This is a genomic window from Rothia mucilaginosa, assembly GCF_964211445.1.
GTDB classification, from domain to species: domain Bacteria; phylum Actinomycetota; class Actinomycetes; order Actinomycetales; family Micrococcaceae; genus Rothia; species Rothia mucilaginosa_E.
Genome location: NZ_CAXOQT010000003.1, coordinates 1 through 109,890, shown reverse-complemented (window position 1 = coordinate 109,890; position 109,890 = coordinate 1). Strand labels below are relative to the sequence as shown.

Annotated in this window: 92 protein-coding genes, 3 tRNA genes and 1 pseudogene; 67 read left to right on the top strand and 29 right to left on the bottom strand. The window is 59.8% G+C overall.

Translation table 11 applies throughout. From position 1 onward, the window contains the following. Nucleotides 1-23: 23 nt before the first annotated feature. Nucleotides 24-851, bottom strand: coding sequence for a UDP pyrophosphate synthase (locus AB8E48_RS01500; RefSeq protein ID WP_368885538.1), 828 nt, complete (start codon nucleotides 849-851; stop codon nucleotides 24-26). Nucleotides 852-1,175: 324 nt separating this feature from the next. On the opposite strand from AB8E48_RS01500, the pseudogene AB8E48_RS01495 reads away from it, so the two are divergent. The 3 genes and pseudogenes from AB8E48_RS01495 (at nucleotide 1,176) to AB8E48_RS01485 (ending at nucleotide 3,966) form a co-directional block, all read left to right on the top strand. After that, nucleotides 1,176-1,567, top strand: a pseudogene (locus tag AB8E48_RS01495) (RNA-binding S4 domain-containing protein). 88 nt (nucleotides 1,568-1,655) lie between these two features. Then, the gene (locus AB8E48_RS01490) at nucleotides 1,656-3,128 is read left to right on the top strand and encodes an MATE family efflux transporter (RefSeq protein WP_368885537.1); all 1,473 of its coding nucleotides are present in this window, start codon (nucleotides 1,656-1,658) and stop codon (nucleotides 3,126-3,128) included. A 181-nt stretch (nucleotides 3,129-3,309) separates the two neighbouring features. Then, on the top strand, nucleotides 3,310-3,966 hold the full coding sequence (locus AB8E48_RS01485; protein ID WP_368885536.1) for an NAD(P)H-dependent oxidoreductase: 657 nt from the start codon (nucleotides 3,310-3,312) through the stop codon (nucleotides 3,964-3,966). A 198-nt stretch (nucleotides 3,967-4,164) separates the two neighbouring features. On the opposite strand, the gene AB8E48_RS01480 is transcribed toward AB8E48_RS01485, so the two are convergent. The 7 genes from AB8E48_RS01480 to AB8E48_RS01450 all read right to left on the bottom strand — a co-directional run bounded on the left by AB8E48_RS01480 (nucleotide 4,165) and on the right by AB8E48_RS01450 (nucleotide 12,495). Continuing rightward, nucleotides 4,165-6,684, bottom strand: a complete 2,520-nt coding sequence (locus AB8E48_RS01480; protein WP_368885540.1) for a heavy metal translocating P-type ATPase — start codon at nucleotides 6,682-6,684, stop codon at nucleotides 4,165-4,167. A 145-nt stretch (nucleotides 6,685-6,829) separates the two neighbouring features. Continuing rightward, a complete protein-coding gene (locus AB8E48_RS01475) occupies nucleotides 6,830-7,216 on the bottom strand; it encodes a chorismate mutase (protein ID WP_368885535.1) in 387 nt (128 codons plus the stop codon). A 29-nt stretch (nucleotides 7,217-7,245) separates the two neighbouring features. Next, complete coding sequence (locus tag AB8E48_RS01470; RefSeq protein WP_049360056.1) at nucleotides 7,246-7,461, bottom strand: heavy-metal-associated domain-containing protein; 216 nt, start codon at nucleotides 7,459-7,461, stop codon at nucleotides 7,246-7,248. A gap of 60 nt (nucleotides 7,462-7,521) precedes the next feature. Then, complete coding sequence (locus tag AB8E48_RS01465; protein ID WP_368885534.1) at nucleotides 7,522-7,947, bottom strand: metal-sensitive transcriptional regulator; 426 nt, start codon at nucleotides 7,945-7,947, stop codon at nucleotides 7,522-7,524. A gap of 537 nt (nucleotides 7,948-8,484) precedes the next feature. Then, nucleotides 8,485-9,387 (bottom strand): peptide ABC transporter ATPase, encoded by a 903-nt coding sequence (locus AB8E48_RS01460; protein ID WP_368885533.1) that lies wholly within the window; start codon nucleotides 9,385-9,387, stop codon nucleotides 8,485-8,487. Nucleotides 9,388-9,656: 269 nt separating this feature from the next. Further along, on the bottom strand, nucleotides 9,657-10,397 hold the full coding sequence (locus tag AB8E48_RS01455) for a DUF6318 family protein (protein WP_368885532.1): 741 nt from the start codon (nucleotides 10,395-10,397) through the stop codon (nucleotides 9,657-9,659). 598 nt (nucleotides 10,398-10,995) lie between these two features. Further along, nucleotides 10,996-12,495 (bottom strand): Sau3AI family type II restriction endonuclease, encoded by a 1,500-nt coding sequence (locus tag AB8E48_RS01450; RefSeq protein ID WP_368885531.1) that lies wholly within the window; start codon nucleotides 12,493-12,495, stop codon nucleotides 10,996-10,998. Between the two features lie 193 nt (nucleotides 12,496-12,688). On the opposite strand from AB8E48_RS01450, the gene dcm reads away from it, so the two are divergent. After that, the gene (dcm, locus tag AB8E48_RS01445; protein ID WP_368885530.1) at nucleotides 12,689-14,008 is read left to right on the top strand and encodes a DNA (cytosine-5-)-methyltransferase; all 1,320 of its coding nucleotides are present in this window, start codon (nucleotides 12,689-12,691) and stop codon (nucleotides 14,006-14,008) included. A 91-nt stretch (nucleotides 14,009-14,099) separates the two neighbouring features. Here dcm and AB8E48_RS01440 read toward each other — a convergent pair whose 3' ends face one another. Further along, entirely contained in the window at nucleotides 14,100-15,089 is a 990-nt protein-coding gene (locus AB8E48_RS01440; protein ID WP_368885529.1) for an HNH endonuclease, read from the bottom strand. Between the two features lie 413 nt (nucleotides 15,090-15,502). On the opposite strand from AB8E48_RS01440, the gene AB8E48_RS01435 reads away from it, so the two are divergent. Further along, a complete protein-coding gene (locus AB8E48_RS01435) occupies nucleotides 15,503-15,955 on the top strand; it encodes a hypothetical protein (protein ID WP_368885528.1) in 453 nt (150 codons plus the stop codon). A gap of 148 nt (nucleotides 15,956-16,103) precedes the next feature. Here the strand turns inward: AB8E48_RS01435 and pta are convergent, their stop codons facing one another. Both pta and AB8E48_RS01425 read right to left on the bottom strand, forming a co-directional pair. After that, entirely contained in the window at nucleotides 16,104-18,194 is a 2,091-nt protein-coding gene (gene pta, locus AB8E48_RS01430) for a phosphate acetyltransferase (RefSeq protein WP_368885527.1), read from the bottom strand. A 194-nt stretch (nucleotides 18,195-18,388) separates the two neighbouring features. Continuing rightward, nucleotides 18,389-19,012, bottom strand: coding sequence for a GNAT family N-acetyltransferase (locus tag AB8E48_RS01425; protein WP_368885526.1), 624 nt, complete (start codon nucleotides 19,010-19,012; stop codon nucleotides 18,389-18,391). A 126-nt stretch (nucleotides 19,013-19,138) separates the two neighbouring features. Between AB8E48_RS01425 and AB8E48_RS01420 the strand changes: the two genes are divergently transcribed. The 5 genes from AB8E48_RS01420 (at nucleotide 19,139) to AB8E48_RS01400 (ending at nucleotide 24,310) form a co-directional block, all read left to right on the top strand. Continuing rightward, a complete protein-coding gene (locus AB8E48_RS01420; RefSeq protein ID WP_368885525.1) occupies nucleotides 19,139-20,035 on the top strand; it encodes a spermidine synthase in 897 nt (298 codons plus the stop codon). A 171-nt stretch (nucleotides 20,036-20,206) separates the two neighbouring features. Further along, entirely contained in the window at nucleotides 20,207-21,154 is a 948-nt protein-coding gene (gene pheA / locus AB8E48_RS01415; RefSeq protein ID WP_368885524.1) for a prephenate dehydratase, read from the top strand. Nucleotides 21,155-21,275: 121 nt separating this feature from the next. After that, nucleotides 21,276-22,586: a serine--tRNA ligase gene (gene serS, locus AB8E48_RS01410; protein ID WP_368885523.1), complete on the top strand. Its 1,311-nt coding sequence runs from the start codon at nucleotides 21,276-21,278 to the stop codon at nucleotides 22,584-22,586. A 100-nt stretch (nucleotides 22,587-22,686) separates the two neighbouring features. Continuing rightward, entirely contained in the window at nucleotides 22,687-23,775 is a 1,089-nt protein-coding gene (locus AB8E48_RS01405; RefSeq protein ID WP_368885522.1) for a diacylglycerol kinase family protein, read from the top strand. Between the two features lie 109 nt (nucleotides 23,776-23,884). Continuing rightward, nucleotides 23,885-24,310 carry a hypothetical protein gene (locus tag AB8E48_RS01400; RefSeq protein ID WP_368885521.1) on the top strand — a complete coding sequence of 142 codons (426 nt, stop codon included), beginning with the start codon at nucleotides 23,885-23,887 and terminating at the stop codon, nucleotides 24,308-24,310. A 119-nt stretch (nucleotides 24,311-24,429) separates the two neighbouring features. On the opposite strand, the gene AB8E48_RS01395 is transcribed toward AB8E48_RS01400, so the two are convergent. After that, nucleotides 24,430-25,116 carry an acyl-CoA synthetase gene (locus tag AB8E48_RS01395; RefSeq protein WP_368885520.1) on the bottom strand — a complete coding sequence of 229 codons (687 nt, stop codon included), beginning with the start codon at nucleotides 25,114-25,116 and terminating at the stop codon, nucleotides 24,430-24,432. 435 nt (nucleotides 25,117-25,551) lie between these two features. On the opposite strand from AB8E48_RS01395, the gene AB8E48_RS01390 reads away from it, so the two are divergent. The 12 genes from AB8E48_RS01390 (at nucleotide 25,552) to AB8E48_RS01335 (ending at nucleotide 41,925) form a co-directional block, all read left to right on the top strand. Beyond that, the gene (locus tag AB8E48_RS01390) at nucleotides 25,552-26,298 is read left to right on the top strand and encodes a carbonic anhydrase (protein ID WP_368885519.1); all 747 of its coding nucleotides are present in this window, start codon (nucleotides 25,552-25,554) and stop codon (nucleotides 26,296-26,298) included. A gap of 725 nt (nucleotides 26,299-27,023) precedes the next feature. Further along, nucleotides 27,024-28,160, top strand: a complete 1,137-nt coding sequence (locus tag AB8E48_RS01385; protein ID WP_368885518.1) for an acetate/propionate family kinase — start codon at nucleotides 27,024-27,026, stop codon at nucleotides 28,158-28,160. A gap of 617 nt (nucleotides 28,161-28,777) precedes the next feature. Then, a complete protein-coding gene (locus AB8E48_RS01380; RefSeq protein ID WP_368885517.1) occupies nucleotides 28,778-29,731 on the top strand; it encodes a hypothetical protein in 954 nt (317 codons plus the stop codon). Nucleotides 29,732-30,113: 382 nt separating this feature from the next. Further along, the gene (locus tag AB8E48_RS01375) at nucleotides 30,114-31,694 is read left to right on the top strand and encodes a M48 family metallopeptidase (protein WP_368885516.1); all 1,581 of its coding nucleotides are present in this window, start codon (nucleotides 30,114-30,116) and stop codon (nucleotides 31,692-31,694) included. A gap of 171 nt (nucleotides 31,695-31,865) precedes the next feature. Continuing rightward, on the top strand, nucleotides 31,866-32,864 hold the full coding sequence (locus AB8E48_RS01370) for a bile acid:sodium symporter family protein (protein ID WP_439958495.1): 999 nt from the start codon (nucleotides 31,866-31,868) through the stop codon (nucleotides 32,862-32,864). A 637-nt stretch (nucleotides 32,865-33,501) separates the two neighbouring features. Beyond that, nucleotides 33,502-34,848 (top strand): glycosyl hydrolase family 28-related protein, encoded by a 1,347-nt coding sequence (locus AB8E48_RS01365; RefSeq protein ID WP_368885515.1) that lies wholly within the window; start codon nucleotides 33,502-33,504, stop codon nucleotides 34,846-34,848. Nucleotides 34,849-35,245: 397 nt separating this feature from the next. Beyond that, entirely contained in the window at nucleotides 35,246-36,574 is a 1,329-nt protein-coding gene (locus AB8E48_RS01360) for a glycosyl hydrolase family 28-related protein (protein ID WP_368885514.1), read from the top strand. Between the two features lie 390 nt (nucleotides 36,575-36,964). Beyond that, nucleotides 36,965-37,792: an S-layer homology domain-containing protein gene (locus tag AB8E48_RS01355; protein ID WP_368885513.1), complete on the top strand. Its 828-nt coding sequence runs from the start codon at nucleotides 36,965-36,967 to the stop codon at nucleotides 37,790-37,792. A 207-nt stretch (nucleotides 37,793-37,999) separates the two neighbouring features. Continuing rightward, nucleotides 38,000-38,800, top strand: a complete 801-nt coding sequence (locus AB8E48_RS01350) for an exodeoxyribonuclease III (RefSeq protein WP_368885539.1) — start codon at nucleotides 38,000-38,002, stop codon at nucleotides 38,798-38,800. Between the two features lie 312 nt (nucleotides 38,801-39,112). Continuing rightward, entirely contained in the window at nucleotides 39,113-40,075 is a 963-nt protein-coding gene (locus AB8E48_RS01345) for a metal ABC transporter substrate-binding protein (protein WP_368885512.1), read from the top strand. Between the two features lie 150 nt (nucleotides 40,076-40,225). Further along, nucleotides 40,226-41,041 carry a metal ABC transporter ATP-binding protein gene (locus AB8E48_RS01340; protein ID WP_368885511.1) on the top strand — a complete coding sequence of 272 codons (816 nt, stop codon included), beginning with the start codon at nucleotides 40,226-40,228 and terminating at the stop codon, nucleotides 41,039-41,041. Continuing rightward, the gene (locus AB8E48_RS01335; protein ID WP_368885510.1) at nucleotides 41,041-41,925 is read left to right on the top strand and encodes a metal ABC transporter permease; all 885 of its coding nucleotides are present in this window, start codon (nucleotides 41,041-41,043) and stop codon (nucleotides 41,923-41,925) included. Before AB8E48_RS01340 ends, AB8E48_RS01335 begins: the two co-directional genes overlap by 1 nt. 146 nt (nucleotides 41,926-42,071) lie before the next feature. Here the strand turns inward: AB8E48_RS01335 and AB8E48_RS01330 are convergent, their stop codons facing one another. The 5 genes from AB8E48_RS01330 to dacB all read right to left on the bottom strand — a co-directional run bounded on the left by AB8E48_RS01330 (nucleotide 42,072) and on the right by dacB (nucleotide 50,490). Further along, on the bottom strand, nucleotides 42,072-42,803 hold the full coding sequence (locus tag AB8E48_RS01330) for a metal-dependent transcriptional regulator (RefSeq protein ID WP_368885509.1): 732 nt from the start codon (nucleotides 42,801-42,803) through the stop codon (nucleotides 42,072-42,074). A gap of 266 nt (nucleotides 42,804-43,069) precedes the next feature. Then, on the bottom strand, nucleotides 43,070-43,690 hold the full coding sequence (locus AB8E48_RS01325) for a hypothetical protein (RefSeq protein WP_005507641.1): 621 nt from the start codon (nucleotides 43,688-43,690) through the stop codon (nucleotides 43,070-43,072). 241 nt (nucleotides 43,691-43,931) lie between these two features. Beyond that, nucleotides 43,932-45,176 (bottom strand): MFS transporter, encoded by a 1,245-nt coding sequence (locus tag AB8E48_RS01320; RefSeq protein WP_368885508.1) that lies wholly within the window; start codon nucleotides 45,174-45,176, stop codon nucleotides 43,932-43,934. A gap of 437 nt (nucleotides 45,177-45,613) precedes the next feature. Then, a complete protein-coding gene (locus tag AB8E48_RS01315; RefSeq protein WP_368885507.1) occupies nucleotides 45,614-48,673 on the bottom strand; it encodes a DEAD/DEAH box helicase in 3,060 nt (1,019 codons plus the stop codon). A gap of 209 nt (nucleotides 48,674-48,882) precedes the next feature. Next, nucleotides 48,883-50,490 (bottom strand): D-alanyl-D-alanine carboxypeptidase/D-alanyl-D-alanine endopeptidase, encoded by a 1,608-nt coding sequence (gene dacB, locus AB8E48_RS01310; RefSeq protein WP_368885506.1) that lies wholly within the window; start codon nucleotides 50,488-50,490, stop codon nucleotides 48,883-48,885. Between the two features lie 331 nt (nucleotides 50,491-50,821). Here dacB and ppa point away from each other — a divergent pair, with 331 nt between their 5' ends. The 10 genes from ppa to AB8E48_RS01260 all read left to right on the top strand — a co-directional run bounded on the left by ppa (nucleotide 50,822) and on the right by AB8E48_RS01260 (nucleotide 61,964). Further along, on the top strand, nucleotides 50,822-51,307 hold the full coding sequence (gene ppa, locus AB8E48_RS01305) for an inorganic diphosphatase (protein ID WP_049344276.1): 486 nt from the start codon (nucleotides 50,822-50,824) through the stop codon (nucleotides 51,305-51,307). Between the two features lie 432 nt (nucleotides 51,308-51,739). Beyond that, complete coding sequence (locus AB8E48_RS01300) at nucleotides 51,740-52,558, top strand: hypothetical protein (RefSeq protein ID WP_141752125.1); 819 nt, start codon at nucleotides 51,740-51,742, stop codon at nucleotides 52,556-52,558. Between the two features lie 203 nt (nucleotides 52,559-52,761). Continuing rightward, on the top strand, nucleotides 52,762-54,165 hold the full coding sequence (locus tag AB8E48_RS01295) for a glycosyl hydrolase family 28-related protein (protein ID WP_005507633.1): 1,404 nt from the start codon (nucleotides 52,762-52,764) through the stop codon (nucleotides 54,163-54,165). A 94-nt stretch (nucleotides 54,166-54,259) separates the two neighbouring features. Then, nucleotides 54,260-55,087 carry an S-layer homology domain-containing protein gene (locus tag AB8E48_RS01290; RefSeq protein ID WP_070593044.1) on the top strand — a complete coding sequence of 276 codons (828 nt, stop codon included), beginning with the start codon at nucleotides 54,260-54,262 and terminating at the stop codon, nucleotides 55,085-55,087. Between the two features lie 256 nt (nucleotides 55,088-55,343). Further along, the gene (locus AB8E48_RS01285; protein ID WP_005504337.1) at nucleotides 55,344-55,568 is read left to right on the top strand and encodes a helix-turn-helix domain-containing protein; all 225 of its coding nucleotides are present in this window, start codon (nucleotides 55,344-55,346) and stop codon (nucleotides 55,566-55,568) included. A 32-nt stretch (nucleotides 55,569-55,600) separates the two neighbouring features. Next, entirely contained in the window at nucleotides 55,601-56,734 is a 1,134-nt protein-coding gene (tilS, locus tag AB8E48_RS01280) for a tRNA lysidine(34) synthetase TilS (protein WP_368885505.1), read from the top strand. Nucleotides 56,735-56,929: 195 nt separating this feature from the next. Beyond that, nucleotides 56,930-57,481 (top strand): hypoxanthine phosphoribosyltransferase, encoded by a 552-nt coding sequence (gene hpt / locus AB8E48_RS01275; protein ID WP_005504342.1) that lies wholly within the window; start codon nucleotides 56,930-56,932, stop codon nucleotides 57,479-57,481. 294 nt (nucleotides 57,482-57,775) lie between these two features. Beyond that, nucleotides 57,776-59,986: an ATP-dependent zinc metalloprotease FtsH gene (gene ftsH, locus AB8E48_RS01270; protein ID WP_368885504.1), complete on the top strand. Its 2,211-nt coding sequence runs from the start codon at nucleotides 57,776-57,778 to the stop codon at nucleotides 59,984-59,986. Then, the gene (folE, locus tag AB8E48_RS01265) at nucleotides 59,973-60,557 is read left to right on the top strand and encodes a GTP cyclohydrolase I FolE (protein WP_049340467.1); all 585 of its coding nucleotides are present in this window, start codon (nucleotides 59,973-59,975) and stop codon (nucleotides 60,555-60,557) included. The genes ftsH and folE overlap by 14 nt, the downstream gene beginning before the upstream one ends. A 441-nt stretch (nucleotides 60,558-60,998) precedes the next feature. After that, a complete protein-coding gene (locus tag AB8E48_RS01260) occupies nucleotides 60,999-61,964 on the top strand; it encodes an Abi family protein (protein WP_005504348.1) in 966 nt (321 codons plus the stop codon). Between the two features lie 136 nt (nucleotides 61,965-62,100). Here the strand turns inward: AB8E48_RS01260 and AB8E48_RS01255 are convergent, their stop codons facing one another. After that, nucleotides 62,101-62,292, bottom strand: a complete 192-nt coding sequence (locus AB8E48_RS01255; protein ID WP_070641880.1) for a hypothetical protein — start codon at nucleotides 62,290-62,292, stop codon at nucleotides 62,101-62,103. 157 nt (nucleotides 62,293-62,449) lie between these two features. On the opposite strand from AB8E48_RS01255, the gene folP reads away from it, so the two are divergent. The 11 genes from folP to AB8E48_RS01200 all read left to right on the top strand — a co-directional run bounded on the left by folP (nucleotide 62,450) and on the right by AB8E48_RS01200 (nucleotide 75,865). Continuing rightward, nucleotides 62,450-63,400, top strand: a complete 951-nt coding sequence (gene folP, locus AB8E48_RS01250; protein WP_368885503.1) for a dihydropteroate synthase — start codon at nucleotides 62,450-62,452, stop codon at nucleotides 63,398-63,400. A 39-nt stretch (nucleotides 63,401-63,439) separates the two neighbouring features. Beyond that, nucleotides 63,440-63,841, top strand: coding sequence for a dihydroneopterin aldolase (gene folB / locus AB8E48_RS01245; protein WP_368885502.1), 402 nt, complete (start codon nucleotides 63,440-63,442; stop codon nucleotides 63,839-63,841). Further along, complete coding sequence (gene folK / locus AB8E48_RS01240) at nucleotides 63,841-64,461, top strand: 2-amino-4-hydroxy-6-hydroxymethyldihydropteridine diphosphokinase (RefSeq protein ID WP_368885501.1); 621 nt, start codon at nucleotides 63,841-63,843, stop codon at nucleotides 64,459-64,461. Before folB ends, folK begins: the two co-directional genes overlap by 1 nt. Nucleotides 64,462-64,506: 45 nt before the next feature. After that, nucleotides 64,507-65,025 carry a DUF3180 domain-containing protein gene (locus AB8E48_RS01235; protein ID WP_368885500.1) on the top strand — a complete coding sequence of 173 codons (519 nt, stop codon included), beginning with the start codon at nucleotides 64,507-64,509 and terminating at the stop codon, nucleotides 65,023-65,025. After that, nucleotides 65,012-65,761, top strand: coding sequence for a PH domain-containing protein (locus tag AB8E48_RS01230; protein ID WP_368885499.1), 750 nt, complete (start codon nucleotides 65,012-65,014; stop codon nucleotides 65,759-65,761). Before AB8E48_RS01235 ends, AB8E48_RS01230 begins: the two co-directional genes overlap by 14 nt. Then, the gene (locus AB8E48_RS01225; protein WP_368885498.1) at nucleotides 65,761-67,623 is read left to right on the top strand and encodes a PH domain-containing protein; all 1,863 of its coding nucleotides are present in this window, start codon (nucleotides 65,761-65,763) and stop codon (nucleotides 67,621-67,623) included. Before AB8E48_RS01230 ends, AB8E48_RS01225 begins: the two co-directional genes overlap by 1 nt. A gap of 133 nt (nucleotides 67,624-67,756) precedes the next feature. Continuing rightward, complete coding sequence (locus tag AB8E48_RS01220; protein ID WP_368885497.1) at nucleotides 67,757-68,719, top strand: Rossmann-like and DUF2520 domain-containing protein; 963 nt, start codon at nucleotides 67,757-67,759, stop codon at nucleotides 68,717-68,719. Next, entirely contained in the window at nucleotides 68,716-69,663 is a 948-nt protein-coding gene (gene panC, locus AB8E48_RS01215) for a pantoate--beta-alanine ligase (RefSeq protein WP_368885496.1), read from the top strand. Before AB8E48_RS01220 ends, panC begins: the two co-directional genes overlap by 4 nt. A 52-nt stretch (nucleotides 69,664-69,715) precedes the next feature. Then, nucleotides 69,716-71,299, top strand: a complete 1,584-nt coding sequence (gene lysS / locus AB8E48_RS01210; protein WP_080974860.1) for a lysine--tRNA ligase — start codon at nucleotides 69,716-69,718, stop codon at nucleotides 71,297-71,299. A 683-nt stretch (nucleotides 71,300-71,982) separates the two neighbouring features. Beyond that, complete coding sequence (locus tag AB8E48_RS01205) at nucleotides 71,983-72,336, top strand: histone-like nucleoid-structuring protein Lsr2 (RefSeq protein WP_060824230.1); 354 nt, start codon at nucleotides 71,983-71,985, stop codon at nucleotides 72,334-72,336. 961 nt (nucleotides 72,337-73,297) lie between these two features. Beyond that, nucleotides 73,298-75,865: an ATP-dependent Clp protease ATP-binding subunit gene (locus AB8E48_RS01200; protein WP_368885495.1), complete on the top strand. Its 2,568-nt coding sequence runs from the start codon at nucleotides 73,298-73,300 to the stop codon at nucleotides 75,863-75,865. A gap of 134 nt (nucleotides 75,866-75,999) precedes the next feature. Here the strand turns inward: AB8E48_RS01200 and AB8E48_RS01195 are convergent, their stop codons facing one another. After that, nucleotides 76,000-77,037 (bottom strand): A/G-specific adenine glycosylase, encoded by a 1,038-nt coding sequence (locus AB8E48_RS01195; protein WP_368885494.1) that lies wholly within the window; start codon nucleotides 77,035-77,037, stop codon nucleotides 76,000-76,002. 93 nt (nucleotides 77,038-77,130) lie between these two features. Between AB8E48_RS01195 and AB8E48_RS01190 the strand changes: the two genes are divergently transcribed. Then, nucleotides 77,131-77,928, top strand: coding sequence for a hypothetical protein (locus tag AB8E48_RS01190; protein ID WP_368885493.1), 798 nt, complete (start codon nucleotides 77,131-77,133; stop codon nucleotides 77,926-77,928). A gap of 91 nt (nucleotides 77,929-78,019) precedes the next feature. On the opposite strand, the gene AB8E48_RS01185 is transcribed toward AB8E48_RS01190, so the two are convergent. Both AB8E48_RS01185 and disA read right to left on the bottom strand, forming a co-directional pair. Then, complete coding sequence (locus AB8E48_RS01185; protein ID WP_311468978.1) at nucleotides 78,020-78,244, bottom strand: phosphoglycerol transferase; 225 nt, start codon at nucleotides 78,242-78,244, stop codon at nucleotides 78,020-78,022. Nucleotides 78,245-78,380: 136 nt separating this feature from the next. Then, the gene (gene disA, locus AB8E48_RS01180; RefSeq protein ID WP_070634644.1) at nucleotides 78,381-79,457 is read right to left on the bottom strand and encodes a DNA integrity scanning diadenylate cyclase DisA; all 1,077 of its coding nucleotides are present in this window, start codon (nucleotides 79,455-79,457) and stop codon (nucleotides 78,381-78,383) included. Nucleotides 79,458-79,665: 208 nt separating this feature from the next. On the opposite strand from disA, the gene AB8E48_RS01175 reads away from it, so the two are divergent. Further along, nucleotides 79,666-81,114, top strand: coding sequence for a DNA repair protein RadA (locus AB8E48_RS01175; protein ID WP_296545048.1), 1,449 nt, complete (start codon nucleotides 79,666-79,668; stop codon nucleotides 81,112-81,114). A gap of 151 nt (nucleotides 81,115-81,265) precedes the next feature. On the opposite strand, the gene AB8E48_RS01170 is transcribed toward AB8E48_RS01175, so the two are convergent. The 6 genes from AB8E48_RS01170 to AB8E48_RS01145 all read right to left on the bottom strand — a co-directional run bounded on the left by AB8E48_RS01170 (nucleotide 81,266) and on the right by AB8E48_RS01145 (nucleotide 88,563). Then, nucleotides 81,266-82,594, bottom strand: a complete 1,329-nt coding sequence (locus tag AB8E48_RS01170; RefSeq protein WP_311468982.1) for an FUSC family protein — start codon at nucleotides 82,592-82,594, stop codon at nucleotides 81,266-81,268. A gap of 163 nt (nucleotides 82,595-82,757) precedes the next feature. After that, complete coding sequence (locus AB8E48_RS01165) at nucleotides 82,758-84,515, bottom strand: polysaccharide pyruvyl transferase family protein (RefSeq protein ID WP_368885492.1); 1,758 nt, start codon at nucleotides 84,513-84,515, stop codon at nucleotides 82,758-82,760. A 2-nt stretch (nucleotides 84,516-84,517) separates the two neighbouring features. Continuing rightward, nucleotides 84,518-85,600, bottom strand: coding sequence for a glycosyltransferase family 2 protein (locus AB8E48_RS01160; protein WP_368885491.1), 1,083 nt, complete (start codon nucleotides 85,598-85,600; stop codon nucleotides 84,518-84,520). Between the two features lie 142 nt (nucleotides 85,601-85,742). Further along, on the bottom strand, nucleotides 85,743-86,777 hold the full coding sequence (locus AB8E48_RS01155) for an anion permease (RefSeq protein WP_368885490.1): 1,035 nt from the start codon (nucleotides 86,775-86,777) through the stop codon (nucleotides 85,743-85,745). Then, on the bottom strand, nucleotides 86,777-87,394 hold the full coding sequence (locus AB8E48_RS01150; protein WP_005504391.1) for a hypothetical protein: 618 nt from the start codon (nucleotides 87,392-87,394) through the stop codon (nucleotides 86,777-86,779). The genes AB8E48_RS01155 and AB8E48_RS01150 overlap by 1 nt, the downstream gene beginning before the upstream one ends. 395 nt (nucleotides 87,395-87,789) lie before the next feature. Next, a complete protein-coding gene (locus tag AB8E48_RS01145; RefSeq protein WP_368885489.1) occupies nucleotides 87,790-88,563 on the bottom strand; it encodes a histone acetyltransferase in 774 nt (257 codons plus the stop codon). 87 nt (nucleotides 88,564-88,650) lie between these two features. On the opposite strand from AB8E48_RS01145, the gene AB8E48_RS01140 reads away from it, so the two are divergent. From AB8E48_RS01140 to AB8E48_RS01100, 9 genes are all read left to right on the top strand, one after another. Continuing rightward, nucleotides 88,651-88,723, top strand: a tRNA-Lys gene (locus AB8E48_RS01140). A gap of 160 nt (nucleotides 88,724-88,883) precedes the next feature. Next, a complete protein-coding gene (locus tag AB8E48_RS01135; protein WP_070689713.1) occupies nucleotides 88,884-89,393 on the top strand; it encodes an asparaginase domain-containing protein in 510 nt (169 codons plus the stop codon). Nucleotide 89,394: 1 nt separating this feature from the next. Beyond that, nucleotides 89,395-90,051 carry an amino acid transporter gene (locus AB8E48_RS01130; RefSeq protein WP_368885488.1) on the top strand — a complete coding sequence of 219 codons (657 nt, stop codon included), beginning with the start codon at nucleotides 89,395-89,397 and terminating at the stop codon, nucleotides 90,049-90,051. A gap of 153 nt (nucleotides 90,052-90,204) precedes the next feature. Continuing rightward, entirely contained in the window at nucleotides 90,205-91,008 is an 804-nt protein-coding gene (locus tag AB8E48_RS01125) for an organic solvent tolerance protein OstA (RefSeq protein ID WP_368885487.1), read from the top strand. 107 nt (nucleotides 91,009-91,115) lie between these two features. Next, a complete protein-coding gene (locus AB8E48_RS01120; RefSeq protein WP_368885486.1) occupies nucleotides 91,116-91,709 on the top strand; it encodes a multidrug DMT transporter permease in 594 nt (197 codons plus the stop codon). A gap of 81 nt (nucleotides 91,710-91,790) precedes the next feature. Then, nucleotides 91,791-92,606, top strand: coding sequence for a hypothetical protein (locus AB8E48_RS01115; protein WP_368885485.1), 816 nt, complete (start codon nucleotides 91,791-91,793; stop codon nucleotides 92,604-92,606). Nucleotides 92,607-92,695: 89 nt separating this feature from the next. Beyond that, the gene (locus tag AB8E48_RS01110) at nucleotides 92,696-93,583 is read left to right on the top strand and encodes a multidrug ABC transporter permease (RefSeq protein WP_368885484.1); all 888 of its coding nucleotides are present in this window, start codon (nucleotides 92,696-92,698) and stop codon (nucleotides 93,581-93,583) included. Between the two features lie 201 nt (nucleotides 93,584-93,784). Beyond that, nucleotides 93,785-94,594, top strand: a complete 810-nt coding sequence (locus tag AB8E48_RS01105; RefSeq protein ID WP_368885483.1) for a hypothetical protein — start codon at nucleotides 93,785-93,787, stop codon at nucleotides 94,592-94,594. 325 nt (nucleotides 94,595-94,919) lie between these two features. Further along, nucleotides 94,920-95,579, top strand: coding sequence for a hypothetical protein (locus tag AB8E48_RS01100; protein ID WP_368885482.1), 660 nt, complete (start codon nucleotides 94,920-94,922; stop codon nucleotides 95,577-95,579). Nucleotides 95,580-95,729: 150 nt separating this feature from the next. Here AB8E48_RS01100 and AB8E48_RS01095 read toward each other — a convergent pair whose 3' ends face one another. Beyond that, nucleotides 95,730-96,386 carry a DedA family protein gene (locus AB8E48_RS01095; protein WP_368885481.1) on the bottom strand — a complete coding sequence of 219 codons (657 nt, stop codon included), beginning with the start codon at nucleotides 96,384-96,386 and terminating at the stop codon, nucleotides 95,730-95,732. Nucleotides 96,387-96,723: 337 nt separating this feature from the next. Between AB8E48_RS01095 and AB8E48_RS01090 the strand changes: the two genes are divergently transcribed. From AB8E48_RS01090 to AB8E48_RS01050, 9 genes are all read left to right on the top strand, one after another. After that, on the top strand, nucleotides 96,724-98,898 hold the full coding sequence (locus AB8E48_RS01090) for a RecQ family ATP-dependent DNA helicase (RefSeq protein WP_368885480.1): 2,175 nt from the start codon (nucleotides 96,724-96,726) through the stop codon (nucleotides 98,896-98,898). 42 nt (nucleotides 98,899-98,940) lie between these two features. After that, a complete protein-coding gene (locus tag AB8E48_RS01085; protein ID WP_368885479.1) occupies nucleotides 98,941-99,468 on the top strand; it encodes a nucleoside deaminase in 528 nt (175 codons plus the stop codon). Between the two features lie 301 nt (nucleotides 99,469-99,769). Continuing rightward, nucleotides 99,770-100,663, top strand: coding sequence for a multidrug ABC transporter ATPase (locus AB8E48_RS01080; RefSeq protein WP_368885478.1), 894 nt, complete (start codon nucleotides 99,770-99,772; stop codon nucleotides 100,661-100,663). A gap of 2 nt (nucleotides 100,664-100,665) precedes the next feature. Next, entirely contained in the window at nucleotides 100,666-103,272 is a 2,607-nt protein-coding gene (locus AB8E48_RS01075; RefSeq protein WP_368885477.1) for a YhgE/Pip family protein, read from the top strand. 79 nt (nucleotides 103,273-103,351) lie between these two features. Next, nucleotides 103,352-103,972: a TetR/AcrR family transcriptional regulator gene (locus AB8E48_RS01070; protein ID WP_070665911.1), complete on the top strand. Its 621-nt coding sequence runs from the start codon at nucleotides 103,352-103,354 to the stop codon at nucleotides 103,970-103,972. A 168-nt stretch (nucleotides 103,973-104,140) separates the two neighbouring features. Next, nucleotides 104,141-104,227 (top strand) — tRNA-Ser (locus AB8E48_RS01065). A gap of 196 nt (nucleotides 104,228-104,423) precedes the next feature. After that, nucleotides 104,424-105,062 carry a uracil phosphoribosyltransferase gene (gene upp / locus AB8E48_RS01060; protein WP_070832204.1) on the top strand — a complete coding sequence of 213 codons (639 nt, stop codon included), beginning with the start codon at nucleotides 104,424-104,426 and terminating at the stop codon, nucleotides 105,060-105,062. Nucleotides 105,063-105,637: 575 nt separating this feature from the next. Continuing rightward, nucleotides 105,638-106,390, top strand: coding sequence for a winged helix-turn-helix domain-containing protein (locus AB8E48_RS01055; RefSeq protein ID WP_070832201.1), 753 nt, complete (start codon nucleotides 105,638-105,640; stop codon nucleotides 106,388-106,390). Nucleotides 106,391-106,541: 151 nt separating this feature from the next. Further along, on the top strand, nucleotides 106,542-107,087 hold the full coding sequence (locus AB8E48_RS01050; protein WP_368885476.1) for a histidine phosphatase family protein: 546 nt from the start codon (nucleotides 106,542-106,544) through the stop codon (nucleotides 107,085-107,087). Between the two features lie 79 nt (nucleotides 107,088-107,166). Here AB8E48_RS01050 and AB8E48_RS01045 read toward each other — a convergent pair. Then, nucleotides 107,167-107,258 (bottom strand) — tRNA-Ser (locus AB8E48_RS01045). 256 nt (nucleotides 107,259-107,514) lie between these two features. Here AB8E48_RS01045 and AB8E48_RS01040 point away from each other — a divergent pair. The 4 genes from AB8E48_RS01040 to AB8E48_RS01025 all read left to right on the top strand — a co-directional run bounded on the left by AB8E48_RS01040 (nucleotide 107,515) and on the right by AB8E48_RS01025 (nucleotide 109,845). Beyond that, on the top strand, nucleotides 107,515-107,853 hold the full coding sequence (locus AB8E48_RS01040) for a DUF4190 domain-containing protein (RefSeq protein ID WP_070832192.1): 339 nt from the start codon (nucleotides 107,515-107,517) through the stop codon (nucleotides 107,851-107,853). A 222-nt stretch (nucleotides 107,854-108,075) separates the two neighbouring features. Continuing rightward, entirely contained in the window at nucleotides 108,076-108,711 is a 636-nt protein-coding gene (locus AB8E48_RS01035) for a DUF4190 domain-containing protein (protein ID WP_368885475.1), read from the top strand. Between the two features lie 182 nt (nucleotides 108,712-108,893). Next, entirely contained in the window at nucleotides 108,894-109,325 is a 432-nt protein-coding gene (locus AB8E48_RS01030; RefSeq protein WP_368885474.1) for a hypothetical protein, read from the top strand. Between the two features lie 31 nt (nucleotides 109,326-109,356). Beyond that, a complete protein-coding gene (locus tag AB8E48_RS01025) occupies nucleotides 109,357-109,845 on the top strand; it encodes a hypothetical protein (RefSeq protein ID WP_368885473.1) in 489 nt (162 codons plus the stop codon). Nucleotides 109,846-109,890: the final 45 nt, after the last annotated feature.

The following is a 109,890-nucleotide window of genomic DNA, read 5'->3' as shown; positions in this document are numbered from 1 at the left end:
GGCCAACCGGCTGTTATTCGCTGTTATTGGTTGTCGAGGACGTACTGCTTGAACTGCTCGTCCCGGCGCTTGAATTCTTTAAGCTCATTCTCCAGGGCTGCCTGGTTCTTGGCGACGAGCGGCTTCTGGTACTGCGCCTCCAGGTCGTAGAGCTTCTGCGAGCGGCCTACATCCTGATTGCACTGTGCCTGGATGGTGGCGATTCGAATTTCTTCTTCGGAGGCGACGGTGCTCTGAGGAATATTCTTTTCTTCCTTAACGGTCACCTCACTATCGGGGGTGAGGCCCTTATCCTTGACGCATCGCTTCCACTCGTCGTCGAGAGATTTTTTGAGTTGCCTATCGCCTGCGGCATTTCGGGCGTCGGTTTCCAAACGCGTAAACGTGCTGCTTCCGAAGGGTATCTCTCCAATTTGCTTCATCTCATCGACGGCGCGCTGATAGCATTCGGTGCGGACATCCTTCCCAGGGTCGGATGAGGCGGCAGGGGAGGAGAGGTCCAGCGTATTTGAGTCTTCGCGCTCGTGGAGGCCGTATTTTTGGGCGTGCTCAACGTTCCAGATCCCGTAGGTTCTGCCGAGGTTCCTGCCGGATCCTTCGGTGGGGACGAACATCTCGTAGTGTTGCCCGTGTTCGGCAAAGCACTTTTTGCGGGCGAGCTCAAGGGCTTTGGTGAAGTATTCGCCCTTGCCGGCGGTGTTGTATGCGTCCAGAGGCAGGATCACCCGGTCATTTTCTGTGTCGAAGATTGCTCGGGCGCTTTCATCCTTCTCCAACGTGGGACCGAAGGAGCAAGAAGACAGCACAGTGCTGATGAGGGCAGCCGCCAGAAGCTTTTTCAAAGCTGACATGGTGTATATCCAATCTGTTACGGGGAGCCCGTGGCGTCGCGGCCACACCCCCCCCGTAGACCACGCGAACGATGTGGCCTTGAGAACACTTCTTGAGAAGGTGACTTAACAATACCCCTAGTGGAGGCGGGTTTGCGCTCAATAGGGAGGTGCGTGCAGCAGAAAATTTTCTGCCGCGTGGCGGGTTTGGTGCCGGCTGCGGATTTGCCCGGTGAGATTGCGGCGAAGATACCGCAACACCACGGCGAAAACGGCGGAGAGGTAGGAATCGCAGGCGGGCGCACCTGATTTGGTGCCCCGCCCTCCGCGCGCCACAATGAACACATGACCGCAGAAGACACCAATGCACTGACCAGCGCCAGGCTCGACCTCTGGCTCTGGTCAGTGCGCATCTTTAAAACCCGCTCTCTCGCCGCCGACGAATGTAAAGGCGGCCACGTGCGCGTCAACGACGCCCCCGCCAAACCCTCCCAAAAACTCAAGAAGGGCGACGTGGTGCGCGTGCGCTACCCCGGCTGGGACGCGTCTTCAAAGTCGAAAAACTCCTCGTCAAACGCGTAGGCGCGCCTATCGCCGTCACCTGCTACGAGGACCTCTCCGGCCCGCGCCCCGCCTACCTCTCCATGCCTCCCGTCGCCAAACGCGAACGAGGCAGCGGCCGCCCCACCAAGAAGGAACGCCGCGCCCTCGACGAACTCCGCGGCCGAGGCGCATAGCCGCGCCCATCTCGCGCGCCCATCTCGCAGAGTGCACCCCGCCCCGCGCGCAGGCACCCGCGGCGGCGGCGGGGAGTAGCCTAGAAGGATGAGCACACAGAAGCACCCGAATACTGAACCCGGTGATACTGCACCCGGCGGCGCTGAATCCGGTAGCACTGCGTCCGGCGCGCCCGCGAAGAATACTGCCGCGAGCCCCAGCACCAACAACGCTGAGCCTTCGCTGAACCGGCGCATCCTCGCCCTCGCCGTACCCGCCTTCGGCGCGCTCATCGCCGAACCCATCTTCGTGCTCACCGACTCCGCCCTCATCGGCCAGCTCGGTAAGGCGGAACTCGCGGGCATGAGCATTGCCGCCACGCTCGTCACCACGGTTGTGGGCCTCATGAACTTCCTCGCCTACTCCGTTACGCCCGCCGTGGCGCGCGCCTTCGGTGAGAAGAACCTGCGCCGCGCCTGGCAGATCGGCGTGGACGGCGTGTGGGTCGCCTTCGGCCTCGGCATGCTCCTCATGATCGCCGGATACGCCTTCGCAGACCCGCTGTTGCGCGGCCTCGGCGCGACCGACGAAACCATCAGCTACGCCCTGGACTATCTGCACCATTCGCTGTGGGGTATTCCGCCGATGATGATTATCCTCGCGCAGGTCGGCACGCTCCGCGGGCTCCAAGACACCGTCACCCCGCTCAAAGTCGCCACCGTCGGCACCGTCGTGAACATTGCGCTGAACTGGCTGCTCATCTACCCGGTCGGCTGGGGTGTGGCAGGTTCGGCGACCGGCACCTCCCTCACCCAGTGGGGTATGGCCGCCGCGCTCGGCGTGGTCATGATGCGCGGCACCCGCGAACACGCCGTACGCTGGGCACCCGATACAGCCGGTATGCGTTCGGTGCTCTCGCTCGGCTCCTGGCTCATGCTGCGCACCCTGTCCATGCGCATCGCCTCCCTGCTGACCGTGTTCGTCGTGGCGCGATTCGGCACCGAACACACCGCCGCCTACCAGCTCGGCATGGGCGTGTTTAACCTCTTCCTCTACGCCCTGGACTCCCTCGCCATCGCCGCGCAGGCGCTACTCGGCAAGGAGCTCGGCGAACGCGACCTGAACGTAGAATCCGAACGTGCGAAGGTGCGCCAGCTGAAAAACCGGCTGCTCCGCATGAGCCTCATCTACGGCGTGATCACCGGCCTGATCTGCCCGCTCATCGGCTTCTTCGGCTCCTGGATGTTCACGCAGGACGCGCAGGTGGCGTTCCTCTTCACCATCGCCACCGTCATCATTGCCCTCGGCCAGCCCATCGCCGCGTACGTGTTCACCCTGGACGGCATCCTCATGGGCGCGCAGGACGTGAAGTACCTGGCGATTGGCTGCTTCATCATGCTCGTCATGTACGTGCCGGTCATGCTCGGCCTGCACTGGGCTGTTGGCGCCGGTGCCATGGATGCGCTCGCCGGGTATTGCGGCCTGTGGGCGGCGTATATTCTGTACTTCCAGGGAATCCGCGCGGTTATTTTCGGTCGCCGCGCCTCCTCGGATGTGTGGATGAAGGCGGGTGTAGAGTAGGGGGTTTCGTAGGAGGTTCTAGGTAGGTTCCGGGCGGCTTAACCGGGCTTTCGCGGTGCCGCCTCGAATGCCTTATCGGGCGTATTTCCTGCAAGCGTAACTCGCCACATTTTCCGCCGCCCACACCCTCCACGGGTGTAGCATGACAGGGTACCGAAACCCTCATGTAAAGGATGAAACCGTGACCGTAACCCGCGAAGAAGCCCTCGAAATTTTCGCCCGCCGCCGCGCAACCCGCGCCTACGACCCCGACCGCCGCGTCAGCGATGAAGACTTCGCCGCAATCCTCGAATTTGCGCGCCTGTCGCCCAGCTCCGTCGGCACCGAGCCGTGGAAGTTCCTGGTCATTCAGGACCCCGAACTGCGCGAAAAGCTCAAGCCGATCGCATGGGGCATGGCCGGAGCCCTCGACGACGCAAGCCACCTGGTCGTTCTGCTCGCGAAGAAGGGCCTGCGCTACGACACCCCGTGGATGCGCCGCACCCTCGAAGGCCGCAACCTCACCGAGGAGCAGATGGAAGCCGCACTTGAGCGTTACGGCAACTTCCAGAAGAACGACATGAAGGTCCTGGAAAGCGACCGCGCGCTCTTCGACTGGGCCTCCAAGCAGACCTACATTGCCCTGGGCAACATGATGACCGGCGCCGCTATGCTCGGCATCGATTCCTGCCCCATCGAGGGTATGAACTACGAGGCAGTGAACGAGCTGCTCGCCTCTGCCGGCCTGTTCGACCCGGAGGAGTACGGCGTGTCTGTGGCTGTGACCTTCGGTTACCGTGCTCACGAGATCGCGCCGAAGAGCCGCCGCCCCATCGAGGACCTGGTGACCTGGGTCTAAGGTTTTTGCCGGGCTTGCGGCGAGATTTTCAAGCCGCCGCCCGTGAAAACTAAATATAAAGAAATGCACCGCCTTTACACGGGCGGTGCATTTCTTTATATCTTTTACCGCACGAAAAGCACGGTAAAATGCGCTTTTGAAATTTTCGTTCAGGCTATTTCATTAGCTAATGTTCGGGCAATTTCGCGTTATGTTTCGCTACTTCCTAAACGCCGTCAGACGCATAGAATTCAGCACCACAAATACCGAACTAAATGCCATTGCCGCGCCTGCAATCATCGGGTTCAGCAGGCCCGCCACGGCGACCGGAACGGCCACCGAATTGTAGGCGAAAGCCCAGAACAGGTTCGACTTAATGGTGCGCAGCGTAGCGCGGGAGAGGCGCAGTGCCGTCACCACCGAGGCAACATCCGAGCGGGTCAGCACAATATCTGCCGCCTCCGCGGCAACGTCCGTGCCCGAACCCATCGCAATACCCAGCTCGGCAAGAGCCAGCGCCGGGGCGTCGTTCACGCCGTCGCCAACCATTGCCACGCGGTGACCGGCAGCCTGCAACTTCTCAATCACCTGCGACTTACCTTCCGGGGTCACGCCGGCGTACACATTCTCCGCCGAAATGCCGACCTGCGAGGCGACCGCCTGCGCAACCTGCGGGGCGTCACCGGTGAGCAGGATGGGCTCCAGGCCGAGCTCGCGCAGCTGCGCCATGGTCTCGGCGGCTTCCGGTTTGGGGGTGTCGGCAACCGAAATCATACCGACCGGCTGCAGGGTGTTGTTCGGGGCTTCAATATCGGGCGCCTCGCTGTCCGGCATCTCGCCGCGGGCGACAACCACGGTCGTCAGACCCGCTCGGCGGGCCTGATCCAGCAGGGCCAGCTGGGCCTCGCTCAGCTGCGCACCGGCCGCCTGCAGGTACTCGGGAGTACCCACCACAACCAGCTGGGAGGTGCCGTTCTCGGCACCGTCACCCGCGCCGCTCAGCACGCCGCGCACGCCTCCGGGGACACCCTCAAAGCCGCTCACGCTCGGTGCCGAAGCACCCTCAGCCAGCACGCCCTGCTCGCGGGCAAAACCGGCAATTGCGCGGGCAATCGGGTGCTCACTCAGCGCCTCCACGGCGGCCGCATCACGCAAAACAGACAGGGAACGCTCGTTCTTGGAATCCGCGGATTCCGGCGAAATACCGGACAAGTCACCCGCCGACTCATAATCGCCAAACGTGCCGTAGAACGCCACGGACATCTCGCCGGTCGTCACGGTACCGGTCTTATCCAGCACCACGCGGTCAACCGTGCTCGTCGCCTCCAGCACCTGCGCATTACGAATCAAAATGCCCAGCTGCCAGCCGCGGCCCGTACCCGCCAGCAGAGCCGTCGGAGTCGCCAAACCCAGGGCGCACGGGCACGCCACCACCAGCACCGACACCGCCGCGTTGAACGCCGCCGCACCGTCACCGGAAATCAGCCACCAGCCGACCAGGGTCAGCGCAGAAATCGTCAAAATCACCGGCACGAACACGGCAGAAACGCGGTCCGCCAGGCGAGCAATAGGAGCCTTCGTCTCCTGGGCGCTGGCCACCAGCTCACCCATTTTCGCCAGAGTCGTCTCGGCGCCCACGCGAGTCGCACGCACCGTCAACGAACCCGAAGTGTTCACCGTGGCACCCGTGACCGTATCGCCCGGATGCACCTCCACCGGCACAGACTCACCCGTCAGCAGGGACGCATCCACCGCGGAGGTACCCTCGACCACCACGCCATCCGTTGCGATCTTCTCGCCCGGGCGCACCAGGAACAGGTCGTCCGGCATGAGATCCTCCACCGGAACCTGCACCTGCTTCGTCACGCCTTGCTTATCGGTGCGCAGTAGAGTCGCCTCCTTCGCGCCCATGCTCAGCAGGGTGCGCAGCGCCTCCGAGGAACGGTGGCGGGTGCGGTGCTCAATCGCGCGGCCAATCAGCAGGAACAGCGTCACCATGGACGCCGAATCGAAGTACAGCGGCGCGTGGTGGCCGGTAAACATCGACCAGAAGCTGCCGCCCGCATGATGCGCGTGCGCCGTCAACGCCGGGTTCATGAGCAGCTGCGCCAGCGAATAGAAATACGCCACGACCACGCCGAGGGACACGAGCGTATCCATCGTGGACGAGCCATGACGCGCATTAATAAGTGCCGCACGATGGAACGGCGCAGCACACCAAAACGCAACCGGCGCAGTCAAAACCGCCACGACCCAGCCCCAATTCGGGAACTGGAACGACGGGAACATCGAAATCAAGAAGATGGGCACACCCAGAATCGTCGCGTAGATAATGCGGTCGGTGAAGCCGCCCTTCATGCTCGGGGTGGTGTGCTGACCGCCGCCGTCGGATGCGCTCGCATCAGTGGCGGCGCCCGCGCGCGGGCCGTTCTTGAGGTGCGCCTTGTAGCCGGCGTTGTTGATGGTCTCAACGATCTGGTCGTCGCTCACGCCCTCGGGTACGATGACGCGCGCGGACTCCAGGGGCAGGTTCACCGCCGGGTCAACGCCGGGGATTTTGCGGAGCTTACGCTCCACGCGACCCACGCAGGATGCACAGGTCATACCCTGGATATCAACGTGGATAATTCGGGTAGACTCCGTTGATTTTGCGGTCGTTCCGGCGGAATTAAAAAGAGAGCGCTCACTCTGTGATGAGGGCTCACGGGTGGTTGGTGAAGGCTGTGTAGAAGACACAATACTTCCTCAAAACTCAAAAACGGGAGGGTAGAAAAAGGCACACACCAAACCGGGGGAGGGGCCCCGAAAGACCCCGCCCCGGGCGGTGTATGGCGCAGTATTAGGGTGTGGCGTCGAGAGCGCGCGAGGGGAAAATCAACGCGGCTTAGTGGTCGCCGGGTAGTCCATCCGGCCTGCTCGTGTGCGGGCGAATACCGGTCACCTTCGCGCCACGATCAGACACGCCGTAGGCACGCTTCACGGCAGCCCGCGGGAACGGCGAAGCGTTCGCCTTCTCACGCGCCTTCACGCCCTGCTCGTGCTCAGCGGAACGCTTATTCGCGCTCGTGCCGCTACGTCGCGCGGCGCCGGGTGCATCCTCACGCGCCGTGTATTCGGGGCTCTGCTTCACCCACGAATCGACCAGCGCCGCATCCAGATTCATCTGCCTGGCCACGCGGGCAATAGCGTCGCGCAGGTGTATGTTTTCGGTGCCGACAAGGGTGCGAACCGCGCCAACAACCATCGCAATGTACTGCGGAGGGTAAGCCATAATGACTCCTAATCGAGCCGGCTGCCGCGCTAGACAGCGGGGGTGAAGCCGGCCTCGACGATGGCGTCTGCGACGGCCTGGGTGTTGAGGGTGCCCTCGTGCTCGATGGTGACGGTGGAGACGCCGTCCTTGACGACGTCCACGTTCACGCCGGTCACGCCGGGAACTTCGCTAACCTCTTCGCTGACGCTCATAGCGCAGTGGTTGCAGGTCAGGCCGGTTGCCTTAACGGTGGTGGTGCTCATGATGATTTCCTTTCGGTAATGGGTTGAAAACTTGGGGCCGCCGAGTGTTTTGCGGCGCGTTTAGCTGCGCATGAGGCGCGAGATCGCGGCGGTTGCCTCTTTGACCTTGGCCTCTGCGATGGTCGGGTCGCCGGTGCGTTCGGATTCGACGGCGGCGCCGGTCACGCAGTGGCCGATGTGCTCTTCGAGCAGGTTCAGGGAGACGGCGTGGAGCGCCTTGGAGACCGCGGCAACCTGGGTGAGGATGTCGATGCAGTATTTATCTTCGTCGACCATGCGGGCGATGCCGCGGACCTGCCCTTCGATGCGGCGCAGGCGCTTGAGGTGCGCCTCTTTGTTGGAGGCGTAACCGTACTGGGTTTCGGGTGCCTCGCCGCCGCAGCATGCGCCGGTGTGCGCCTCTGCCTGTTCCTTGGTGGGTGCGTCGGATGCGGTGCTGACCTGGGCGGATGTGCTGTGGCAGCACTGGTTGCTGGTGGTTTCCATGAGTCCAGTCTATACCCTAGGGGGGTATTGCACAAGGGGGTGTTACGGGTTGTTACGCGGTGAGGGTGCGGGCTGGTCGGGGAGGGGCTCGTCGATAGGGGGGCGCCGATAGGTTACGGCTCTTTCGATAGGTTAGTGACTTTAATACGGGTTAAAGACCCACGGCGAAGACACTAACCTATCGAAAATCTCTATCTAAAAAGCAAGCGGCCCCGGATGCGCCAGGTAGGCGGGATCCGGTTGTGGTTTAGCTTTTTCGGTAATGGGTTAGTGACTTCAGGCTGGGGTTTTAACCATCACTAAAGACGCTAAGTCATGACCGAAATTGCTAAGTCATTACCGATTTTTCACCGGCGTGGAGGTGCTGCCTCTGCAGATTTTGTGCCATGGTTTAGTGTCTTCGACCATGGCTTTTAACTACGACCAAAGCCGCTAACCTATGGCACAATTTTCGGCACATAAAAACAGGCGGCCCCGAATGCGTAAAACATCCGGGGCCGCCTGCTGCGGTTATCTATATGTTGGGTTAGAACTGGTTTACATGTCGGGCCAGTCGCGGTGCAACGAATACTCCGTATCCCCATCGCCACTGTCATTCAGATGCCAACGCTGACCGGTACGAATATCGGCCTTGCGTAGGCGCGGGTTCGGGTTATCCTTCTTGCCCATCGTGGGATCATTCTTGCAGCCCCAACGAGTATCATTTTCGGCGCAGGTGCCGCCGACACGACCCACATCAACCCACCACACACGAATCAGCAACGGTTCAGCAGTGTCCTTCTTAACGACAGTACGCATAGCCTGCCACTGGCCGCCGTTGACGCGGTATCGGCCAGCATAAGAAACCGTTGCGTACGCGTGGAAATTGCCCGAACGCTTATACACATAACTGGTCGCAGTCGGTTGTGCTTTCGAACCGGACTTCGGGTAAATAGGCTCGCCAATGGTGTATGACCTACCTTCGTCTCCGTTGCCGTACTGGACGGTCATCTGCACCGGATAAGACTCGATTTCAACATGACCGGCCGAAAGCTCGCCCTCCCAATAAGCGGTGGGAGCTTCAGCGTAGAAATTGACGTTGTCGCCCTTGTAAACATTCGGGTCGCCCTTAGCCCTGCCGGTGCCGTTACCGGAGTTATAGGACTGTTTCAGGATAGGGGGTCGAATATCGGTGTTAGCGAATTTGTCTTCAATTTCTTGAAGCATTTGAGCTGGGCTCGGTTTACGAGGCCCTCCGGGGTTGTTGGCGGTTAGGGTGCGGGTTTCTACTGGGTTGCAGTAGGTTCCGATGCCGGAGGTATTGTAGTAACCGGTGTAGTCGTTGCCGTCGTCAGGCATCATCCAGGTACGGAAGTACTGTCCTGGTTGGCCGTCAGCGGTGGTGCAGGAGTCTTTATCGGTGGTTGAAGCGTAGTATTCATTTCCCCTACCATCACGCATAAGATGATGAGTCGCTTTAAAAGCAGCTTCTTGCTCTTCTGCGGTCATCCTGATACTAGATACAGCAGTATTTTCCTGAGCAGGGGCAGGGGACAGGCTCACTTCCTCATCGGTATCTGCTGTTGCATAACCGTCTTCATTGGCTATATCTACGACGCTGTGACTATTGGAATCTGAAGTATCTTCCAGAGCGTACGTCGGAGGACAAAGGTTGGCTACCAGAGCAAAAGTGATTGAACCGCAGAATACTCGAACTGTCTTACTTCCCATTATTTAATGAGCCCCTCTTTGCGGAGCTCTTCATTAGAGCGGTACTCAGACAAAAACCAGTAACCAGCCTTGTATCGGTAACGGAACATGAAAGTTTCGTTTTCATTTCCGGTATTGGTCCGTTTACGCATTTTTCCATTCGGATGAATGTACAGTCCGTAAGTCCACAAGCGCCGGGTGAGAACCCAATACTCTTTGGCTTCTTCGTCATACATCAGGTCGCTTTCGGCCTGGTATTCCGAGGTTCCTTCGATAACCCAGCCGCCTTCTTTGTAAAGCTTTTCGATGGAGTTGAGGAATTCGATATCGCTTTTGAAGGTATCCAGCATGTACGGCCTCACGTATTGCATATCGCCCGTCTGGATGCCGTAGTTGCGGGCTTTGATCCAGTCACGCATCATCTCGCGGAGACCTGCGAAGGTCTCAGGGTACTGTTGCGGCTTAGCCTTAGGGAGAGGAACGTTCTGTGCAGGACCATATTCATCTGCCTTGCGGTATTCCCCATCAGGCGCCTTCGAGCCGCCGGAGTAGCCGCGGGTAATGACCGGGCTCGGAGTAGCTGATGCAGAAGTCGCGTCAGATGCCGCCGCGGAAGCCGAAGCGGTCTCGCTCGGCGTAGCGGAGGCGGTGGCTGCCGCCTCGTTATTTGCCTGTTGGCCACACGCCGCAAGCAGGGCCCCAAGGCCCACAAGTGCGCCGCTGCCCAGCAGGGTACGGCGGTTGAAAATGGTCGAATCCATAGAAGATACGCTCCTATCGTCGGTGATGGTGTGTTGTTTAGTTACTAGTCGGGCCGTTATTCACAGATTGCGTCGACTGCCGGAAGGAAAACAGCCCCGTAGTACGCCAAACAAGCGCATCAGCGCGCTATTGAGTACTACAGTTACCACCCTACCGCATGTTTGCGGTCGTTTGCATTCTTTTGAGGATGATGGCGGTGGTTGGCCATTATTTGGGCTTCTCAATGCTTTATGCATCAAATATCTCTGTGCACGTGGAGGCGCCGCCTCTGCAGAATTTGTGCCATGGTTTAGCGTCTTCTGCCATGGTTTTTAACTACGATCAAAGACACTAACCTATGGCACAAATTCGGAACTCATGACCGAATCCTTCTCTGCACCAGGTAGATAGTCAGGAGCCGGTTATGGTTTAGCTTTTTCGGTGGCGGGTTAGTGACTTCGGGCTGGGGATTTAGCCATTACCAAAGGCACTAAGTCATGACTGAAATTGCTAGGTCATGACCGAATTTTCACCGGCACTGAGCAGTCCATACGAAGCAGGCGGCCCTGAATGTTCAAACATTCGGGGCCGCCTGCTGCGGTCATTTACATTCGGTTATTAGTCCCATTCGCCGCGCAGAATCTGCTGAACGAATTTCTTGGGCAGCCAGAAGGAGTGCTTCGTGATGCGGCTACCGTCGGGTAACTCGTCGGTATCCTTGAGCTTGCCTTTTCCGACAAACTCGCCAGGTTTAACTTCGTAGTAGGTTTGGGAGGCGTGAACCTTCGTAAAGAGGTATTTGTTCACCTTGCTCTGCGGGAAGTTAGTGGAGACCTTAAAGCCATCCTCACCATTCGGCTTGACTGTTAGCTCAACACCTCGATTAATGATTTCCTTCGTCTCTTGCCATACCCTCATCAGTTCAGGCTCTAGGGGCTCAGGGAAACCCCAGAACTTGATCTGATCCAGGCAGAAATCACCGGATTCATTCTCTCGGAAAACAACGAACATGAATTTCCTTGAGAAAATCTCGGTGTAAATATGGGACTCTTCCCACTCGTCTTCATTCGCTAGTTCAATAAAACGGTAGGTCTTAAAGGGAGAATCCTCTTTAGGGAGTCCGTTCTTATCAACACGAATAGCGCGAATGTTCATATTTGCCTTTTTAAATTCAGTGGTATTGTCAACATCTGAAGAAAGGCCAAGAATTTTCCTCACAAGAGTACTGTTGCGGCCCTTGGCATTAAAGTTGACATCAAACTCCTTGCAGAGCTCTTTCTCGCTCTGCCCCCGGTATTTCAAAAGCTTTTCTTCAATAATCTGAGTGAAAGGTTTAGAAGTATCCCGAGCTGCTTTAGCGATACTCTCTTGTTCCTCCTGACTGAAAACCTTGGTGCGGAGGAGAGTTGTCATGTAGCTACTCTTTAGTGACCAGGCGCGCCTATTGGCCAGCTCGGGGCCATAGGGCTGAGTAGTGCGGTCCTTGTCTTTGCCGGCACCCTTGCGGCAGGTTGAAAGGTACATGCCGTCGGATTCGGAAAGCTCGTGCGCGCGCCCTTCCAGGACTTTTTGGGCAATACGTTTATAGTCCTCGAGAATGGTCGGCATATCCTCTTCGGGCCAGTCGAAAAGGAAGGCCTTGTCGATGATATTCATCAAAATATCGCGAGTCTTCCGATATTTATAGAACAGAAGCAAAATGTTTTGACACTTCTGCCAAAGGTGCGTCTGATAGAAATCATCTAGATTTTCATCATGAAAATTAAACATGCTGAGAACTAGACGTTCTTTGGCGGAAATAGTGCCGTTCGCGTTGACCCTGTAGGGGGTTGTCTTGATTTCAACCTTTGCTTTGGGAATATCGGGTTCCGGGGAACTATTGGGTTTAATTCCATAGAACAGCTCTTCAATGAGGTTGCCGTAGATTCCCTTGGAGAGCTCGCTAATTTCCTTCCGAGCAGCTGTCGAGGGGGTACCCTTTTTCTTATCTTCATAGGTCTTGTACTCAGAGTTCTGGTGCTTCTCCAAGAGCTCATAGAGCGTGCGACCAACGAGCTCCCTATTTGTGTATTTGAGGACGCTCTCAATACTCGAATCGTCGTAATCAAAAAGGCTCATGGTCCGTATTCCTTCCGGAAGTGAGGGGTAGCGGCGGTGCTGTTTCTTGCTCTCATGCTACGTCAGATACGACAGCTGCGCTCTTTAGCTCGTCACTGGCTTTTCTCGAATCCACTTGATCTGAATAGCTGTTCTATGTTATAGTATTAGTATTCGAATATATTTACAAGAGGACTATAAGGACTACTGACTCATGGATCAGAAAACCACCAGCAGTAGCCAGCCTATCCGAGTTATCGAGCTTTTCGCCGGTGTAGGTGGCTTCCGCTTAGGATTTGAAGGCTATAACGCCAATGGCATGACCCTGCCCTCCGCGGGCCCCTTCACGACCGTCTGGGCGAACCAGTGGGAGCCCCCGGGAACCGTTGGCCGCCAGTTCGCGGCACGCTGCTACCAGGAGCGTTTCGGTGAAGAAGCAAACCTCGAAAACCGCGACATTCATGCCGTGCTTGATGACGTTGAGGCGGGCCTCTACGAAATTCCCGATGCCGACCTACTCTGTGGCGGCTTCCCCTGTCAGGATTACTCGGTTACTAAGCCGCTCTCGCAGTCGCACGGCATTGAGGGTAAGAAGGGTGTGCTCTGGTGGGATATCCACCGCGCACTCGAACTGAAAACCCCCAAATACGTTGTTCTCGAGAATGTCGACCGCCTGCTGAAGTCGCCCGCTAAGCAGCGAGGCCGTGACTTCGCCATTATGCTCTCCTGCTTCTATGCGCTCGGCTACAGCGTCGAATGGCGCGTTATCAACGCGGCAGAGTATGGTCACCCGCAGAAGCGTAAGCGCGTCTACATTTACGCCGAACACAACGCCCCCGAATGGGATTTGTCGCGCCGCATCACCCACACCGGTGTTTTAGCGGAAGCGTTCCCGGTCAAAACTGCAGAATCTGAGGGCCTTCTTTCCGTCTTCGAAGAGCTCAGTGAGGCCGATAAATTCACCATCTCCGATGACCCTTACCACGAGACGGAAAAATTTGGAGTCGGCGCTAAGACCTCGCCCTTCCAGATTGCCGGTGTCATGCAGAACGGCACCGTGCTCACCAGCAAGGTAGAGCCCGATTACCGCGGCGAATTTAAGACGCTCGGTGACGTGGTTCTTCCTGATTCTGAGGTGCCGGAACAGTTCTTTATCGCCCCTGACAAGGTGCCTTCCTGGGAATACCTCAAGGGCGCAAAGAAGGAAAAGCGCATCAATAAGGCGAGCGGCTTTGAATACTTCTACACCGAAGGCTCAATGTCTTTCCCTGACCCGCTCGACCGCCCGGCGCGCACCATCCTGACCGGCGAAGGAGGCTCGGGTGCCTCCCGATTCAAGCACGTTGTGGTTGGTGATTCCGGTGCGTACCGCCGCCTCGTTCCCGATGAACTGGATCAGCTGCAGGGCTTCCCCCGCGGCTGGACTGACACCGGCATGAGTGACGGTAACCGCGCCTTCTGCATGGGTAACGCCCTCGTGGTGGGTATCCCGCACGAAATCGGTAAGGCTATCGCCCGCCGACACAACCAGTGAGACATAACCAGTAAAACGCACAGGAGGTGCAGTAGCCCGAAAGCTACCGCACCTCCTTTTTGTATGTCCGGCGGCCTAAGCCAGAGCAGGTCTAGACTAGCGCCTCATCAAGCCAGTTCAAGCCCGAGCGGTGCTCATCCAACAGCTCAAGAGCCCGGTTAGGCAACTCAACCTTCAGGCGGGCACCCGCCAACGACTGATACTGCGTATTTCCCAAACCGGGGTGCAGAAGAAGAGTCCGCGAAGAACTCACACCCACCAGCTCACTATCAAAAAGCTTATGCAGATCCTTGCGCAGAAGAAGACCCTCATCCACGCGGTGTTCACCCTCGCGCGCGTAGCTGTACAGGTGCGCCGCATCCAGCGCCGCCGTATGGCAAGCACCCGTAAACGCACACATGTTTCCGAAGCGGTTCAACAGCTGCTGGCGGAACTGCGGCTGACCTTTGCGAGCCCTGACCATGCGCATCGTAAAACCGCCGCGAGGATTCACGGGAATCCCGCGGGCCTCACCAAGATTGAGCTGGTGAATACCCGAAGTGTTCAGACTTTCAAGCCAGTCAAGGACTTTAGCCGTATCGAGGGCGACAATGCTGTTCTGAGTGTTGTACTTGCCCGGAACACTCAGGTCCTTGAAGGAGTCCTTATCTGCTGCGCCGATGAGCTCAGTCCAGGTATCGCCGTAGTAGGCAATGAACCGCTGAACTTTCTCGGTTTTCTGCGGCGGATTCTTATGCAGACGCTGCTCAGGCTTGAGATTGTCTCTTCTCAGGCACTTTCCATCGCAACGCCACAGCCCATCGGATTTGAAGGTGATGCGGGTGCTCCCACAGTTGGGGCAATACGTCATAACCTTATCGGCTTCATATGACTCAATTTTTCGGATAACGGCTGACCCGAGAAGAATCGAATTATCTCGAATCAGAACGAAGTCACCCTCTCGGATACCTTGCCCATTAGGAACTTTCGAGTCGTAAACGTAGCGGAACTCCAGGGCGTCATCGTAGACTTTTCCGCTGGCGGCGCTACGGTTCTCTTCGTCGGGAACGGAGCGTAGCAGCCACGCCTGCGGGAGCCGCATGTCAGTTGCGGCGTTTTTGCTTGGGAGGCTGAGGGTCGTCACCACGGACGGGAGAACGAGGTCCGGCAGTGAGGGCGTTGAGTTGTTGTCCATAGCAGCAGCCTAGCAGCCCGGGCGGTTTGTTGCTGCTTGGGTGGTCATTGGCACGGGGTGGAGACGGTGAAAGTCTGTAATTACAAAAATTCTCTACCTGTCTTCTCCTCGAGAAGCCACATGTGTTTCGAGAAGCCACCTAACATGTTGCTTTTCGAAACACATGTGGCTTCTCGGCGATTAAACTCCGCACGCACCCGCCCCACTGAACACAACACACCAGCCCAAACGCTATTGATTCGCATCACAGGCCGGCGTTCTTAGGTATCCTTGGGGTAACACCCAGACAGAAGCCCGCCCTCCACCTCGAAAGGGGCCGCATGAAAACCTTCTGGACTAACCTACCCCTCACCATCCGCGCGGCAGTCATCTTCTGCTACGCCTACGCCGCGGTGCGCATCCTCAACCTCTTCTCTGAGGCAGGCACCGCACCGTTGACCCCGCGCACGCTCCTCGACGGTGCCCTCACCGCCGTGGTCGTCGTCGGCGCTCTCGCCCTGTACCTGGGTAACGCCCTGGGTGCCGCTCTGCGCGCCCGGCGAGAAGGCTACGAGCCCCGCCCGGTCGGCATCATCGTCGCCTATGCGCTCTTCGTGGCGGTGTGCACCTACCTTGCCTGCCGACTCATCGCCTACACCGTGGATGCGGGCCTCACCTGGCTCTTCCCGCCGGCCTTCGACCGGGTTTTGACCGCCGTGGGCATGGCTGTTCTTGGCGTGATTAACTATGTGCGCCTTCGAGCAAATCCCGACCGCCGCACCCGCAAAGACTAACCGGGGGAGCGGCACCCAAAAATCCCCGTAATTACAAAAAATCTCCCGCACCGGGTGGAGCACACCTTCACGGCATGCCCCGCCCAGTGCGGGAGATTTCTATGTCAACGGACCGCCGCAGCCTTCATGCTACAGCGCCGCGTGCACCTTACAGGCTCTGTGCCTGAATTGCGGTGATCGCAACGGTGTTGATGATGTCCTCAACGGTGGTACCGCGCGACAGGTCGTTCACGGGCTTACGCAGACCCTGCAGAACCGGGCCCACAGCGGCAGCGCCCGAAGACTGCTGAACAGCCTTGTAGGTGTTGTTACCGGTGTTCAGGTCGGGGAAGACGAACACGGTAGCCTGACCAGCGACCTCGCTGCCGGGCAGCTTGGTCGACGCAATCGACATGTTCGAAGCGGCGTCGTACTGGATCGGGCCCTCAACCGCGAAGTCGGGGTTCGATGCGCGCACGATCTCGGTTGCCTCGCGCACAACGTCCACGTCCGCGCCAGCGCCGGAGGTGCCGGTCGAGTAGGACAGCATAGCAACCTTGGGGGTGACGCCGAACTGGCGTGCGGTCTCTGCGGATGCCTTCGCGATGTCGGCGAGCTGCTCTGCGTTGGGGTTCGGGTTCACTGCGCAGTCGCCGTAGACCAGGACGCGGTCTTCCATCAGCATCAGGAAGACGGAGGACACGATCTTGGTGCCGGGGCGGGTCTTGATGAACTCGAGCGAGGGGCGGATGGTGTTCGCGGTGGTGTTCACTGCACCGGAAACCATGCCGTCTGCGATGCCCTTGTAGACGAGCATGGTGCCGAAGTACGAGGGGTCGGTCATGCGCTCGCGAGCAGCCTCGATGGTGACACCCTTGTGTGCACGCAGCTCAGCGTAGGTTGCTGCGAAGTCCTCGGTGTACTCGTTGTTCTCGATGTCGATGATGCGGATCGAGCTGGGCAGCTCAATACCCTCAGCCTGGCAAATCTCGGCAATCTTGGCGGGGTTGCCGAGCAGGATCAGGTCGCAGAAGTCGCGGCGAGCAATAATCTCGGCGGCGCGCAGGATTCGCACGTCGTAACCCTCGGGCAGAACCACGGAGCGGCGGTTTGCGCGTGCGGTCTCGATGAGGTTGTGCAGGAAGCGCAGCGGGGTCATGGATGCGGGGCGCTCAATTTCGAGGCGTGCGAGCAGTTCGTCCTTGTTGACGTGCTCGTCCCAGCCGCCCATTGCTGCTGCGAGCTTGCGCTGGTGGCCGCTTTCGAGGGCGCCACGGACGCGGGAGACTGCGCGTGCAGACTTGAAGGTGTCCTTGGTGGTGGACAGCACGGGGAACGGTGCGTTGTCGATGAGGGAGCCGACTGCGGTGTTCTTGCCGGGCAGTGCGTCCAGGCCACCGGTGAGCAGCACGCCGGAGGGTGCCGGGAAGGTCGGTGCCAGTGCGGATGCGAGGGTTGCTGCAACGATGTCTGCACGGTCGCCGGGGACGATGACGAAGTCGCCGTCGACGAACTGGTTCAGGAAGTTGGAGACGTTCATTGCTGCGACCTTGATGCCGTGAATATCGCGGCTGAGGTCTTCTGCCTTGATGCCTTCGGTGTCGAGCTTGAGGGCTTCGGCAACTTCACCGACGGTGGGTGCGTTCAGCTCGGGGATTTCGGGCAGTACGTAGACGGGCAGGTTTGCGTCGCCGCGCTTGACGGACTTCTCGATTTCTTCGCGCAGTTCGGGTTCTGCACGGCCGACGATGATTGCGAGCAGATCTGCCTTGGAAGCGAGCAGTTCGGTGCGTGCCACGTCAACTGCGGTGACTGCTTCTTCGACGGTTGCTTCCTGTGCGCCGACGATAGCGACGACGGGCAGGCCCAGGTCGCGTGCAATCTGGACGTTCAGGTCGAACTCGACGGAGAGCGCGTTGGCGGGCAGGTAGACGCCGTCGACGATTACGACGTCGCTGTTTGCTGCGACCTTCTCGTAGGCGGAGACTGCGCGTGCGGAGATCTCTTCGGTGTCGCCTTCTGCGATGAGTGCGAGGGCGTCGGTCATGGAGACGGCGCCGCCGACCTGCTCCTCAGCGAGGCCGAAGTGCTCGCGGATGAGGCGTGCTACGGGGTCGTCAGAGATGGTTGCGCCGTCAAAGACGGGGCGGAAGAAGCCGACGCGGTCTGCGCGCTTGATGAGGGAGTCTGCTAGGCCCAGGGCGACGAGGGACTTGCCCGAGTTCTGGGACATAGCGGAGAGGTAAAGACCGGTGGTCATAGTTTTACTTTCCTTCTATGCGGATGTTCGGCGCTGGGTCCCGCGGCTGCGCAGGGGTGTATGTGCTCCTGTGCGCGGGTGCGTCGAGCTTATAGGTCATCTTCTATCTTAAGGCGTTGTGAGGGTGGCGCCTAACAGGGTGTGCGGTGCGCTGCGTCATGTGGGCGGGCTGTTCCCCTGTTTGGGTGTGCTGTTTAGGGGTTGAGGATGCGCGCGTACCGCACGCTGTGGCCGGGGGCCCAGGAGCCGCGTGCTTGGAAGTACACGCCTTCGTTGTGGTAGCCGAGACGCTCGTAGAAGGAGAGCGCTCGTTCGTTTTCTGCCATGACCCACAGGTAGGAGTTTTCGTCCGGGTAGATGACGGATTCGTAGAGTGCCTGCCCGAGGCCGGTGCCGTGCGTGTGGTTGAGGGTGTACAGGTGCGTGAGTTTGCGGGTGCCTGCGGGCAGTTCGGTGAGGCTGTCGGCGCGTTCGAGTTCCCAGGAGGACTGTTCGCACAGGGAGAGCGCCAGGCCGACCGGCTTATCCCAGTCGATCTGCGCGCCGATGGAGCAGGAGAGCCCGCCGTCGGGGGTCCATCCGGGTACGTCGTAGGCGAAGAAGCCACGCACGGTGGGGGAGGAGATGTGGCGGTGGAAGTCTTCGAGGTATTCGTTGCGTTCGGCGCGGTGGCGGGCGGTGAAGCTTTCCCCGAGCGCGTCGAAGTAGAGCGGGTCGTAGGTCTGCTCCATGCAGTCCAGCTGCAGGTTGACGTATTTTTCGGCGTCGGTTGGTTCAATCGGTGCGAGCGCGTAGCGGCCCTGACATACAAATCCCATGGGTTCTAGTCTACTCAACCGGTTTCTGCGAAGGCGGGCTCTTGCGGGTGCGTACGCTAGGGGCGTGCGGGCTGCGGCTACTGGGTGGCTCTGTTGCTTTGAGGCTTGTCAGCTAGGCTAGTGGGTATGGCGAAGAAGAGCAGGGCACCCAAGAAAACCCAGAAGACCCAAAAGGCGCAGAAGAACCAGAAGAACCGCATCGACGATACCGAGAACACCCCCGTGCAGGGTGCCGCCGCTGGCGTGTACCCCATCTCCACGGGTGAGGCGGAGCTGGTCCCTGACGGCTACCACGCTGACGGCTGGCTGCTGCTCATTAACGGCGTGCAATCCTCCCACGTAATCGTGGGCGAACCCCGCCAGCTCGACTTCGAGTACATGCGCTGGATCGCGGCGGTCGTCTCCTCCCACGTGGAGGAGCATCTGGATGCCGCTAAGCTGCGCATCACCCACCTGGGCGGCGGCGCGTGTTCCATGGCGCGCTATTTCGCCGACCTGTACCCGACCAGCCGCAACACGGTCGTTGAGCTGGACGCCAAGCTCGCCGAGTACGTGCGCGCCTGGTTCGACATCCCCAAGGCGCCGCGCGTGAAGATTCGCGTGGGCGAGGCGGGGGCCGTCACCTCCACGTTTGCCCCGGCTTCCCGTGACGTGCTGATTCGTGACGTGTTCGCCGGGGATACCACTCCCGAGGCGCTCACCACCGTCGAGTTCACCCGCACCGTCGCCGAGTCGCTGGCGCCCGGCGGCCTGTACATCCTGAACTGTGGCGACGGGCCGGCACTGACCGGTGCCCGCGCGGAGGCGTCCGCGTTGCTTGAGGTGTTTGAGTACGTGTGCATTGTGGCGGATTCCGCCATGCTGAAGGGTCGCCGCCGCGGCAACGTCATTATTGCCGGTTCGCACGCGCCCCTGCCGGAGGCCGGCTCGGTGCAGGCTGCCGCTATCGCCCGTGAGCTCATGAGTGGAGGCGTGCCCGCCCAGTACTGGGACACCGCGCGGGTACGCCAGTTCGTGAGGTAGCGGTTTCAGCCGTGATTTAGGTCTTTCGGTCATGACCTAAGTTTTTCGGTCATGACTTAAATTTTTCGACCATAGGTTAGCGACTTTGGTGGGGGCTTTTAACTACCGCCAAAGACCGTAACCTATGACCCAATTCGGCGCCCCCTCCACGGCAGACGCTACTATAGTGGCATGCGATACACCTACCTTGGCCCCTCCGGCACCTTCACCGAATCCGCCCTGCTGAGCGTCCCCGGCGCAGCCGACGCCGAACGCATCCCCGCCACCAGCGTGCCCGACGCGCTCGCACGCCTGAACGCGGGCGAGGTGGACGCCGCCATGGTGCCCATCGAAAACTCCGTGGAGGGCGGCGTGAGCGCCACCCTGGACGCCATCGCAGCCAGCGAGGGTGTACGCATCATCCGCGAGGTGCTCGTGCCGATCCGCTTCGTGCTGGTCGCCGCGAAGCCCCTCAGCATTGAGGACGTCAAGACCATCTCCACCCACTCGCACGCCTGGGCGCAGGTGCGCGGCTGGGCGCAGGAGAACGTACCCACCGCAGCGTACCTGCCCGGCTCCTCCACCGCCGCGGCTGCCGTGGGCCTGCTCGAAGAGGGCTGCACCTACGATGCGGCAATCTGCTCCCCGGCGCTGCTCGCCTACCACCCCGAACTGCACGTTCTGCAGGACAACATCGGCGACAACAAGAACGCCGTGACCCGCTTCGTGTTGCTCTCACGCATCGCCGACATCCCTGAGCCGACCGGCTCCGATAAGACCACCCTGACCGTGCCGCTGCCCGCTAACCGCGCCGGCGCGCTCATGGAACTGCTCGAACAGTTCTCGGTGCGCGGCGTGAACCTCTCCCGCATCGAGTCGCGCCCCACCGGTGAGGGTATGGGCTCCTACTCGTTCAGCATCGACGCCGACGGCCACATTTATGAGGCACGCATGCGCGATGCACTGCGTGGCCTGCACCGCGTCTCCCCGACGCTGAAGTTCCTCGGCTCCTACCCGCGCGCCGACCACGAAAACACCGAGGTCGACAGCATCCACTCCGACGGCTCCTTCGACTCCGCACACGAATGGGTCGAGTCGCTCTTCCCGAACGGCCGCCCCGCACAGCTGCAGCGCCACTAGCGGCACCACCACCGGCGGCACCAACTAGCCGCCCGCCGCTAGATACCCCCCCGCACCTACCCGTGCCCCACCAGCGCAAACCCCGCCCACAACCCACCTCAAGATTAGGTAGGATAAAACAGTGATTGATATTAACCTCCTCCGCGAAAACCCCGATGTCTTCCGCGCCTCCCAGCGAGCCCGCGGCAAGGACGAAACCCACGTCGACCGCATCCTCGAAGCCGACACCGCACGCCGCGCACTCATCGGCGAATACGAGAACCTGCGCGCCGAGCAGAACGCCTTCGGCAAGAAGGTCGCCAAGGCACCCAAGGAAGAAAAGCCCGCCCTCGTCGCACAGGCGAAGGAACTTGCCGCCCGCGTCAACGAGGCGAAGGCAGCCTCCGAGGCGAAGACCGCCGAATACGAGGAACTGATCAGCAGCATCGAGAACCTCATCATCGACGGCGTGCCCACCGGCGGCGAAGACGACTACGTGGTCGTCAAGAAGGTCGGCACCCCCCGCGACTTCTCCGCTGACGGCTTCGAACCGCGCGACCACCTCGAGATCGGCGAGCTCGTCGACGGCATCGACATGGCCCGCGGCGCGAAGGTCTCCGGCGCACGCTTCTACTTCCTCAAGGGCCAGGTAGCACGCCTCGAACAGGCACTCATGTGGATGGCGCTCGACCTCGCAACCGAGCACGGCTTCACCATGATGACCACCCCCACCCTGGTGCGCCCCGAAATCATGAACGGCACCGGATTCAACGTCAAGCACGACGACGAAATCTACCGCCTGGAGCGCGACGACCTGTACCTGGTCGGCACCTCCGAGGTGGCGCTCGCCGGCTACCACACCGACGAGATTCTCGACTTTGAGAAGGGCGCGAAGAAGTACCTGGGCTGGTCCTCCTGCTACCGCCGCGAGGCTGGTTCCGCCGGTAAGGACACCCGCGGCATTATTCGCGTGCACCAGTTCAACAAGGCTGAAATGTTCGTCTACTGCCCCGTCGAACAGGCAGAAGAGATGCACGCAAAGCTGCTGTCCCTCGAAGAGGAAATGCTGCAGCGCTGCGGCCTCGCATACCGCGTGATTGACACCGCCGCAGGCGACCTGGGCACCTCCGCAGCCCGCAAGTTCGACTGCGAGGCGTGGGTCCCCACCCAGGGCACCTACCGTGAGCTGACCTCCACCTCGAACTGCACCACCTACCAGGCGCGCCGCCTGAACATTCGCGAGCGCACCCCGGACACCGTGGACGAGGCAGGCAACGTGCGTAAGGGCCGCACCCGCTCCGTGGCAACCCTGAACGGTACCCTGGCGACGACTCGCTGGGTGGTTGCCCTCCTGGAGACTCACCAGCAGGCAGACGGCTCGGTCCGTATTCCCGAAGCCCTGCGCCCGTACATGGGTGGCGCTGAGGTTATCCCGGCAGTGGCTGCTGAGTAAGGGATTGCCCGCCCGCTAAGGCGTATCAAAACCAGCTGAAAAACCCGCTCACCGCGTAAACGGTGGGCGGGTTTTTGCGTGGGCGGGTAGTCTAAGAGTTATGCCTCTTTACCGTAAGCTCCTTGGTGTTTCCGCGGCGGCGGCTCTGACTGCCTCCGTCACTCGCGCCCGTAAAAACGCGCGTCGACGCGCTATCGAATTGGGTGCGCCCTTCGGCGTTCTGCCGAGCCTGCCCACCGGTGAGGCGCAGCGCGTGGGCGTGGTGTACAACCCGAGCAAGCCCGGTGCTGCGGCGGCTATCGAGATTCTGGAACGTACCCTCGCGGCGAACGGTCACCCGCAGGCGCTGGTGCGCACCACCCGCGTGGACGAGCCCGGTTCCGAGGCCGCCCGCGAGCTGATCGCTGAGGGTGTTGACCTGCTGATTGCTGCCGGTGGTGACGGTACGGTGCGTGCTGTGGCGGCGGCGCTGGCGCATCATGAGGGGCGTAAGCCGCGCCTGAGTATTCTGCCGATGGGTACCGGTAACCTGCTGGCGCGCAACCTGTATATTCCGGTCAGTGACGTGGCGGCGTGCATTGATATTGGGCTCAACGGTGCAGGTCAGACCGTTGATGCGATTGAGATGACGACGACGAGCACCACCGGCGAAGAAACCGAACACACGTTCTTTGTGATGAGTGGTGCGGGCTTCGACGCGCTCGTCATGAACGATACGAACGAGGAGATTAAGGCGAAGTTCGGTTGGGTGGCGTACGTGCAGTCCGGCATGAAGCACATGCTGGGCAGGTCGCATCCGGTGAGTATTAGCGTGGATGGTGGGGAGCCCCGCATCCTGCCGATGCGTTCGGTGCTGATTGCGAATTGTGGCCGCCTGCAGGGCGGTATTCGTCTGGCGGATATGACGGATGTGAATGACGGCAACCTTGAGGTGATTGTGGCGTCCCCGCGTGACCTGGTGGAGTGGGGCCTGCTGATGGCGAAGGTTACGCGCCGCACGATTTTGGGTTCGCCGCGCATTGAGTTGCCGGTGATTCGCCATCTGGTGGGGTCTGAGGTGGTGTTGGAGTTCCCGGATGGTGCACAGCCGGTTGAGGTGGATGGTGACCCGGCGCCGTCGGCGTACCGCATTAGCGCGCGGGTGCTGCCTGCCGCAGTGGAGGTGGCGGTCCACCCGGACGTGCTTTAGCTGGGGTGGTTTGCTTACTCGCGCCTGTTTTTTGAGGAATCGCCCAGGTGGGTGACGTATTCTCGGGAGTGTTGATGTATACACCGAGTACGTCAGGAGACAACCACCTATGAGCAACCAGCCCGCCCTTCAGCAAGCCGCACCGTATCTTTCGCACCCCGCAGATTATCTGCAGGAGAAGCCGCGCCGTGGCTTCTGGAAGACTGTTCTGCGTATCATCGCCTGGGGCATGTACGTTGTGAGCGTGCCCGTGTGTTTGATTGTAACGGGGGTTGTTATTGTCGGCCTGGTGTTGCTTGGCGGCTCGATTGATAACGTGATTCTTCACTTTGTGGTCATGCTGGTGATGCCTTTTGTGGCTCTGGTCCTTGGTTGTGTTGGGCTGTATTTCTTTGGTGTGAAGATTATTGGTGGTCTTTTCACGTATTCGCGGGCTGATAGCGAGGTGGAGGACCGCAGTGAGCGTTTTGTGATAGGTACGTACGAGCTCTTTGCTGAGATATTTTCGGGCCTCCCTGACATTGACTTCTTCTGACGGAGGCGGCGTCTAAGTACTGGCTCTTAGAGTTGGCTTAAACCTATAAACGCGGTGGGGCGCGACCTCATAAAGGTCGCACCCCACCGCGCTTTATTGCCCGTACGAGCTGTTAGCTTTTAGGAGCCCCAGGTAATGAACTCGTCAGGGTCAGCCTTGCCAACTTCAGTAGGAGTAGCAGGAGCCCAATAGTGCCAGTCACCATCGTGCCACTCCATCACCATATCGGCAGACCAGTACGTAGCCGACGGGGTCTTGATCAGCAGTCGCACCGTTGCACGCTCCGGGGTGTAGGAGATGTAACGGTAACCGGAAATGTGGAGAACCGGAGCGGTCGTAGTGTCCTTTTTACGGAGTTCGCGGAGCGCATCGGCGCCGGGGCCAACAATCGTCGGCATATACTCCTTCGGGGCCTCAATTATCTGGATATAAGCCCAGGTTGCGGCATACAATCCGCCTTCAGCCGAGTGCTCAAAGCAGTTACGAATCGGTGAGTTTGCTACCGGACCTGCGGTCTTCGATACCGGACCCATCCAACCCCCATCGGTGGTTACCCACGTGGTGTCCTTGGGGGCTGCATCCAGTACCGCCTGGTCGTCTGAGGCGCCAGCGCCGCAGGTGCCTGCCGCTACCGTTGAGGTGGCCTTCGACTGAGCCGCACCGTTCGAACCGCCCGCGGCAGAGGTGTTGGAATTATCGCCGCCGCGCGGAATGAGCACGATGACCAGTACGACGAGGAGGGCGACGACGGCTGCTGCCAGTCCGAAAGCCCAGCGGGGGATGGTGACTCCGCCTTTGTTCTCCATAACAATCTCCAAAATACGTAGACCCCACAATTCGGGGCGCGACAAACCCACCCCCAGCAGGAGGGCAGAGATTGAATGAGTGATGAGAAACTATGCGGTGCCGCAGCAGAAGCGTCTGAGCCAGAACACAACATCGAGGACTGCAAGACGAAAAAACACGGCGGCACGTGGTTATCGGTGTCAAAAGATACCCTATCATGCCTATAGATATCCTGCAGGCGCTCGCCCTGAGCTACCATGATATGAGCTGGACTGCACGAAAAAGAACCGAATTCATACTGCTAATCCGGTACCTAACCGTGCACCCACTATGCGTCAACGCCCGACGCAGACACCAACCGCAGGCGGTCGCAACGCTACACAGCCCAGCACATGCCCCGCCTAGACGCATCACACCGATATATAGATACCGTTCATCAGAGAAAGCCCCTCTCCATGACCCGCAAAATCACTGCCGCCGCCGCCGTACTTGCCCTGCTCGCCACCGGCTGCTCCGCTAGCACCGATAGCTCCGCACCGGGCGGAACCCTCATCACCGGTGGCGCCTCGACCGCAACCAGTACCCCCAGTCCTACTACTACTCCTGCACCTGCAACCACCACCGCAGGTCGCACCCCCACTGTCGCCGAGGTGACCGCCTCCCCGAGCGCAGAGGCAAGCACCACCGCAGCATCCACCATTGCGGCAGCCACCCCGACCCCGACCGTGAGCCTTGACCCCTCACCCCTGGCAGGAACCGGTGGCGGACCTCAGCAGCCCTCCAGTGTTCCCACCCTCAACAGCATCACTGACGAAGACCGCGGTCGTGCCCTTGAAGCCGCGAAAGCAATCGTCGCCGCCTACACCAGCGGCAAGCCGTACAAGGAATGGTCAGAAGAGCTCTACCCGATGGTTGACCCCGAAGTGCAGAATGAGTACGGGCCTAACTCGCGTATTGACCTTTTGAAAGGAACCGTAATCAGCGCTGAACTGGTTGATGACCCGACCCTGAAAGTTCCTGGTGGGGACAACCCCTACTGGCTCACGGTTAGCGTGCGAGTCGAGGGAAGCCTTAGCCCCGCCTACTATGTGCGTTTGCACCGTACCGCGGAGCGACCCAATAAGTGGAAGGCGTCTCATATCCTTGAACCGCAGGGCTACAAGCTCTTTGTTGAAAAACGACTGAAGGAACGGAATAAGTAGAGCGGGGGGGGGAGGCACGGCTTCCCGCTAGGATACGCCCCTGCAAGGGAGGCTAAGTCGGGGAGCCCCCCGGCACCCTCAAGTCGCCCATATGTGACCTGGATTATGAAAGAAATCGCGGATTTTTTCACTATTTCCTAAAAATCAGAGGGGATAGTGAAAAAATTGGCGATTTTTTTACACTATTTTTCTTGCCGCCCGCCCCGGTACAGTCCTCGCCTCTAAATGCTGTGACTCGGCAAAAATCCCGATAGCTAGTGGACCAACCCGCAAACGTAGAAACAGGGGGAGGGGCCGCACCGGAATGCGTCCCCTCCCCTGAGTTGTGGTTAAACAGAAAAGGCACCCATCGAGGGTGCCTTATGCGCAAGGTCCGAGCTTCGACCAGAATCCACCAGTACACCCCGCTACGGCTCACCCGTTATACCTCCTCGCCTTGCGGCGATTGTCTCAGGGTTCTTGGTTTACCTTGCTAACTCCAACTATACCTAAGCTCTGAAAACACGACCAGTAATTAGGTCATTCCTAAAACCCGCCAGCCTTTCAGCCGGTCACGGCGACCGAAAAGAAAACCCCCACCCAACCCACGCCTCCTGACCCCGTTAATGCCCTGATACCGCCCGCGACAAAAACCCCCGTTAAAAACACAGTCGGGGCCGTCTCGCACGCAGGCTCGAAAAGTGCGAGAATGGAACGAAAAGAAAACTACGAAAGAAGATACTTTCATGCTTATTCTCGTTGTGAACGCTGGTTCTTCCTCCCTGAAGTACCAGGTGCGTGACACCTCCCTGCCCGAGGCAGAGCAGATGCTGACCTCCGGCCTCGTCGAAAACATCGGCACCGACGTCCCCAACCACGAAGTCGCATTCGACATCATGTCTGAGAAGCTCGAGCCCGTCCTGCACGGCCGCGAGCTGCAGGCAGTCGGCCACCGCGTCGTGCAGGGTGCAGAGAAGTTCACCCACCCCACCCTGCTCACCGAGGAAGTTGTCCAGCAGATCGACGACCTCTCCCCGCTGGCACCGCTGCACAACCCCGCACACGCTCAGGGTATGCGCGCAGCAATGCACAAGTGGCCCTCCCTGCCGCAGGTTGCTATCTTCGACACCGCGTTCCACTCCACCATGCCTGAAGAAGCATGGCGCTACGCAATCCCCTACGACCTGGCTGACAAGTACAGCATCCGCCGCTACGGCTTCCACGGCACCAGCCACGAGTACGTCTCCCACGTTGCAGCTGACATGCTCGGCATTGCACGCGACGAGTTCAACGGCATTGTTGCTCACCTCGGTAACGGCGCGTCCGTGACCGCTGTGAAGGGCGGCAAGTCCGTCGACACCTCCATGGGCTACACCCCGCTGGCTGGCCTGATTATGGGTACCCGCTCCGGCGACATTGACCCCTCGGCACTGACCACTATTCTGGTTCGTGAGGGCATCGACGGTGCCCGCCTGGACACCATCCTGAACAAGGAGTCCGGCCTGCTCGCACTGGCTGGCTCCAACGACATGCGTAAGGTCGTTGAGGCTGCACAGTCCGGTGACGAGCGTGCACAGCTCGCACTGGACATGACCTCCTACCGCCTGATGAAGTACATTGGCGGCTACAACCTGGTTGTTGGCGGCGCGCAGGCCCTGATCTTCACCGCTGGTATCGGTGAGAACTCCGGCGACTTCCGCAAGCTGGTCCTGGACCGCCTCGGCGCACTGGGCGTCAAGTACAACGAGGAGGAGAACGCTAAGCGTTCCCCCGAGCCCCGCGTGATTTCCACCGAGGATTCCGCTATCAAGGTGCTGGTCATCCCCACCAACGAGGAGAAGGCTATCGCTGAGGCTACCGAGGAACTCGTTAAGAGCCTCTAAGCCCCACGTACCCCGCCGTGTAGGCGGTTGAATATAGGCAGTCCGCTGCAGTTCCCGTTCCGTACGGGTGCTGCAGCGGACTTGTTTGTGGGCATCCATTAGCATGAATATATGTGATTCAACTTACTTTACAATGCAATATTACGGCAATGTGGCATGTATTGCATGTGTATCATTCATCACTTAGAGAACAAGAATGAAAGTTGGTTGAAAGTGTGGGTTTGGATACTACATAAAGTGTAAATTTATTGCTTGCTTGGGAAAGTTGTGCAGGGGGGGGGGTATGTATGTATCGACTCGCAACATTCCAACATTGATGGCAGTTAAGGTTGAAAGTGAAAAAGATCGACAATCCTAGATCAATGTTGATAGAAAATTTTTTGTCAATCCAGGTTATTGCATTCTGTGAAGCAATGAGTGTAAATTTTTGTGCTTTTATATCTATCGGCACTCATCGAAAAGAGCTGGAGCGGATTTATAGTCGCAAAAGCATACTGAGAGTGCATTCTGAAGTACACGTTTAAACACATACTGCGATAACTTTTATTTTTGTATTTTGTATGCAGAAATAAAGTGAATCAATGTATAAAACTCATTCCAATGAGAGAGATTTGGTAATGGATATTCACTCGACTAAGAGCCACTCCAAACAGAGTGGAAAGCTGATGGGCCGCCGCACCCTGGTCAAGGGTGCAGCATGGGCAACGCCCGTTGTGGCAGCAACCGCCGTAGTACCCGCCTACGCCGCATCCAAGAACCCTTGTGAATACGGCACCATCGTATCCGTGCCCTGGGGTGAACGTGCCGAACGTCGCCGCTACAAGGGCACCGTCAACGAAGAGTACGAATGGGCAGTGATGCCTACCTCGAACTGCAGCCCCCAGCCGCAGACCTACTTCATCGACAACACCACCCCCGAACGTAAGCTTGCTTACCCCTGGGGTCGTTACGAGGGTGTGACCGACTTCCCGCCGATTTACCCCCCGAACGGCAAGGACACCCCTGACTACACCTCCAAGGACGGCGTTGGTGGCGTTGGTGGCGGCGTTATCATCAACGTTCGTGTTGAGAACGTTGCAGGTGACGTCTCCTACGCACCGACCCCCACTGGTGCGGACCGTTTCGCATTCGGTGAGGCCGAGGCAAACCGTAAGAACAACATGTACTACGCCGAAGGCTACAAGGGCAAGGGTGCAAACCCCCCGGTTGTTCGCCTCAACGACAACTACAAGGGCAGCCGCTCTACCTACATTGCTCACGGTAAGTACAACTACCTGCACTTCCCGGATGGTCCCCGTCCTCCCAAGGAAAATAGCCCCCTGTGGACTTACGCATACGGTAAGCACTACACGACTGCTGAAGGCCGCGACGGCTGGTCCTGGGACATTCAGGTGATGGCTAACATTACCCACCCTAATGCTGGTCAAGACGTTGTGTCGTACATGACCTACCTGCGTAAGCACACCTACGGTGACCCCGCGCATCAGTCGGCAAAGGTCATTCCGGTGCAGTACCGCGTTATTGTGACTTCCCCCTGGGGTACTGTCACTTATCTTTCGGCAGCTGTTTAATATCAGCTTGCATTTAGGTCTGAAAGGAGTAGTGACCCATTCGACCTATTTCAATCTTGGATTGAGATTTATATATTTGTGATGTTTATTTGAGTATGAAGTTGATGGATTTTTAGTGTATTAGGGAGTGGTGTCCCTAATAAGTAGACGCTATTCTTCTGTCAGCTTTTGGAGGGGCCGGGCCGCGCCACGTGTGCGGAACCGGCCCCTCTGCATGCATCCATAGGGAGAAAAACCAAGCATTGTATCTCTTGGTGGGCGATTGCAGGGAAGACGAGAAGTGGTGAGCGTTCCGTGAGAAAAAGCGCATTCACATTCACTAGTACATGCCCAAAAACGATAGAGTGGAATCAGATAACACTCGATACGAAGCGGACGAGACATGACTCAACCTCCCGAAAACCACCAGCAGCCCGGCGGGCAGTTCAACGCCCAGCCCGGCCAGCAGGCATTCCGTGCCCCCGGTGACCCCCTCCCGCAGGACCTCTCCGCCGGCTGGCTCCCCGAAGACGAGCGCCAGAAGCCGGTCAGCCCCCTGCCCCAGCCGAAGCTCTTCGCCTACCAGTCGATGCTGCCGCCGAAGGTGCTGCATGCGCTGCGTCATCCCTCCGAAATTCCGTGGCTGGTCGCCGCCTACGCGGTCACCGCGGTCGGCTACATTGTGCTGTTCATGGCGCTTGCCGACCTGTTCAGCTCGATGATGCGTTACCTCTTCAGCTCAACCGGTGAAGGTTCGGTTCGAGTGCCTTCTTCGGGTAGCACCTCCGCGAGCCTGGAAGACCTGATTTTCCAGACGGTTGGTCTGCTCATCCTGGGCCCGATTGCCATCTTCATCGTTCGTGCAATCTACTACGCGCAGCAGCGTGTTCGCGGTGTGCGCATCACCCCGACCCAGTTCCCCGAGGCGTACCAGATGCTCGCCGAAGCAGCTGAGGCTGCGGGTCTGCGCCGTGTGCCGGATGCGTACGTCATTCTCGGTAACGGCACCATGAACGCTTTCGCGGCAGGTCACGGTTTCCGCCGCTACATCTGCCTGTACTCCGACCTGTTCGAAATCGGTGGTAAGTCCCGTGACCCGCAGGCGCTACGCTTCATCATCGGCCACGAGGTTGGCCACATCGCCGCAGGTCACGTCGGTTATTTCCGTCTGATTTTCACCACGCTGTTCAACCAGATTCCGGTGCTGTCGAGCGCGCTGTCCCGCTCGCAGGAGTACACCGCCGACAACTTCGGCTACCGCTTCTGCCCCGAGGGCGCTGAGGGTGCCGTCAAGGTGCTTGCGGCAGGTAAGTACCTGAACAAGCAGGTCAACTTCGATGAGCTTGCCGACCGTGCCGTCACCGACCGCGGCCTTGCCGTCTGGTACGTGAACCTGCTGGCAAGCCACCCGATTCTTACCTGGCGTGCACACGCGCTGCGTGACCGCACCCAGCCCGGCCGCCTGTTCTGGCGCCCGACTGAGAACCCGGTCAAGGACTCCGCACCGCGCGTTCCGGTCCTCATTCCGGCGTCTGAGCCGGTGCACATGTGGCCTGACCCGATTCAGTCCACCGAGTTCATGCGTGAGCACCAGGACGCGTGGGCTGATTACACCCTTGAGACCGTGGACGTGTACCCCAAGCCTGAGTACGCCCCCGAGTTCGACGCGAACTCTACGCTGTTCGCTGGCTGGCTCACCGAGCAGGCTCGCGCCTTCCACGGTCAGCGTTGGGATGCGTACGCCGCTGCCGGTGGCATGCCGGCACCGGGTGCGCCCGGTGGCCCGCAGGCGCCCGCACCGGGTCAGCCGTCTTACGGCCAGCAGCCCGGCTTCGGTCAGCCTGCCGCTGGTCAGCCTGCTCCCGAGCAGCCTTCTGCCGGTCAGCCTAACGGTCAGTCCGAGCAGTACGGTTACGGCCAGTACGGCAACAACTCCTCTGAGGGCGGCTCGTACGGTTACGGCTTCGACGGCGACAAGAAGTAGCCACTGGGCCTACTCTAAACGCCTCATCTGAGCCGCACAGCTCAATAACCTTCACGAACCCGTCGGGGTGCTAACGCACTCCGGCGGGTTCGCTCGTTAACTACCTCCCGCGTGACCCCCAGGTGAGAAGGCGCGCCCGCCACTGCACCCGCCGCGGGTCGCAGTTCTAGAATGGAAACCATGCTGTCATCACTTCGCTCCATCAAACTCGACCCGCTGCTGACCATGCTCATTAGCGCGGTCATCCTCGCGATTATCGTGCCAGCGCGCGGCGACTTCGCCGACTGGTTCAGCACCGGAACTAAGTTCGCGGTCGCCCTGCTGTTCTACCTGTACGGCGCTCGCCTCTCCACCGCGGAGGCGATTCGCGGCCTGACCCACTGGCGTCTGCACCTGATGATTTTGAGCTGCACGTTCGTGCTGTTCCCCCTGGTTGGTTTGGCGCTCTCCCCGCTGCGTTTTGTGCTCGGTGATGGGCTGTACATGGGCATTCTGTTCTTGACCTTTGTGCCCTCGACCGTGCAGGCGTCCATCGCGTTTACGTCCATTGCGGGCGGTAACGTGGCGGCGGCGATTGTGAGCGCTTCGCTCTCCTCGATTGTGGGTGTGGTGGCGACCCCGCTGCTCGCCATGCTGCTGATGAACACGGGGCATATTGAGTTCTCTGGCACGGTCTTTCTGGATATCGCTATTCAGCTGTTTTTGCCGTTCGTGCTCGGTCAGCTGACGCGCCGCTGGGTGGGGGAGTTCGCCAAGAAGCCGACCACCAAGTGGCTGGATAAGTTCTCGGTCATGATGATTGTGTATTCGGCGTTCTCCGCCTCGGTGGTGCAGGGCGTGTGGACGCGCGTGGCGTGGTGGCAGATCGTGCTGCTGGTCGTGCTCATGGCGATTATCGTGGTGTTCATGCTGTGGCTGACCGACCAGCTGGCTAAGCGCCTGGGCTTCAACCGCGCCGACCGCATCACGATTCAGTTCTGCGGTTCGAAGAAGTCGCTGGCGGCTGGTCTGCCCATGGCGATCATTATTTTCGGTGCGGGTTCGCTGGGTCTGATGATGCTGCCGATCATGATTTTCCATCAGGTTCAGCTGATGATTTGTACCTGGCTTGCGGGCCGCTACGCGCGCCTGGATGTGGTGGGTGCCGCCTCCGCGAAGGAAGTTCAGTAGGGGGGCTGTTGGATTCCTGCTGGGGCGCCTGTCGGGGCGCTCGTTGGGGTGGCTGCTGGGGTCTTTGGTAGGCACTCCGACAGATACGTGCGGCGCCTCTGAACCTGTGAGATAAGCCTCTGATGAGGGGTTTTAGTGGGAGGCTTCGGATCGTATCAACTGGTTTATGAAGTGATATGGCGCGCACCGCGAAAAATTCCCTGACTAGTGCATTTATGTGCAAAATGTGGTATTTGTACTGGTCAGTTGGTTTTCTGTGGGTTATCTGCACTCTATTGCATAAAAGTGACCGGGGAGACAATCAACACTATCGGGTGTTGAGTGACAAAAGCACCCTAATTTTGCCCTAGAATATTTTGTCGTGGGTTAGACAGATTCGCATCCTGCATGCAAGAATTTATGACTCACATGGGAACGGTTGAGATTCACTCCCTCACACCGCCCACGAGCGTTGATGCAGCGGATTCACTCCCCGCCCGCATCCCACACCGGAAGAGACTCACTCACTCAACCGGCAGGAAGCTCAAAATCACTTATTCACTCAGACACAACTGGATACACTCAGCTTAACGACGCGCATAGGAAGAACTCTATGCGCTAATCGCTGTTCTGTATCCGCCAAGAAAGAGGACACACCATGGCTACCATCATGAGCGTGAACGTATGCGATTCCAAGTACAACGCTGATCCGACCGGCGTACGAGACTCCACTAGCGCTATCCAGAAGGCTATCGACGATGTTGCTGCCCAGGGCGGCGGCTCCGTGGAGATTCCCGGCGGCATGTACCGCGTCTCCTACCCCTTCATCGAAATGAAGCACCGCGTCGAGATTTTCGGCCACGGTCAGGCAACCCGAATCGTTGCTTTCACCGACAAGAGCATCCCGTCGTCCAAGAACGGTAGCTACGAAAGCACCGGCGTTTTCCACACCGGTAGCTACACCACCCCCATGAGCGGTGGCACCAACCAGAACAAGCCCATGCGTATGGGTGTGCGTGACCTGTTCATCCGCACCAACAAGTACAACCTGCCGCTGAACTCTAAGAGCAACCAGATTTTCCTGGAGAAGCACACCCAGCCCGTCGACAACGTTGCAGGCGTCATCTTCCACACCCGCATTGCGGACGCTACCCCCGGCGAGCCGGACGCAGTGCCCACCCTGTCCAACATCGAAATCTGGGACACCGCCATCGGCGTTGCCATCCTGGGCCTGGACGACCAGGGCATGAAGATTGACAAGCTGCGCATCCGCCAGACCCTGCGCCAGGGCCTGCTCGTCGGTAAGCCTGTCGGCCACCCGCTGCGTGCCCGTGAGGGTGACACCCCCGGTGCGGCAGATAACAAGTTCTCCATGATTGACGTCTCTGACGCAAACATGAGCTTCGGCACCTACGCGGGTATCGAGATTTACACTTCTCAGTCCAAGTTCGAGGCGTCCACCAGCTGGTTCAACAAGCGCAACCAGGGTAAGAACGCCCTGTACGAGGTGAAGACCCGCCACGTGGGTGCAGGCTGGTTCATTCAGGGCACCCGCAACATGTTCATTGGCTGCACCGCCCAGGAGAACGCCGGTCACGGCTGGCTCGTGGAGTGGGGTAACAACCAGTTCATTGGCTGCCTGGGCGAGTCGTCCAGCTTCCAGGATGCTGTTACCGGCGCCGCTAAGGGCGACGAGGCAGCGAACTGGTACATTGGCCGTAACGCACGCGGTAGCCGTTTCGTGGCTCCTCGCTCGCACAACCCTTACAGCTGGGCGAAGGCTTCCCTGTACGGTTTCTACATTGAGAACAACATTCGCGATATGCACATTACGACTGCGTCCGCGAAGGATGACCGTATTGGTGATAACAACATGGTTGGCCGCCGCGTTCACGTGACCGGCGCTATGGGCGATAACGTGCTCATCGAGGTGGATCACATCCGCCACGCAACCTTCGCGCCGAAGCAGCTGGAGAAGCGCGGCAACGGCGTGTTCATGGGCTAACCCTCACGGGTTGAGTTGCGCGGGCTGAGGCTCGTGATCACAAAATCTTAAAACGCATACGCTTGAGGGGCGGGGAGTAATCCCCGCCCCTCAAGCGTTTAACGCCCCGCACGATGCGGCGGCAGAGGGCTCTGGCGAGAGCACCGCGAGGCGGTAGGGGAGCGGGTATCACAGTGCCCGGTCGTCGCCTCCACACGCGCAATGCGGTACCCTTGAGCAGGAGGCAGGTCTGCCGGTGCACAGACCCGCACACGCCAACACATCCGCAGAAATGCGCCCAACACACCGCACCACACAAACTCAACACTGCACCCACTCAGCACCGTATTCACTCAATTCACTCGCCACGCCGCCTTCAGCACCGAACGCGGTACCCATCGAAAGAATTGAGCCCCTCATGCCCGATACGCCCATGAGCATCAACGCCATCAACTACGGCGCAGACCCCACCGGTGCCAAAGACTCCACCGCAGCCATCCAGCGAGCAGTCGACGACGTCGCCGCACGCGGCGGCGGATCCGTAGAACTACCCCGCGGCATCTACCGCGTCTCCTACCCCTTCATCGACATCAAGCACCGCGTCGAAATCTTCGGCTACGGCTCCTCAACCGTCGTCATCGCGCACTCCGACCGCGCGATCCCCACCACCACCAACGGCCACATTGAGTACACCGGCGTGTTCCACGTCGGTAGCTATACCACCCCCGTCTACGGCAGCTACAACGCCAACAAGCCCATGCGCATGGGCGTGCGCAACCTGCACATCCGCACCAATGCCGCTAACACCCCCATCAGCAGCTACTCGCTGGATGCGCACACCGCCCCGCTGAACAACGTTGCGGGCGTCATCTTCCACACCCACCTGACCGGCGACCTGCTCAACGAACCGGACATCGTGCCCGTTATCGCCGGCGTGGAAGTCTGGGACACTGCCATCGGCGTCGCCGTGCTCGGCCTGGACGACCAGGGCATGAAAATTGACGACGTGACCATCCGCCGCACCCTCAACCAGGGCCTGCTGCTCGGCAAGCCCGCCGGCCACCCCCGCCGCCCCAACGAAGGCCAGAACTCCGGTGCGGCAGACAATAAGCTGCGCGGTATCGACGTTGCCGAGGCGAACCTCAGCGGCGGCTCCTACGCCGGTATCGAGGTGTACGCGGCGCAGGCGAAGTTCGAGAACTGCTCCAGCAACAGCAACCACCGCACCAGCAACAAGAACGCCCTCTACGAGCCCGCCACCCGCCACGCAGGCGCAGGCTGGATCGTGCAGGGCGAACGCAACATGTTCATCGGCTGTACTGCACGCTCGAACGCGGGCCACGGCTGGATTGTCGAGTGGGCGCACAACATCTTCGTCGGATGCGAGGCGGAAGGCTCCAGCTGGGCTGGCACCGTCAGCGGTGCCGCCGGTGCCGACGAGGCAGCAAACTGGTACATCAGCCGCAACGCGCGCGGTACCCGCATGGTCGCACCCGTCTCCTACAACCCGCCGGAGAAGCCCGCCTCCTTGTACGGCTTCTACATTGAGAACAAGATTTACGACCTGCGCATCACCGAAGGCACCGCCAAGGATGACCGCATCGGTGAGGGTAATATGCTCGGCCGCCGCGTGTACATTACCGGCGCAATCGGTGCGAACGTGGTCATTGAGGTTGAGGAGTTGCGCCACTCCACCTCGCCCGCCGGTCAGCTCACCAAGGAAGCCTACAACGTGATGCGCGGTTAGCGGAGGCTGACGGCAACTGACGGCAGATAGTAGACACGCCCGAACCGGTTCGGAACTTTCCTGTGAATCGTAGGTGGGTACGTGTGCCCTAGTGGGCGCGTTATACCGCCATATACCCGTTAGATACCGGAGCAGCTGCGAATGGAATACATACCATTCGCAGCTGCTCCGTCTAGTTAAACAACATTTATTAGGCAGTTGATATAACTCTCAATTGAATATTGAATAAAATGTAAAGAAATACTTTAGACTTTCTAAAGGCGGCAACAAACAGTCCATTCACTGCACGCCACCCCCTTTTCCTATTCGCTCCATTTGGCGACCCCGCGGTCGACCCAAAAATCGGTTCCTTCCGGCCGGTTCCCAACCACAATTACATAAGGACAGCCCATGCTTCCGGTTATCTCCCGAGTCCTCACACCCACCACTCGCGCACGCCGCGTCTTTGCCCTCACCCTCGCACTCGCCCTCGGCGCCGTACCCGTCACCGCCGCAGTGAATGCACAACCCGCCGCCCACGCCGCTAACGCCGCAGAACCCGCAACCAACCTGCAGGTCGTCAAGGCACAGCAGCCCAAGGATGACCCCAGCTACGTCGGATGCGTCGCCAACTTCCTCGGCACCATGAGCGCCACCCCCGGCGTGTGGGCGGTCTGCCACGGCTACCTCGACAGCGAAGAATACCTCGTCACCCGCCGCCACAGCACCGCAACCGTCACCCGCGGCCAGCTTGTGCGCATGCTCTACCGCATGGCGGGATCGCCGACCGTCAAGAACCTGCCCACGACCTCCCCCTACAAGGATGTGGCAACCACCAATCCCGACTACCCCGCCTACATTTGGGCAGCGGACGCGGGCATCACCTCCGGCTGGGATGACGGGCTCTTCCACCCGGACGAGTACGCCACCCGCCACACCCTCGCCGCGTTCCTCTACCGTGCCGCCGGTAGCCCCGACGGTGCCGCACAGCTGCGCCAGATCCGCCGCCCGCAGCTCGTCGATGCGAAGAAGAACGCCAAGAAGGCTGAACAGTTCAAGACCGAAAACCGCTGGGCAGCCCGCACGCTCGGTGCCTACCCCGAAGTCGACCGCGACGGTGACGGCGCGGCAGACGTGGTGGACCCCGCCAGCCCCCTGTACTTCTCCGACGCACTGTACATGCTCAAGGCGTACGGCGATAAAGGCCTGAAGGTTGTGGGCACTCCCGCCGTTGACTAGGAGTAATGCCGACTAACGTTGTTGCTGGCTAGAATCAGCGCTGACTAGATTCAGCGCTGACTAGCGCATATATTCACCGCCCGCCGGTGCGACCCAATGGGTTGCGCAGGCGGGCGGTGCGCTGGCAAGTTGCGAGCGCCCATGCCGCTGCGCAATCGCTTCCGTGCAATGAAGGGCGCCTGCTCTGCACCCGCTAAGCTAGAAGGCATGAAGATTGCCACCTGGAACATCAACTCAATCCGCGCCCGTGAGAACCGCGTCGAAGACTGGCTCGACGAACACGACGTCGACGTGCTCGCCCTGCAAGAAACCAAAACTAAAGACGAAACCTTCCCCTTCGACCTCTTCGAATTCATGGGCTACGAGGTTGCGCACTTCGGCCTGAACCAGTGGAACGGCGTGGCAATCGCCTCCCGAGTCGGCCTTGAGGATGTGCAGCGCGGCTTCGACAACCAGCCGCACTTCGGCAAGCCCGGTGAGCCCGAAGTCCTGGAGGCGCGCGCGATTGGCGCGACCTGCGGCGGCGTGCGTGTCTGGAGCCTCTACGTGCCCAACGGTCGCGGCCTGACCGACCCGCACATGGACTACAAGCTCCGCTGGATGGAGGCGCTGCGCCAGAACGTGCACAACGAACTTGCTGCTAACCCGCAGTCGCAGCTCGCCCTGGTCGGCGACTGGAACGTCGCCCCCGAGGATGCCGACGTGTGGGATATTGACTACTTCCTGCGCAACGAAATGACCCACGTTTCCGAAGCTGAGCGCCGCGCCTTCGCCGCCCTGCTCGATGAGGGCATGGTGGACGTAGTTCGCCCGCACACCCCGGGTGAGTACACCTACTGGGACTACCAGGCGGGCCGCTTCGCCAAGGATGAGGGCATGCGCATCGACTTTCAGCTGTTCTCGCCCGCGCTCGCCGCACGCGTGGAACGCGCCTGGATCGATAAGGTAGAACGCGCCGGTGAAGGCGCGAGCGACCACACGCCGGTCGTGGTTGAGATTGCCGACTAGATAGCTTGCCGTAGAAACGGTACGCAGCGAGGAGGCGGGGGGAGGGGACCCTCGCCTCCTTGCCGTATCTGCCGGTTTTGCTGTGCCCAGGCTACGTGTCCGAGTGTGTTTCTGTCGGTATTTCAGGGGTTTCTGTGTGGCTTAGTTGAAAAGTTCGTCTAGCCGAACTATTGTTAAATTCCGCCCGGGACGACAGGCGAAAGCGCATTATGATGCCTGCGCAGACACCACGGTGTCCCTAGCGTCCCGGTGCGGCACATCCCACACATCAACCACATACTCAAACCCGTGACTTCCAACGAAGGATGCCTCATGAACGCTCTCACCCCCGCAGGCAGCAACGCACGCCGCCTCGTCCAGGCGCTCTGCGCCGCCCTCGCACTCACCCTGCTACTCGTGCTCACCGGTTGCGGCAACACTGCCAGCACCACCGACGGCGCTAAGAGCAGCAGCGGCAAGAAGACCGTGCTCACCACCTTCACCGTGCTCGCAGACATCGCCCGCAACGTGGCAGGCGACGACCTGAACGTCGAATCCCTCACCAAGCCCGGCGCAGAGATTCACGAGTACGAGCCCACCCCCTCCGACCTGAAGAAGGCGCACGCCGCCGACCTGGTGCTCGACAACGGCCTGAACCTCGAATCCTGGTTCGCTAAGTTCGTTGAAGAATCCCACGCTAAGCACGTGACCGTCTCTGAGGGGGTTACGCCCATTTCCATTACCGAGGACGCCTACGCGGGCAAGCCCAACCCCCACGCATGGATGAGCCCCAGCAACGTACAAAAGTACGTGGATGTGATGATTCGCGAATTTAGCGCCCTCGACCCGGCCCACGCTGCCGACTACAAAACTCGCGGCGAAGCCTACAAGAAGCAGCTGCAGGGCGTGCGTGACGAGCTCGTCAAGGAAATCTCCACCCTGCCCGAAAACCAGCGCGCACTGGTCACCTGCGAAGGCGCCTTCTCCTACCTGGCGGCAGACGCGGGACTGAAGGAAAAGTACATTTGGGCGGTCAACTCCGAACAGCAGGCGACCCCCTCGCAGATTTCCTCCGCGATTGATTACGTGCGCGAGAACCAGGTGCCCGCCGTGTTCTGCGAATCCACCGTCTCCGACAATCCGATGCGCCAGGTTGCGGACGCCACCGGCGCACGATTCGGCGGTGTGCTCTACGTGGACTCGCTCTCCGAGGCGAACGGCCCCGTGCCCACCTACCTGGACATGATCCGCTACGACGCACGCACCATCGTGGCGGGCCTCAAGGGCAACTCCTAGACCCCGCATCGAAAACCCCAGGTAAACCCTAAACCCCCGATAGGATAGGAGGGGCGGTCGCCTTCTTGGCTCCGCTCCTCCCACGCCGTTAACACCCGCTCACACAAGCAACTCATCAACACACCGAAGAAACCCCGAAAGAGCCACCGAATGTCACTTCTCACCTGCGATAACGTGCACGTGAACTACGGGCCAGTCCGCGCCCTCACCGGCGCATCCTTCACCCTGGACGCCGGGCGTATCTGCGGCCTGATCGGCATGAACGGCTCCGGCAAATCCACCCTCTTCAAAGCCATCATGGGGGTCGTGCCCGTGCACGCCGGTAGCATCACCCTCGACGGGCAGCCCGTCGGCGGTAACCGCGGCAAGAGCGCACACCACCACCGCGCCGGGCTCGTCAGCTACGTGCCGCAGAGCGAAGAAATCGACTGGACCTTCCCCATCTCCGTACGCGAGGTCGTGAGTATGGGACGCTACCGCAACCTCGGCATCACCCGCCGTCTGCGTGCCGCAGACCGTGCCGCCGTGGATGAGGCGCTCGCCCGCGTGGAACTGACCGACCTTGCCGACCGCCAGATTGGGGCGCTCTCGGGTGGCCAGCGTAAGCGCGCCTTCGTGGCACGCGCCATCGCCCAGGGTGCCCAGCTACTGCTGCTGGACGAGCCCTTCGCCGGTGTGGACAAGCGCAGCGAGGCGATGCTGATTCAGGTCATCAAACAGCTGCGTGACGAGGGTGCGACCGTGCTGGTTTCCACGCACGATTTGGCGACCCTGCGCCAGTTCGCCGACGAGGCGCTACTGCTGCGCGGCGAGATTCTGATGCACGACACCCCCGAGAAGGTGCTCGCCCCCGAGAACCTGGTGCGTGCCTTCGGCATGGAGGTGGACGCCGGTGCGCCGACTGCCGCCCCCAGCGCTGCCGCCTCCGGCACTACTACGAACAGCTCTGCGGAAGGGAAGAACTAATGGACATCCTCAACTTTCTGGTGGAACCGCTAACCCTGCCCTTCATGCTCCGCGCGTTCGTGGTCACCGTCATTGCCGCCGCCGTCTGCGCCCTGCTCTCCTGCTGGCTCGTGTTGCTCGGCTGGTCGCTCATGGGTGACGCAATCTCGCATGCGGTGCTGCCCGGCGTGGTGCTCGCCTACATTTTCGGTGCCCCCTTCGCGGTCGGTGCGGTCGTTGCCGCGCTCGTGGCAGTGGCGCTCATTGGCGGGGTGCGGCGTAGCGGCCGCGTGCGCGAAGACGCCGCGATCGGCATCGTGTTTACGACCATGTTCGCGTTCGGTCTGGTGCTGATTTCGGTCACGCCGTCGAATACCGACCTGAACCATATCCTCTTCGGTAACGTGCTGGGCGTGTCCTGGTCGGACGTCTGGCAGGTCGCCATCCTCGCGGTGATTGTTGCCGCCGTGCTGCTGGTGAAGCGCCGCGACTTCGTGCTGTACGCCTTCGACCCGGGCTTCGCGCAGGCGGTGGGGTTGCGTCCGCGTCTGCTCGGTGCGTTGCTGCTCATTATGCTGGCGCTGACCTCCGTGGTGGCGCTGCAGATTGTGGGTGTGGTGCTGGTCGTGGCGATGCTGGTTATCCCCGGCTCCACGGCGCGCCTCATCACTGACCGGTTCGTGCCCATGCTCGCGGTGAGCGTGGGTGTGTCCCTGGTGGGCACGCTGACCGGCCTGTACGCCAGCTATCACGCGGATGTGTCCCCCGGCGGTGCCGTGGTCGTCACGCAGGGCATACTGTTCGCCCTGGCGTATGTATTCGCCCCGCGCTACGGTCTGCTGGGCAGGATGCGCGCCCGCCGACTCAGCACTGCTGCAACGAAAACTGAGCCGGTAGCTTCCTAAGAAAGCCCACTGAGTACGCCCACCACATACAGCAATAGGCGGAAAGTCCCACCGTGGGGCTTTCCGCCTATTGCTATCTTCTGAAGGTTAGGGGCGCGTACCCGCCCGGATTTCCGGGCTAGAAGCCCGCCTCTACCGCCCTGTTCCTAGCGCACCGTGCGGGACACAAACAGGGAGGCGGTCGCCTCCGCACCCAACGGAATGATGGTGCCGCCGGGCTTCACCGCGCCCTCCGCGTCGGTCTCGTGCAGGTTGCCGGAACCGGCGCCGACCACGCTCACGTTCACCGCCTCCGAGAAGGGCGCACCCTCCTCAATGTGCAGGCGCACGCCGGGCACAAAACCGTGGCCCTGCAGGTAGCGCAGCAGGCGCGGGTCGTCATCGTTAATGCGTTCGAGCACGACCGTTTCGCCGGGTTCGCACTGGCTCAGCGGCACGGTCTGCGGAAAACTAATATACCCCGAAGAGTCCGGGATCGGGTCGCCGTGCGGGTCGCGGGTCGGGTGCCCCAGCAGGGTGTCGATGCGGTCCACCATGAAGTCGGATACCGCGTGCTCCAGAACCTCCGCCTCGTCGTGCACACGGTCCCACGTGTAGCCGAGAGTCTCCACGAGGAACGTCTCAATGAGGCGGTGGCGGCGAATCATCGCCAGCGCGTAGGAGCGGCCGGTTTCAGTGAGCTCAATAGCGCCGTAGGGCTGATGCTCGATCAGGTCGGCTGCGGCGAGGCGCTTGAGGCCGTCAGATACCGAAGAAATGCGCAGGCCCATGCGTTCTGCCAGGGCGGATGCGGTGGCAGGGGTTTTGGTCCATTCTTCGAGGCTCCAGATTTCCTTGAGGTAGTTCTGGGTGCTGACGGAAAGTTCTGAGAGAGGCATAAAGATAAGTTTACCTTTTCTCTGGTTTTGCCCGCCGGGGGAGTGATTGCGGGAGCGCAGGGCGAGCCGGGGGAGTGAGCCAGGGGAGAAGCGAGCCGCCGGACATTCAGCGCGGGTTTAAAAAGCGTCCCGCCCGGCGGTCCACCCCTGGCAGGGGGTGACCATCACGGGCGGGATCAGGTGTTCGGCTCCGCGCTGACAAGCACGAAAGGCTGGTAGGAACTATAGGCGGGCAGGCGCGAAAGAATGAGGGATGCGCGGCGGCGTTAGGTGGCGCGGCGGCGCGAACGGTCAATACGGGTCAGCAGCTCGATGAGCGCACCGCGTGCCGCCTGCTCCTCATGCCAGAGGGAGCGGACGAGGGTGCGGCTGACCGCCTGGGTGGTGATGCCGAGCGCGGTTGCGGCGGCTTTCTGCTGGCCGCGCACGCCGGGTACGAGCAGGTTTACGACGCGCCATTCGGCGTCGGTGCGGTCGGCGCATACGCGGTAGAGCAGGCGTGCGGAGCCTGCGGCGAGGTCGGCGAGGTGGCGGTTGTCGGCGCTGACGCTGATGCAGCGTACGGGTGCGCCTCCCTGCGCTTCTTCGACGGCGAGGCGTGAGAATTCGAGGGCGTCGCCGGTGCAGTCGGTGGTGCTGACGGCGCCGAGTGCGCCTGCGAAGCGGGGGATGTTGAGCTCGCCGATTCCGATGCCGACCCAGAAGCCGTTATCGCGCGCGGCAATGAGCGCCGCGTGTAGTGCGTCGCTGGCGCGGTCGAAGGCGCCCTGAATTTCGTCAGGGTATGTCTGGGCGAAGGCAACACGCGGGTTGAGCTTTGCGAGTTCGTCCGACAGTGCAGTGAGTGAGTGCTGTGCGGAACGTTGAATAAAGGTTAGAACGAACACCTTCTTATTATGCCGTAAAACCTTCAACAAGCGGCGTAAGGTTCGCCGTAATACCGGCAACATTTAAACCCCCGAAAATGCGCATTGATAAGGGGAATTATCGTGAGAGTGCACTGTGTGCAGAAATCCTCAAAAGGACGTAGAACACCCCCGAAAGGAAAATAATTTTCATGCAAGTGCACGTTGAATTATTCGCTTTCGGGGGCGTTGAGATGAGTTGATAGACGGCGCTACCGCGGAACTACTGCGCGTTCGTTACCTGCGAGATATGGGGCAGCTGACGCAGCGGCTTCTGGAACACCATCACCACCAGCGACAGGAGAATAAACACCGCGTAGAACAGCGCCGTGTACGTAATACCCCAATCAACAATGAGGAAACCAGCCAGCAGAACAGCCAGCGGGGTCAACGCCATATTCGGGATGCCCTGCACCGAATGCACGCGACCAATCATATGTTCCGGGGTGGAGGCGTTGATGTACGCAATGATGCTCGAATTGAAGGAGGGGAGCACAACGCCCGCCAGCACGATCAGCAGGCACACCGCCCACAGCATCGAATGAACCACCGGCAGCAACAGGTAGCAGACCGACATGATGGCAAGGGAGGTAATACCCAACGGGCCGAGCGCAAACTTCTCGGTCAGCGGGCCGACCAGGAACGAACCGAGCAGCACGCCCACGCCGAAGGCGCTCGCAAAGATGCCGATGAAGAGCGGGTGCGCGCCCTCCAGGGTGTAGTAGTAGATGAAGGTGAGCGGAATACCGACCGTTCCAAAGTTCGCAAGCGTTGAAACGAATGCAATGGACACCAGCACCTTGTTCTTCAGGATGTACTCGAAACCGGCTTTTGAATCCTGCCAGAAGCTGGTTTTCTCGCCCTCTTCCCCCTCTTCTGCGGGCTGCTGACTAGCGCCGTAGGTCTTGGGTGCGACGATGAACGCCAGCAGGTTCACAATCGCGTGAACGGCGGTCATGAGCACAGTCGAGAAGCCGATAATAATGCCCGCGACCGGGCCGCCCAGCAGGTTGGCGGTGGACTCGCGCGTCTCGCCCATACCGGAGGCGTACCCCAGGTGTTCCTTGGGGACTACGCGGGTGATGATGGACTGCTCACTCGGGTAGTCGAAGGTGGAAATAATGGCGGCGAGAGAAATCGTAATCACCAAAACGTAAATGTTGGTGACGTTGAAAACGAGGTAGAGAAGAATCGCCACCCAGGACAACGACTGGCCAATACAGGACAGTGCCAGGCACTTTGAGGGGCCGATTCTATCAACCCATGTTCCGGATATCGCTCCGGCGCAGGTGGCGAGAACACCCGCAACGAAGAGGGTGATGCTCGCGGCCTCGGGGGAGCCGGTCAGTGCCAAAATAATGATGGGCGTGGTGATATAACTCATCGAGTCTGAGAGCTGGTTGGCTCCAATGGCGAAAAGAGTATTTCGAAAATCTCTATTCTTGAGTAGCTCGGTGTTGACACTCATGGGGGACCTCCACGATGGGGTTTATGGTGTCGCGCGGTGTGCAATCCGCTGTGCGTAATCCGTAAGAGTGAATACCTCGACGGGCCACTGCGCCCGCCTATTTCTGCTTGTGCTCGTCGGTCATGATGGGGTGGTTGAGGATGCACGGGGCGGCTCATCGGGAGCTACCCCCCCCCGCACAAATAGTGTGTCGCGCGATACTTTAGATTCTATGAGAGATGTGAATCATATGCATGAGGGCACGTCGAAAAACTTTCCTCATTTTGACTATTGACATTAGGGTTAGGGTGACTATAATTCAGTCTTGGTACTTCCGCCCAACTAAGCCATGGCTGAACCCGGCTAAACCCAATTTGGGCTAAGTCCGAATCAGGGCACGCCAAAGGCACCCGCATTGCTGCGGGGAACTACGCAGTGGGGAACTACTTAGCGGAGCGCTACTCCACCAGGCCCGCGAAACCCGACAGAGCCAGCACCTCCTCAACATCCTGCGGCACTGCCCGCGCCACCAGTGGCGAATGCACCAGCACCGCCCGCCACTGACCGCGCGACACCGCCACATTCAAACGATTCGGCGACAGCACAAACCCCGCACCGCGCCCAGAATCAACCCGCGACGACGCCAACGACACCAACACCACCGCGGCCTCCTGACCCTGGAACTTATCCACCGTGCCCACGCGCACGCCAGCACCCGAAGAATCCGCCAGGCCGGCGGCAATCAGCGCCTCACGCACACAATCAACCTGCGCGTTATACGCCGCCACCACAATGCAATCCTCCGCCGCCAGCGGGCGCGACTCAGCACCAGCCGCCGGAACCCACTCACTGCCCAACAACTCGCGCACGCACTCCACGACCGCCTGCGCCTCCTGCACGGACCGCACCGAACAGCCCGCATGCTCCACCGGATACGACACCACACCCGGCTCAACACCCCGCAAGGCACGGCCATCCGTTGCCACCGCGCTCGCCAGCGCGCCATCATACGACAGCCACGACACCCGCTCGCACAACGCCGAATCCATGCGCCACGACTCACCCAAGAAATAGCCAAAACGAGGATCCAGTGCCGCCGCACCATCAGACAACCAGCCCAGCGCCGAAACATCCACCGGGTACGGATGCACACCCGTCGACACCTGCGGCAACTGCTGCGGGTCCCCCAGCAACAGCACCGAACGCGCCGCACGAGCCGCCGCCACCGTATTCGTCAGCGAGAACTGGCCCGCCTCATCAACCACCAGCACATCCAGCGACCCGGCAGGCACGCGGCGCTCACTCACGTAATCCCACACCGTACCGCCAAAGAGCAGACCGCCCTCACCGGAAATCAGCTCGACCAGCTCGGCATCAGACACCTCGGACCACGGGGCGTCCGGGGTCACCGACTTGCCGCGCAGACGCACCGCGCGCGAAACATCAAAACCCTCGCGGGCACAGCACGCCACCATGAGATTCTCAATCACCGCATGCGACTGAGCGACCACGCCCACCTTCGCACCCTCCGCCACTAGGCGCGCAATCACGTGCGAAGCGAGGAAGGTCTTACCCGCACCGGGAGGGCCCTGAACCGCCACATAGGAGCAGTCGAGAGCGCGAACTGCCGCGTGCACGGCATCCACCGTGGGCAGGGCAGAGCCGGGAAAATCAACCTCACGGGGTAGATTTTCTGCATTCTTAGCGTTTGCGGCGCTCTTCTTCAGGTGCGGCGCGCGGCGGAACAGCAGGTCCGCGGATGCGCTCTCCACACCCGTCAGCGAAGCTGCCGCATCGAGTACGCTCGGCAGGGTGCGGGACGGGGTAGGGGTCTCTTCGCCGGGTGCTTCACTAGGCATGAGGGTGCCGTTGAAAAGCAGCCCGTGCACATCAGACTGCAGAGCCGCCTCAATCGTCGCCGTAGACACCGGATCGCCAGGACCAATACCCGAAGGCAGGGCACGGTGCGGCTCATCCTTCACGCGGATGCGCTCCTGCAGAAGCACCTCCAGGAACTCGCCGGTCGACTCAGCCGACTCTTCGGAACCTGCAGAATCCTCATGCTTGGCACCGAAACCGCCCTGCGCCACCGCCAACACGCGCATGCCAAAGAAACCCGTCGCCGCCAGCTCGGCGGGCACACGCTCACCCGGATTCGACGCACGGAAATAATTCAGCTGCGACTCCATGCGGTCCAGTGCAATCTGCGGGCTTAACCCCGCCCCATACGCACAAAAAACCGCATGGTCAGAGGGCGCAATCACCAGGCTCGGATCAGCCTCAATTCGCGCACGCAATAGGCGCACCTGCGCGCCGCGCACACGATACCAGCCGGGGGCGTCCGGCACCTCGGCGGGCTCCTTCATGGCGGCGGCGAACGCCTCCTCCTCGGCGGGGGCGTTCAGAAGAGTATGCGCATGCTCCACCGAAAGCACCTGCACCCGGTCAAGGTACGCGTAATCGCGGCTCGCCACCCACGCCGTCGGGCCGTCCTCCAGGCGGCGAATGTGCTCCCGCCAGAACGGGGCGCGCTCACGGCGGTGGTAGTTCGTCATGGACAGCAGCATCGCCGCCTCCAACTCACCGGCACCCCAGCCGTGCTCCGCCGCGTGCTCCTCCAGGGAGGCGAGCTGGGCATCCAGCAGGCACTGCAGGCGGTACTGTTCGCTGTCGTTCTCCACCGCGGCGGGCACCCTGTACATGACCGGGTACTCCTCAGTTTCGGGATTCTCGGCGGTATCTTCGGCAGTGTCTTCGGTGACGAGCTCCGGGGCGTCGGTCGCGAGGGCAAGAGATGCCGCCGCGTTCAGGCACGCCGGGCACTCGTCGCAGGTCAGAAAATAGGGGATGCGCTCGGCAAGTTCTGCCGGTTCCGTACCATCGTTCAGCGCCTGGGTGAGCAGGAGGAGGCGCTGCTCCTGTAGGCGAATCAGCGGCAGAATACGCGCCGAATCAACCCGGTGAGGTTGAGGAACGGGGGAGTGGTGCTTGGTGGGCTCCGATTCGGACTCTGCGCCGTACTCCTCCGCGCCGTGCTCCAGGTGAAGGTCAAGGCGCGCGGCATTCTCGGTGTTCTCTGTGCTCTCGGTGGCGCCGCCGGTTAGCAGGTGCGCCGCCAGAGCACCGCGCAATAGTGCCCGATGCGCCGCCTCACCCAGGTGTGGGGTGCAGACGATTCGCGCGGTATTGCTCTCGGCGGTGCTGTTCGCGGGTGCGCCGTTCGTGACTGCGTACTCCAGACGGTCGAGTTCCACTGTGTAGGTCAGCCCCGCCGCGGAGGTTGCCACCAGGGGCACCGGGCGCGCCTTACCGCCCGCGTGCTCACCGCCGACTACTCCACTGCCGACCATCCCACCGGCGGTCAGTACCCGCAGGCACTCGCGGTATGCCTCACGGGCGCGCTCAAGCTCAGTCGGGCGCGCAGACTGCTTTTGTGCACGTTCCTGAAGCTCGGTGTAGAGCCGCAGCTCGCAGGCGGAGGTTGCGGTCAGATCAGCGAGAGTGAAGGTAAGGTCCATGGTGACTTTTCTGCTGGAGGAGAGAGAAACAAGGCGGGCGCGAACCCCGCCGCAGGGAGTGGGTACGAGTCCCGGTTGAGAGGCTTGCAAGAACCCCGAACCACCCCTCGCCTCGAGAGGTTGATTTTCAGGTTTCACGTGAAACACTACATAAAATCAACCTACACAGGATGATTTAGGGGGCGTTGTGGGCTATTCGGCCACACACGCTAAGAGGCTGTGCCCGCCGCAGCCGCCTCAGAAACCGGTGCGCTCGCCCCATCCGAAGCTCCTGCAGGCGCGGGTGCAGAAGCCGCCGCAGAGGGGCCGGCAGAGGCGCCCGCAGAAGCATCGGTAGAGGCACTCGGCGCGGTCGAACGGTTCGCAATCGCCGCCGCGGCAGCGTCCACGCGTTCCTTCGCGGCGGGTAGCGCATCCGCACCGCCCAGATTGTTCAGAATAATCGCGAAAATCAGGCGGGTGCCGTCGGGTCGGGTCGCCACACCGCACAGCGAAGATACCGTGTACAGGGTGCCGGTCTTCGCCTGCACAAAAGTGCGTGCGTGCACGGCGTTCGCCGCACCAAAACGACCGGATAGGGTGCCGCTCACGCCCGCGACCGGGAACGTGCTCATCAGCTGCTCCGCATGCTCATCAGCATTCAGCAGAGCCACAACCTGCACGAGGGTTCGGGCGGTCACGCGGTCCGTTAAGGACATGCCGCACACGTCTGCCTGCACCAGGTTTTCAATGTTCACGCCGGCATCCACGAGTGCCTGGCGCACGGTCTGCTGTGCCGCTTCGCCGCTGCCTTCCTTACCTGCGGCAATGGCGGCGCAACGGCCGAGCACCTCGGCGAGGGCGTTGTCGGATTCGAGCATCATGTGTTGTGCCTGCTCCAGCAGGGTTGCCGATTCGACCGCGGCGATTTCAACTGCTTCCGCGGGGGCGGTGCGGCGCTCCGCGAGGGTGAAGCTCATGCCGGATTCCTTGCCGGCGGTGTTGAGCGCATCCACGAACGCCTGCTGGGCGGCAACCGCCGCATCATCCGGGCGCACCGGGTTGCTTGCGGTGGACTTGCCTGGCACCGTGTGCGATTCGAGCGCAATCGGGTGAATGGGCGTGATCTGGCCGGACGCCACGTCGGCGGCATCCCAGCCGGGGTTCACGCCGGGGCCGCTGAAGAAGGTGCCGTCAAGGTAGACGGGTAGCGCCGCGGTCGGCTTCTCGCCCTCGTTCAGCGCCTTCACGGTCAGCTCGGCGAGGGTGGTTAGGCCTGCGCGTCCGACAATCTGCTTCGGGTCAGAGGCGCCCGCGCCGAGCAGGGTGTCGCCGCCTGCCATGAGGTACAGTCCGGCGGAGTCGCGGGTGACGCGTGTGCGCAGGCGCGCCTGCAGGTTCGCGTAGTGGTTGAGTGCGAACAGGGTCAGCACCTTAAAAGTGGAGGCGGGTACGCGTGCGGTGTCGGCGTTGGCGGCGTAGAGGTCGGCGGGTGCGGTGGCCGCCTTGATGCTGGGCAGGTTCCCGTCCATGCCGGTGACGAGCAGGCTGTACTGCGGGTAGGTGTCGTCAGCGAAGAGCGCGGTAAGGGCGGCACGTAGTTGCTCCTGTTCCGCTTCGGTCAGTGCGGGTGCGAGGGTCGGGGTGGCGCTCGGGGTTGCGGAGGCGGTCGCCTCGGCGGTGCCGGTGGGGCTGCCGGTGGGGCTTGCGGAACCTTCGGGGCGTTTCTGTTCGGTTGCGGCGGATCCGCAGGCGGTGAGGAGGAACATGCCGCCGAGGGTGAGGGCGGCGCGGCGGGTGAGGGTGGTGGTCTGGGTGTTGTGCTTGTTGGAAGGCATCTTTTGAGCATAGCGGGCGGATGGGGTGCCTATCGAATTTACGCGCCGGTGCTGGGATGCTCATGCCGTGCTCCTGCTGCCCCTTATAACCCCTATCTGACCTGTCCGGCATGGTGGCGGGGTGCGGCGGCGGGGTGTGCTGGCGGGCGCGGGACTAGGCGGAATGTTAACTGTGGTGTGAGCGTGGTAAATTACGCTGGTTTTGGCGCCAAATACGCGGTTTCGGTGTGCGTGAACGGGTTACAATGGGTGAGTTCAACACCTAACTTTCGCACCTTGCGCGCCGAAGTCGCCGCGAAAGTGACTCTAACTCACGAGAAAGAAGGTTCCGATGGAACTCGACGTCACTATTGAAATTCCCCGCGGCTCCCGCGTGAAGTACGAAGTGGACCACGAGACCGGCCGCCTGCGCCTGGACCGCGTGCTGTTCACCTCCATGCAGTACCCCACCGCTTACGGCTACTTCGAGAACACCCTGGGTGAGGACGGCGACCCGCTGGACGCCATGCTGATCCTGGACGTTGACGTTGTTCCCGGCGTGCTGGTTGAGGCTCGCCCCGTTGCAGTGTTCAACATGACCGACGAGGCTGGCGGCGACGCTAAGGTTCTGTGCGTTCCCACCGACAAGCGCTACGACCACATCAAGTCCCTGGCTGATGTTCCCGAGCAGCTGAAGGCTGAGATTCAGCACTTCTTCGAGCGTTACAAGGACCTGGAGCCCGGCAAGTGGGTTAAGGGCGAGGGCTGGGAAGACCTGGCTGCTGCTGAGAAGATGGTCCAGGAGGCTATCGACCGTTTCGCAGCTGAGGGTCACTAAGCTGCCGCACCGTTAGGTGCACCCGGTTTTGTAGGGGGCGTGTTCCCTGCGTCTGGTTCGTGCGAGTTTTCGTGCGTGCTGGAGGCGGTGAGCACGCCCCCTTTTTGTGCTCGGAGCCGTTGTCCAGGGCTTTGTTGAGGGGGATTTCAGCAAGTACTTTGCGCGGTGGGGCTTGTAATATTTCTGAAAGTTCAGATTTTTAAAGATATTTCTAAAGTTCTAGTTACATAAATATTCAAGTTTAAAGTGAGATTTTAATAAACTTCAAGTTTATATTGATATATATTTTTTCACGAGAATGAAATATTTGCTTGTGAATACTCGAAACGGTGAATTTTCAGAGTAGGGTTGAAGGAGTGTGGTGTATAGAGCGTCGACGAAGCGTAAACGCCACACACTATTGTCATCACTCAACTTAATTTAAGGACTATCATGTCTGAACTGTCACGCCGGCATGTGTGCCGGCTTTCGTCATTTGCCCTGGTAAGTTTCTTCGCAGCACCTCAGAGCACGGCATGGGGTATTCAGGGCTCTGTTGGGTCTCCCCAGCAAATAGATGGATGCACTGTTGCCCCGCTTCGTGAAGCATGGGTGCCGACTAATGGTGCAGATAATGTCATTCTGTGGTTTCAGCTTCTTCCCTTTTCGGGCCCTTTTGTAGGGGTGCATGCGCTTCCGTCGGTAGAACTGATGGGGAATCAAGAAGAGTCAGCCTTATATGAGGTAATTCGTCCCCATATTCACCGTGATACAGGGCAGTGGCTGTCTAAAATTCCTTCGGGTCAGCAGATTGTGGTTGAGCTTGAACAGCTGAGTGGATCGCAAGAATACATGGTGCAGATGAGCCGTTGGCAGCCGGGTTCTATGGGATTGACAAGCCATTCTCCTGAGGGGTACCCGGCTGCACCATCACTGACAGTGCGTGAAGACTCGGGTCTGAAGGTGGTTCGTGCGCGTGGTGCCTCAACGGAGAGCACTGAGTATTTTTGTGGTGTCTACCAAGGGGAGATGAAGGGAAACGCATCCCTTGGAGAAGATGACGGTGCGTTTATTCAAGCTCAGCGCTGGGAATGGGGTCTTGAGGTAGATAAAGATATTTCTCAGCCGGAAGAGTTGTTTCAACGAGGGTGCTTTGGCGTGTATTTCCCGGGTCGTAGCGAATACGGCGGATCTACTGTGTCGGCTTCCTATCGGATTAGTGTTAGGACGCCGGGAGGCGTGTTGACATGTACCACAATAGCTGCCCCATAAAACAATTATGGGGGTAATCGCAGGGTTGTGGATTCGGGAAATCTTGCTCTGCAAAAAGAGATGATTGATAGGGGGTTGGTACAGATTTAATAGAATTAAACATCAAATCATCTTTATGTATAGATATTCAGGGAAAATTGGTGGGTTGGCATTCAAACTATTTGAATGCGTTTGAACTACATGGCTTAAGAAAGGAATACAATATGGTTGATTATAGTAAATCAAAGCATGTGAATGTTTTGGATTTTGGTGCAGACCCAACCGGTACGAAGGATTCCGCACCAGCAATTCAAAATGCCATTAACTCGGTGGCCGCTGTTCCCGGTGGTGGTTCTGTCGAGATTCCTTCGGGAATCTATCTTGTGAGTAATGATTTTATTAATCTCAGGGATAGGGTAGAGGTGTATGGTCATGGATTCTCAACACAAATTATTGGGTTTAATAAAAACCCGAAGATTTTAAGAGATGTTGATGGTGACGATATGGAGTGTCAGGGGGTATTTCATATGGGGTCATACAATACCTTTGTGGGTGATATGGGAACAAATATACCAATGCGTTTTGGGGTACGGGATATGTTTATTCGTGCCGCCAATCTTAATCTTTTGAATCCTAATATTCGTAAAGGATTTTTTGAGTATCAAATTGCTCAGGGTAAGCACGTTGCTGATAATTATATACCGGATAATATTGCGGGCATTATTGTTCATACAAGATATGATATTTTTAATGAACCTGAAGCTGCCCCTATTATTTCAAATATTGAAATCTGGGATACGGCAATCGGAATTGCCATCCTGGGTGAACATGATCGTGCTATGAAGGTTGATAAGGTCCGCATTCGTAAAACTCGCAGACAAGGGCTCTTGGTGGGAAAGCCGGTGGGTCATGTTCAGCGTAGAACAGAGAGTTTGAACTCTGGAGCTGCGGATAATAAGTTTGTGATGGTTGAGGTCTCTGATGCCAATCTTGGTGGCGGATATCATGGGGCAATTGAGGTGTACGGAGCTCAATGTAAATTCGTGGCATGTACCGCCTGGTTTGCTATTCGCAATAAGCCAAATTCCGACCTTTATCACGATAGAGATCAGTACCGCAGAAAGTCTGGTGCCGGGTGGGCGATTTTTGGCGAACGGAATATGTTCATCGGATGTACCGCTCAGGAGAATGGCGGGCACGGGTGGGTCGTAGGTTTCAAGGATAATCAGTTTATGAATTGTCTAGGTGAGTCCTCGAGTCTCGAGAATTCACTTATTCTTAAGGGAACTGCACGCACTGATGAAGCAGCTAATTGGTATATTGGACGAAATGCTTCTGGAGCACGCCTAGTATCGCCGCGTTCGGCTAATCCGAAAGTTGGCCAGCGTTCCTCGCGTTACGGGTTTTATCTGGAGAATAAGCTGGATGATATTAGTATTGTGGCCGGTTCATCGCGTAATGCCCGTGATGGTAATAAATTGACTTCGAATGATGGTCGGCACCTTTTCTTTAGGAGAGATCGCAGCGTCCCCTGGGGCAATTTCTATATTGATATTAATTTTGTGGTCTATAGGACCTCGCAAGATAATGAGATTAATCGGAATAGTCAAAATGACGTAAAAGTTTAATCATTCTGAAATAATTGCGCGGAGAGTGAATCCCGAGTATGTTCAAAGGGATTCACTCTTCTTCTAATCTCACACCTTTCACCGAGGATAGAAAATGAAGAAAAACCTTTCGACCCGCGGCGCGGCGGCACTGTTGGCACTGGCTATGGGGTATATGGGCCAGGGTGTAGCCCAGGCGGCATACATTCATCCGAAATCTGCACAGCCTGTTGAAGAGCTGGAATTTGATATTAATTGTTTTGATATGTACTTCTATTACGGCAAGAACGCTATAAGCAGTTTGAAGTGGGCAGAGTGCACTGGCCTGATTACGAAGAATCAGGTTGTTGGGCTGGCTACAACCGATGAAGATAAGTTGCCGAACGGGGTCATGACTATCTCGCGTGGCCGCTTGCTGGAGTACCTGTACCATCTGGCGGGTTCACCCGAGGTGAAGAACCTGCCGGAGAAGTCCCCGTACACCGACCTGACTCCGGGCGATGCTCGTTATAAGGTTGCTATCTGGGCGACCCGCGTGGGTTTGAGCGCTGGTTGGTCTGACGGCTCCTTCCACTATGACACTCCGGCGAGCCGTGGCGCCTACTTTACCTTCCTTTATCGTGCTGCGGGTAGCCCCAAGGTGACTCTGGAATCCCTGGATGCGGCGAATGCTGTGCGTGCTGAGAAGGGTGCTGCTCCCATTAAGGAAGGGAGTGAGTTGCATCGAGCAATGAGCTGGGTGTACCAGCATGCGCTGGCGAAGGGGGGAGATATTCGGGCGTATGACACTAACTTCTTCACTAACGGGTACACGCCGTGGGATTTCAATAAAACACCGGATTTCTATTACGCTTCGTACCGCACTATTTTCACCCCTCTCATGGTTCTTGATTACCACGAGGAGTTGGCGCCCATTGTGGCTCGTCTGCAGTCGCTGTCCTAGCGGCAGGTGAGCGGAGGGCTTGCTGGGCGTGTTCCCCGTGTCTGGTTCGTGCGAGTTTTCGTGCGTGCTGGAGGCGGTGGGCACGCCCCCTTTTGTTGTGCTCCTTGATTGTGTTCGGAGGTTCCGTGGAAGGGTGCGTAACCGAACTATTCTTCGGAAAATAGCCTCAGAGAGCTTCTCGAGGTGCTATTATGGGCATATTACGAAGAATAGTTCGTATAACGTGAGGTTCTGTAGCGGTGAGGAGGAAACCCCCATGGCATTCGACGCAACGGGGTTCGCACAGGAATTTGGTGCCCAGGTTCGCGCCGTCCGCAAGTACGAAAAAATCACCCAAATGGAGTTGGCATGGATGGTTGGGCTCAGCGATAAAACAATCCGCGATATTGAGCGTGGGCTACCCGGCCCGTCAATTGGTGCGGTCCTCAAAGTCGCCCAAGAGCTCGGTATCGAGCTGGCTATCACCAACCCCCTCACCTAACCCCTCCCGCACGCCTATATAAAGGAACCACCATGCAGAATGGACGCGCAGGACGCCTGCACCCCGCCGTCGGCACTGCCCGCCGCCACCTCGCCACCGCCCTCGAAAAGCTCCTCGGCGCCGGAAGCATCAAAGCCACCGGACGCTCCCGCACCGCCTCCACCCCGGACGCCGCCGACCTGCCCCTGCTCCTGGTCGCCTGCAGCGGCGGCCCCGACTCCCTCGCCCTGGCGGCAATTGCCGCGCACTTCGCCCGCCGCAGCGACGTGCGCGTAGGCGCCATCATCGTCGACCACGGCCTGCAAGAAGGCTCCGCCGAGGTTGCCGCGCAGACCGCACAAACCCTCACCGACCTGGGGCTTCACCCCGTCATCACCGAAAAAGTACAGGTTCCCGTCGGCAACATGGGCCCCGAAATGGCGGCACGCACCGCCCGCTACACCGCCTTCACGAAAGCCGTCGAAGCCACCGGCGCCCGCGCCGTGCTCCTCGGCCACACCCTCGACGACCAGGCAGAAACCGTGCTGCTCGGCCTAAGCCGCGGCTCCGGCACACGCTCCCTGGCGGGTATGCCGCCCGTGCGCGTCGAAGAGGGCGTCACCTACCTGCGCCCCTTCCTCGGCCTGCGCCGCACCGACATGCTCGACATCTGCGACGCCGAAACCCTCACCCCCTGGATCGACCCGACCAACACCGACCAGTCCCTCATGCGTGCCCGCATCCGCCACAGCGTGCTGCCCTACCTTGAGGAGCACCTCGGCGGGGACGTCGCCCGCTCCCTGGCGCGCACCGCCTCCGTAGCTGGCCCCGACGCCGAATACCTCGATGAGCAGGCACAGGTAGCCTACGAGCAGGCGCTCCTACCCGGCGGAACCGCCGTGCGCGGCATCGAACGCGAGGACGCCGTGCTACTGGACCGTGCGCAGGTGGCGGCGCTGCATCCGGCGCTTCGATTGCGTGTGCTTGCGGCCGCCTGCAAGGCTGCCGGGGGAGAGAACCCCGGCTTTGAGCGACTGCAGGCGCTGGACTCTTTCACCGCCGAATACGCGGTAGCTGGGCCCGTTCAGATGCCCGGTCACGTGAGCGCGTACCGCCGCCGCAAAATTGTGCATCCGGCAACCGGTGAACGCCTGGACGTGCTCGTATTAGTGCCAACTCGACCCTAACTAGGTGCCCAGCTAGGTGCCCGTGGAGCGCCCTCAGCACACACTATCTGCGTGGTGAGGTGCGCCGCGGCGCCGTTTTAAGCCATACTTAAGGCGAACACCATCCACATTGTCCGCTGTGGGAAGGCATGAAACCCCCGCCCCCGGGGCCCCCGGCGGAGGCGCAGAGCGTCTAAAGATACGAAGGAATACATCGTGCAGGCTATCGACGTGCAGGACGATATCAAGAACGTTCTCTTCAGCAAGGAAGAGATTAATGCGAAGGTCGCCGAACTGGCGGCGCGCATCGACGAGGACTACGCCGGTAAGGACGTGCTGTTGGTGGGTGTTCTCAAGGGCGCCATCATGATTATGGCTGACCTTTCCCGCGCTCTCAAGGGCCACTACACCATGGACTGGATGGCTGTTTCCTCGTACGGTTCCGGCACCAAGTCCTCCGGCGTTGTGCGTATCCTCAAGGACCTGGACACCGACCTGGTGGGCCGCAACGTCCTAATCGTTGAAGACATCATTGACTCCGGCCTGACCCTCGCATGGCTGCAGCAGAACCTGATTTCTCGCGGCGCAGCTTCCGTTGAGATTTGCACCCTGCTGCGCAAGCCCAAGGTCGTCAAGGCTGACGTTGAGGTCAAGTACGTCGGCTGGGACATCGAGCCCGAGTTCGTTGTTGGTTACGGCCTGGACTTCGCTGAGAAGTACCGCAACCTGGACTGCGTCGCAACCCTGCACCCGCACGTTTACTCCTAAGCCTTCACCTCAGCAACCCTGCTGTAGGTGGTTACGCCCCGCCTCCTCACGCTTGTGGGGGAGCGGGGCGTTGCTGTACCCGCCGGTGGATGTACGTGGAGGCGGATGTACCCGCCGCGGAAGATGCACTTTCACCCCCGCCGAGTGCTACAACCCTTTAGCCCGCAGGTGAAATAGAGAAGCCCGGTACCTAGCCGCCCGCCGGGGTAGGGTACATTTAAGGTTGCACCGTTGGGTGTTCCGGCAGGCATGCCGCACCCCAACGGGTTACAGCCGCAACGTAAGGACAAAGCATTGGCGCAAAACCCCAATACTCCGCAGAAAGGCTCGGAGGGCTTCCTGAAGAAGCTGATTAACGGCCCCTGGTTCTGGCCGGGTGCAGCTCTCGTAATCATGCTGGCTTTCCTCATGGCCTCCTTCTTCACTCAGCCCTCGCGTCAGGTGGACACCAACGTGGGTCTTCAGCTGCTCAACGACCACCAGGTCAAGAGCGCAAAGATCTACGACGGCGACCAGCGCGTCGAGCTGCAGCTAAAGGACGACTACAAGAAGGGCAACGACAACTACGGTAAGTCGGTGCGCTTCTACTACGTGCAGCCCCGCGGCGACGAAGTTGCTAAGGCAATGGAATCCGCCGAGCTGGAAAGCTACACGGACCAGCCCGTTGAGCACAGCTTCCTGGGCTCCCTGATGTCCCTGCTTCTGCCGATTCTGCTCTTTGGTGTGCTCTTCTGGTTCCTGATGGGACGAGTCGGAGGCGGCTCCTCCGTCATGAGCTTCTCCAAGTCCCGCGCGAAGAAATTCACCAAGGACAAGCCGGAAGTCCGCTTCAGCGACGTCGCCGGCGTGGACGAGGCGCTCGCCGAGCTGGAAGAAGTCCGCGAGTTCCTGGCTGAACCCGAAAAGTTCACCCGCCTGGGTGCAAAGATTCCCAAGGGCGTGCTGCTGTACGGCCCTCCCGGCACCGGTAAGACCCTGCTCGCCAAGGCTGTGGCGGGCGAGGCTGGCGTGCCGTTCTACTCGATTTCTGGCTCTGACTTCGTTGAAATGTTTGTGGGTGTGGGTGCGTCCCGCGTGCGCGACCTGTTCAAGGAAGCGAAGAGTGACCCCGCCGCCATCGTCTTCGTTGACGAGATTGACGCTGTTGGTCGCCGCCGCGGCGTCGGTATGGGTGGCGGTAATGACGAGCGTGAGCAGACCCTGAACCAGCTGCTGGTTGAGATGGACGGCTTCGACGGCAACTCGAACGTCATCGTCATTGCGGCAACGAACCGACCCGACGTTCTGGACCCGGCGCTGCTGCGTCCCGGTCGTTTTGACCGTCAGATTGGTGTGGACGCCCCCGACATGCAGGGCCGCGAACACATCCTGCGCGTTCACGCCGCAGGCAAGCCGATTGCTAACACCGTTGACCTTGCTCAGGTTGCTAAGCGCACCCCCGGCTTCACCGGTGCTGACCTGGCGAACGTCATGAACGAGGCGGCTCTGCTGACCGCCCGCGATAACGGCAACGTGATTGACGACCGCGCTATCGACGAGGCAATCGACCGCGTCATGGCTGGTCCGCAGCGTTCCTCGCGCATCATGAACGAGCACGAGCGTAAGGTCACCGCATACCACGAGGGCGGTCACGCCCTGGTCGCGGCGGCACTGCGTAACTCCGCGCCGGTCACCAAGATTACGATTCTTCCGCGCGGTCGCGCCCTGGGTTACACCATGGTCATGCCGCAGGACGACAAGTACTCCACGACCCGCCACGAACTGCTTGACCAGATGGCGTACGCGATGGGTGGCCGTGCGGCTGAGGAAATCGTCTTCCACGACCCGTCCACCGGTGCGTCTAACGACATTCAGAAGGCAACCGACACCGCCCGCAAGATGGTTACCGACTACGGCATGAGCGCTGTGATTGGTTCCGTGAAGCTCGGCGGCGAAGACACCGAACCGTTCCTCGGTGGCGGCGGCGCTTCGGCACGCAACTACTCCGACGCGACCGCGGCAAAGGTTGACGCTGAGATCCGCGCCCTGCTGGAGCAGGCACACGATGAGGCGTTCCAGATTCTGCTGGAAAACCGCGATATTCTGGACCGCCTGGCGTTCGCCCTGCTCGAGAAGGAAACCCTGCTCGAAAACGAGATTGCCGAAATCTTCAAGGATGTTCGCAAGCGCCCCGAGCGTGAGCACTGGTACTCCAAGCCGACCCGCGAGCGTACCGACATCCCGCCGGTAAAGGCACCGAGCGAGCTGGCTCAGGAGGCGCAGAAGGCTGAGGAAGCACCTGCCGAGGCGCCGGCAGCTCCTGCTACGGCACCTACTGTTCCGGTAGCACCGGCCCCGGTAGCACCTACGCAGCCGTTGCCGCCTCAGGTGCCCCTCACCGACCCGGACGCCGACCCGACCGTCGCAATGCCCACCCAACAGTACCCGAACTACCCCGCCCCTCCGGCGCAGCGCCCGGAGAACGGCACCCCGAACCAGAATGGAGCAGAGAATGAGCGAGGTTAAGAACGCCGTCGACCAGCCGCGTATTGAGGCTGCCGTCCGCGAGATTCTGCTCGCGATTGGTGAGGACCCGGACCGTGACGGCCTGCAGCAGACCCCTGCACGTGTGGCGCGTGCCTACGCGGAGTTCTTCTCGGGCCTGCACCAGGATGCCGGCGAGATTCTGGGTACGACCTTCGACATCGCCCACTCTGAGATGGTGCTGGTGAAGGACATCCCGTTCTACTCGACCTGTGAGCACCACCTGGTGCCGTTCCACGGTGTGGCGCATGTGGGTTACATTCCGGGCCCGGACGGTAAGGTGACCGGTCTGAGCAAGCTCGCCCGCGTGGTGGATCTGTACGCTCGCCGCCCGCAGGTGCAGGAGCGTCTGACTACGCAGGTGGTGGAGGCTCTGGAGGAGCACCTGAACCCGCGCGGTGCGATTGTGGTGATTGAGGCTGAGCACATGTGCATGTCGATGCGCGGTGTGCGTAAGCCGGGCGCGAAGACCGTGACCAGCGCGGTGCGCGGTGCGCTGATGAACGGCGCAACCCGTGCGGAGGCGATGAGCCTGATCTTCTCGCAGCGCTAAGCACTCGGGATGAGCATATAGCTATACGACAGGGGGGGGGCAGGATTCTAAGAAATCCTGCCCCCTGCGCTATGCGGTCGCATTTGTTGGGCTGTATGACGAGAGCCCTTGCGTGAAGAGCATCATCAGCTGTAGAGTAGTACCACTAGTACCGGCACCACTCCTTCGGGAGTACAGGACCGGTCTTCTTTTTAACAACGCTACATATCGCGTTCTTTACGTACCGTTGTTAGCGCAAGCATGGCTGTTCCTCGCCTCATCTGAAACGAAACAACCGCGACCGGTTCCTCCCCTCATGGGTCCAGGACCGGTCATCGTTTTTAAATGATTGCCTTAGCAATACAGATGGCTTACATGTCGTGTAGGTACACCCTTAATATCCTTATATTGATATTATTAAAGAGTTCCAATGATGAAACGACATTAAGTAATGGATAGTGCATGCCTTCAATCGTAAAACCATTTAAAACATATGAACAGCAGGTTGGAATCTTGCGGCAGCGAGGTATGCTCGTAGGTTCGCAAGAACGTGCTGTTCATGTCCTCGAGCGTGTTAGTTACTACCGTCTGAGTGGTTACTACTATTCGTTTCGGCGGTCGTCGGGAAGCGGGCAGCGCTTGGATACTTTCGTGCCCGGAACGGTCTTTGAAGATATTGTGGCCCTGTATGAATATGACCGTAATCTTCGGTCTATTGCGTTTTCGTACTTCTCGCAGTTTGAGGTGTATTTGCGGTCTCGTCTAGGGAATTTACTGGGGGAAGTGGATCCACTCATATACGAGGATGAAGCCCGATGTGACCTTCAAGGTAGTAAAAGGCGCACTGCTTGGAATAGATTCACGAGAAAAAGCGAACAACTTATTCGTACTTCTGAGGAAGAATTCGTGAAGCATCACCGTGAGCAATACGGCGGGAAGTTGCCTGTGTGGGTAGTGGTGGAAGTTCTAGATTTAGGGGCTCTGCAGAATCTGTATTTGGTCTCCCCGCCAAATATTCGGCGAGATATCGCGAAAGCTCTGGGGTGTACTGACCCCCAACTGGAAACCTGGATTAACTCGCTGCGGGTAATGCGCAATATTTGTGCGCATCAAAGTAGGTTCTACAATAAGCTGCACCCAGAGCCTCGCTTGCCGCGTGTGTTGAGAGGTGGAAGAGTTGAGAGCCCTGAAATCCGTGAGGTTGTTGACCTATTTGGTGTGCCACAGGCTGAAGAGAACCATAAGATGTGTAAAACCTTCGGCATGCTCACCCTCCTCAAATATCTGATGGACCAGGGTGGAATCGGGGATACGGAATCTCTAACGCGGATTCTGAAGGAACGTCCTAATATTTCCGTTCCTGGAGTTGATATCTCCCGGGCAATGGGTATACCGCAAGGTTGGGAAGAAACCCGTTTGTGGAGCTAAATTATTCACGGCCTATAGACACGCTAAAAGGGGCGGAGGTTTTCACCTCCGCCCCTTTTGCCGTGCGGTTGTGTCCCTTGGAGCCGACGGCACCGGCAATGGTGCCGTACAAACCCCGAAGAAGACTCAAAGACCCTTAGCGGGCTTCGTTCTTATCGTCCCAACCCAGCGCAAGAGTCACAATCAGGCCCACAGCAATAAAGCCGCAACCGGTTGCGGTGCCGAAAGCAATCCAGCGGACCGCGGGGGCGCCTTCAGCAAGCACAATGGTCACAAGCGCAGCAAGAGCCACCAGGGACAGGATCCAAGCGCCGGTCTTCATATTCACGATGAGTCACTTCCTAGAGTATGTATGTGTATGAGGTGCCCAACCCACACCGCTGTGACGCAGGCAGAGCATACCCTCCCAGGATACCCCTAAATCGGTATGCCATATGCAAATATGGCGCGCTGTGTCATCCGGCAGATTCGGTACGATTAAAACCATGACCGAATCCACCCGTGTAGCACCCCTGCCCTGCGACGCGCTCGCCGCCGAACGCACCCTCGTGATGGGCATCCTCAACGTCACCCCCGACTCCTTCAGCGACGGCGGCAAGCACTACGCCGCGACCGACGCTATCGCCCACGCCGCCCGCATGATTGCCGAGGGCGCCTCCATTATCGATATTGGCGGTGAGTCCGCCCGCCCCGGTGCGGTGCGTATCAGCGTGGAGGAGGAGCAGCGCCGCATCCTGCCCGTCATCGAGGCAGTCGCGCAGATGGGCACTACTATCAGCGTTGACACCATGAACCCGCAGACCGCCCGCGCCGCCATCGCCGCGGGTGCGCACATCATCAACGATGTGTCCGGTCTGAACGTGAGCGATGAAATGATTGAAACCGCCGCGGAACTGCAGGTGCCGTACATCCTCATGCACGCCCGCGGCACCTCCCAGACCATGGACAGCCTGGCGGAGTACCCGCGCGGCGTGGTCATTGAGGTTGTGGAGGAGCTGACCGGCCTGCGTGAGCGTTTCCTTGCCGCCGGTGTGCTGCCGCAGAACCTGATTCTTGACCCGGGTCTGGGCTTCGCGAAGGGCGGTATGCAGGATTGGGAGCTGCTCGCCGCCGTTGACGAGCTACAGGACCTGGGCCACCGCCTGCTCATTGCCGGTTCTCGCAAGCGTTTTATCGCCAACGCCCTGACTGCGGCGGATATGGCGCTGGCTGAGCGCCTGAACGCGAGCGGTTTCACCGCAACCGATGCGGGTGAGGCTGAACGCGAACTGTGGCAGTCGCTGTCGGAGCCGCGCCCGGCTCAGCATCGTGCGGCAGCCTCTGCGGCGGTGACCGCCCTGGTGGCGGCGCGCGGCGTGTGGGCGGTGCGCGTGCACGACGTGCCCGCCAGCGTGGATGCGGTGACGGTCGCCTCCGCGTTGCGATCTGTCAGCTAGACCCACCAACTACCCGAATACCCTCTAGGAGACCCCCCAATGACCCAGGCAGATTACGCCCGCTACGACCGCATCACCCTCACCGGCATTACCGCCAAGGGCTACCACGGCGTGCTCGACTTTGAGAAGCACGACGGCCAACCCTTCGTCGTGGACGCGACCCTGTACAGCGATTTTTCCGCCGCAGCGGCTACCGATGACCTGACGAAGACCACGAATTACGCGCTCGTGGTTGACCTGATTCACCGCCACGTGACGAACGGTTCGCTGGACCTGATTGAGACCCTTGCGGTGAACATTGCCGAGGGTATTCTCGCGATGTTTGAGCTTGTGGAGGCGGTGGAGATTACCGTGTCGAAGCCGCAGGCGCCGATTGAGTTGCCGTTCGGTAACGTGGCGGTGAGCGCGTTCCGCGAGCGTGCTACTGAGGGCGGCCGCTAGTGCCGGGCACCCAGAAAACCGATACGCAGAAACTCAGCACGCAGAAGCACCGCGCGGTGTTGGCGTTGGGCTCGAACCTGGGCGAAAGCGAAGACACCCTGGAGCGTGCCGTCGCCGACCTGGTGGCGGGCGGCGTGCAGCTGGTGCGCGCCTCCGGGTTGTACCGTACCGCCCCGGTGGGTGGCCCGGCGGGTCAGCCGGATTTCGTGAACGCGGTCATTGAGGTGGCAACTGACCTGGGCGCCTACGAGCTGCTGAAGCTGTGTAATGCGGTGGAGGCGGCGCATCACCGTGAGCGCCTGGTGCGTTGGGGTCCGCGCACCCTCGATATTGACGTGATTGACTATGACGGCGTGATCTCTGAGGATCCGGTGCTGACTTTGCCGCATCCGCGGGCGCAGGAGCGTGCTTTTGTGCTGGTGCCGTGGGCGCAGATGGACCCGCAGGCGCGCCTGACGGTGACCCGGCGTGCGGAGCCTTCGGGGGAGCGGCCGGATGAGGTTCCCACACCGCTGAGTCGCGAGGTCGTGAACGTTGCGGAGCTGTCCCGCACGCTGCTTGGGGCGGATGAAGACGCTATTAGCTATATGCGTGAGATGCAGGTACCTGATCAGCCTTAAATGTGGCACTCTGGAAGGTAGAGGAACCTACCGAAAGGAAACACCATGAAGCCCCTGAGTTATCGGGCGATTATTGTGGCGGCTGTGTGCGGTGCCGCTGCCGCTCTTATGGTGAATTCCGTGATGATTCGCGCCGGTTTTGGTGAGCTGAATTTTTCGTGGATGCTCGGCGCGGTGTGCCTGCTGGTTGCGGCGGGTGCCGTGTGGCTGGGTGTGCAGGTGGCTCGTTATCGTCGTATTCAGACGCGTGAGAAGGCACCCCATATGGGCCCGATTCTTGCGGCGCGTGCGGTGGCGTATGCGCAGGGTTCCATCATGACCGGTGCCCTGTTGACGGGCTGGTGCGCTGCGATTCTTGGTTACCATGTGGCGATGGTGTCTGTGCGCGGTTTTTCGGTGGTCTTTTGGGAGGTTCTTGTTAATTGTGTGGGCAGTGTTGCCCTGCTGATTGCTGGGCTGTGGGCTCAGCATTGTTGTCGTATTCCGCCGGAGGATGATGAGGATGCGGCCTCCTCTTCCGGTGCTGTAAAGCCGCGAGAGGGAGGAACCTATGTCGGCTCCTAACCAGAATAGTTATTCGCCGAATGGCCAGTACGGGCAGGACGCCCAACAGGGTCAGTATGGTCAGTATGGTCAGAGCCAGCCTGCTCAGCAGAACCAGTACGGGCAGTACCAGCAGGCGGCTTACGGTCAGCCTGGTGCCCAGTATGACCAGCAGGCGCAGTATGGACAGCAGGTTCCGCCCGCTGCCGCGTACCCGAACGCGCCGCAGCCAGTGTCTTCTCAGCCGGTTTCCGCGCAAGCCGTGCCGGAGCCGCAGTGGGTGCCCGCCGCCTCCGGCTACCTGACGGTTCGTTTTGTTCACACTATTTCTGCCCTGGCGTTCCCGATTCTTGCGGGTGTTGCCCTGTATTGTGCGGGTGCGTTCTTCGGCGGCCCGGAGGCGCTACGCATCGTCGGTCTGGTGGTGGTCGCGGTGTTTGGTCTGTGGGGTCTGTGGTGGATTCTGACCACTCCGCGCCGTACTCGCGCGCTCGGCTACGCCCTGGAGTCGAATCACCTGATGGCTCGCCGCGGTATCGTGTTTCGTTCGATGAGCTCTATGCCGTACGGCCGCATCCAGTATGTTGATGTGGATTCGGGCCCGCTGGAGCGCATGTGCGGTGTTGCCCGCCTGACGGTGCGCACCGCGGGTACGACCACCGGCACGATGGTGCTGTTCGGTATTCCGCTGAACGTGGCGGAGGAGTTGCGTGCGGATCTGGTGCGCCGCGCCGATGAGCGAATGGCGGCGCTCTAATGAGTACCCCGGTTCCGAATAATAACGCCCCGAACTCTCAGGAACAGAAGTGGTGGCGTGCCGATATCCGCACGTTTATCATGAACCTCTGGTTCGTTATTCTGCTGGCGTTCGGCTTCTTCCAGAGCATCATCCTGAATATTCTGACGACCCCGCCGAATGAGTGGGGCGCGCGCCTGACGCAGGCATTCGACGAGAACAGCAGCTATTTCAGTGCGACGTACTCGCAGCTCATTGGCCTCGGCGTGCTCCTGCTGATTCTGGTTGGCGGCTCGATTGATTGGTGGTTTACCCGCTACAGCCTGGACGATTTGGCGATTCACCGCCGTAGCGGTTTTCTGTTCAAGAAGAACCGCACGATCCGCCTGGAGAGCGTGCAGAGCGTGGACATTTCGCGTCCTCTGGTGGCGCGTCTGCTGGGTCTGTCGGAGCTTCGTTTTGAGGTGGCTGACGGCTCTTCGGAGGCGCTGCACATCAAGTACGTTTCTGCCCGCAAGGCGGAGGTTCTGCGCCGTACCGCGATGGCGAGTATTAACCTGCTGCGTTCGGAGGCGGCTGGCCGCCCGGTCGACGTGCTACCCGAGAGCATGCAGATTTCGGCGGAGCGCATGCCGGACGCCGACCAGCTGCATCAGCCGTTCGAGGCCTCCTATGGTGCGCCCTATGAGGCGTCTTATGGTGCGCCCGCGCAGGACGGCGCCCAGCCCGCTCATCAGCAGGCGGCGCCTCAGCAGGGCGGCTACTCGCAGCCTGCACCCGAGCAGGGCATCCAGCAGCCCGGTACTCAGTACCCCGGCGCATCCCGCCGCGGCGCTCGCCGCCCGATGCCGACCCCTGCTGACCCCTCGCAGCCGCCGATTTTCCGCATCTCGAATGTGCGTCTGATTGCCTCCATCATGCTGGAGCACTTGGTGTGGCTGGTACCCGTCGTGAGCCTCATGCTGGGTGCAGCCGTCATCGCTGCGGTGGTGAGCGGTGAGAGCCCGTTCTTCATTTTCATGGCGATGCTCCCGGGTACTTTCGTGCCGTTGCTCGGTTACCTGGGTACGTTGTGGGCGCGTTTTGACGGTGCCGCGAACTTCAAAATCACCCCGAGCGGTCAGGGTGGCGTGACCCTGCGCTACGGTTTCACCGGCACGCACACTCAGAACGTGATGGTTGAGCGTATTCAGGCGCTGGTGGTGGAGCAGTCCATTCTGTGGCGTGCGTTCGGCTGGTACCGCATCAAGATGACCATTGCCGGTATCGGTGTTGAGCAGAACGATAACCAGAAGCTGGTGACCCGCAATATTGCCCTGCCGGTTGGTAATAGGCAGGAGGCGCTGATGGTGTTGCGTCTGCTTCTGCCCGCCCTGGATGAGGTGCAGGCGCAGGTGCTGCTGGATACCGCCGATGGTTCGTTGAAGCGTCAGCAGCCGCAGGTTCCGGCAATGATTGTGACCCCCTCGTCGGCGCGATGGATGGACCTGCTCACCTGGAAGCGTAACGGCGTGACCACGGTCGGTTACACTGCCGGTTCGGTTCAGGCGACCACCCGCATTGATTCGGATGCGGCACGGGCGAGCGTTGGTGAGCATACGCAGGGCGACCTGCTGCTGATTCGTGGCGGCTGTTTCAACCGCACTCTGGCGATTGTTCCGGTGAGCCGCGTGCTGAGCGTGAGCTGGGGACAGGGCCCGCTACAGCGTGCCTTCGGATGCGCGAGCGTGCATTTCGGTACGGTGCCCGGCCCGGTGCGCACCCTCATGATGCACCTGCCGCCGCGGGTCTGTGAGGACCTGGTGTTGCTGATGACGGTTCGCCTGGAGGGTATTGAGCCCTACTACCGCGTACCTGAGCCGGTATTGAGCGGGCGCCCCTAAGCCAGCCCGCCAGCTAAGCTAACCCGCTAGCTCAGCGATACAACTAGTAAAACTGCAGAACCCATCCTGCCGTCGGTGTTCTTCGTGACACCGGCGGCAGGGCCTGCGTGAAAGGGAGAATATACTTAAAGCCGTGATACAGCATTCAAAACCTGCGCGTTTGGGCATTGGAATTATTTCCGCCGGGAGGGTTGGCGCCGTCCTCGGCGCGGCTTTGCGCGCCTGCGAACACACTATTGTGGGTGTTCATGCGGTGTCTGAGGCTTCTCAGGAGCGCGCCGCGATGCTGCTTCCCGATGTGCCTCTGCTGTCGGTGGAGCAGATTGCCGAACGTAGTGAATTGCTGATCCTTGCGGTTCCCGATGATGAGCTACCGGGCCTTGTCACCTACCTGGCGTCCTCGGGAAGTGTTACCGCCGGTCAGATTCTGGTGCACACCTCCGGCCGCCACGGCACCGAGGTTCTTGCGCCAGCGACCGCGCTGGGTGCTATCGGTTTGGCGATTCACCCCGCCATGACCTTTACCGGCATGTCCGTGGACCTGCAGCGCCTGAACGGCACCTGCTTCGCCGTGACCGGACCGGCGCCTTTCATCCCGATTGCTCAGGCACTCGTGGTGGAGGTGGGCGGCGAACCCGTGCACGTTGCCGAGGCTGACCGCGCGCTCTACCACGCAGCCCTGGCGCACGCCGCGAACCACCTCGTGACCATCCTGGGCCAGTCCCAGCAGATGCTCGCCTCCATCGGTATTGAGGACCCGGCACGCTACATGGGGCCGCTCGTGCGAGCCGCCGTGGACAATGCGCTCGCCAGCGGTGAGGGGGCTCTGACCGGGCCCGTGGCACGCGGAGATTCCGGTACCGTGAAGGCTCATCTGCATGCTCTGAATGAGTACTCAGAGCATGAGAAAACAGGTGATATTACAGACTCTTATGCCGCTCTGGCACACGCAACCGCAAAAAGAGCGCATAATAGAGGTTTGTTAAACGATGAACAACTGGGACGAATTGAGGATCTGCTGGGCGATTCTTCGGAATGCAACCACCCCGGCGATATTGACGATTCAACCCCCGAAAACAAGGAGTTCTCGTCATGACTGAGACTTCGAAGCCCCGAGTCGTGACCACCATTGCGGAGTTCCGCACGGCAATCACCGAATCTCTTGCCGCAGCGCAGGAGGAACTGGACCGTACCGCACGCCAGGAGGCGGAGCAGAACGGCACCGCAGTTCAGTACAAGAACGCATCCCTGGGCTACGTGCCCACCATGGGCGCCCTGCACGACGGCCACGCAACCCTGTTGCGTCGCGCCGCTGAACAGAATGATGTAGTGGTCGCCTCCATTTTCGTGAACCCGCTGCAGTTTGGCCCCGGCGAGGATTACGAAGCATACCCGCGCACCCTGGAGGCAGACGCTGCCCTGGCTGGTGCCGCCGGCGTGAGCATCATTTTCGCCCCCTCGGTGGAGGAAATGTACCCCGACGGTGACCCGCTCATCCGCATTTCGAGCGGCGAGCTGGGCACCAAGTTTGAGGGTGCGACCCGCCCCGGCCACTTTGACGGTGTGCTGACCGTGGTGAATAAGTTCTTCAACATTATTCGCCCCGCTGCGGGTAACCACCCGGTGAATGCGTACTTCGGTCAGAAGGACGCTCAGCAGTACATCCTGATCCAGCGTATGGTTCACGACTTTAACCACGACGTGACCATGCGTCCGGTGGCGATTGTGCGCGACGATAACGGCCTGGCGCTGTCTTCGCGTAATAGCTACCTGTCGGATGAGGAGCGCGAGTCTGCCCTGGTGCTGTCCCGCACCCTGGCGATGCTGCGTGAGAATTCGCTGAACCGTGGCTTCCACGAGATTGATTTGGAGGGTGCGCGCGAGCGGATTAATTCCACTCCCGGCGTGCGCCTGGACTACTTGGAGTTGGTTGATCCGATGACTTTCGGTGAGCCGACTGAGGAGTCGGAGCGAGTGCTGGCACTGGTTGCTGCGTTCGTTGGCCCGACCCGCCTGATTGACAACATGGACCTGCGCTAAGCGTTCGCTCGTTTAGAAGAGTCCCCAACACACTACACAGATAGGTATCACCGTGAGCACTGAGCACACTGCCGCACCGGCGATTGCTGATATGTCCGAGCAGATGCAGATTCGCCTGGAGAAGCGTGCGAAGCTGATCGAGTCGGGTCGCGAGGCATACCCGGTGGGTTTGCTGGATTCTGAGGGTAACCGCGTGGAACCCAACCACATTGAGGATCTGCGCGCCGAGTACGATCCGAAGCTGGCTGCTGAGGAGCTGAAGGCTGGCGACGAGACTGACCGTGTGGTGCATGTTGGTGGCCGCGTGGTGTTCGTTCGTAACACCGGTAAGCTGTGCTTCGCGACCCTGCAGGGTGGCACCGAGGGCAAGCGCATCCAGGCGATGCTGTCGCTGGCTGAGGTGGGCGAGGAGTCCCTGGCTGAGTGGAAGTCCCTGGTTGACCTGGGCGACCACGTGTTCGTGACCGGCCGCGTGATTGTTTCTCGCCGCGGTGAGCTGTCCATTATGGTGACCGACTGGAAGATGGCGTCGAAGGCTCTTCGCCCCATGCCGGTTCTGCACAAGGACCTGAACGAGGAAACCCGCGTTCGCCAGCGTTACCTGGACCTGATGGTTCGCGAGGAGGCTCGCGAGCTGGTGAAGAAGCGCGCCCTGATTACCCGCACCGTCCGCCGCGTGCTGGAGGATCACGGCTACATTGAGGTTGAGACCCCCGTTCTGCAGCTGGTGCACGGTGGCGCGACTGCTCGCCCGTTCCGCACCCACCTGAACGCTTTCGACCAGCCGATGACCATGCGTATTGCAACCGAGCTGCCGCTCAAGCGTGCAGTGGTCGGTGGTATTGAGCGTGTGTACGAGATTGGCCGCGTGTTCCGTAACGAGGGTGTGGACTCGACCCACAGCCCCGAGTTCACCACCCTGGAGTGCTACGAGACCTACGCAGACCAGTTCGTGATGGCTGAGCGCATGAAGGAGATTATCCAGAGCTGCGCGAAGGCTGTCGGTACCGAGCGTATTGAGACCGAGAACGGCACCATCGACCTGTTCGGTGAGTGGAAGTGGGTTGGCGTGTACCCGGGCCTGTCCGAGGCTGTGGGCGTTGAGATCACCCCCGAGACTGACGCTTCCGTTCTGCGCGAGATTGCTGAGAAGCACGAGGTTGATATCGACCCGAAGTGGGACGCTGAGAAGCTGGTGACCGAGCTCTTCGGTGAGATCGTTGAGCCGACCCTCGTGAACCCGACCTTCGTGTACGATTACCCGCCGAGCGCTCAGCCGCTGGCTCGTCCGCACCGTTCCGGTGAGCCTCTGATTGAGGCGTGGGACCTGATTATTGGCGGTATGGAGCGCGGTACCGCGTTCTCCGAGCTGATTGACCCGGTCATTCAGCGTGAGCGCCTGACCGCTCAGTCGCTGCTGGCTGCTGCCGGTGATGATGAGGCGATGGAGCTGGATGAGGACTTCCTGCGCGCCCTGGAGCACGGTGCACCCCCGATGGGTGGCCTGGGTCTGGGCATTGACCGTCTGATTATGCTGCTGGCGGGCGACCAGGATCCGGAGCGTCCGGGTACTGTGGTGCGTCAGCCCGGTATTCGTGAGACTATTCTCTTCCCCCTGATGAAGCCGGAAGCCTAAGCTTTAGCTTCACCTTGAGAGGCGATAATGCGGCGGGTGCCGCGGATACGGTGTGTATCTGCGGCACCCGCCGTTTTGTGTGAACTGTTTTGCACGGTGTATAGCGTGTGCTGTGGGCTTAAATTGGTATTTGCACAGGTCAGAGGCTTTTTCGGTGCTTTTTTGTTCCATTCTGGTGCTGATTTATGCTGCTCTATTCATTCTGGCGGGGGTTTCTGTTCTTATACACGAATGTGTCGTATAGAAAAGAATGAGGTGCTGGGATAGGGGCAGAATTTCGCTTTTGAATGGTTCGGAAATGTGCGGCGTGAATGGTCTATTGTGGGGGTCTGTGTGGGTGGTGCATTTCCTACAGATTGTTGGGCGGTGCTGGGTGCGCATTATTTGATATTTGTCTCCGTGTGTGCGCAAGAGAATCCAAAGTATTTGCACTCCAAACTGCACATTAATGTGTGGGGTGGGTACGGATTTATGCGGAGACGAACGGAATGGATATATCGCTCAGAGCGATCAGCGCATTATTTCAATATTCAGGATATTTTCGGAATCTTTAATATATTTCTGTTACTATGTGAAAGAAAATTAGTACATAAATATATCCGGCACACTATTTTCTCAATCTCCGATAGAGGCTTTTGGGTTTAATCCACAGGATATATGCAATCAGATGAGGAGGTGCCTCAATGGCACAGAAGGTTCGCATCATCCTTGAAGACGATCTCGACGGCGGCCCCGCAGACGAAACCATCCGTTTTGGCCTGGACGGTGCTCACTACGAGATCGACCTGTCCTCCGCTAACGCAGCTCGCCTGCGTGACGCTATCCGCCCCTTCGTAGCGAAGTCCCGCCGCGTGCAGGGTACCGCTACCCAGCGCACCCGTGCACCCCGCGGTACCGCTGCTCCGGTCAAGCGCAACCCCGAGACCGCAGCAATCCGCGAGTGGGCTAAGGCTAACGGCCACAAGGTCTCTGACCGCGGCCGCATCCACCAGGATATTCAGGACGCATACTACGAAGCAATGAAGGCTCAGGGCTAAATAGCTCTCAGGCTTATGCATTGTGCATTACCGGAGGGGCTGGTTCCTTAGAGTTCTATGCTTCCGGTATTCAAGGCGGACGGTGTTCTCACCGTCCGCCTTTTGTTATGCCTTCATGTGCATGCTGATATGTTCTGCATATCTGAATAGGGGAGGGGATGTTTTGTTTCAAAATCCAATTAACTATTTACATGTAAAATATATTGGGTGTCCTGATGGTACATTCTGCGCAATGATGAGAGGGATGTTGGTCAACCGTAACGACATATCCTGCATTTGGAAACTGCGTTCATTTAGATTTCATGCATCGGCAGGAACACTAAAGGTGTTAGCGCATTAATCTCTTCGGCACTGTTGTTATTTGCTGGGATATTCACTTGGTATGGGCCGCGGTGCATGCGCTGAATGGGGTAGAAAATAATAAGCGTGCTGCCCGTGTGCTGTCGTGGAGATTTGCCATGATACTTTCCTGATGTCGAGATGATTGTCGGAGGAAATTCTGCTGTGGATTGCCTGGGAATTATGTGGAAATATTCTGCCAATAATCGAGCCGTATATATTTTTGCGAATTATTGAAATTTCTCACGTAAACATATAAATTTTTAAAAATTTCTGCAATATATTCACGCGCGTGCAGAAAACTGGGGGTTCTCGTGTGGGTCTGTGTGGCTTCTTGTGGGTTCTGCTCTCCCGAGCGCCCTCGTATCGGCGCTACCGCCCCTCAGAGCCCACTTGCAGAGCCTCCGCACCTGCTTTCCGACCTCTCCCTCACCGGTGGGAGCTACTCCTTGGAACCTCCCCAAAATCCCGCGGAACCCCCTCCTAGGCGCCCGAAACCGCGCCTAAAACGCCCCGAACAGCTCATCTGTTCTCTTGATGGCGAACAGGCGCCCACACGCGGGGCATAAACCCGCAGCTCAACGTACTCTTGTATCAATAGGAAAATGCAAGGAGTGCGTAAATGTTTGAACGCTTTACCGACCGAGCTCGGCGCGTTGTGGTGCTTGCCCAGGAAGAGGCACGCATGCTCAACCACAACTACATCGGTACCGAACACCTGCTGCTCGGTCTGATTCACGAGGGCGAAGGCATCGGTGCTCGCGCCCTGGAATCATTGGGCGTTACCCTGAACGCAGTACGTGAACAGGTTCAGGACATCGTCGGCCCCGGCCCCCAGGCGCCTAACGGTCACATCCCCTTCACCCCCCGCGCGAAGAAGGTTCTCGAACTGTCCATGCGCGAGGCTATTCAGCTGAACCACGGCTACATTGGCACCGAACACATCCTGCTGGGCATGGTTCGTGCAAACGAGGGCGTGGCAAACCAGGTGCTGGTCAAGCTGGGCGCTGAGCCTGCCGCTGTGCGCCAGGCCGTCATGGACCTGATTTCCGGCTACCCCGGCAACAACTCCGGTGAGAAGGAAACCGCCGGCGTGGGTGCAGGTAACTCCCGCGAAGGCACTCCCGCGGGTTCGACCATCCTGGATCAGTTCGGCCGTAACCTCACCGCCGCAGCGCGTGAGGGCGAGCTGGACCCGGTCATCGGTCGCCACAAGGAGATGGAACGCGTCATGCAGGTCCTCTCCCGCCGTACCAAGAACAACCCCGTGCTGATTGGTGAGCCCGGCGTCGGTAAGACCGCCGTCGTGGAGGGCCTGGCACAGGCTATCGTGCACGGTGACGTCCCCGAGACCCTCAAGGACAAGCACCTGTACACCCTGGACCTGGGCTCCCTGGTCGCAGGTTCGCGCTACCGCGGTGACTTCGAAGAGCGCCTGAAGAAGGTCCTGAAGGAGATTCGCTCCCGTGGCGACATCATCCTGTTCATTGACGAGATTCACACCCTTGTCGGTGCGGGTGCCGCAGAGGGCGCGATTGACGCTGCCTCCATCCTCAAGCCCATGCTGGCTCGAGGCGAACTGCAGACCATCGGTGCCACCACCCTGGATGAGTACCGCAAGCACATCGAGAAGGATGCCGCCCTGGAGCGCCGCTTCCAGCCGATTCAGGTGGACGAGCCCTCCCAGGAGCTCGCCGTGCAGATCCTCAAGGGCGTGCGCGATAAGTACGAGGCACACCACCGCGTCACCATTACCGACGAGGCAATTGAGACCGCCGTGAACCTCGCGGCACGCTACATCTCTGACCGCTTCCTGCCGGATAAGGCTGTCGACCTGATTGACGAGGCGGGCGCACGCCTGCGCATCAAGCGCATGACCGCACCCCCGGAAATCAAGCTACTCGACGAGAAGGCAGCCAAGCTACGCCAGCAGAAGGAAGACGCCATCAACTCCCAGGATTACGAGAAGGCCGCAGGCCTGCGTGATCAGGAGCAGAAGGTCCTGGCTGAGAAGGAAGAAGCCGAGAAGGCATGGCGCGAAGGCGGCGACGCATTCGGCACCGTGACCCCCGAGGTTATTTCTGAGGTTCTTGCCGCTTCCACCGGTGTTCCGGTCTACAAGATCACCGAGGAAGAGTCGACCCGCCTGCTGACCATGGAGCAGGAGCTCCACAAGCGCGTTATCGGCCAGGAGCACGCTATTGCGGCGCTGTCCCGCGCTATTCGCCGTACCCGTGCAGGTCTGAAGGACCCGCGCCGCCCCGGTGGTTCGTTCATCTTCGCCGGCCCGACCGGTGTGGGTAAGACCGAGCTTGCCAAGGCTCTGGCGGAGTTCCTGTTCGGCGATGAGGATTCGCTCATCACCCTGGATATGTCCGAGTACCAGGAGAAGCACACCGTCTCCCGTCTGTTCGGTGCGCCTCCCGGCTACGTTGGCTACGATGAGGGCGGTCAGCTGACCGAGAAGGTGCGCCGCAAGCCCTTCTCCGTGGTCCTGTTCGACGAGGTGGAGAAGGCTCACTCCGACCTGTTCAACTCGCTGCTGCAGATTCTTGAGGACGGCCGCCTGACCGACTCGCAGGGTCGCGTGGTGGACTTCAAGAACACCGTAATCATCATGACCACCAACCTGGGTTCCCGCGATGTGAACCGCCGCATCCCGGTTGGTTTCCAGGCGATGGACGACACCGCAGCCGACTACGAGCGTATGCAGGCACGCGTGATGGAGAACCTCAAGGAGCACTTCCGCCCCGAGTTCCTGAACCGTGTGGATGACATCATCGTCTTCCCGCAGCTCTCCGAGTCTGAGATTCTGCAGATTGTGGACCTGTTTGTGGGCCGCCTGGCTAAGCGCCTGGCGGAGCAGGATATGTCCATTGAGCTGACCAACGCTGCGAAGGTTCTCATGGCGGCTAAGGGTTACGACCCGTCCATGGGTGCCCGTCCTCTGCGCCGCGAGATGCAGCGCAACATTGAGGACGCCCTGTCCGAGAAGATTCTCTTCGGCGACATCAAGCCTGGTGAGAAGATCACCGTGGACGTTGAGGGTGAGGGCGACTCCGCGAAGTTCGTCTTCTCTTCTCAGCCGATGAAGGAGCTGGCTCTGGACTCGGTGCAGGAGCTGAACGAGGATGCCGCAGAGGCTCCCGCAGCTGAGGCACCCGCCGCTGAGGGTCAGGGCAACGACTAGGCTCTGGAATAAGCTCTAGGTAGCTAGGCTTTAGCGCACTAAACGCCTGTGGGGCGGTACCGGAATGATCCGGTACCGCCCCTCAGGCGTTTCTATGCTTTTGGGAGGCTCCAGGAGCCTCTCTGCGGCGGGTACTAGAGCGAGACGAGCACTGTATCACCCTGCGTGACTTCGCGGGCGAGAGAGTCCGCCAGCAGCCCCGCATAGCAGCGTTGCAGCTGTTCGGCGGCAGGGGAGAGCGCATACAGTGCCTTGAGCGGGCGGTGTACCGCCTCGGGTGCATCCACGGGGAATACCAGGTCGGGTGAAGAGGTTGCACCGGCAGTTGAGGACGCACCCGCGCTCAAAATCAGCTCGCGATTCACCGGCTCATGCGCTGCACGCAGCACCGCCATGACCGCGCCGCGCACCTGGCGGTCCGTGCCGTGCCAGCTCTGGCCCTTGGGCGTGTAGTCCGCCTCCGGCTTGCCTGCCGCAACCCAGGCGCATAAATCCTCCACCGGGCACAGCTGACAGGTCGGGGACTTCGCCGTGCAGACCAGCGCGCCAAGCTCCATGGTCGCCGCATTCCACAGGCAGGAGGTGGGGGTGTCCGCGGGCATGAGCTCCTCCGCCAGGCGAGTCTCAGCCGCCGTCAACGAGCGGGAGGGCAGCGCCTTGCCGGAGACCGCGCGCGCGTGCACGCGGCGGATGTTCGTATCAATGACCGTGGCGCGCAGACCGAACGCGAACACGCTAATCGCCGCCGCCGTGTAGGAACCCACGCCAGGCAGAGCCAGCAGCGCCTCGTAGTCGGCGGGAACCTCGCCGCCGTGCTGATCCACAATCGCCACTGCGGCACCGTGCAGACGCTGCGCGCGGCGCGGGTAACCCAACCTGCCCCAGGCGCGCACCGCCTCCGAGGCGGGCTCGGCGGCAAGGTCGGCGGGGGTGGGCCAGCGGCGCATCCACTCCTCCCACACGGGCAGCACGCGCTTGACGGGGGTCTGCTGCAGCATGAACTCGCTGACCATCACACCCCAGGGGGTGCACTCGTCGCGACGCCACGGCAAATCGCGTGCCTGGTCGAGGAACCATCCATTGATTCGGTGGTGGAGTGCCTCGATGTTGGTGCCTTCGGGTAGGGCGGGTTCGGGGCGTGTGCGTGCGGTGCGTTTGGGCTCTGAGGTCATCCGAAAAGCCTACGCCACAGGGCATATATTCCCAAAACCGCATGAACGGGGTTCACTGTGATTCTCAGGGTTAAACCCGGTATCCTTAAGGGTATGTCTGAAAATGGTCCCGTTCTGCCTCCCGAAGTCTACCGCCGCCGTCGTATCGTGGCGGTCATTGCTCTGCTCGCTGTCATTCTGCTGCTGGTCGCCGGCGTGACCTCCATGGTCGGCATGATTAACGGCAAGAAGGACGCCACTGTAGCCTCCACCGCGACGGCTTCCGGTGCACCCTTCCAGAGCTTCAGTGCTCGCCCCTCCGAAACTGCTTCGGCTACCCCGTCCGCTAGCGTGACTGCCTCTGCGTCGGCTAGTGCTACTGCTTCGGCAACTCCTTCGGTGACCGCTTCTGCGGCACCCACCGCAAGCGTGACCACCGCGGCCGCAACCCCTGCAGCAACCACCCCCGCGGCGACCCCGACTGCTCCCGCACCGGCACCCTCGGTGACCACTGCGGCTGTTGTTGCGGCATGTACCGCGAACGACCTAAAGGTGACCGTCACCCCCGCGAAGCGTACCTTCGCTGCCGGTGAGCAGGTGTCCTTCCACGTGACTTACACGAACTCCTCGAAGACCCCCTGCGCTGTGGGCGGCGAGGGCGCGAACACCGGCGTGGACCTGAACATCACCTCCGGTGCGGCTCAGGTGTACACCCGCAGCCTGTGCGCGGCGACCGCCGTTCAGAAGGCTGAGGTAGCCGCAGGTGCCGAGGGTGCAACCGACCTGGCGTGGGACCGTAAGATCAACGTGCTGGGTTGCTCCTCCGCTTCGACCGCTCAGAAGGGTTCCTACTGGGCTTCGGCTACGGTCAATGGTGTGACCTCGGCTCCGGTGAACTTCGTGATTCAGTAGTTCACTTCTATAGTTTTTGCCCCGTGTGGGCGTGAGAAGCCCCCGTGCTGGATGTTCTTCCGGCACGGGGGCTTTAGCTTTTATTTGGTTATTACTTGGAGGCGCGAGGCTTAGCAAAGCGGCGCTCGCCCAGGTACCCGAGCAGACTACCGAAAGCGGTCCACTGCAGTGCCGCCAGTAGCAGGGTGGACAGGTCGGTCACCTCAAAAGAGTTTGGGATGACCTTGAACCACAGTAGCGGCAGGTAAATCAGGAACAGAATGGGGGATGCCCACACGAAGAATGGGACAGAGCGCTTAGTTCGTGAGTACGACATTGTGACCTCCTGGGGGTGTCAAGGTGTGAAGGGTAAGCTTCACTGTCACTACATCATAATGCAAAAGGTTCTCGTGAGGTCAGAAAAAAGCCCCCGTGCTGGATCTTCTCCGGCGCGGGGGCTTGTATGGGTCTTCTTAGAGGTACTTTTCCAGGCTGCTCTCCGCCATGCGGGAGAGCTGCTCACGCACTGTGCGGGCACGAGCCTCACCCACACCGTCCACAGCGCGCAGGTCTTCAAGGGACGCCGCCATGAGTGCCTGCAGGCTACCAAAGCGCTCCACCAGACGCTCAGAAATAGCGTTCGGGATGCTCGGAATACCGGCGAGCAGACGGAAACCGCGCGGCTGCAGGGGGAACTCCAGGTCCGGGTTCTCACCAAAGCCGACGGTGCGGGCAATCGTGCGCAGATCCACGATGTCCATATCGTCCAGGTTCTGCAGAGCCTCAACGCCGGCGGTAATCAGCTCGTCGTTCACCTCGGGCAGGTAGTCGCGCAGGATCAGGTCGCTGGCGGTCATCTCGGGGGCGCGCAGCTCCTCCAGCTGCAGGGCAATCAGGCGGCCGTGCACGCCGAGCTCCAGCACGTAGTGGCTGACCTCGCGGATAATGCGGTTCACCATCTCCATGCGCTGCAGGGTCATCGCCACGTCGCTCAGGGAAACGTTCGACTCAATCTCCTGGGAGGAGAGGTTGGAGAGCACCGAACGCAGACGCTTCTTATAGCTTTCAAGGGTCTGAATCGCCTGGTTTGCGCGAGCCATCAGGTACTGGCTGTCCTCAACCATGTAGCGGGTGCCGTCAACGTACACCGAAATCACGGACATCGACGCGCTCACCGAAATCACCGGGAAACCGGTCTGAATCGCGGTGCGCTCGGCGGTGCGGTGGCGGGTGCCGGACTCGTTCGTTTCAATGGAGGCGTCCGGCATGAGCTGCACGCCGGCGTGCAACAGGCGGGTGGCGTCGCGGTCGCAGATGATAGCGCCATCCATCTTCGCCAGCTCGCGCAGGCGGGTTGCCGAGAACTCAGTGTCGATGTTGAAACCGCCCGAGGACAGGGAGGATACGGTGCGGTCGGATCCGAGTACGATGAGTGCGCCCGTACGGCCACGCATGATGCGTTCCAGGCCCTCGCGGAGCTCGGTGCCGGGGGCGATTCGGGCGATAGTTTTAAGCAATAGGTCACTATAATTCATCTGCACGAAAACCATTGTACCCGTAAGGGTGGTTATTGAGCCAGGTCAGGGGCGGAACGGCGGGCTAAAGTGCCTCAAAAACGAACGGATATTCTCGATATTTATACGGGAGTGCACCGGGCTAAACTATCTGCGTTTAAGAGTAAAAATGCGTTCTGTGGCACCCCATTTCGCCGTGACCAAACACCGCGCACCATATCGCCCCAGACCCTAAAATAGACCCATGACCGCGCGTACGAAAAACACCAAAACCGCACCCGCCTACCGCTGCACCGAATGCGGCTGGACCACCGCCAAATGGGTAGGCCGCTGCGGCGAATGCCAAACCTGGGGCACCGTCGAAGAAGCCGCCGGGGGCACCCGCGCGCGCACCCGCGCCGCATCCAGCGTGCAGAAACCCGCCCAGCCCATCGCAGAAGTCGACTCGCGCGTAGCCGCCTACATGAGCACCGGAAACCCCGAATTTGACCGCGTGCTCGGCGGCGGACTCGTACCCGGCGCGGTCATCCTCATGGCGGGCGAACCCGGCGTGGGTAAGTCCACCCTGCTGCTGGATGTTGCCGCCACCTTTGCGCGCGGCACCGCCGGAATCGCGGGGGAGAAGGGCGCGCAGAACAACCCGGCGCAGAATAGCGCACCCCAGCCGCCGCGCCCGGTGCTGTACATCACCGGCGAGGAATCTGCCGCGCAGGTCAAGCTCCGCGCCGACCGCATCGGCGCCATCGCGCAGACCCTCTACCTAACCAGCGAAACCGACCTCGGCACCGCCCTGGCGCACATTGAGCAGGTCAACCCTTCCCTGTTGGTCATTGACTCGGTGCAGACCCTCGCCTCCGCGGAAGTTGAGGGCAGCGCGGGTGGTGTGACCCAGGTGCGGGAGGTCGCAGCCTCCGTGATTGCCGCGGCGAAGGAACGCAATATGTGCACCCTGCTCGTGGGCCACGTGACCAAGGAAGGCACCATCGCGGGCCCGCGCCTGCTTGAGCACCTGGTGGATGTGGTCTGCCAGTTCGAGGGTGATAAGCACTCGAATATCCGCATGCTGCGCGCTATTAAGAACCGCTTCGGACCCACCGATGAGGTGGGCTGCTTCGACATGCACGAGGACGGCATCGCCCCCGTGCTGGACCCCTCCGGCATGTTTGTTTCGAGCACCCCGCACCCGGTGGCTGGCACCTGCGTGACCGTCACGATGGAGGGCCGCCGCCCCCTGCTCGCCGAGGTTCAGGCGCTGCTGGATCAGGCGGTGGCACCCGCCCCCCGCCGCACCGTTTCCGGTCTGGATTCGGCGCGTATCCAGATGCTGTTGGCGGTGCTGCAGCGCCGCGCCGGGCTGAACGTGGGCAAGCTCGACTGCTACGTCTCTACGGTGGGCGGCGCGAAAATTGCCGAGCCCGCCGCCGATTTGGCGTGCGTCATGGCGCTTGCCTCGGCGGCGCAGAATAAGCCGCTACCGCGTAAGCTCGCGGTCTTTGGCGAGGTCGGTCTGGCGGGTGAGGTACGTGCCGTTCCGGGCATCCGCCAGCGCATTGCGGAGGTGGGCCGTCTGGGCTTCACGCACGTGCTGGTGCCCGCCTCCCCGACCGGTGTGGGGGACGTGCCCGAGGGCGTGACCGTGCGTGAGGTAACCACCCTGGGTGAGGCGCTCGCGCTCCTCTTCCCGCAGAAGTAAAACCTTTAAGAACACAGTAGAGGGGGCTCCCAGCTGGCGTGAATGCCGCCGGGAGCCCCCTCCGTTGTGCGTCTTGGTGGGTTGCCGCTGACCCCGCTAGAGCCGAGCTAGAACCCAGCTAGAACCCAGCTAGAAACCCTCCAGAAACCTGTTAGGAGGAGCGGCTCTCCTCCTCGTTCTCGTGCAACATAATGTTGATCGAGCGGGTGTTGAGCTTGTTCGTGCGGTGGGTGTTCACCGCGCTATCGGTCACGTCATCAACCACCGTGGAGTCGTCCATGTCAGCGTCGACAATCGGGATTGCCGAGGTTCGTGGTGCGTGCTTCGTGACCGCCTCACCCAGGGGCACCAGAACCGCCACGGCATCCTTGTGGGACATGCCGGTCGCCTCCAAAAAGTCGACCACAATCAGGCGGAGCATCAGCACCAGCGACTCACCCTCAAAGGTCGCCACACCCATGGTGCGCGGCTCGAGGGTGCCGGCAAGCTTAATCATGCGCTCGCGTGCCGCCATCATGTAGTGCTCGCGTTCGCCTTCGGTGGGTGCAGACATGCCCAGGCCGAGGCTTTGCGCCGCCAGCGACAGCTCGGTTAGCGCGTCACTGAGCGAAAGCTGTGCGGCAGTACGCAGCTGCACGTGGTGAATCGTGGACGCCATGCGGCGGTTGAGCACGCGGTCGTTACGAATCGCCAAATCCACCGCGGCGAGGGTCTTCGCCATGCGCGCCAGCTCGCCCTTGCTCTTGCGGCTATTCCACGACAGCTCGCTCATGCCCTGCGCGGTAATCAGGTCACCGCGGCACGCATCGTAGAGCGGCTGCAGGGCGCGCGCATCGAGCAGACTCTGGTACGCCTTGTTGTAATCGTAGTAGCGGATTGCCTCGGAGGAGAGCTGGAAAACCTTCGCGAACGCATCCATGAGGGCCTGTGCGCGGGCACGCGGGTTCTTACGCGGGTCGCGCGGCATCAGGTACATGGCGAGGAATGCAAAGGCGCCACCCACAATGCCGTCGAAACTGCGGGTGAACGCATCGTCAGGTACGGGCAGCAGCAACGTGAAACAGGCCTGGAAGCTGAGCTGAATCGTAAAAATAATGCCCTTATCAATAAATCGGGCAATAATCACGGTCAAGAAAAGCACCACTGCCGCCTGCCAGGTACCGTGACCGAGCAGGATCAGCAGAAGGTCGCCAATGAGAATGCCGAGGGTCACACCGAAGGAGACCTCAAGGATTCGGCGGGAATGCTTAGCACCGCTTACATAGCCGAGGGATACGAGGGCAGCCACCGGCGCGAAAATGGGCTCGTGGTGGCCCAGAACGCGCTCAGCGAAAAGCCAAGCGCCCATAGACGCCGCAACAATCTGCACAGACTGAAAGAAGTCTGCTCGGACTCGGTGAATACCCTCACGGATGAACTGTCGGGTGTTCTGTTCAGTAGTGCGTAGAATGTCTGCGAATCGTGCCATGGGCACCATCATACCGGCGCACATGCGGTGCACAAGGGGGTAGGGGAGTGTTGGGTTGAAGTGTGAGAGACCCCGCGCCCCGAACCCCGCTTAGCGCCCCGGCTTGGGTGGTTTTGCGTGCCGAAACCTCAGCTTGCGTGCCGAAACCCCAGTGCAAGGGGGCTTAGCCGCGAATCTAGCCGCGGAGGCGGCGCGCCACCCTCGCCAGCAGGCCCGGCTGGGCGGGGTGCATCTTGGCGGGTGCTTCAGAATCAGGCTCAATGGTGATGGGGCGCGTTTCTTCTGCACCGTGTGCCCCGTGAATACCGTGCGCGCTGTACCCGCCGATTGCGCGGGCGCGCTCGAGCTGCCGGCGGTGCTCGGCATCCCAGGAGTGCGCCCGGTCAGACATCGCCCACTCGAACCCCGCGGTGAGGGAGGTTTCGGTGAAGAGCTCGCGGGCGGCACGGACGGTCGCGCCCAGCGGTTCGGGGAGCGCCGGAACCTGCTCCACGGCGGGGAAGGGTGCGGGTGCTTCTGCTTCGCCGTGATTTTCTGACTCGCCGCGAATTTCTGCGTCGGATGCAAGAATCTGCGCGAGCAGGTAGGCGCGCTCGGCTCGTAGCGCCTCCAGCAGTTCGATGCGGCGTGCATCCGATGCCACCGCCGCGTGCCGCAGGGCGGCGGTGATCATCAGCTCGGGAACACCACCGGCAAGCATGCCCAATGGCAGGGTGAACTCGCCCAGCCCGTACAGGCTCAGGGCGCCGCCCACGCGCATCTGCGTGAAGGCGTCCGGCACGAGGGCGAGCACGGGAATACCTGCCGCGGCGGAGAACACCGCCGGGTGGTAGCGGCTGGTCAGGGTGAACGCCGCGCCACGGTGCACGGTGACGCTCTGGTCGGCGTGCAGAATCGGCAGCAGGGTCGCCGGGGTGGAGGTGCTGAGCCGCTTGGCGATGCGCTGGTGCACCTGAATATCGCCGCTTGCCGGGTCCTGCGGGTCGCCGTAGTGGCTCAGGAACACGGGCGCGTAGCTGTGCTCGCGCCACATGCCGTCGAGCAGGTGCGCGATTTGCTGTGCCTGCTGGTCGGTGCACTCGTTGACGGTCACACAGACGTGCTGCTCGGGCAGCTCATCAAGCGCCTGACCTGCGGAAATACCCTCCGCATAGTGCAGGGTACGCGCCGGGGAAGCCACCCGATAGTCGGTGGCATCGTCCACGCTCAGGCGCGCGTCAATACCCCGCTCACGGCACCAAGCGAGGGAAGAACGTTCACGCACCGTCACCGAGTGGGCGGTGCGTAGCATGCGCTCGAGAACCTGCGCGTCCTCGGGGTTGAGGATCGGGCCCAGGGACTGGCCGGTCACGTACACGGGCACGCCCGCATGCTCGGCGGCACGCACCGCAGCGGCGCGTTCGTAGAGCAGCCAACCGTAGCGGGAGTTGAGGTTACCGCCGCCGGAGACCACGACCGCGTCCATGGCGGCGATGGAGCCTGCGAACTCCACCATGCGCTCGACGGTCTGCTCCAGCGGATGCAGCACCTCGGGCAGTGCCTGCACCTGCGGTAGCGCCACCAGCTCGGCGGTTGAGGGGCGCTCCCGGTTGGCGTGCAGCTCCACCAGGATGCACTCGAGCGCCGCAAGGGTCAGCTCGCGTTCAGCCGGTGCCCAGGGGAAGAGGAAGAACGGCAGGTACTCGTAGGGGGCGCCCGCCTTATGAGCAGCCGCGCCGATATAGCGCGCTGAATGGCCCACATCGCGGGTCATGAGGGTGACCGCCGCGCCGCCTTCGGAAAGCGCCTGGGCGCTCGCAATGGTCATGGCTTCGTCGCCCACGTGGTAGGTGTGCTGGCCGATATCGCCGATGACGAGTACGCGCGGTGCTTCAGTAAAGTGCGGTGCTTCAGTAACGGGCGGCGCTGTAGAAGAATGATTATTCTCTGTCACGGCTATGCGTCCTTCTCGCCGGTAGAACCTGCCTCAGTACCGCGACGAGCCTGAGAACGCTGATTGAGGGAACGCTGCGCAAAGGAACGCAACGCACGGCCAGGCGCGCGCAGGTACTTCAGAACCCGCAGGCGCTCCTCAATGCTCTGCTGGCGGGACTCAATAGCCTGCTGACGAGCCTCAATACGCTCCAGGCGGCTCTCAATAGAGCGCAGAATGTCCAGGGATTCACGGGTCAGATCGTGCCCGTCAATCACGCGGCGCTCCAAGTCAGCCGCCAGATGCGCCTGGTACAGGTACGCGCCCGGTCGGGCACCCGCCTGCAGATCCTCACGGATAGCGCGGGCACGCACCATCGAATCGAAGCGGGCGTGATCCGCCTGACGCTTCACGCTATTCGCCTCGGAACCCTCCGCGTCGGGGCGCAGCGACCAGTACGCCAGCGGCTCATCCACCAGCAGAATATCTGCAACAGAGGCGGCACGCAGGTTGAACTCCCAATCGCCGACCACCGGCAGGGACTCGTCATAGAAACCGACCAGCTCGTGCAGGCTGCGGCGGTACAGAATGCCAATCGGCACGGCACGGTTCGTGCGGAACAGGAACTGCAAACCCACGCCAGGTAGGCCATCGTGGAAAATACGCTCCTCGTACACCTCGAACTCACCGTCGGCGTTCTCGCGTTCGTACCGCTCCACAATGCGGGTGGTGCACATGAGCGCGCCGCTCTCTTCCAGCGCCGCGACGGTGCGCTCCAGGAACTCGGGTGCCCACAGATCGTCGTCATCGTGAATCGCCACGAATTCGGAGGTGGTCGCCGCCAAACCGGCGTTGGATGCCGCCTCCATGTTGCCGCCGGCGGTGGTCAGCAGCTGCACGCGACCGGAACCCTGCGCATCAGAGCCCTGCAAACCCAGCGGGGATGCCTCAATGATGGCGCGGGTCGCCTGCTCGTTACCACCGTCGTTAATCACGCAGACCGTGTAGTCAGTGAAGGTTTGCTGCGCAATATTCTCCAGGGCGCGGCTCAAGAAGCGGGGGCGGTCCTTCGTGCGGACCAGAATAGCTACGGTAGGAGAAGACATAACCACAATCAGTCGAGGGTGAGTGGGCGCGTGCCAGCCCAAGAACTCAACCCATTATGAAGGTGTGCACTGTTCAGACTCAACCCGCCGCCCGGCTATCCCGCGGCAGTGGGCACGGTGGGGTATGCACCGTCCCCAAAATCTAGTGGATGGACTGTAGCGCCACCATTGCGAGCACTCCGAGCACAAAGCACGCCGGAATGGTCACCAGCCACACCAGAAGAATCTGCAGAACAATCCTGGACTTCAGCGCATTAAAACGCTGGTTCACGCCCGCGCCGAGCGCCGAGGCGGTCGCCAGGTGCGAGGAGGAGAACGGCACCTGCAGCAGGAAGTAGCCGAGCACCTGCACAACGGCGGTCGTACCCTGGGCAACCGCGCCACGGAAGGGATCCAGGCGCACCATCTTGTAGGCGAAGGTGTAGCCGATGCGGCGGCCACCGGTCAGCGTGCCGGCACCCAGGCTGAGGGCAATGATGAGGGCGCCCAGCAGCATCCCGCCCCTGGTGAGGGACTGGAGTAGCGCCGGGTCCATGATGCGTTCGCTCAGCAGCGCCCACAGCAGCAAGTACAGGTAGCCGGTCTGCAAGCCGTGCAGCAGCGAAATTGCGGAGGCGGACACCGCCAGCACCTCGCGGGCGTGCTGATTCACCAGGCGCGGGTTATGGCCCACTACGAGCCGGTAGAACGGCACCACCATCAGCCAGGACAGCAGAAAAATGAGCGGCGGCAGGTAGAAGAGCGGCAGCAGGGTCGCCCCAAAAATATGAGGCAGGAAGGCGAGGGAACCGAAGGCTTCAGCGCCGTCCTCGAGTTTCGTCTGGGTCCACCAGCTCACCCCGGCAAGGGCGCCCACCAGCGCGTGGGTCGAGGAGGAAGGCAACCGTAGGAACCAGGTGAGCACACCCCAGATAACGCAGACCAGCAGCGCCGCAACAATGCCGTTCAGTCCGGTGGTACCGTCCGGAGCGCTCACCCACGAGGCGGAATACTCACCGAGTAGCAGGAACGCGCCGACCACGCCGAGCACGTTGAAGAGCGCGGCAAGGTACAGGGCGGAGCGCTCGCCGAGGGCGCGGGTACGCACCGGAATGGCGACGGCGTTGGAGGCGTCGTGCAGAGCGGTGATGTAGACCGCGGCGATGAAGGCGCAGCAGGCGAGAAGACCCAGGAGCATTAGGATTCCTGAACGATGATGCGGCCGATTTCGGCGGACACATCACGCATAGCGTTGGAGGCGGCGGTCAGCTGCGCCAGGAAGGTGGCGTAGCGGCGGTACCGTTCGGGGGTGTAGCGTTCGGCGATGTACGCGTCGTATTCTTCGGCGGTGCGCAGCGCCTGGCGGGAGATGCGCAGCATGTCCATCCAGTAGTTGTCGAGGCCGCGAATATCGGCAAGTTTGGGGATGACGGCGGCGGTCAGCACCGCCTGACGCTGAATAATGTCCAGGATTGAGGTGATGTGCGTAGCGAACCCGTCGATGCTGTGCAGGGACAGCACGTGCGCGGCGCTGGTGAGTTTCTCAACGGCGTTGGTGAGCTTGCGTGCCAGCGTGTACAGGTCTTCACGCGGGATCGGCGGGGAGAAGGAGCTGCGCACTTCGGTGAGGGTGCGGAACAGCAGGTTCGTGGAGTCCGCCTCGTGGGTGAGCATGCGTTCGAAGAGTTCGGGGTACTCTGCGACGGGGGAGCCGACCATTTCAGAGAGCAACGCGGCTGCCTCACCGACCTGCGCTGAAATTTCAGCGAGGGAGGCGAGGGATTCGTTAGCGTGGGGAAAAAGTCGGTGCAGCATAGTTCCCAGTCTAACCAGTATTAGGGGTTGCGGGTGCGCGCAGCTCGTGGGTATCTCACGGACACCCGGTTTTCATGCGCAATCGTGCCGAGCTGATAGCGGCCTCTTGACCGGGGTTAAACATAAAACGGTGGGGGTCGATTTCTCGACCCCCACCGGAACGTTTAGGGATGTCGGGTTGGGAGCGCCTCTCGGCGGAAGGCCGCTCGAAGCGGCTAAAGATTTGGAGCCCGGGGCTACCTATTAGCAACCCGACATCTTGTAATTATTATCCACCCGTACCCGGCACAGAGTCAATCGAAAACAGGCTTTTCACGCCTGCGTGACCCAATGTGGAACCTGTGCCAATTCGCGGCACGAACCCGCATTTTTGGGCGCCTCAACGGCGCAGAAGACTAGAATGCTTCGAGGTTGGTCTGCGATTTTTCCTGCACAGAATCAGCCCCCGAACCCCCATTAACCTGCTGACTAGCCTCAACGGCGCGTAGCTGGGCGGCGACCGCCTCCAAATCGTGCGCGATCTGCTCCATCTGCTGAGCCTGACGCGGCAGGCGTGCACGACGCTCCACCGCCTCACGCTTCACTTCGTGGCTACCCGGAACCGCACCATCCTGCCCGGCAGAGCGCGCATAATCGGTGCGAATACCCAATGCCACCACGTGCGCAAACGCAGCGCAACGTTCCATCGCAATGTCCATATCGCCGGTGTACAGGCCCGCCAGAATCTCATCAATCGTACGGACCACCTCATCGGTGCCGGGCGGGTCGGGAACACCCGCCACCACGTGCGAACGGTAATCCTCCGCCATGCCCAGCTCAAAGGCGCGGCTCACCCCGCGAGGCGAACGATGCACCACGTCCCGCAGCCAGTACATGCGCCACAGCGCACCCGGCAGGGAGTGTGCGCTCGCGTGCGACCAGAGTTCGGCGAGCATCTCAATACCGTAGTCGTCGGTGAAGCTGACGAGCCGCTCGGTCATCTGCTCGTCGGTGCCCCGTCCGCGCATCAGCAGGATGCGTGCGGAGGCGTGCGCCGCCTCTTCGCGTGCGGCGGGGTCCATGCCGCCTTCGTGGCGTTCGAACTTTTCGGCGGAGTAGAGGACGGGTCGGTGGTGGGTTCGGTGTCGTGAGCGCCCGGAGGCGCCGGTTGATGCTGCGGGTGTAGACATAGGATTTCCCAGTGTACCGTTCATTGGCTGGGAGCCGGTAGTGTATAGTATTTCTATCTGCACACTTTCAGTTTTGTGCGGATAGGAGCGCCTTTAGCTCAGTCGGTAGAGCTACGGACTTTTAATCCGCAGGTCGTGGGTTCGAGCCCCACAGGGCGCACTAGCCGACCCGTCGCCTCCCGCTTTGCGGGGGTCGGCGGGTTTTTGCGTCTCCACCTCCGTTTGTGGGTGCTATACCTTGTGTGGTGGGGCGTATTCTGCCGGGTTGGTCTGGCAGTTTTTGATTCGTGTACGTTGACCTGAAAAGATGAGGAAACCCCGTGAGCGTCACCATTAAGAACCCTGAAGAGATTACGATTCTTGCCACTGGCGGCACGATCGATAAGTTCTATTCGGTGGCGGGCACCATGGATATTGGTGAGCCTGCCGCTAAGGACCTGCTGGACCGCGTTATCACTGATGTGCGTTTCGATATTCGCCCGCTGATTGGTAAGGACAGCCTGGACATGACCGATGAGGATCGTGCCGAGCTGACCGAGGCGCTGAACGCTGTCACTAACGACCAGGTGCTCATCACCCACGGTACCGACACCATGCCGGAGACCGCCCGCTACCTGGTGGAGCACGCCGACCTGGGCGATAAGGTTGTGGTGCTGACCGGCGCGATGCAGCCTGCCGTGATGGCTCGTTCGGATGCTGGCTTCAACCTGGGTGCCGCTATTGCCGCTCTGAACCTGCTGGAGCCGGGCGTGTACATCAGCATGAGCGGCCGTATTTTCCCTGCTGAGAGCGTGCGTAAGGACCGTTCGCGCGGCATTTTTGAGGGCTAGTATGGCTGATTCCGCTCGTATGCGGAGGGGCGAACCGGTTTCTGCCGCTGAGCTTGCGCCGGTGGCGGGTTCCTCGGATCTTATCCCGCAGGAGCATATGTCACAGGCGCAGCTGATGCAGTTGCAGGCGATGGAGGAGCTGGAGCAGCAGGCTGATGAGTTCTGGAATGTTGCCAGTGAGTACCCGCTGCCGGCTAAGAACCTTTACCTGGTGCGTGTGCTCCTGCTGGTGGTTCCTTCGCTGATTATTGTTTATTACTTCATTCGCGTCACGCTTTTCCCGATTGGTGCGGTGCCGCTGGTGTACCTGGTGATGCACATATGGCTTGCCATGATTTACCGGGCGAATCGTTCGGTGAAGCTGGTGCTGCTTGCGAATGTGGCGTCCGGTGTTGCGGCTGCCATCATGACGGCGTTCTTCACCTATGTACTCGTGACCCTGCACGGCCCGCAGACCCTGCTGGACCGTGTGGGCATGTTCTATACGGTGAGCCTGCTGACGGTGATGGCTTCCTTCGCGTTGGAGGTCCTGTTCTCGCTGTTCTATAGTTTGGCGGTTCGCAGGGGCCTGCGCCGTAGCAAGCGGAAGAAGGCGGAGGAAGAGCGCCAGAATGCAGAAGAGCAGAAGGTAGCAGAGCCGAATGCGGAGGTTTCGTAGGCGGCGGAGCAGGGCTAACCTGCGCCTCAACAGGGGCAAATAATGATGCTGGGCGGCGTTGCCTGCGGCGCCCAGCTACTGCTCAGATTCCCTTAAAGTACGCGTGATACGGTAGAGACAGAAACACGACCCGCACCTGCCAGGAGGCCACTCATGGGCGCTACACACCTGAATACAGATGCCGCTTCATCCGAGGAACGCCCGGATGAGGATACCGGTATGCAGACTCGCTTTCAGGCGCCTATTCGTCACGTGACTCCTGCTACGCCGGAGGTGTCTGTCCCCTTGAACGCACCCCCGGTGGTGACCGGTTCGCATCCGGTTATTTCGGCGACTTCTACCGTCATCATTCAGGATGGTACGAACCCGCCGATTGTGGTGCGCACGCACCCGACGGGTCCGCTGCCGCCGTTCCCGGGGCAGGGTCAGGTTCCCGCTTTTCTGCGCACTTACACCGCTGAAGAGGTGAAGGAGCGCCAGCAGATGCTCAAGAAGAACCTGCTGGTCCGCGCGGTTATTCTGTGTATTTTGAGCCTGGTTGAGGGTCTCATTATTTCTCAGTACACGCAGCCGTTGGCGATTTGCTTTGGTTTTGTGGCGGCGCTTTACCTGGTGGTTCAGATGTGGCCGCTGGTGCGCCCTCCTCGTGATTCGGCGGACGCCTCCGTGTATAGCGTCTGGGCTATCTGCTCCCTCATCGGGTATGTGGCGGTGGGGCTGGTGCTTTCACCCATCACGTTCCTGTTGTTGATGCTTGACTGGGCTGGGGTTTCGATGGGGCTTGACCCCATGCTGGTGCTTGTGCTCTTGGGCTTGGTCTGGTTGAGCGAGGTCGGTTTATCGTTGCTGACCATTTACCGCTTCAATAATTTGAGGATTGCGATGGCGAATCAGGCAGATTCGCCGTCGTTACCTGACAGTATTTCTGCGACGGTTGACCCGTCCATTTCTGCCTAAAGTTTTTGAGGCGGCGCGGTAGACGAACGCCGCGCCGCCACCCACACACCACACACTCGCTCATACATCTTCCGCACACTATCAGCCGACATTCGAAAGATTCAGCTATGTCCGCCGTTGAGTCCTCTCCGCCATCCGCTCCGAACACCACCCATCCTACGAAGCCTGCCACCCCGACCCTCGTGTCTGTGGCGGGTTGGGTTCTGCTCGCTATTGCTGTGGGTTGGCTGGTGCTGATTGGGTACACGGGTGTCACGTATGCGACGACGCAGCTGTCGCATTTTTCGACCTGGCGCGCACAGTCGCTGGTGGAGGCGCAGGCGTACTACCCGGTGATGTTCTTGCTGGTGAGTGCGTTCGGTAACGTGACGTTGCATAGTTTTTGTACGGTGGCGTATCTGCGCGGTTATCGTTGGGCAGCGCTGGTGCTGTCGGTGGCGTTGGCGTTGGGTGTGTTGGCGTCCCTGCTGATTATGCTGGCGGTTGCGGCTCTTCTGGGTACGTTGAATGGTGCACCGAGCCAGGATGTTGAGCTGCTGCTCAGTAGCGCCTCCCCGCTGTACACGCCGGTATATATTGCTGCACCGTACATGCTGGTGTGTGTGGTGGCGTTGGCGTTGGTGTGGTCGCGTCAGTCGCGTTCGTACATGGAGGCGCGCCGTGATTGGCGCCTGCGCCGCAGCGAGGACTACTTGATTTAGCCCCATAGATTCTAGCCGCGGGTCCACGACGGCCTGCGGCTCACCGATAACTTTATTCACCAACCACCGTTAGGATGACCCGTGCACCCTACTTCCGAACCTGCACACGATTCCGCACCGCAGATTAGCCCCGGCGCCTCCACCGCCCCTGCCGCCCCTAAGGTGCTGCTTCCGCCCCGCCCGAAGTCGCTGCGCGGCGTCATGTGGTGCGCTACAGCCATTATTGTTCTGTCCGCAATCCAACGTATCTATGTATCTATCCATAACGAGGTCCCAGACCGCGTTATGGAAAATATGCCGGGCATCATCATTTCAGGCATATTTGCTACCTTCATCTTCTCTCTCATACCGATTTTTGTTCTCCGCCGACTGTGGAAGGGCCGTAGATGGGCGTACTTCCTCACCCTCTTTGGTAGTGCTTTTGTGGTTTTTATCGGGGCGATGAGTTTGCAATCTTTCATCTCGGCTGATTATTTCTCCAGGCTGGCGGATGAATCGTTGACTTCAAGGCCCCGAGACTACGTAGTTTCCATCGTGGTGAGTGACATTATGGGAGCTTTTCTCACGGCCTTCTACCTTCTGATAGTTGTGCTGCTCTTGAGCCGCTCCACCAGGTCGTTTATGGCTACTGCGAGGTTGGCATGGATAGAAGCACGTGAACAGGTGAACGCCGCTGACGGTTGGATCGTTGTGCGTCAGGACACAGAAACGCGTGCTCACCTGGAAGAAGAGCAGACACGTCGGGAAGAGAAAGAAGCTAACCGACGGGCTGAAGAGGCAGCCGCTCAACAGTACAAAACGACCCGCCGTACGGATGCACGGAAGAACTCCCGCAATGATCAGCGCGGCTACAAGGACACTTCCGTGTACACCGAGGAAGGCTACCGCCTCAACTAGGGCGGGAAGCCCCTCCCCTTGGGAGACTCTTTGCTACCCCGCCCCGTGCTACAGCGCGCGGGGCGGGGCGCGAAGAGAAGAAAGGAACAATGATGTCAGAACGTACCCCGAAGCAGCCGTTGAACGATCCGGAGTACACGGTTCCCGAGTACAGCGTGCTACTGCCCTCTAACGAGGCAGAAAATAGCACGGCAGAGGGCGATGCCGCCCCCGAAACCAGCGTCCCCACCAGCACCGCCCCCAGCGGTGCGGTAGATACTGGTGCGGCGGAGGATAACGCACCCGGCGGTAGCACCTCCGAGCACGCCAGCACCCCCGAGCAAACCACTACTGGCTACCGGGAGGCGACCGCCGGCTACACTGCCGCCTCCGAGCAGGTAATTCCGGAGCGCCCGAAGGCTATGCGTAGCGTCATGTGGTGCGCTGCCACCATTATCGTGCTGGGGCCCCTGAGTAATTTTCTGCCGATTCTAAGCCGGTCGTATATCGATTTTAAGATGGTGGTGAGTGTTTTCTTCTCTGCGCTGGTGGTTACCCTCATCCTCTCCGCCATCCCGATTTTTGTTCTCTGGAAGATCTGGGATGGCCGCGAGTGGGCGCGCATTCTTACCATCATCTACTGCGCTCTCGCGGCTGCTAGCGGTGTGCTTATTCTTGCGGATAATTTCTCGGAGTTAAGCTCTAGAGCGGCTGCGGCGTCCAGCCTGGTGCGTATCGTGAGCGGCGTTTTTACGCTCGTTCTCTACCTCCTGATGATTGTGCTGCTGACTCGTGCTCCTATTAGGACGTACACCCAAATCGTTAGCGGGGCACGCGCACTAGAACACCAGCAGATGATGTCTGAGACGAGACAGGCTGCCGGTCAGGTGCCGGCGGAACTTCGAGAGCTTTTCGCTGATGACGAGGACGGCGAACGTACCTCATCAGAGAGAAACAACCCTCGCCCGCCACACCGTAGTGCGGGATGGGGCACGTAGAAAGGCGCACCAACGTTAGGAGTTCCGAGGCTGGCTCTCGGAATGGTGTACGTGGTGACTCGGGTACCTCTGAATACGCTGAGAAAGGGTACCGCCTTCCTGGGGTGTGGCGCGCCTCCTTATATCCTTGGGGTAAGACTCTTTAACGCCCGCCCCGTGCACTGAAGCGCGGGGTGGGTGCCAGGGGAGAAAGGAATGACGATGTCAGAACGTACCCCGAAGCAACCGTTGAATGACCCGGAGTATACGGTTCCCGAGTACAGTGTGCTGTTGCCCTCCGACGAGGCTGAAAATAGCACGGCAGAGAGTAACGCCGCCCCCACCAGCACCGCCCCCAGCGGCATTGCAGAGAGTAATGCGGCGGGGGACAGCGCACCCGGCGCCAGCACCCTCGAGCAAACCACCACCGGCTACCGGGAGGTGACCGTCGGCTACACTGCCCCTACCGCCTCCGAACATGCGGGGCGGGTACGCCCGAGGGCCCTGCGCAGTGCTAAGCGGTGCATGACCGTCATCATTATTCTGTTGCTTTTCAGGAATATTCAAACGTTCATACTCCTTAAGAATCTAACCTCCAGCTTGGGGGCGCTGTCTCTTCTCTTCACGCTGGGCTTCCCCCTCATCTTCATTCTTATCCAGATTTTCCTCTTCTGGAAGACTTGGGAAGGGCACAGATGGGCGCACATACTTATCCTCGTGTGTAGCGCCTACGAGGTCTTGAGCCGTATGTATTGGTTTGCCCAAGATTTCTTCATGGATTCCAGATATCTCACCTGGCTGATGGAATATTTGCAGTCCTACGACTCTATGGACCTGGCGATTTCTCTTCTCTTAAGTACCGCGGTTGGTGTTGTCATTACTATCCTCTACATCCGGAACATTGTGTTGCTGACCCGTCCCCCTGTGTGGGCGTACACAGCTACCGGCAACACACCGCATAGCCAGGTGGTCGGTCAGAATCCGCCAGAACCCGGTGCGAACTCCAACGAGGGCGGGAACCGCCTCAACTAGGGCGTTTGTCCCAAACGGCACCACTATCACCAAAAGACTCAGAGTATGAAAAGGGTGGGGATACCAAACGGTATCCCCACCCTTCCGCGTTAAACATCGCAATCTTCTAGCTGGTAAAACCCTTTGAGTTGCCTAAAAGGTTCCAGCCTTTCTATAAAAAGCCCTATTTCCCTCGAAGGGCTTACCCTATACTGAAAAAGTATTATTCTCTCAGCTAACTACATCAAATGACTCTTTTAGGTAGGTTTCGCGTAAATCTACCTAAAAAGTGGAACAACCACCGATTTGCGCACCGTGGTGCGAGCATACGAGAGAAAGAACGACGATGTTGAACAATACTTCCGGTGCCTCAGCGGGCACGCTGGACCCCCAGACGCCTCAGCCTAATGCCGCAGCACCGAACTTTCCTGCACCGAACTTCGCAGCACCTGTAGCGGTGGCACCTCAGCCTCCGGTTCCTGCAGGTGCCCGCCCCGTGCACGGTGCACCGGGTACTCAGCGCGCTATTAATCTTCCGTCGCGCCCCATTGCCATCTGGGCTGTATCCCTATTCTTGGTGCTGTACATGTCCACATACCCTCTACAGCCTCTTGTGGGCCTAGAATTTACGGGCGCTTACATGTTTGCAGGTATGACGATGGGGCTTACGATGGTTCTCCCCATTGTCCTTGGAGCAGTCTCTGCCTGGTACCTCAATGAGGGTTATGAGTGGGCGCGAGTGGTGATTATTATCGAGGGCGCGTTACGCATGATCCTGGATATTGTGTATGTAGTTCTCTGTGCCCACGTTTTCTTTGACAATGGATACAATTCGCAAATGCTTAGGGTGTTGTTCTTTGGCCCGTTTATGACCCTTGAAGTCTTGTGCGCGAAGCTCGCCTTTGATTTTATCAGCCGCATCGTGATTATTGTTCTTCTCTGCCAGCCGCAGGTGGGGCGATACATCCAAATGCGTGGAGACCTGCGACGCATGGGCCTAAAGTAACCCCGCGGAGGTAGTAACCCCGCGGAGGCGTAGCTCGCTTCCGGAACGTCGCCTCCACCGGGCTTGAGAGAACATAAAAGGGGTGGGGATACCAGACGGTATCCCCACCCTTTCTCATTCCCGGCTCAGTAGCCGAGAAGGACTCACGTATTACTCAGCAGATTCCTGCTTCGCCTTCGAACGGCCACGCAGGTACTCGATAATAACCGGCACCACAGAAACCGACACAATAATCACAGCAATGTACTCAATGTTGTTGTGCACGAACGGGATACCGCCCAGCAGCACACCCGCCAGACCAATCGAACCAATCCACGCAACCGCACCAACAACATTCCACAGGTGGAACTTCTTACGGTCATACGAAGAAATACCCGCCGCAAGAGACACAAACGTACGAACAATCGGCACGAAACGACCCAGAACCAGAGCCAAGCTACCGCGCTTCTGGAAGAACTCCTCGGTAGTGTGCAGGTTCTTAGTGCTCAGAATCTTCGCGTCATCCTTGAAGATCTTACGGCCGTAACGGGCACCAATCTGGTAGCCAACCTCAGCGCCAGCAATAGCAACCAGCACCAGGACCGGGAAAGCAACCCACAGGGACAGGCCCATCTGCTCATGCAGCATACCCAGAGCAAAAATCAGGGAGTCACCCGGAAGAACCGGGAAAAGAACACCGGACTCAATAAATACGATAATTGCCGAAACAACCAGAACCCAGGGGCCGGTATCGAGCAGGAACTGCTCAAGGTCAAAGCCCAAGAGCGCAACCGGAAGATGCGCCAAAGCGGTGGCAAGAAAAGTCATGAAAAATCCTGAACTGTGAGTGGACCGCACACACGGATCGGCGGCGGAGTAACACCAGCATAGAAAGCGTACCTATGGTGAACATTGCGCATAACTATGCGGAGGCTGTGTATTACTGGCACAATTCTACCGGCAATTACGCCGGATGCACGGGTGAGCGAGGCGTAAATCTCTCCATCATCGGGGCTAAACAACCGGAGGTGACGCGGCGCTCGCACGCCTCCCCAAGAAATGACCGTCCACAGAGCCGTGCGATACGGGGTGTGACATGATGGAAAGAGAGCACGGCGCGTCGCGGCGTAGCGATGACCCCAACCACCCACCGTCAGAGAGAACCATGAACCCCCAGCAGTCAGCCTCCGCCCCTAGCCCCGACCCCCTGCAAGCTGAAGCTCTGCACGCTGAAGCCCGCGAAGTGCTGCGCCGCCTCACCGGCGTCCCCGATGCTGAGTTCCATGACGGCCAGTACGATGCGATTCGCGCCCTCGTCGCTGACCGCGCCCGCACCCTCGTTGTGCAGCGTACCGGCTGGGGTAAGTCTGCGGTCTACTTCATTTCCTCCCTGCTGTTGCGTGCCCGCGGTATGGGACCGGCGCTTATTGTCTCCCCGCTGCTCTCCCTGATGCGTGATCAGGTCGAAGCGGCATCCCGCGCGGGGGTGCGCGCCGCAATGGTGAACTCCGCGAACGTGACCGAATGGGATGAGATCCGCACACGCCTCGAAGCTGACGAGCTTGACGTGCTGCTGGTGGGCCCCGAACGCCTCAATAACCCGGCATTCCGCGAGCAGTGGCTACCGTACCTGCTGCCGCGCCTGGGTCTGCTCGTTATTGATGAGGCGCACTGTATTTCTGACTGGGGCCATGATTTCCGCCCCGATTACCGACGCATTGGCTTGCTCATTAAGTCTCTGCCTGCAGGGGTTCCGGTGCTGGCGACAACCGCGACCGCTAATGACCGCGTTAGCCGCGATATCGCCGAACAGCTCAGCACTGACACCGCCCCCGTGCACGTAATCCGCGGCCCGCTTTCCCGCGACTCCCTGCGCTTGGGTGTGCTCACTCTGCCTAATGAGGTGCAACGCATCGGCTGGCTGCTCACCCACCTGAACGACTTGCCCGGATCCGGCATTATCTATGCGCTGACTGTTTCTGCGGCAGAAGATACCGCAAACGCTCTGCGTGCCAGCGGCTACGAGGTGCTCGCCTACACGGGTAAAACCGACCCGGATGAGCGTCTGGTCGCAGAGCAGGCACTCAAGGAAAACCGTGTCAAGGCTCTTGTGGCGACGAGCGCCCTCGGTATGGGTTTTGATAAGCCTGATTTGGGTTTTGTGGTGCACCTGGGCGCGCCGTCTTCGGCGGTGAGCTACTACCAGCAGATTGGTCGTGCCGGTCGAGGCGCCGCCAACGCTGATGTTTTGCTCCTGCCCGGTCGCGAGGACCGCGCTATTTGGGAATATTTTGCGACCGCCTCTATGCCTAACGAGGAGCAGGCGCTGGCTGTCCTGGACGCCCTGGAGAAGAAGCCGGAGGGGCTGAGCGTCGCCGCGCTGGAGGCGCGCGTTCAGCTACGCCGCTCAACCCTGGAGCTACTACTGAAGGTGCTGGACGTTGAGGGTGCCGTCGTGAAGGAAGGCAACTATTGGCGCCGAACCTCTTCGCCGTGGCGGTACGATAACGCTCGCTATACGGCGGTGGCGCAGGCGCGTGTGGCGGAGCAGAACGCCATGCTGGAGTATGAACGTACTAGTCAGTGCCGCATGCTTTTCCTGGCTCAGCAGCTTGATGATGTTTCCGCTACCGCTTGCGGTCGTTGCGATGTGTGCGCGGGCCCCTGGTACCCGGCGGAGGTCCCCACAGAGGCGCTGCAGGCGGCACAGAGCAGCTTCAATACGGTTGGCGTGCCGTTGCAGCCGCGTCGCATGTGGCCGAGCGGGTTGGATCAGCTGATGGGTGCGGATGCGCCGCGCGGTCGTATCCGCCCGGAGGAGCAGACTGAGCCCGGTTATGCGTTGGCGCGTCTGAGCGACATGGGGTACGGCACTCGCCTGCGTGAGCTTCTGGCGACAAACGAGCTGGGTGAGCCGGTTGATTCTGAGGTTCCTGCCGATCTGGGTCGTGCCTGCGTGAAGGTGCTTGCTGCTTGGGAATGGTCTGAGGCGGGTCGCCCGGTGGCTGTGTTGACTCTGCCGTCGCCGGTGCGTCCGCGTTTGGCTCGGTCTCTTGGTCGGGGGCTTGCGTCGGTAGGTCGCTTGGTGGATTTGGGTCAGGTTTCTCTGGTGGATGAGCCCCGTTTCTTTGGCGGTAATAGCGCGTTCCGTTGCGCGGATGTGTTGCGCTCGTACCGGGTGCCGGCTGAGGTTCTGGACTACGTGCGTGAGCATCGGTGCCCGGTTCTGCTGGTTTCTGATGTGGTGGATTCGCGGTGGGCGTTTACGGCTGTGGCACGTGAGCTACGACTGGCGGGTGCTTCTGCGGTGTATCCTTTCTCTTTGGCTGCTACTCACTAGTCGCGCTCGATAATGCTTCATTTATTCCCCTGACGAGGATTTATGTCATATTCGGAATATTCAAAATTAACGGTCACTGACGGTTCCTCCGCTGTGCTCAGCGATATTCCCGCTCGCTCCAAACACAGCGAGTGGATGGCACGCGCCCTCGCTGAGGGCGCTACCGCGGGTGAGCGTGGAGAGATTCCTATCGGTGCCGTGGTGGTGGACGAGCGGGGCATCATTATCGGTTCGGCGGGCAATACCCGCGAGCAGGAGCATGACCCTAGCGCCCATGCGGAGGTGAACGCGATTCGTCAGGCGGCGGCACATCGCGGGCAGTGGCGCCTGGACGGTTGCACCCTGGTCGTGACGGTTGAGCCGTGCCTGATGTGTGCCGGCACGATTTTGGCGTCACGCGTTTCGACGGTGGTTTTTGGTGCCTGGGAGGAGAAGACCGGTGCCGCCGGTAGCCGCTACGATGTGCTGCGTGACGGGCGGGTGGCTCCGGCTCCCGAGGTGTATGCGGGAGTGCGTGCTGAGGAATGTGCGCAGCTGATGGTGGATTTCTTTAAGGAACGCCGCCCCTAACCGTCACCCGTGGTGGCGCTTCAGGAACTGTTTTATATAACGCGAAAAGCTACGTGAGAGCGCGTGGCTTTTCGCGTTATTTGTACGAAACCCCCCATTTATTTGAAAAATACTTCAAAAATTTCAAAATTGGTACCCAATTTCGGACCAAAAGCCCACTACATCACACATGTCCGGGTCTACCATATATAGGCACTGGAGCCTCCGTCTGCTCGCGACTGAAAATATGTACCCTGCGCATAACCCGCGGAGTGCTCCCCGAAACTCACCTGAACCGTCCTGTAATCGAGGGGATTTACTCGTGCTTCGCGTTAACAATATTTGGGCTAAGGGGCGTCACCACGCCCTTTTTGGTCGTACCTCTTTTTCTGTAAATCAGGGCGAGGTCATCATTATTCAGGCGGATAGCCAGATGGAGCGCACCTCGCTGGGTTTGGCTCTTACCGGCCGTTTGCCCCTGTCGGGTGGCGAGATTTTTTGGAGCGATGGTGATGCGGAGCCTCAGCCGATTTCGATGAAGAAGCTGCGCCGCATCAGTGACATTGTTGATTCTCCCGATGTGACTGCCCCGGAGCAGCACATGCGCGTGCACGATTATGTGTCGGAGATGCTTTCCTATAATCTGCCGATTTTTGGTCGTTCCCGCGCAAGCCGCTGGCTGAAGGAACGCGGTCTTGAGGATTTCGACGGCCTGTGGATGGACGAGCTTGACGGTGAGATGAACATTGAGCTGATGACGGCTTTGGCGCAGGCGAGCCCTTCGGACCTGCTGGTTTTTGATACGCCTTCCCGTCACTTGAACCATACGAGAATGTGGCTTCCGTACCTGGAGGAGCTTGCCGCTGACGAGGAGCGTCCGCGTACCGTGGTGGCAATTGTGCCTCATATTTCGGAGTCCTGGCAGGGTGCTCGTGCTGTGGTGGGTAGCGTTCACATGGATCAGGACGGTGAGTTTGAGCCGGCTGAGGAGCCTGCGGAAGAGCTACCCGAGACGGAAGAGCTAACTGAGACTGAACCCGTGATTGATGTGATTGAGGTGCGTGAGGTGGAGGAAATCCCCCTAACCTCTTCGATTCCTTTGACCCCCGCGGTATCCGGCACTTCCGGAGCCGTTCAGACCGCTGAATCTAAGACTGATAACCAGAAGACCGGCAACCAGAAAACTGTTGCCCAGAAGACCGCTGAGAAGGAGTAAGAATGACTGTTCTGCGTGTAGCTCTTGTTGAGCTTAAGCGCCTGACCAGCGGTGTTTTGCCGGTTCTGGTGCTGCTTGCTATGTCCTGTATTCCGCTACTGTACGGTGCTCTGTACCTGTACGGTAACTGGGATGCTTACGGCAACGTGAACGGTATTGTGGGTGCTCTCGTGGTTGAGGATGAGGGCGCGACGGATTCTGAGGGTCAGCAGGTGAATACCGGTGCTGACGTGAAGAAGAATCTTCTGGATGCTGGCACGTTTGATTGGCGTCAGGTGCAGACTCGTACTGAGGCTGTCGAGGGTGTGGAGAACGGCACCTATGACTTTGCGATGGTGATTCCGAAGGACTTCTCCCGCAATTTGCAGAGTGCCGGTTCGTTTAAGCCCGATGCTGACGGTAAGACGGGCACTATTGATGCGCGTTCGGCGGGTATTGAGGTCATTACGAATGACGCCAATAACTATGTGCTGACGAATATCGTCACGAAGGCGGGCACTGCGGTCCGTGATTCGGTGGCTGAGAAGGTCGGTAATTCGACGGCTAATTCGCTGTTGGCTAGCTTCACGACGATTCATTCGAAGATGGGTGAGGCCGCTGACGGTGCGTCGAAGGTGAATAACGGTACGGTGAAGCTGGCGGACGCTATCACTCAGCTGAAGGACGGTACCGCCACGGTGAATGATGGTGCCGTGAAGCTGAAGGATGGCACCTCCTCCCTGGCTGATGGTCAGTCCCAGTTGTTGGATGGCCAGAAGCAGTTGGCGGAGGGTGCCGCGAAGCTTGCTGATGGTGTGTCGACTTTGGATTCTGGCGCCGCGAAGCTGGATTCTGGTGCGTCGAAGCTTGCCGATGGTGCGTCGAGTTTGAAGGATGGTTCGTCGACCTTGGCTTCGGCGGCGGCGTCTGCTTCTGATGGTGCGTCGAAACTGAAGGACGGCGCGGCGACCCTGGCTGAAGGTACTGCGAGCTTGAAGGATGGTTCCGCGGCGGTTGCGAAGGGCGCTAATGATTTGGCATCGGGTATCCATCAGATGCGTGAAGGCATGGATCAGGCGGGTATTCGTGAGTTGCCGGCTCAGCTGAATGCGATGTGCATGCGCCTGCATGAGACGGATACTTCTGCCGGTAGTGGCGATTTTGGTCGTGATCTGTCGAATACTGTGGTGTCTGCGACTGCGCAGAAGATGCGTGCTCAGTTGGCGCCGTTGGTTGAGGCGGGTACGTTGACTCAGGAGCAGGCTGATCAGCTGGTGGCTGCTGTTGATTCTGAGGAGACGAAGAATGAGGTTGCTGAGCTGAATCAGAAGGCTCTGCAGTCGCACCTGGCTACTCGTGATGCTGCCGCTGCTGATGCTCTGTCGAAGTTGAGCGCGTTGAAGTCGAGCCACTGTGTGTCTGATGGTACGTCGTCGACTGCGGCGAAGGTTCAGACTTTGGTTTCTGGTGTGGATTCGCTGGATTCTGGTGCTGCGTCGTTGGCGAAGGGTGCTTCGTCGGTGGCTGATGGTGCCGCTCGTGTGGATGCTGGCGCATCCTCGTTGGCGTCGGGTTCGGCGACTTTGGCTGATGGTAATTCCAAGATCGCTTCGGGTGCTTCGAGCCTTGCGAGTGGTTCTGCGACTCTGTCCGGTGGTGCTTCTGAGCTGAAGGAGGGTACTGGTTCTTTGAAGAACGGCACTGCCGAGCTGAAGGATGGTAGCGGTACTTTGGCGGAGAAGGAGCAGTCTGCGGTTGAGGGTCAGCAGAAGCTGGCTGATGGCGCGAATGAGCTGAAGGATGGTGCGTCGCAGCTTTCTGATGGTACGGCGAAGCTATCTGATGGTTCTACTCAGCTGAATGATGGTGCTTCCGAGTTGAAGGATGGCACTTCGTCGCTGGAGAGCGGTCTGGCTTCTGGCGCTAAGCAGGTTCCGAGCCTTGCGCCGACTGATCAGGCGAAGGTTGCGGATACGATGTCGAACCCGGTGACTTTGTCGCATGAGTCGCTGGCGTCGGGCCGTAACTATGGTGAGGGCATGGGTCCGTTCTTCATGTGTCTGGCGCTGTGGATTGGCGGCCTGATGCTGGTTCAGACGCTGCGCGTGATGAATAACCGTGCGTTGGCTTCGCATGCTCCGTCGATTCGTGTGATGCTCGGTAGCTGGATGCCGTTCGGCCTGGTGGGTATTGCTCAGGCGACTCTGATGTTCGCGGCGATTAAGTTTGGTTTGGGCTTTGAGATGGCTCATCCGTGGCTGGTGTGGCTGTTCCTCTGCTATGTGGCTCTGGTCTTTACCGGGTTCATTCATGGTCTGACGGTGATCTTGGGTGCGCCGGGCAAGCTGGTTGCTTTGGTCATTCTGATTCTGCAGCTGATTACTGCGGGCGGCACGATGCCGTATGAGACTCTGCCTGAGTCGATTCGTTGGATGCATGATTTCTTCCCGATGGGTTATGCGGTAGCGGGTACGCGTCGTTTGGCGTACGGCATTAATGAGTCGAGCCTGTGGGGCATCATGCTGGTTTTGACCCTGTGGGGTTTGGCTGGTTTGGTGTTGGGTTACATTGGCACGCGTCGTGATCGTACGTGGTCGCTGAAGAAGCTTGCACCGGAGATTACGGTGTAACGCGCCCTGTTTGGTCGCACCGGGGAAAACTGTCTAATAAAATAGAGATATATCTGCAAAAAGGGAGGGAGGACTTCTGATGTTGCAGCGCCCAGTCGCTGAAGCTGCAAGTCGTCGTCCCGGCCGTACTGGTAAAACTCAGTTGAAGTTGTTCAACGCTGCCATGGATATCATGACCCAGAAGGGGCTTGAGTACGCCACTGTTGAAGAGGTGGCTGCCCGGGCGGGTGTTTCTAAGGGAACCGTGTATTACAACTTTGGTTCTAAGAAGACCATGGTGGATCAGCTGGTCCAGTACGGCACGCAGTTGCTGCTGAGCGATGCGCGTCGCGCGGCGTCGGTTCATTCTGATCCGCGTGAGGCGTTGCGGAGTGCTATTCGTGCCGCGTTCCAGTATCTTGAGGACCGTCCGGGTTTTACTCGGATGTGGCTTGCGGAGGCGTGGAAGGGTGCGGATGGTTGGACCGAGGCGATGAGCGATAACCGTTTGGATCTTCTGAATTATTTGGAGGAGATGACGGAGGCTGTGGCTCGCCGCTATACGGTTGATACCGCTCAGAATCCTCGTGCGATTGCGATCTCTATGTTCGGCGCGATTTATATGCTTGCCATGGATCGTGAAGTGCATCAGGCGGAGCGCAATGCTGAGGATGCAACGCGTGCTGTCATGCTGGTTGTAGATGGGTATATCCGTCATTAGGCGGACCTGTTGTGGTCTGCGGACGTAGCCGGGACTTCGGTGTCGGGTGTCGAAAAGGGCACGGTTAAAGGGGCCGTGAAAGAGGCGACACCCGGCTGCCGTACGCGCACGATATGTAGGCTCGTTCTTGCCCTCCTATTGGGGGGTGTGCTATAGTTTTCCACTGTTGGTGGTGTGTCCGAGCGGCCGAAGGTGCATCACTCGAAATGATGTTTGGTGTAAAAGCCAACGGGGGTTCAAATCCCTCCACCACCGCACCAACGAAAACCCGTCGAGATTCGTCTCGGCGGGTTTTTGTATGCCCGGATTGTTTTGGGGTGGTGTTGGCAGGGGTGTCGGTGGGCGCGTTGGTGGGTGTTTGTGCGGCGGTATTGGCTGTGTTTTATAGGGTGTGTGCCACTTCGGGGACTTTCCCGGTGCTTGCGGTTTCGGGGCTGGGTAAAATCGTATTATGCGTATTAAGATTCTTGACCACCCGCTGGTCTCTCACAAGATTAGTGTTCTGCGTGATAAGAACACTCCGTCCCCGATTTTCCGTCAGCTGGTTGATGAGCTGGTGACTCTGCTTGCCTATGAGGCGACTCGCGAGATCCGCGTGGAAGAGGTTGAGGTTGTGACTCCGGTGGCGACCACTACCGGTGTTCGTATTGCTGATCCGAAGCCTCTGGTTGTTCCGATTCTGCGTGCTGGTTTGGGCATGCTAGAGGGTATGACTCGCATGGTTCCGACCGCTGAGGTGGGCTTCCTGGGTATGGCTCGTAATGAGGAGACCCTGGACATCGTGACTTATGCTGAGCGTCTGCCGGAGGACCTGACTGGTCGTCAGGTGTACCTGCTGGATCCGATGCTGGCTACCGGTGGCACTCTGATTGAGGCTATTAAGTTCCTGCGTAAGCGTGGTGCTGAGTCTGTGACTTGTGTGTGCCTGATTGCTGCTCCTGAGGGTATTGCTGCTCTGGAGAAGGGCGTTGAGGGCATGGAGAATGTTGACCTGTTCTTGGCTGCTCGTGATGAGCGTCTGAACGAAAAGGCGTACATTATTCCGGGTCTGGGCGACGCCGGTGACCGCCTGTACGGTCTGGCTGAGTAATAGCCTGGCTGAGCGAGCTTATTTGCTTACGGTGAGCGGGCGCCTCTGCATATGTATGTGCGGAGGCGCTTTGCTACGTCTTGTGAGTATTCGGTGGGTTGCGTGCCGCGGTGTGGCGGTGCGTGTCTAATGCGTCCGGGGCTTGGGTGGCGATGGTGCTGCTGGGTGTTGGTGTAGGCTATTGCAACACCCTCCCAATATGTGATTAGGAACACACTAGGGTATTTGAGGATACTTCAAAACTTCAAGCGTATTCACAGCTTCACATGAAAATGCAGGGCGTAACCCATACATAACAGAAACCGTGAATATTTATGTGGGAAAAAAGCTGAAAGCCTCAGGTTCCGCATGAAACCTCCCAAAATAGGGGAAGGGTATTGTACTCCCCTTGGCGATAAAGGAGAATCCACTATGCTGAATCCGCTTGATTTATCCGTCAAATAGGAGAAATATTAAGTATGAGGATTGAGACTCGAACAGGTATTGGGGACTGTTTGACTCGGCGTCACTTCCGGCGCACCCCACACCATGTACGAATGGGATCCCGTACACAGACTTTGAGAGAAGGTTGAACCATGTCAGGCGCTGTACCTGGATATGTCCACATCTCCCAGCGCGGCCGCGCCGCTAAGCGCCAGGTCGTGCAGCCTCAGCGTCCCGCTGCTCAGGCCGCAACGTTGCGTCCGATGACTTTCTCAGCTGGCGACCCTGCCCACAAGCAGGCTCAGGAAAATGAGGCACGCGGCTTCGTGCTTTACGTGGGTTTGAATGAGGAACTTGCCGCTGCGAACGGCACCTCCCTGGTGCGTATCGTTCAGGATTTGCGCACCTATGCACACCACCTGGCACCTGAGTCGGAGTCCTACGCTGCTGTAGCGTTGGCTCCCGTGAATGCTGAGGGTAGCGACCTTGAGGTTGTGCGTAATGCGTTGGGTGATCCGACCGCAATGTACATGCATCCGGAGGCGAATGTCGCCCGCGAAGCAGAGACCACGAACAGCCACTCCTCGGGCGTTCTGATTGACCTGGCGCGCCGCGAGGTGTTCCTGGACGGTGAGCCGCTCATGCTGACTTTCAAGGAGTTCGAGCTGCTGGCGCACCTGGTAGAGAATTCTTCCCGTACCGTGGGTCGTGAAGAGCTGCTGAAGGCGCTGTGGAGCTCGGGTGACGAGCATCCGCACGAGCGTACGATTGACGTGCATATTCGTCGTCTGCGTTCGAAGCTGGGTCGCCTCTCGGGTACCGTGCGCACGGTGCGCGGTCAGGGCTACCGCTTCTTTGAGCACCCCGAGGTTGTTGTCTGGGCTGCTCCGGAATACTCGATTTAGCGTGTGCAGAATTTAGCTTCTGTAGAGTGCACCCCGGTGTGCTGGCGTGATGCCGGCGCGCCGGGGTTTACTTGTGCCTGCCTGGGGGTGTTAGTGTGCTTGCTGTGGCGGCGTGCGGCACGTTCCGGCGCCCTCTAGATAGAATGGGTGTATGGCTGAAAATTCTTCCAACACTGCATCTGGCTCGCACCGCCGCGGGGCCAAGCGTCTGATTATTATGCGCCATGCGGAGGCTGATTGGGGTCTGAATGATTTTGATCGTCCGCTGACGAAGCGCGGCCATGAGCAGGCTGCCGCCGCTGGTGCCTGGCTGGCGGCTCGCGGTTATATTCCGGAGCAGATTATGTCTTCGTCGGCGTTGCGTACTCGCCAGACGACGACTTGGGTTTCGGATGGTTTGGGTGCGAAGGCGCCTACTGCTCATCTGGATGAGGGCCTGTATGAGGTGTCTGCGTCCCGCATTATTGCGCGTATCAACAGTGTTTCTGAGAATGTTCATTCTCTGATGGTGGTGTCGCATCTGCCCGGCGTGCAGGATGCCGCGCAGCGCCTGATGAGCCCTGATTCTGACCCGAATGCGTCCATGGATGTGTACTATGGCTTCCCGCCCTCTTCCATCGCGGTGTTTGAGGTACCGGGGGAGTGGGCTCTGCTGGATGGTGCGGATGCGCGCCTCGTGGACTTCAAGAGCTTCTAGGTCAGGAGCTTCTAGACTTCGCGCCCGAATATAGTTGGGCATAGCAAAAGCCCCGTACCAACCGGTACGGGGCTTTTAGTGGCGGAGACGGGGGGATTTGAACCCCCGGTCGAGTTTAACCCCGACCCTTCATTAGCAGTGAAGTCCATTCGGCCGCTCTGGCACGTCTCCACGGTGCGCTCGTGAGCGCATCCCTATAAGAATATAGGCTGTTTTGCGCTTGGTCAATTCGACCTGTGTAGCAGGTGAGGCGTAGGCAGGGGAGGTAGGCCTCTAGGGGTGGACTACCGGTCGTAAACATTGAGGTTCATAAGCATGTTCGATACACTGCATGAGTCCCAACCGATAAATAGAGAGCATCTCTGACGTTTTATCTTCCGATACAGCACAGCCAGAGGCGCCTCATCACTCAGCGAAGCGAGAAATCATGTCTGAAAACCCCAACAACCCCCAGCCCCAGTTCAACCAGGATCCCCAGTATGGTCAGCAGGCTCCGTACGGTCAGCCGGTCCCGACCCCCGAGCAGCAGGCTCAGATGAAGAGGGCGAAGATTCTGTCGATTCTCGCTATTGTATTTGGCGCTGTTGGTCTGGTCCTTCTCAGCCCGCTTTTCAGTGCACTGGGCCTGGCTTTTGGTTTGGCGGCTCTGCGTGTCCCTGAGCTGCAGACCCGTGGTCTGGCACTGACTGGTTCCATCATCGGTGGTGCTGCTCTGGTCCTGAGCATTATTGTTGTGGGGCTGGGTGCTATCAGGAACCTGGGCTAGAACCCTATAACGTTTTAGCCAGCATCCTCCATGGACACTGGCTACAGAAAGCCCGCGAGCGCCCTGTGCGCACGCGGGCTTTTGTGCGCTCTGTAAAGCCCGTGCCCAGTGCATCAAGGCGCATTGTGCGGGGTTGCATAACGGACTTAGTTGTACCCGTCCCATTCATGGGTTAGGGTGAATTAGGTTTAACACACACCAGCCGTACGAAAGTGAGATGCCATGTCTCAGAATCCGCGGGGCGCTGACCCCTACGACTACAACCCGGACTACAACCGTCTGAACGAGCAGTACAACCAGAACGGTCAGTATGGGCAGAATACCCAGTACGGACAGTACGGGCAGGGTTCATACGGTCAGTACGGCCAGGGCTCTTATGATCAGTACTCCTACGACCAGTACGGTCAGAATTCGTATGGGCAAGACTCGTACGGCCAGAATCAGTACGACCCGTACGGTCAGCAGTACCAGCAGCAGTACCAGTACGGTCAGCCCATGATGATTCCCGTGGGTATCATTCAGAAGACTCCCGAGCAGCTTGCCGGTGAGAAGGCTGCTCAGACTTCCACGGTGCTCGGTATTATCAGCTTGGCTTGTATTGCGACTCTCAGCTGGTGGATGTTCGGTCTGCCCTCCCTGATTCTGGGTGTTATCGGTATCTTCAAGGCGAACGAGGCGGAGCGCTACGGCGCGGCTGCTTCGGCTGGTCGCATCATGAACTGGATTGGCGTAGCCATTGGTGGCATGTTCTTGGTGCTTTTCGGTGGTGGTATGCTGCTGGCGATTATGCTGGCTCTTTCGGATTCTGCCGCAAATTCTAGGCTCGTGGAGACGGCGCAGATGATGGCGCTTTTCTAAATACTTTCGCCCTCGCTGGAGGGCACGCGAAAGCCCCGTTCCTCATGGTGAGGCGCGGGGCTTTGCTGTATGTATGCCGTGTGTTTCCTGGATTGGGCTCGACATGCTTGTTTCCCCGGTGGGGAAAGCCTAGGGTGAAGTTAACACCCCTTGCGTGTGGAATGTGAAAGGTTGTGGATACGATGTCGTCCTACTACCCGCAAGAGCCCAACCCCTTTGACTCAAGCTTTGGGTACAAAGGGTTGAAACAGAATAAAAGCACAAGCGAACACTACGACGACTACAACCCGAATGACCGCTACGACCCTGATAGTCGGCCCCCGCTGACACCGCTCTCACAGAAGAGAAGAGAGCCTTTTGAACGGGATTTGGGGGAACGCGCATCCCAACTCTCACTTGCCTTTGGCGTGCTCAGTCTTGTCAGCGTTGCGGTATGGGGCTGGTGGCTTTTCGGTATTCCGTCTGTTGTGCTGGGTACTCTTGGTCTGTGGAAGGCTAAGGAAGCAGATCGCTACGGTGCGATTCCTGCCGCGGGTCGCGTATTGAGCTGGGTTGCCATCGTCAGCTTCGTGCTCGTGAACGCCTGGACACTGTGGGTGTGGCGCACCAACTAACGTGTATGGATTCTGAAAGGTTGTGGATGCGATGTCGCACCTACCCCAAAACAATGAAGCCTTCGATAACAACCCCGAATACGCCAAGCTCTACCAGATGAACAACAGCGTGCAGTCCGACACAGGCGATGCGGACGACTGGGGTCAACCTGCGAGTGAGCTACCTCCCGACGTGCAGAGGGAGCAAGCCGGTAAAAGAGCAGCGAAATTTTCCCTACTTTTTGGCTTCCTCGGCCCGCTGTCTTTCGTTCTAGGGTTTCGGTGGTCTGCCTATGGCTATGAAATCGGTTCACTCCTGGCTCTCACTGCCCCATTGCTAAACATCTTGGGTATCTGGCAGGCGTTCGTGGCACGCCGGTACGGTAAGCGCGCCATCGGTGGTCTGATTCTCAACGGGCTGGGGCTATGCATTTTCATTGGTATCGTCGCCCTGATCATCATGATTCTGAGTGCTTTGTCTGGATTAAATGATTCAGGCCCCTCGAGGAGCCTAAACGCTCTTATGCTGTACTGGAACTAGCCTCGAGAACTCAGAACCTTGAACACGAAAAGCCCCGCTCCTCAT

Excerpts from the sequence above, each read along its gene's own strand:
- AB8E48_RS01500 (WP_368885538.1), bottom strand. The coding sequence starts at position 851 with ATGTCAGCTTTGAAAAAGCTTCTGGCGGCTGCCCTCATCAGCACTGTG.
- AB8E48_RS01490 (WP_368885537.1), top strand. The coding sequence starts at position 1,656 with ATGAGCACACAGAAGCACCCGAATACTGAACCCGGTGATACTGCACCC.
- AB8E48_RS01475 (WP_368885535.1), bottom strand. The coding sequence starts at position 7,216 with ATGGCTTACCCTCCGCAGTACATTGCGATGGTTGTTGGCGCGGTTCGC.
- AB8E48_RS01470 (WP_049360056.1), bottom strand. The coding sequence starts at position 7,461 with ATGAGCACCACCACCGTTAAGGCAACCGGCCTGACCTGCAACCACTGC.
- AB8E48_RS01465 (WP_368885534.1), bottom strand. The coding sequence starts at position 7,947 with ATGGAAACCACCAGCAACCAGTGCTGCCACAGCACATCCGCCCAGGTC.
- AB8E48_RS01460 (WP_368885533.1), bottom strand. The coding sequence starts at position 9,387 with ATGCGTGATGGTAGGGGAAATGAATACTACGCTTCAACCACCGATAAA.
- AB8E48_RS01455 (WP_368885532.1), bottom strand. The coding sequence starts at position 10,397 with ATGGATTCGACCATTTTCAACCGCCGTACCCTGCTGGGCAGCGGCGCA.
- AB8E48_RS01450 (WP_368885531.1), bottom strand. The coding sequence starts at position 12,495 with ATGAGCCTTTTTGATTACGACGATTCGAGTATTGAGAGCGTCCTCAAA.
- dcm (WP_368885530.1), top strand. The coding sequence starts at position 12,689 with ATGGATCAGAAAACCACCAGCAGTAGCCAGCCTATCCGAGTTATCGAG.
- AB8E48_RS01440 (WP_368885529.1), bottom strand. The coding sequence starts at position 15,089 with ATGCGGCTCCCGCAGGCGTGGCTGCTACGCTCCGTTCCCGACGAAGAG.
- AB8E48_RS01435 (WP_368885528.1), top strand. The coding sequence starts at position 15,503 with ATGAAAACCTTCTGGACTAACCTACCCCTCACCATCCGCGCGGCAGTC.
- pta (WP_368885527.1), bottom strand. The coding sequence starts at position 18,194 with ATGACCACCGGTCTTTACCTCTCCGCTATGTCCCAGAACTCGGGCAAG.
- AB8E48_RS01425 (WP_368885526.1), bottom strand. The coding sequence starts at position 19,012 with ATGGGATTTGTATGTCAGGGCCGCTACGCGCTCGCACCGATTGAACCA.
- AB8E48_RS01420 (WP_368885525.1), top strand. The coding sequence starts at position 19,139 with ATGGCGAAGAAGAGCAGGGCACCCAAGAAAACCCAGAAGACCCAAAAG.
- pheA (WP_368885524.1), top strand. The coding sequence starts at position 20,207 with ATGCGATACACCTACCTTGGCCCCTCCGGCACCTTCACCGAATCCGCC.
- AB8E48_RS01405 (WP_368885522.1), top strand. The coding sequence starts at position 22,687 with ATGCCTCTTTACCGTAAGCTCCTTGGTGTTTCCGCGGCGGCGGCTCTG.
- AB8E48_RS01400 (WP_368885521.1), top strand. The coding sequence starts at position 23,885 with ATGAGCAACCAGCCCGCCCTTCAGCAAGCCGCACCGTATCTTTCGCAC.
- AB8E48_RS01395 (WP_368885520.1), bottom strand. The coding sequence starts at position 25,116 with ATGGAGAACAAAGGCGGAGTCACCATCCCCCGCTGGGCTTTCGGACTG.
- AB8E48_RS01390 (WP_368885519.1), top strand. The coding sequence starts at position 25,552 with ATGACCCGCAAAATCACTGCCGCCGCCGCCGTACTTGCCCTGCTCGCC.
- AB8E48_RS01385 (WP_368885518.1), top strand. The coding sequence starts at position 27,024 with ATGCTTATTCTCGTTGTGAACGCTGGTTCTTCCTCCCTGAAGTACCAG.
- AB8E48_RS01380 (WP_368885517.1), top strand. The coding sequence starts at position 28,778 with ATGGATATTCACTCGACTAAGAGCCACTCCAAACAGAGTGGAAAGCTG.
- AB8E48_RS01375 (WP_368885516.1), top strand. The coding sequence starts at position 30,114 with ATGACTCAACCTCCCGAAAACCACCAGCAGCCCGGCGGGCAGTTCAAC.
- AB8E48_RS01370 (WP_439958495.1), top strand. The coding sequence starts at position 31,866 with ATGGAAACCATGCTGTCATCACTTCGCTCCATCAAACTCGACCCGCTG.
- AB8E48_RS01365 (WP_368885515.1), top strand. The coding sequence starts at position 33,502 with ATGGCTACCATCATGAGCGTGAACGTATGCGATTCCAAGTACAACGCT.
- AB8E48_RS01360 (WP_368885514.1), top strand. The coding sequence starts at position 35,246 with ATGCCCGATACGCCCATGAGCATCAACGCCATCAACTACGGCGCAGAC.
- AB8E48_RS01355 (WP_368885513.1), top strand. The coding sequence starts at position 36,965 with ATGCTTCCGGTTATCTCCCGAGTCCTCACACCCACCACTCGCGCACGC.
- AB8E48_RS01350 (WP_368885539.1), top strand. The coding sequence starts at position 38,000 with ATGAAGATTGCCACCTGGAACATCAACTCAATCCGCGCCCGTGAGAAC.
- AB8E48_RS01345 (WP_368885512.1), top strand. The coding sequence starts at position 39,113 with ATGAACGCTCTCACCCCCGCAGGCAGCAACGCACGCCGCCTCGTCCAG.
- AB8E48_RS01340 (WP_368885511.1), top strand. The coding sequence starts at position 40,226 with ATGTCACTTCTCACCTGCGATAACGTGCACGTGAACTACGGGCCAGTC.
- AB8E48_RS01335 (WP_368885510.1), top strand. The coding sequence starts at position 41,041 with ATGGACATCCTCAACTTTCTGGTGGAACCGCTAACCCTGCCCTTCATG.
- AB8E48_RS01330 (WP_368885509.1), bottom strand. The coding sequence starts at position 42,803 with ATGCCTCTCTCAGAACTTTCCGTCAGCACCCAGAACTACCTCAAGGAA.
- AB8E48_RS01320 (WP_368885508.1), bottom strand. The coding sequence starts at position 45,176 with ATGAGTGTCAACACCGAGCTACTCAAGAATAGAGATTTTCGAAATACT.
- AB8E48_RS01315 (WP_368885507.1), bottom strand. The coding sequence starts at position 48,673 with ATGGACCTTACCTTCACTCTCGCTGATCTGACCGCAACCTCCGCCTGC.
- dacB (WP_368885506.1), bottom strand. The coding sequence starts at position 50,490 with ATGCCTTCCAACAAGCACAACACCCAGACCACCACCCTCACCCGCCGC.
- ppa (WP_049344276.1), top strand. The coding sequence starts at position 50,822 with ATGGAACTCGACGTCACTATTGAAATTCCCCGCGGCTCCCGCGTGAAG.
- AB8E48_RS01300 (WP_141752125.1), top strand. The coding sequence starts at position 51,740 with ATGTCTGAACTGTCACGCCGGCATGTGTGCCGGCTTTCGTCATTTGCC.
- AB8E48_RS01295 (WP_005507633.1), top strand. The coding sequence starts at position 52,762 with ATGGTTGATTATAGTAAATCAAAGCATGTGAATGTTTTGGATTTTGGT.
- AB8E48_RS01290 (WP_070593044.1), top strand. The coding sequence starts at position 54,260 with ATGAAGAAAAACCTTTCGACCCGCGGCGCGGCGGCACTGTTGGCACTG.
- AB8E48_RS01285 (WP_005504337.1), top strand. The coding sequence starts at position 55,344 with ATGGCATTCGACGCAACGGGGTTCGCACAGGAATTTGGTGCCCAGGTT.
- tilS (WP_368885505.1), top strand. The coding sequence starts at position 55,601 with ATGCAGAATGGACGCGCAGGACGCCTGCACCCCGCCGTCGGCACTGCC.
- folE (WP_049340467.1), top strand. The coding sequence starts at position 59,973 with ATGAGCGAGGTTAAGAACGCCGTCGACCAGCCGCGTATTGAGGCTGCC.
- AB8E48_RS01260 (WP_005504348.1), top strand. The coding sequence starts at position 60,999 with ATGCCTTCAATCGTAAAACCATTTAAAACATATGAACAGCAGGTTGGA.
- folP (WP_368885503.1), top strand. The coding sequence starts at position 62,450 with ATGACCGAATCCACCCGTGTAGCACCCCTGCCCTGCGACGCGCTCGCC.
- folB (WP_368885502.1), top strand. The coding sequence starts at position 63,440 with ATGACCCAGGCAGATTACGCCCGCTACGACCGCATCACCCTCACCGGC.
- AB8E48_RS01235 (WP_368885500.1), top strand. The coding sequence starts at position 64,507 with ATGAAGCCCCTGAGTTATCGGGCGATTATTGTGGCGGCTGTGTGCGGT.
- AB8E48_RS01230 (WP_368885499.1), top strand. The coding sequence starts at position 65,012 with ATGTCGGCTCCTAACCAGAATAGTTATTCGCCGAATGGCCAGTACGGG.
- AB8E48_RS01225 (WP_368885498.1), top strand. The coding sequence starts at position 65,761 with ATGAGTACCCCGGTTCCGAATAATAACGCCCCGAACTCTCAGGAACAG.
- panC (WP_368885496.1), top strand. The coding sequence starts at position 68,716 with ATGACTGAGACTTCGAAGCCCCGAGTCGTGACCACCATTGCGGAGTTC.
- AB8E48_RS01205 (WP_060824230.1), top strand. The coding sequence starts at position 71,983 with ATGGCACAGAAGGTTCGCATCATCCTTGAAGACGATCTCGACGGCGGC.
- AB8E48_RS01200 (WP_368885495.1), top strand. The coding sequence starts at position 73,298 with ATGTTTGAACGCTTTACCGACCGAGCTCGGCGCGTTGTGGTGCTTGCC.
- AB8E48_RS01195 (WP_368885494.1), bottom strand. The coding sequence starts at position 77,037 with ATGACCTCAGAGCCCAAACGCACCGCACGCACACGCCCCGAACCCGCC.
- AB8E48_RS01190 (WP_368885493.1), top strand. The coding sequence starts at position 77,131 with ATGTCTGAAAATGGTCCCGTTCTGCCTCCCGAAGTCTACCGCCGCCGT.
- AB8E48_RS01185 (WP_311468978.1), bottom strand. The coding sequence starts at position 78,244 with ATGTCGTACTCACGAACTAAGCGCTCTGTCCCATTCTTCGTGTGGGCA.
- disA (WP_070634644.1), bottom strand. The coding sequence starts at position 79,457 with ATGGTTTTCGTGCAGATGAATTATAGTGACCTATTGCTTAAAACTATC.
- AB8E48_RS01175 (WP_296545048.1), top strand. The coding sequence starts at position 79,666 with ATGACCGCGCGTACGAAAAACACCAAAACCGCACCCGCCTACCGCTGC.
- AB8E48_RS01170 (WP_311468982.1), bottom strand. The coding sequence starts at position 82,594 with ATGATGGTGCCCATGGCACGATTCGCAGACATTCTACGCACTACTGAA.
- AB8E48_RS01160 (WP_368885491.1), bottom strand. The coding sequence starts at position 85,600 with ATGTCTTCTCCTACCGTAGCTATTCTGGTCCGCACGAAGGACCGCCCC.
- AB8E48_RS01155 (WP_368885490.1), bottom strand. The coding sequence starts at position 86,777 with ATGCTCCTGGGTCTTCTCGCCTGCTGCGCCTTCATCGCCGCGGTCTAC.
- AB8E48_RS01150 (WP_005504391.1), bottom strand. The coding sequence starts at position 87,394 with ATGCTGCACCGACTTTTTCCCCACGCTAACGAATCCCTCGCCTCCCTC.
- AB8E48_RS01145 (WP_368885489.1), bottom strand. The coding sequence starts at position 88,563 with ATGTCTACACCCGCAGCATCAACCGGCGCCTCCGGGCGCTCACGACAC.
- AB8E48_RS01130 (WP_368885488.1), top strand. The coding sequence starts at position 89,395 with ATGGCTGATTCCGCTCGTATGCGGAGGGGCGAACCGGTTTCTGCCGCT.
- AB8E48_RS01125 (WP_368885487.1), top strand. The coding sequence starts at position 90,205 with ATGGGCGCTACACACCTGAATACAGATGCCGCTTCATCCGAGGAACGC.
- AB8E48_RS01120 (WP_368885486.1), top strand. The coding sequence starts at position 91,116 with ATGTCCGCCGTTGAGTCCTCTCCGCCATCCGCTCCGAACACCACCCAT.
- AB8E48_RS01110 (WP_368885484.1), top strand. The coding sequence starts at position 92,696 with ATGATGTCAGAACGTACCCCGAAGCAGCCGTTGAACGATCCGGAGTAC.
- AB8E48_RS01105 (WP_368885483.1), top strand. The coding sequence starts at position 93,785 with ATGTCAGAACGTACCCCGAAGCAACCGTTGAATGACCCGGAGTATACG.
- AB8E48_RS01100 (WP_368885482.1), top strand. The coding sequence starts at position 94,920 with ATGTTGAACAATACTTCCGGTGCCTCAGCGGGCACGCTGGACCCCCAG.
- AB8E48_RS01095 (WP_368885481.1), bottom strand. The coding sequence starts at position 96,386 with ATGACTTTTCTTGCCACCGCTTTGGCGCATCTTCCGGTTGCGCTCTTG.
- AB8E48_RS01090 (WP_368885480.1), top strand. The coding sequence starts at position 96,724 with ATGAACCCCCAGCAGTCAGCCTCCGCCCCTAGCCCCGACCCCCTGCAA.
- AB8E48_RS01085 (WP_368885479.1), top strand. The coding sequence starts at position 98,941 with ATGTCATATTCGGAATATTCAAAATTAACGGTCACTGACGGTTCCTCC.
- AB8E48_RS01075 (WP_368885477.1), top strand. The coding sequence starts at position 100,666 with ATGACTGTTCTGCGTGTAGCTCTTGTTGAGCTTAAGCGCCTGACCAGC.
- AB8E48_RS01070 (WP_070665911.1), top strand. The coding sequence starts at position 103,352 with ATGTTGCAGCGCCCAGTCGCTGAAGCTGCAAGTCGTCGTCCCGGCCGT.
- upp (WP_070832204.1), top strand. The coding sequence starts at position 104,424 with ATGCGTATTAAGATTCTTGACCACCCGCTGGTCTCTCACAAGATTAGT.
- AB8E48_RS01055 (WP_070832201.1), top strand. The coding sequence starts at position 105,638 with ATGTCAGGCGCTGTACCTGGATATGTCCACATCTCCCAGCGCGGCCGC.
- AB8E48_RS01050 (WP_368885476.1), top strand. The coding sequence starts at position 106,542 with ATGGCTGAAAATTCTTCCAACACTGCATCTGGCTCGCACCGCCGCGGG.
- AB8E48_RS01040 (WP_070832192.1), top strand. The coding sequence starts at position 107,515 with ATGTCTGAAAACCCCAACAACCCCCAGCCCCAGTTCAACCAGGATCCC.
- AB8E48_RS01035 (WP_368885475.1), top strand. The coding sequence starts at position 108,076 with ATGTCTCAGAATCCGCGGGGCGCTGACCCCTACGACTACAACCCGGAC.
- AB8E48_RS01030 (WP_368885474.1), top strand. The coding sequence starts at position 108,894 with ATGTCGTCCTACTACCCGCAAGAGCCCAACCCCTTTGACTCAAGCTTT.
- AB8E48_RS01025 (WP_368885473.1), top strand. The coding sequence starts at position 109,357 with ATGTCGCACCTACCCCAAAACAATGAAGCCTTCGATAACAACCCCGAA.